This window comes from Candidatus Vicinibacter affinis, assembly GCA_016714365.1.
Taxonomy (GTDB): Bacteria; Bacteroidota; Bacteroidia; order Chitinophagales; family Saprospiraceae; genus Vicinibacter; species Vicinibacter affinis.
In genome coordinates this window covers 685515-777500 of record JADJNH010000005.1, presented here as the reverse complement: position 1 = coordinate 777500, position 91986 = coordinate 685515, and the positions used below count along the sequence as shown (strand labels likewise).

At 36.9% G+C, this 91986-nt stretch carries 61 protein-coding genes and 1 pseudogene (2 of these 62 running past the window's edge); 34 read left to right on the top strand and 28 right to left on the bottom strand.

Annotated elements, in window-relative coordinates; genetic code table 11:
- The 3 genes from crtI to IPJ53_03350 all read right to left on the bottom strand — a co-directional run.
- Positions 1–1407 carry the 5' portion of a phytoene desaturase gene (gene crtI / locus IPJ53_03360; protein MBK7798129.1) on the bottom strand. It extends 72 nt beyond the left edge of the window, so 1407 of the gene's 1479 nt are visible here — the first part of the coding sequence; the start codon lies at positions 1405–1407; the stop codon falls past the left edge of the window.
- 132 nt (positions 1408–1539) lie between these two features.
- Positions 1540–3858, bottom strand: coding sequence for a 30S ribosomal protein S1 (gene rpsA / locus IPJ53_03355; protein ID MBK7798128.1), 2319 nt, complete (start codon positions 3856–3858; stop codon positions 1540–1542).
- Positions 3859–4037: 179 nt separating this feature from the next.
- A complete protein-coding gene (locus IPJ53_03350; protein MBK7798127.1) occupies positions 4038–4607 on the bottom strand; it encodes a YdeI/OmpD-associated family protein in 570 nt (189 codons plus the stop codon).
- A gap of 152 nt (positions 4608–4759) precedes the next feature.
- Between IPJ53_03350 and IPJ53_03345 the strand changes: the two genes are divergently transcribed.
- The 3 genes from IPJ53_03345 (at position 4760) to IPJ53_03335 (ending at position 10440) form a co-directional block, all read left to right on the top strand.
- Positions 4760–6418, top strand: coding sequence for an AMP-binding protein (locus IPJ53_03345; protein ID MBK7798126.1), 1659 nt, complete (start codon positions 4760–4762; stop codon positions 6416–6418).
- A 296-nt stretch (positions 6419–6714) separates the two neighbouring features.
- Positions 6715–7986, top strand: coding sequence for a phosphoribosylamine--glycine ligase (purD, locus tag IPJ53_03340; GenBank protein MBK7798125.1), 1272 nt, complete (start codon positions 6715–6717; stop codon positions 7984–7986).
- A 3-nt stretch (positions 7987–7989) separates the two neighbouring features.
- Entirely contained in the window at positions 7990–10440 is a 2451-nt protein-coding gene (locus tag IPJ53_03335; GenBank protein MBK7798124.1) for a bifunctional UDP-N-acetylmuramoyl-tripeptide:D-alanyl-D-alanine ligase/alanine racemase, read from the top strand.
- A 47-nt stretch (positions 10441–10487) separates the two neighbouring features.
- On the opposite strand, the gene IPJ53_03330 is transcribed toward IPJ53_03335, so the two are convergent.
- The 10 genes from IPJ53_03330 to IPJ53_03285 form a co-directional block, all read right to left on the bottom strand.
- Positions 10488–11042, bottom strand: a complete 555-nt coding sequence (locus IPJ53_03330) for a class I SAM-dependent methyltransferase (GenBank protein MBK7798123.1) — start codon at positions 11040–11042, stop codon at positions 10488–10490.
- On the bottom strand, positions 11042–12160 hold the full coding sequence (locus tag IPJ53_03325; GenBank protein MBK7798122.1) for a glycosyltransferase family 4 protein: 1119 nt from the start codon (positions 12158–12160) through the stop codon (positions 11042–11044). The genes IPJ53_03330 and IPJ53_03325 overlap by 1 nt, the downstream gene beginning before the upstream one ends.
- Positions 12157–13344 (bottom strand): glycosyltransferase family 4 protein, encoded by a 1188-nt coding sequence (locus tag IPJ53_03320; protein MBK7798121.1) that lies wholly within the window; start codon positions 13342–13344, stop codon positions 12157–12159. The genes IPJ53_03325 and IPJ53_03320 overlap by 4 nt, the downstream gene beginning before the upstream one ends.
- On the bottom strand, positions 13337–14728 hold the full coding sequence (locus tag IPJ53_03315) for an alginate lyase family protein (protein ID MBK7798120.1): 1392 nt from the start codon (positions 14726–14728) through the stop codon (positions 13337–13339). The genes IPJ53_03320 and IPJ53_03315 overlap by 8 nt, the downstream gene beginning before the upstream one ends.
- A 179-nt stretch (positions 14729–14907) precedes the next feature.
- Positions 14908–16014: a UDP-N-acetylglucosamine 2-epimerase (non-hydrolyzing) gene (gene wecB, locus IPJ53_03310; protein ID MBK7798119.1), complete on the bottom strand. Its 1107-nt coding sequence runs from the start codon at positions 16012–16014 to the stop codon at positions 14908–14910.
- Positions 16015–16054: 40 nt separating this feature from the next.
- Positions 16055–17020, bottom strand: coding sequence for a Gfo/Idh/MocA family oxidoreductase (locus IPJ53_03305; protein ID MBK7798118.1), 966 nt, complete (start codon positions 17018–17020; stop codon positions 16055–16057).
- The gene (locus IPJ53_03300; GenBank protein ID MBK7798117.1) at positions 17017–17601 is read right to left on the bottom strand and encodes an N-acetyltransferase; all 585 of its coding nucleotides are present in this window, start codon (positions 17599–17601) and stop codon (positions 17017–17019) included. The genes IPJ53_03305 and IPJ53_03300 overlap by 4 nt, the downstream gene beginning before the upstream one ends.
- Positions 17602–17605: 4 nt before the next feature.
- Positions 17606–18733 carry a DegT/DnrJ/EryC1/StrS family aminotransferase gene (locus IPJ53_03295; GenBank protein ID MBK7798116.1) on the bottom strand — a complete coding sequence of 376 codons (1128 nt, stop codon included), beginning with the start codon at positions 18731–18733 and terminating at the stop codon, positions 17606–17608.
- A gap of 205 nt (positions 18734–18938) precedes the next feature.
- The gene (locus IPJ53_03290) at positions 18939–20243 is read right to left on the bottom strand and encodes a UDP-glucose/GDP-mannose dehydrogenase family protein (protein ID MBK7798115.1); all 1305 of its coding nucleotides are present in this window, start codon (positions 20241–20243) and stop codon (positions 18939–18941) included.
- A 9-nt stretch (positions 20244–20252) separates the two neighbouring features.
- Positions 20253–21542, bottom strand: coding sequence for a nucleotide sugar dehydrogenase (locus IPJ53_03285; GenBank protein ID MBK7798114.1), 1290 nt, complete (start codon positions 21540–21542; stop codon positions 20253–20255).
- 872 nt (positions 21543–22414) lie between these two features.
- Here IPJ53_03285 and IPJ53_03280 point away from each other — a divergent pair.
- From IPJ53_03280 to IPJ53_03235, 10 genes are all read left to right on the top strand, one after another.
- Positions 22415–24838 (top strand): heavy metal translocating P-type ATPase, encoded by a 2424-nt coding sequence (locus IPJ53_03280; protein MBK7798113.1) that lies wholly within the window; start codon positions 22415–22417, stop codon positions 24836–24838.
- 80 nt (positions 24839–24918) lie between these two features.
- On the top strand, positions 24919–25131 hold the full coding sequence (locus IPJ53_03275; GenBank protein ID MBK7798112.1) for a heavy-metal-associated domain-containing protein: 213 nt from the start codon (positions 24919–24921) through the stop codon (positions 25129–25131).
- A 439-nt stretch (positions 25132–25570) separates the two neighbouring features.
- Positions 25571–26059 carry a nuclear transport factor 2 family protein gene (locus IPJ53_03270; GenBank protein MBK7798111.1) on the top strand — a complete coding sequence of 163 codons (489 nt, stop codon included), beginning with the start codon at positions 25571–25573 and terminating at the stop codon, positions 26057–26059.
- 249 nt (positions 26060–26308) lie between these two features.
- Positions 26309–28699 (top strand): hypothetical protein, encoded by a 2391-nt coding sequence (locus IPJ53_03265; protein ID MBK7798110.1) that lies wholly within the window; start codon positions 26309–26311, stop codon positions 28697–28699.
- 251 nt (positions 28700–28950) lie between these two features.
- The gene (locus IPJ53_03260) at positions 28951–29253 is read left to right on the top strand and encodes a hypothetical protein (GenBank protein ID MBK7798109.1); all 303 of its coding nucleotides are present in this window, start codon (positions 28951–28953) and stop codon (positions 29251–29253) included.
- 340 nt (positions 29254–29593) lie between these two features.
- Positions 29594–33946, top strand: a complete 4353-nt coding sequence (locus IPJ53_03255; protein MBK7798108.1) for a CusA/CzcA family heavy metal efflux RND transporter — start codon at positions 29594–29596, stop codon at positions 33944–33946.
- A 4-nt stretch (positions 33947–33950) separates the two neighbouring features.
- Entirely contained in the window at positions 33951–35081 is a 1131-nt protein-coding gene (locus tag IPJ53_03250; protein MBK7798107.1) for an efflux RND transporter periplasmic adaptor subunit, read from the top strand.
- Between the two features lie 154 nt (positions 35082–35235).
- On the top strand, positions 35236–37179 hold the full coding sequence (locus IPJ53_03245) for a T9SS type A sorting domain-containing protein (protein ID MBK7798106.1): 1944 nt from the start codon (positions 35236–35238) through the stop codon (positions 37177–37179).
- 59 nt (positions 37180–37238) lie between these two features.
- Positions 37239–38849, top strand: coding sequence for a T9SS type A sorting domain-containing protein (locus tag IPJ53_03240; protein ID MBK7798105.1), 1611 nt, complete (start codon positions 37239–37241; stop codon positions 38847–38849).
- A gap of 126 nt (positions 38850–38975) precedes the next feature.
- Positions 38976–40790, top strand: a complete 1815-nt coding sequence (locus tag IPJ53_03235; protein MBK7798104.1) for a tetratricopeptide repeat protein — start codon at positions 38976–38978, stop codon at positions 40788–40790.
- A gap of 18 nt (positions 40791–40808) precedes the next feature.
- On the opposite strand, the gene IPJ53_03230 is transcribed toward IPJ53_03235, so the two are convergent.
- Entirely contained in the window at positions 40809–41882 is a 1074-nt protein-coding gene (locus tag IPJ53_03230; protein ID MBK7798103.1) for a class I fructose-bisphosphate aldolase, read from the bottom strand.
- A 27-nt stretch (positions 41883–41909) separates the two neighbouring features.
- The gene (locus IPJ53_03225; GenBank protein ID MBK7798102.1) at positions 41910–42416 is read right to left on the bottom strand and encodes a DUF4920 domain-containing protein; all 507 of its coding nucleotides are present in this window, start codon (positions 42414–42416) and stop codon (positions 41910–41912) included.
- 200 nt (positions 42417–42616) lie between these two features.
- On the opposite strand from IPJ53_03225, the gene IPJ53_03220 reads away from it, so the two are divergent.
- Both IPJ53_03220 and ccsA read left to right on the top strand, forming a co-directional pair.
- Positions 42617–44296, top strand: coding sequence for a caspase family protein (locus IPJ53_03220; protein ID MBK7798101.1), 1680 nt, complete (start codon positions 42617–42619; stop codon positions 44294–44296).
- A 171-nt stretch (positions 44297–44467) separates the two neighbouring features.
- Entirely contained in the window at positions 44468–47596 is a 3129-nt protein-coding gene (gene ccsA, locus IPJ53_03215; GenBank protein MBK7798100.1) for a cytochrome c biogenesis protein CcsA, read from the top strand.
- A 15-nt stretch (positions 47597–47611) separates the two neighbouring features.
- On the opposite strand, the gene IPJ53_03210 is transcribed toward ccsA, so the two are convergent.
- Genes IPJ53_03210 through IPJ53_03185 form a run of 6 tightly spaced genes read right to left on the bottom strand, consistent with a single transcriptional unit; the run spans position 47612 to position 59087 of the window.
- Complete coding sequence (locus tag IPJ53_03210) at positions 47612–48367, bottom strand: SH3-like domain-containing protein (GenBank protein ID MBK7798099.1); 756 nt, start codon at positions 48365–48367, stop codon at positions 47612–47614.
- Positions 48364–50094, bottom strand: coding sequence for a hypothetical protein (locus IPJ53_03205; protein ID MBK7798098.1), 1731 nt, complete (start codon positions 50092–50094; stop codon positions 48364–48366). Before IPJ53_03205 ends, IPJ53_03210 begins: the two co-directional genes overlap by 4 nt.
- On the bottom strand, positions 50036–55054 hold the full coding sequence (locus IPJ53_03200) for a hypothetical protein (GenBank protein ID MBK7798097.1): 5019 nt from the start codon (positions 55052–55054) through the stop codon (positions 50036–50038). Before IPJ53_03200 ends, IPJ53_03205 begins: the two co-directional genes overlap by 59 nt.
- Positions 55030–56880 carry a cytochrome c family protein gene (locus IPJ53_03195; GenBank protein MBK7798096.1) on the bottom strand — a complete coding sequence of 617 codons (1851 nt, stop codon included), beginning with the start codon at positions 56878–56880 and terminating at the stop codon, positions 55030–55032. Before IPJ53_03195 ends, IPJ53_03200 begins: the two co-directional genes overlap by 25 nt.
- Complete coding sequence (locus tag IPJ53_03190) at positions 56877–58214, bottom strand: NAD(P)-binding domain-containing protein (protein ID MBK7798095.1); 1338 nt, start codon at positions 58212–58214, stop codon at positions 56877–56879. The genes IPJ53_03195 and IPJ53_03190 overlap by 4 nt, the downstream gene beginning before the upstream one ends.
- Positions 58215–58217: 3 nt before the next feature.
- A complete protein-coding gene (locus IPJ53_03185; protein MBK7798094.1) occupies positions 58218–59087 on the bottom strand; it encodes a hypothetical protein in 870 nt (289 codons plus the stop codon).
- A gap of 455 nt (positions 59088–59542) precedes the next feature.
- Here IPJ53_03185 and IPJ53_03180 point away from each other — a divergent pair, with 455 nt between their 5' ends.
- Positions 59543–59737 (top strand): hypothetical protein, encoded by a 195-nt coding sequence (locus IPJ53_03180; protein ID MBK7798093.1) that lies wholly within the window; start codon positions 59543–59545, stop codon positions 59735–59737.
- 444 nt (positions 59738–60181) lie between these two features.
- Positions 60182–61177, top strand: coding sequence for a glucose-1-phosphate thymidylyltransferase (locus IPJ53_03175; protein ID MBK7798092.1), 996 nt, complete (start codon positions 60182–60184; stop codon positions 61175–61177).
- Positions 61178–61273: 96 nt separating this feature from the next.
- On the opposite strand, the gene IPJ53_03170 is transcribed toward IPJ53_03175, so the two are convergent.
- Entirely contained in the window at positions 61274–63166 is a 1893-nt protein-coding gene (locus tag IPJ53_03170; GenBank protein MBK7798091.1) for an amidophosphoribosyltransferase, read from the bottom strand.
- 406 nt (positions 63167–63572) lie between these two features.
- Between IPJ53_03170 and mutL the strand changes: the two genes are divergently transcribed.
- The 13 genes and pseudogenes from mutL to IPJ53_03105 all read left to right on the top strand — a co-directional run bounded on the left by mutL (position 63573) and on the right by IPJ53_03105 (position 80846).
- On the top strand, positions 63573–65360 hold the full coding sequence (gene mutL, locus IPJ53_03165) for a DNA mismatch repair endonuclease MutL (protein ID MBK7798090.1): 1788 nt from the start codon (positions 63573–63575) through the stop codon (positions 65358–65360).
- A complete protein-coding gene (locus IPJ53_03160; protein ID MBK7798089.1) occupies positions 65357–65959 on the top strand; it encodes a rhomboid family intramembrane serine protease in 603 nt (200 codons plus the stop codon). The genes mutL and IPJ53_03160 overlap by 4 nt, the downstream gene beginning before the upstream one ends.
- Positions 65960–65962: 3 nt before the next feature.
- Positions 65963–66856, top strand: coding sequence for a rhomboid family intramembrane serine protease (locus tag IPJ53_03155; GenBank protein ID MBK7798088.1), 894 nt, complete (start codon positions 65963–65965; stop codon positions 66854–66856).
- Positions 66853–67899 carry an endonuclease/exonuclease/phosphatase family protein gene (locus tag IPJ53_03150; GenBank protein MBK7798087.1) on the top strand — a complete coding sequence of 349 codons (1047 nt, stop codon included), beginning with the start codon at positions 66853–66855 and terminating at the stop codon, positions 67897–67899. The genes IPJ53_03155 and IPJ53_03150 overlap by 4 nt, the downstream gene beginning before the upstream one ends.
- Before the next feature lie 93 nt (positions 67900–67992).
- Positions 67993–69747 (top strand): hypothetical protein, encoded by a 1755-nt coding sequence (locus IPJ53_03145; GenBank protein MBK7798086.1) that lies wholly within the window; start codon positions 67993–67995, stop codon positions 69745–69747.
- Positions 69748–69848: 101 nt separating this feature from the next.
- Positions 69849–71867 carry a glycosyltransferase family 39 protein gene (locus IPJ53_03140; GenBank protein MBK7798085.1) on the top strand — a complete coding sequence of 673 codons (2019 nt, stop codon included), beginning with the start codon at positions 69849–69851 and terminating at the stop codon, positions 71865–71867.
- 87 nt (positions 71868–71954) lie between these two features.
- Positions 71955–72666, top strand: a pseudogene (locus IPJ53_03135) (YebC/PmpR family DNA-binding transcriptional regulator).
- A 55-nt stretch (positions 72667–72721) separates the two neighbouring features.
- Positions 72722–74653, top strand: a complete 1932-nt coding sequence (locus IPJ53_03130; GenBank protein ID MBK7798084.1) for a glycosyltransferase family 39 protein — start codon at positions 72722–72724, stop codon at positions 74651–74653.
- On the top strand, positions 74653–77568 hold the full coding sequence (locus IPJ53_03125; GenBank protein ID MBK7798083.1) for a serine hydrolase: 2916 nt from the start codon (positions 74653–74655) through the stop codon (positions 77566–77568). The genes IPJ53_03130 and IPJ53_03125 overlap by 1 nt, the downstream gene beginning before the upstream one ends.
- Positions 77565–78785, top strand: a complete 1221-nt coding sequence (locus IPJ53_03120) for an ABC transporter permease (GenBank protein MBK7798082.1) — start codon at positions 77565–77567, stop codon at positions 78783–78785. The genes IPJ53_03125 and IPJ53_03120 overlap by 4 nt, the downstream gene beginning before the upstream one ends.
- Positions 78786–78928: 143 nt before the next feature.
- Positions 78929–79303 carry a hypothetical protein gene (locus tag IPJ53_03115; protein MBK7798081.1) on the top strand — a complete coding sequence of 125 codons (375 nt, stop codon included), beginning with the start codon at positions 78929–78931 and terminating at the stop codon, positions 79301–79303.
- Positions 79300–79947, top strand: a complete 648-nt coding sequence (locus IPJ53_03110) for a peptidylprolyl isomerase (protein ID MBK7798080.1) — start codon at positions 79300–79302, stop codon at positions 79945–79947. The genes IPJ53_03115 and IPJ53_03110 overlap by 4 nt, the downstream gene beginning before the upstream one ends.
- A gap of 5 nt (positions 79948–79952) precedes the next feature.
- On the top strand, positions 79953–80846 hold the full coding sequence (locus IPJ53_03105) for a peptidylprolyl isomerase (protein ID MBK7798079.1): 894 nt from the start codon (positions 79953–79955) through the stop codon (positions 80844–80846).
- A gap of 216 nt (positions 80847–81062) precedes the next feature.
- Here IPJ53_03105 and IPJ53_03100 read toward each other — a convergent pair whose 3' ends face one another.
- The 3 genes from IPJ53_03100 to IPJ53_03090 all read right to left on the bottom strand — a co-directional run bounded on the left by IPJ53_03100 (position 81063) and on the right by IPJ53_03090 (position 84747).
- A complete protein-coding gene (locus IPJ53_03100; protein MBK7798078.1) occupies positions 81063–82463 on the bottom strand; it encodes a tetratricopeptide repeat protein in 1401 nt (466 codons plus the stop codon).
- 232 nt (positions 82464–82695) lie between these two features.
- Positions 82696–83571, bottom strand: a complete 876-nt coding sequence (locus IPJ53_03095) for a DMT family transporter (protein ID MBK7798077.1) — start codon at positions 83569–83571, stop codon at positions 82696–82698.
- 12 nt (positions 83572–83583) lie between these two features.
- Entirely contained in the window at positions 83584–84747 is a 1164-nt protein-coding gene (locus IPJ53_03090; protein ID MBK7798076.1) for an O-antigen ligase family protein, read from the bottom strand.
- Positions 84748–85125: 378 nt separating this feature from the next.
- On the opposite strand from IPJ53_03090, the gene pheS reads away from it, so the two are divergent.
- The 3 genes from pheS (at position 85126) to IPJ53_03075 (ending at position 89167) form a co-directional block, all read left to right on the top strand.
- Positions 85126–86157, top strand: coding sequence for a phenylalanine--tRNA ligase subunit alpha (pheS, locus tag IPJ53_03085; GenBank protein MBK7798075.1), 1032 nt, complete (start codon positions 85126–85128; stop codon positions 86155–86157).
- A 3-nt stretch (positions 86158–86160) separates the two neighbouring features.
- Entirely contained in the window at positions 86161–87504 is a 1344-nt protein-coding gene (locus IPJ53_03080; GenBank protein ID MBK7798074.1) for a histidine--tRNA ligase, read from the top strand.
- A 385-nt stretch (positions 87505–87889) separates the two neighbouring features.
- On the top strand, positions 87890–89167 hold the full coding sequence (locus tag IPJ53_03075; GenBank protein MBK7798073.1) for a transglycosylase SLT domain-containing protein: 1278 nt from the start codon (positions 87890–87892) through the stop codon (positions 89165–89167).
- A 35-nt stretch (positions 89168–89202) separates the two neighbouring features.
- Here IPJ53_03075 and IPJ53_03070 read toward each other — a convergent pair whose 3' ends face one another.
- The 3 genes from IPJ53_03070 to rho all read right to left on the bottom strand — a co-directional run bounded on the left by IPJ53_03070 (position 89203) and on the right by rho (position 91607).
- Positions 89203–89637 (bottom strand): ribonuclease P protein component, encoded by a 435-nt coding sequence (locus IPJ53_03070; protein MBK7798072.1) that lies wholly within the window; start codon positions 89635–89637, stop codon positions 89203–89205.
- Between the two features lie 18 nt (positions 89638–89655).
- The gene (gene rpmH, locus IPJ53_03065; GenBank protein ID MBK7798071.1) at positions 89656–89811 is read right to left on the bottom strand and encodes a 50S ribosomal protein L34; all 156 of its coding nucleotides are present in this window, start codon (positions 89809–89811) and stop codon (positions 89656–89658) included.
- A 77-nt stretch (positions 89812–89888) separates the two neighbouring features.
- Positions 89889–91607, bottom strand: a complete 1719-nt coding sequence (gene rho / locus IPJ53_03060) for a transcription termination factor Rho (GenBank protein ID MBK7798070.1) — start codon at positions 91605–91607, stop codon at positions 89889–89891.
- A gap of 254 nt (positions 91608–91861) precedes the next feature.
- Here rho and serS point away from each other — a divergent pair, with 254 nt between their 5' ends.
- A protein-coding gene (gene serS, locus IPJ53_03055; GenBank protein MBK7798069.1) for a serine--tRNA ligase crosses the window boundary here: on the top strand, positions 91862–91986 show its beginning. It continues 1156 nt past the right edge of the window; 125 of the gene's 1281 nt are visible here — the first part of the coding sequence; it begins with the start codon at positions 91862–91864; the stop codon falls past the right edge of the window.

Here is a 91986-nt window from a genome sequence, read left to right as displayed (position 1 = left end):
GGGTCCCGGATGAGATAATTGACCAGCAAAATATAGATTCTTTACCTTTTTATGTCTGATTCTCGGCTTTAAAAGTGATGTCTGTCGTAAAATATTTGACAATCCATAGGCATTTCCTTTAAAACTATTGTAGTCGCTTATGAAATTATCTGTGCAATAAGATTTCTTGTAAATTATATGGGGTCTTAAATCTAAGCCGCATTTTTCCGCCATTCGGGACATTATGATCTCAAAATATTGCTCACGAAGTTCCTGTGAATCTTCAATTCCGGCTGCTATAGGCATCAGGATAAAAATATTTTCACAACCGGGTGGTGCTACGTCTGGATCTGTTTTAGAACTGGTGCAAACATAAAACAACGGATCTTCTGGCCACTTTTTATGAACGTATATGTCATCCGCATGTGTCTCAAAATCAGCATCGAAAAACAAGCTGTGGTGCAGTAGGTTTGGTGCTTTAATATTCAACCCAACATAAAAGATTAGACTTCCGGGCGCCATTGCTCTTTTCTCCCAATACCTTTCTGAATATTGTCTGTAGGGTTTATCCAAAAGTGATTGCTCCACGTGATGATAATCAGCAGCAGCTACCACGAAGTCAAATTCTTTCGAATCGTCGTCCAGTATAATGGAATTTACTCTATTGTTCTCAATATTAATTTTTCTAACCGGTGCATTAAAGTGAAAGACCACCCCTTTCTTAAGTGCCAATTGATAAAAAGCATCAAATAATTTTATCATTCCCCCCTTTGGAAACCAGGTTCCAAGTACTAAATCCGCATAATTCATTAAGCTGTAGAGCGCAGGTGTTTCAGAAGGTTTGGCGCCCAAAAACAATACCGGAAAAGACAACCAGGACCTTAAATTCGGATTCTTGACTCCTTTATTGATAACTCGCTCAATAGATTTCAGCATTTGTAACTTCAAAACACTTCTTAGAATTCTTTTATCAAGATACTCAAATATGCTAAGCGCTGGTTTCCTGACAAATTCCTTCATCCCGACTTCATACTTATATTTTGCTTCATCCAGGAATTTTTGAAGGAATACTGATGAGCCTTTTTCTACTTCTTCAAATATTTTTAAAGTTTCTTCCATTTTAGCAGGAGCATCAATAATCCTGTCCTGAAAGAAAATTCTATAAGAGGGATCCAGCCTGTACAACTGAAAATAGTCCTTTAGGTCTTCATGGTGTTTCTTAAAAAAATCTTCAAAGACCTCAGGCATCCAGTACCAACTTGGCCCCATGTCAAAAACGAATCCTTGCTCTGCAAATGCCCTTCCCCTTCCTCCATGACTGCTGTTCTTTTCAAAAACCTCTACATGATAACCCTTTGAAACTAGGTCTATAGCGGCTGCCATACCTGCAATCCCACTACCTATCACTGCGATTTTATTATTTGACATCAAATCAGCTTCTCATTTTTCGAAACATAGACAAAGTTAATTGTATTTTGTTTAATCTTTATTCAATATTATTAAACAAAAAAGCCTTTGGCCAGAGGCCAAAGGCTTTTGATAAATCACTCAAAAATTTTCTTATTCAACTTTTCCACCTTTAAGACTATCCTGAAGAGTTTTTAGCTCATCCATTCTGCCTTCAGCTGCCAGATTGGCTTGCTCTGGCCAGGTGGTAGGATCGTGCATACGGTACCTGGATCCTGCTGCCTCCAATACTTCTTTCAATTTTTCTAATGGAGTTGCCGCCAGATCCTTGAATGTAACCACTCCTTCAGCATGCAATAACTCAGCAATCTTAGGTCCAATTCCTTCAATAATTTTAAGGTCATCGCCTTTGGCTGCTTTGGCTGCTTTAGCTTTTGGTTTTTCTTCAGCTTGAACAGGTTCATTAAATAAATTGGTAGCTGGAGCTTCTACTTTAGCTTCTTCCTTTACCTCCACTTTGGTCTGTGCTTCTAGCTTAGCCTTAGCACTTTCTTGAAGTTGTTCTTTTAAGGCACTAAATCCTTCAATTTCCCCAAGCGTGGTCATTTCTACTTTAGACTGCTGTTTTTCAACTGCCTTTTTGGTCACTTGACGCTCCTGATCTTTTTCCTTGCGGACATTATCATCAGCCTCTCTTCTGATATCTTCAAGATATCGGCTGTGCGAAACAATGATCTTCTTTTCATCCCGGTTGAACTCAATAACCTTTACGGTCAATATTTCTTCAACATTGGCATTCTGACCATTTTCTTTTTTCATAAACTTGATCGGAGCATAAGCTTCGAGTCCGTATGGAAGTTGGACAGTGTAGCCTCGGTCATCTTTACGGAGTACAGTAGCCTCATGGTAAGATCCCTCAGGAAATACATTTTCAAAAGTATCCCACGGGTTCTCCTCCAATTGTTTATGGCCAAGCGAAAGTTTTCTGTTTTCCATGTCGATGTCCAATACCTGAACATCCAGTTTATTACCTACTTTGGTAAACTCTGACGGGTGGTTGAATCTTTTAGTCCAACTTAAGTCAGAAATATGAACCATTCCTCCAATTCCTTCTCCCATCTCTACAAATACGCCATATGGAGTTAAATTTTTAACCACACCGGTGTGTCTGGTTCCTACTGAGAAGTTTTGTTGAACGTGCGTCCATGGGTCTTCAGTCAGTTGTTTTAAGGAGAGTGACATCTTGCGCTCTTCACGGTCAATGGTGACTACTTTTGCCTCAAACTCCTGCCCCTGGAAGAAGAAATCTTTTGCATGTACCGGCTGACTGTTCCAATTAACCTCTGATACGTGTATTAAACCTTCCACACCCGGATAAATCTCAAGGAATGCTCCGTAGTCCTCAATGTTCACTATTTTTCCTTTGACAACAGAACCCTCCACTACATCCGCAGGTAAAACATCCCATGGATGAGGTTGAAGTTGTTTCAAACCAAGTGAAATTCTCTTTTTATTTTCATCAAAATCAAGTACCACGACATTGATCTTCTGGTTTTTCTCCAGAACTTCAGATGGATGGTTAATTCTGCCCCAGCTGATGTCTGTAATATATAGGAGACCGTCTACACCTCCCAGATCTAAAAATGCTCCGAAATCAGTAATGTTTTTAACTGTTCCCTCTAACACTTGTCCTTTTTCAAGACCTGAAATAATTTGCTCTCTTTGTTCTTGAAGGTCTCCTTCGATCAATGCTTTGTGAGAGACCACTGCGTTTTTGATGGTTTCGTTAATCTTTACCACTTTAAACTCCATGGTTTTTCCAACATATGCATCATAATCTACAATAGGCTTGATATCTATTTGGGAACCCGGTAAGAAAGTCTCCAGTCCGTTACAGTCTACAATCAATCCACCCTTGGTTTTGCTGATGACGCTACCTTTAATGATGGTACCGTTTTTATAAGAATCCACCAAACCTTCCCAAGCACGAAGCAACTTTGCTTTCTTCCTGGAAAGAACAAGGTGACCGTGTTCATCTTCGGTGCGCTCTACATAAATTTCAACTTTATCTCCCGGTTTTAGATCCAACTCTCTGAATTCTGAAAGTGGAATCAAACCATCAGATTTAAATCTGATGTCAAATATTACATCATTACCGGTTACACTGGCCACCACTCCCTGGAGCACTTGACCATCCTGGATGGTACTGAAAGTAGCATCGTAGTCGGCTAAATATTTTTGTTCAACTTCAGGTGAATAATTGACTGCATTCTTATTGGTTACACTCCAGTCAAACTCATCGTGAGGGCCGGAATAATCATCGGCTTCGACGAGGGTCTCAAGGGCAACTTCTTCTTCCAGAAGTTCAATAACAGGCACGTCTTTTTCAAGCAGTGCGGGATTGTCCAGTGATTCCTGGATATCTTCCGGATTCAGGTCGTCGTCTTGTAATAAATCTTTTTCGTCCAACATTTTGGCATTTTTAAAGGTTAAGAAATAATTTTAGCGGCGCAAATTTAGTACAAATACTCTTATCAGAAAGAAAATTTTCTTTTATCCCGTGTTAAATGACCCTAATTCCGCTAAAATACCAGGACTTTGAAATACTAAGGGGTGCCAGGTTTTTCAAACTAAATTTTACGATAATGAATTCAATGGTTTACCTTATTCCTCTCTAACAACATTAAAATACATTTATCGACCCTCTTTAACCTTGTTTCCTTCTTTTTAGCCTCTTCAATGTACGCGACATACTGCCTTTGATGCGATTTTGGAAGTGAATTAAAATAATTATAAGCCACCGGAGTTTCTTTGAGCCTTTCTTCAAACTCGGACTGGAGAACAATTGGGTCTAGCTTATGGACTGGCTTAATTTCTAATTCACTTTTTGCATTAAGGATGGCCTCGTTTACATATTGTATGATAGAGGTCTTAAGTGGTTTCATTTGGTCTAAGTTCTGAAATCTCCATTGTCGCAAAGCTTTTGTTCGACCCTCTTGGGCATTTACTAAGTATTTGTAAGGATCCTTCAGGAAAATACCCTGGAAGAACCAAAGGCCAACATAACTTTTGAAAGCAGCCATGCCCATCACATTTTTACCTTTGATACAATAAACCGGAGCTCCCCATTTTATAGTTTCCTCCAAACCTTTGACTTCCTCCAAAATAACTTGTCTGAGCCAACTCAATTCTTCTTGTCTTGACAAGGGAATTGACTGCATATAATCATCTATTGAGCCTATTTTTTTCATTTCCTTACAAAGATCAAAAAATGCTGATTGGGATGAGTCGAAAAAATAAAATTCCATCATTCTGAGGATATCTGCCACAATTCTTCTCTGTATTTATATTTTTACCAACTAATTCAACCCAAATGGAATCAAGACCCTGGTTAAAACATTATCCTCCCGGAGTTCCGTCCAACATAGTAGCGGAAGCTTACCCATCTTTGCTGGCCTTTGTAGAGGAAAGTTTTCAAAAATACAAACCATTAAATGCTTTTACCTTCATGGGTAAATCCATCACCTATGGAGAACTTGATAAAAGATCTAGAAATTTCGCAGCGTATTTACATTCCCGGGGCCTAAAACAAGGTGATCGTATTGCCTTAATGATGCCTAACTTATTACAATATCCCATTGCCATTTTTGGTGCTATGCGGGCTGGATTGATAATTGTGAATACCAATCCACTTTATACCCCATATGAAATGGAATATCAATTCAATGATTCCGGGGTAAAAGCCATCGTCATCGCTGAAAACTTCGCGGCCAACCTCGAAAAAATTATGGCAAAGACTGAAATCCAAGTAGTCATTACCACATCGATTGGGGAGATGCTTGGAACAATCAAGGGGGGAATCGTCAATTTTATGGTAAGGCACATAAAAAAAATGGTTCCTGAATATAATATCCCAAACACTATTTGTTTTAATCATGCGGTGAACGAAGGTGCCAAATTCTCCATTAACCCTGTGACTCATTCTCTCGATGATGTTGTTATGCTCCAATATACCGGGGGCACCACAGGAGTTAGTAAGGGAACCATGCTAACCAATCGTTCTTTAGTGGCAAACGTTATGCAGATTAAAGCAGTCATCTGTTATTTACTTAAAGAAAGACAGGAAACTGCATTGTCTCCACTTCCCATGTATCACATTTTTGCCTTCGCAGTGAATGTTTTGGCCATGATGTCCATAGGAGCAAATACCGTACTGATTGTCAATGCCAAAGATATTGGCTCTGTAGCCAAAGCATTTAAAGACCATAAAATTAGCCTGATGGCTGGGGTAAATACCTTGTTTAATGCTTTGTTAAATTATCCCGGATTTGAAAAGTGTGACTTTAGTGGGCTTAGGGTTTCTGTTGGAGGAGCCATGGCGGTCCAATCCAGTGTCGCGGAACGGTGGAAAAAAGTTACCGGATGCAACCTGGTCGAAGGATATGGAATGACCGAAGCCTCACCAGTAGTAAGTCTTAATCCCCTGGATGGTTCCGGACGTTTGGGAACTATAGGATTACCGGTCCCATCTACAGATGTAAGAATTGTTGATGACAACGGTAGGATATGCAATTTTGGAGAATCGGGTGAAATTCAGGTAAAAGGCCCTCAAGTGATGAAAGGTTATTTCAATAAACCAGAAGAAACAGCCAATACTATAAAAAACGGATGGCTCTGTACCGGCGATATTGGAATCATGGAAGAAGACGGATATTTTAAAATAGTAGATCGAAAAAAGGACATGATCCTGGTATCAGGTTTCAACGTTTATCCCAACGAAATTGAAGACATCATTGCTAAAAATGAAAAGGTACTGGAGGTGGCTGTTGTCGGTATTCCTGATGAAAGATCAGGAGAAATTGTCAAAGCATTCGTTGTTAAAAAGGATAAAAGTCTAACAGAGGATGAAGTCATTGATTTTACACGAAAATATCTTACAAATTATAAGATTCCAAGATCAGTGGAATTCCGTGAATCCCTGCCTAAAACAAATGTAGGCAAAATATTGAGGAGAGAATTAAGGAATAAATAATTTAGGTCGAATGAGGTTTTTAAAAAACTAAAGGTGAAGTCCGGAATTGATGTAGAGAATTCATTTGCCTTGAATTGAGTTTAAATAAAAGGGTTTAATTTGAAATTTATTAAAAAAAATAAAGACAAACCATTCTATTAATTAAGTAATTTGATCAGATTCTTCTAATGAAACCTTCAAATTGCCATTTTGTATTTTAGTTATTTTGGCCAACCTTTTTAACTCTTACGGTTTGGATTGAATCTGATGTTAAACTTATCCGTTTCTTTGTGCTCGAAAATACATCATCACACATCATGAAAGTCCTTCTTATCGGTTCAGGTGGCCGCGAACATGCATTCGCCTGGAAAATTTCCCAGAGTCCTTTACTAACAAAACTTTATATCCTACCGGGAAATCCCGGCACATCTGAACTTGGAGAAAACATTTCTATAAACTCGGATGATCACAATGGCATAGTGGATGTTATAAAAGATAAAAAAATCGATTTGGTTGTCTGTGGACCGGAAGTGCCTCTTGCAGACGGCCTTATGGATTTAATTGAACAAGCAGAATTGCCTAAACGACCCATCTTGATTGGCCCGGGCTCCTCCGGGGCCAGGTTGGAATCAAGTAAACAATTTGCCAAAGAGTTTATGATGCGCCACCATATTCCAACCGCAGGCTATCGTGCATTTGATCAATATGAAGAGGAATTGGCCTTAAACTATATCCAAACAATGCAAACGCCCATCGTTATTAAAGCGGATGGGTTAGCGGCAGGGAAAGGAGTGGTAATCGCAGAAACAAAAGAGCAAGCCTCTGTAGAAATTAAAGAGATGTTAGGGGGCAAATTCGGCAATGCCTCGAGCCATTTAGTAATAGAAGAATTTTTAACCGGTATAGAATTCTCGGTTTTTGTATTGACCAATGGGACACAATATATACTGTTGCCTGAAGCAAAAGATTACAAACGAATCGGTGAAGGTGATACGGGTCTTAATACGGGTGGCATGGGTGCCATCTCACCAGTAAGTTTTGCTAATGATGAATTGATGAAAAAGGTCATCGACAAAATCATCCTTCCAACCCTTTCAGGATTGCAAAATGAAAACATTCCTTATCAGGGATTCATTTTCTTTGGCTTAATTGTTGTCAAGGGAGAACCTTATGTAATTGAATACAATTGCCGCATGGGTGATCCGGAAACTGAAGCGGTCATGCTGAGGCTGAACAATGACCTACTTGAATTATTTCTACTTTGTGACCAAAATAAACTGGATGAAGTTAAAATGAAAATTTCGGACAAATTTGCTTCCACCATCTGTCTGGTAAGTGGTGGATACCCGGGACCATTTGATAAAAATAAACCCATTACACTTCCTGAAACCACTGAAATGGATTCTATAATTTTCTATTCAGGAGTTACCAAAGTGAATGATCAGTTGGTCACTTCCGGAGGCAGAGTCTTTGCCATAAGTAGTTTGGGGAATTCAAAAAGTGAAGCTTTGCGCCTTGCATCTAAGTTGGCAGAAGAGATAAGTTTTGAAGGGAAATATTATCGAAAAGATATAGGGTTCGACCTCTAAACAATGGAATGCACTATTGAAGAAATTGCCAAAATCATCGATGCCAAGATCATTGGTCATGTTGAGTCCGATATAAATATTTGTTATGTTGATACCGATTCTCGTTACATAAGTCATCCTTCCCAAAGTATATTTTTTGCACTGGAAGGTCAACACACCAAAGGAGATGTATTCATTCCGGAACTAGCAGAAAGAGGTGTTAGATTCTTTGTAAGTCAGCACACCAAAAAAGCTCCAGAAAATTCATGCATACTTTTGGTAAAAAATAGTTTGAATGCCTTACAGAAATTTGCGAGCGTACATCGAAATCATTTTAAAATACCTGTGATTGGTATAACCGGTAGCAATGGCAAAACCATTGTTAAAGAATGGCTTTCACAAATTCTTCAAACAAAATTTCTAGTATGTAAAAATCCTAAAAGTTACAACTCGCAATTAGGGGTAGCTTTATCCATTCTTGAACTTGGAAAAGCACATGAGATTGGAGTTTTTGAAGCCGGAATTTCGCAAAAGTCAGAAATGCAACGTTTGGAATTGATGATCCAACCGACTTTTGGAATTTTTACAAACATAGGCGATGCGCACGACAGCGGATTTAAAAATCAAGTAGAAAAAATAAATGAAAAATTAAAGCTCTTTAAAAATACAAAAACCATCCTGTATTGCGGTGATCACAAATCCATATACAATATTCTAAAAAAGAAAAATAATTCAATTTCATGGGGTTTTCTTCCTCACAATGACCTTTTAATTAGGAAGGAATATACGAATGGTCATACAACATCAATACGGTTTGCATGGAAAAAACGTTTGTTTTCATTTGAATTACCATTTACCGATATCTCAGCAATAGAAAATGCTTGCCATGCCATCATCTCTGCCGTATATTTTAAATTAGACCCTTCTGCCATTCAGGACACCATCAATCGACTACACGGATTAAAGTTGAGATTGGAACAAAAAGATGGACTTTATGGATGTGTCCTGATGAACGACAGTTACAGTTTGGATTTAAAGTCGCTTAAACTTGCATTTCAGTTTGTTGATCAACAAAATCAAAATCTCAAACGCAGTTTGGTGATTTCGGATTTTGCTTCACGTCACCATGATCTTTTATTATTCAAAGAAATTGCTCATTTGTTAAAACAATTTCGTTTCACAAGAGTAATAACCGTCGGAAATAAGATGAGAAAACTCAAGCCTCATCTTTCAGAATCAATAAGCTTTTTCTCTTTTCCAAACACTGACGAATTTCTTAAATCTTTAGACAAGATTTCATTTAAAAATGAATGCATTCTGATCAAAGGTGCAAGAAATTTTGCACTGGAAAAATTTTTTACTGAATTTGCTTTATCCAGACATGACAGTATTTTGGAGATAAATTTAAAGGCCATTGCGCACAATATAAGTGCTTACAAATCTCGCCTTCATAAGAAAACTAAAATCATGGCTGTGGTTAAAGCCTCTGCTTATGGATCTGGCCAATATGAAATCGCCCGTTATCTTGAACACCGTGGAATTGATTATCTAGCTGTAGCCTATACCGATGAAGGCGTTCTTTTGCGGCAAAAAGGAATTCAAAAGCCCATACTGGTGATGAATACCGGCAATGCGGATTTCGATGAACTTCTGAGTAACAGACTTGAACCTGAAATTTTTTCAATTGAGCAATTGAAAAGGTTTGTTAAAGAAACTGAACAATACAAGCAATGCATTATTCATCTTAAATTAGAGACGGGTATGAACCGTCTGGGATTTCAAGTAAAAGATGTTGATGAACTCATTTCAATAATTAGTTCACATTCCTATATTAAAGTTGGATCTATATTTAGCCACCTTTCAGGAAGCAGCAGTATCGAATGGGACGACTTTACTAAAATTCAATACAAGTCCTTCAAATCTTTTGCCAAAAAAATAACCAATGCAATAGGTTACTTTCCATTACTTCATATCCTCAATAGTTCTGGTGTCAGCCGGCATGCGGATATGCAATTGGATATGGTTCGTCTTGGTATTGGCTTGTATGGTATAGAGAGCGATCCAACAGTAGGCACTCAATTAGAAAAAGTCCATATTCTCAAAACCAAAATTACCCAAATCAAAAAAATTTCTAAAGATGAATCCATTAGTTACAACCGCTCTGGTCGTTTAAAAAAAGACAGTATTATAGCTGTCCTCAGCATGGGTTATGCAGATGGACTTCCTAGAATAGCAGGCACAAAAAAATATAAAATGTGGTTACATGGAAAACAAGTGCCCATCATTGGGGTAGTTTGTATGGATATGTGCATGATAGACATCAGTCTGTGTCCTGAAGCAAATGTCGGCGATGAAGTAGAAGTTTTTGGTAAAAATGTTCCTATTGAAAATCTGTCTGAAACCAGCGATACCATACCCTATGAAATATTATGCGGCATTTCCCCTAGAGTGAAAAGGATATTTTTGGAAGATTAAATTCTTGTCATTTTATTCAGATATAGGTCAAATACTTCTTTCAAGAATTAGTTCCTCTTGCTTGCTAAAAAATAAATTACTTCAGTAGCAAATATTGATCCTATAAAAGTTAAATGGATGACTAATGATGTCTTGGGTATTTTTAAAAGATATATTTTTTTAAGGATCAAAAATTGATGTTCAAACTCCACTCCTCTTCCTACGTTCAGAAACCTAAAAAATATATTTTTTTCGTTTGACTTACTTAGAATAATTTTTGAATGCTGTCTAAGAGAAATTAAATCCAAAAATTCATTTTGGACTTCAAGCTCAAGATGATCCAATAATCCAAGGCAAAAAATAAAATCATAATGATTATGATTTACTTTAAGAAATTGTAAAACATCCATGCAAATAAAATCAGAAATATTTTGATATGCAATGTTATCTACTCCTAAGTAATTACCATTTCTCTCTGTAGGTAAGAAATCTTTTAGCAACATCTCACCACACCCCAGGTCAAGAATTTGTTCATTCTCAATGTAAAGTCTATCCAAAATAATGCGAAGCCTCCTTTGGTAATATTTTTTGTTCTTCCGATATAATTTTTCTAATGAACTCATCACCTAAGAATTATATGTTCCTCCAGCACTTGAAGATATTGTGTCTGCACTTTCTTAAGTTCATATTGGTCCACAACTATACGCCTGCTTTCTTCTCCCATCTTATCGAGCATCTCATAACTAAATCCACACATTTTTACCATAGCAAGATACAGACTATCTGAATCTCGCTCCTTAACAAGAAAGCCATTAATGCCATCCACCACAAGGTCTCTGCATCCTGCTACATCGCAAGTTATCACCGGCATTTTCATTGCCATGGCTTCCAGAATTGCCTTTGATCTTCCTTCCCGGTAAGTAGGCAATACGAAAATATCTGCAGCCTGTAGATATGGTTTAACATTCTCAGTTTTGTTAAAATATTGGACAGTCCCTTGCCGCACGGCTACTTCAAAAATATTCCTAAGTTCCACATCCAATTCAAGTGTTTCTATGGGGCCAATTACATGAAAAATTGCTGCAAATCCACTTTCCTTCATTTTTTTGGCAGCTTGTACAAATTCGGCCAATCCTTTCTCTCGCAATAACCGACCTGCAAATAGAAACACCAATCTATCCTTCGTTTCTCTAGGTTCTGCACAAAATTTTTGAACATCCACACCAGACCCATTGACGACAGCTGCCTGTTCAGATACCAGTAAATTTTGGCTTACAAAATAATCTAAATCTTCGTGATTGTGAAACAATGCAAGGCTACTTTTTTTCAAAGAAAATGAAAATAGAATATGAAACAATTTTCCAAAACCAGCAGCCGAAGTAAATTGAGACCCCAATCCTGTTATGTTAACAACATATGGAATCTGTAGAAACCGGGATACAATACCTCCATAAATATTGGGTTTAATGGTAAACAATAAAACTAAATCCGGCTTGCAAGTCTGAAATATTTTCTTCAGCTCCCAAATTAATAAAATATCGCTTATTGGATTTTTTCCACGCGCTGAAAGATGTTCAATTGGATAAATTTTATTGTAATAAATGGACTCAATTTTGTCCAAATATTCATCTATTGGACTCGCCAGAAAAATCTCATGACCACGTTGACGAAAAATTGAAATCAACCCCAATCTGAAATTATAAATATTCCATGCAGAATTGCTGACCAATAAAATTTTCATGCCATTGGAGGTAAATACTGAATAATGGAATCAGCCATATTTTCTGATATATGGGTACGCTTAAATCGATCTACAAAATTAGGTCGAGCCAATAAATAATAATCTGAATTTAGGAAATATTCAGCCGCTGAATTAACATCACATGGATCAAACACAAAGACATTATCTTTTATGTGCTGTTCAATAAAATCCTTTGCATAGCCGGAGACTCCTGCCACGATGGGAATATTAAAACAAGCGTACTCGAACAATTTAGAAGGAAGCACTTTTCTGAAAGACTTAAAGTCATTCAAATGCACAAATAAATAATGAGCATGACAATAATATTGTAGTAATTCGTACCTGGGTACCGGAGGAAGTATTTCTACGTTTAAGAGCCCCAATCTAGTTACTTCCTCTTGCAATTTATGCTTGGTAGAGCCTTCTCCAATGACTTTGAATAAAAAATTAGAACCCAACTTATTAGCCAACATTGGTATTATTTTTTCAAGACCCTGTCCTTCGCCAATATTTCCCGCATAGCAAATTATTCTGGGTTTATTCGCCAAATTAGGATCCTGAAGATGGCCTAGAAAAAAATCATCAATTCCGTTAGGAAAGAAACTGACATGCGCAGAACTTGAGGTGGTAACGGAATTTAAAAATCCCTCCGAATTAACATTGATGTGTGTTGCAAAATTCATAACTGGCCTTTCAAAAAAATGACGCACAAAAAATGAAACCACTCGACCAAGAATCGGAAATTTAATGAGTTCTACCAAATTTTCTGAAAACAAATCTCTAAGGTCAACATACAATTTAAGTCCTCTTTTTTTTGCGATGCAGTAAGCCAAATAAGCAGTAAACAATTTTGAACTCGAGGCAAATACAAGATCATACTTCTGCTCCCCAATTTTATTCAATACTTGTTTTCGATAGGCGAGAAAAGAAATAATCTGTCTTATGAAACCATTTCCATGTTTTGGCACCTTCCATCTGTGTATGCGAATTTGATCAATTTGTTCAAATTCTTCTGCCGATAAATTTTCCATATTGTAACGATTCGGCAAAGTGGTCATAATATCAACTAAATCATCACTATTCAACTTCTTTGAAAGCGCTTGCGACAAAGCTGTATTCCGAAAAGATCCCGCACCCAGATCTGGTGAATAAAAATAACTGAGGTATAAAATTCTTCTAGCCATGAACTTTAATTTTAGTCACCAAAGACTTTTTAAAATCTACTTTAAGACACATTGCATTTTCTAAATGATTAAATCCAACCGCCTGCAAGTATTCCTCAAGTACAATATTTTCAGCACCTTCAAAATATATTTTAATCAGTCCTGCTTCAACAGTTCCTGATTTTTGATCAATGAATATAGATGATATGCCTTTATCAAAATGATATAGGGAAATGCAATTTACATTTCCTCCTCCCATTACTTTGTCTCGGATGACAAGATCTGAATCCTGAATAGAAAAACTTCTTTGATGTTTCCATTCAGGCCTGAATAATTGATCAATTTCTCCAACCAAGGAATCTGAATTATCATGAATTATGCTCACTCTTGCCCTTCTTCCAATCCGGAAAGAACGCCACATCTCAGATTGATCTTTTCCATCAATCACAACCACATTATGAGCAAAGGACCCTCGCTCATAGTTTCTGCGATCATTAGCTTCATAGGTGGAGACTCCTGTGTCCACAATATGTGGAATATGATTCACATGCAAAATAAAATTCAAGAGGTCAGCATGGCTGTGCCCAGGTTGATATTCAGGAGATATGTTTCCACCATTCACCCAAAGAGATGCATTCCTGAAACTGAATTTACGATACCCACATTCTTTTAATGGGCTGGTTTGATACGGTATTTGCAATTGATCACACTTCACTAATAAGGTACCTGGACTTAAACATTCATTCCCGGAGCTGTCTTGAAATAATGGCAGCGCATTCTCGTTCCCTACAAAAGTGTATAACCAAGATGACATCAAGGATAAATAATTTTTCAAAGAAAAAATCAGCCCATGATCTAAATTCGGCAGACTATACAATGTCATTAGTCTACCCATAATAATCATATGATACATTATAGATCTTTCATAATGTGCACCATCAGGGAGAATTTGTTTATCCAACTCCTTGGTAAGTTTTTCTGTAAACTTTAAAATAAGTAACCTGTCTTTTATAAAATGAGAGGCCAAACACATGGCAAGCAAATTCTCCAACAAATGATTTGCAAGAATATGATATTCAAGGTTTGATTTCAGAAAATAAATTTGCTTTAATAGCGCCTTATCAATATTAGTTTTTCTATCAGGCAGTCGATGAAGGAACACCAAACTATTAATTAAGCGAATGGAAACTGGAAAAGGTTCCAGTCTCAAACTCCCCTCTAAAATACTTTTTGAAATATCTTCCAACAAATTAATGCGTTCCTGAAGTGATAATGCATCATCATTTAAAAAATCTAAGTATTGAAGATGATAATTCCACAACCTTCCATTTATGGAAACATTCCAATCAATATCCTTTTCAAAATGATGGGTTATGCTGAGAAAAGTAAATGTATTTTTTCCCACAATTTTTTGTGCTTTGAAAAAAGGAAAACACTTTGACTTTAATGGAAAAATATCTCTTTGAAAATGTCTATTATTGACTCTAAATGAAAATAGACTTTTGATTTTATAATAAATTTGAAAATAAATTTGGGAGGCCTTAAGCTTTGATAATGTTCTAAAATAGCGGCCCAAACTCATTTTTAACTTTTGATTGAATGTTTGAGTATCTCCAATATTCTCATGGCTGCCTTCCCGTCCCAAAATTCAGGAATACCTGACTTTTTTATATTCCCATTCAAAATTTCGCAAATTTTTGAGACTGCAGTCGACGGGTCTAATTCATCTAACAATATATTACTTCCAACTTCAACCGTGATTGGTCTTTCAGTTGATTTTCTAAAGGTTAAACAAGGAATATTGAGGTAAGTGCTTTCTTCCTGTACACCACCAGAGTCTGTTAAGACCAATCTGGCATAACGCATTAAAGTAATGAATTCAATATATCCCAGTGGGTCTGTTATAATGAGTTGTTCTTGATCGCAAAACAAATTAAGCAAATCAAATTCAACTAGCTTTGCTTTTGTGCGCGGATGCATAGGAAAGATCACTTTTGTTTGATGATCTTCAATTCCTTTAAGCATTTTATAAATTTTCATTAAACCATCTTTTGAATCAACATTGGATGGCCGATGCATAGTCATTAGAATATACTTTTGTGGAAGCACCCCAAATTCATAGCAAACTTCAATATTTTTTGTGCGACTTGAATAAAAGTCTAAAGAGTCAATCATACAATTTCCTACAAAATGTACTTTATCTTCCGGAATATTTTCTTGCATCAAATTATTGAGTGCTGATCTTTCTGTGGTAAATAGATAATCAGAAATTTGATCAGTAAGGATTCTGTTTACTTCCTCTGGCATGCTCCTGTCTTTAGATCTCAATCCCGCTTCTACATGAGCCAATTTAATGCCATTTCTTTGTGTAACCAGTGCGCAGGCTAAGGTTGAAGTAACATCACCCACCACAATTACCAAATCAGGTTGTTCCTTATGCAGAACCGGTTCAAACCCTAACAAAATTCTTGCGGTGACTTCCGAATGTGAGCCATGTCCTACTCCAAGAAAATAATCAGGCTTTGGAAGTGAAAGCTGATTGAAAAAAATCTCACTCATTTTTTCATCAAAATGTTGCCCGGTATGTACAATTTTAGATTGAATGCCTGAACCGGCTTGGGTAAATACTCTGTGTAGAGGAGCCACTTTCATGAAATTTGGACGAGCTCCAACAATGCTGAGAATTTTCATAAATTAAAGTTCTTGATTGAACAAATTAATTATTATTGAATCAATCAAATGGATGTTTGACAACTGGTTTTTTTGCAAATGGGTGATAGTCACCAATTAAACCTACCGGCACCGCAGAACGTATTCCAAAAACGGTCTCTATCGATCTTTTGGAATCCATCAAACCAAAGCCATTTCCCTCTAAAATATGGTGATAAGAAACCGTATGTAAATCACCAAATCCTTCACTAAATTCAAACTCATGACCATCAATCTGTAAAGATCTGTAGGTCTTTTTTCCTTCAGATAAGATTTCTTCCGGCAAGGTATTTTCGTTGATACTGAGGAAATATCTTACACGGGCTCGTTCATATTCCAGATAACCAGCAACACGATCATGCGTCTGAACATGAACAATATTTTCCTGAAGATTTCCAAATAGCCAACCCAAAAGGTCATAAAAATGGACCCCGATGTTAGTGGCAATTCCCCCGGATTTATGGATGTCACCCTTCCAGGAAGTATAATACCACTTTCCTCTTGAAGTAATGTACACCAGATCCACTTCATGTTTTTCTTTGCGCACTTCTTCTGCAATTTTTTCCTTCAGTTCTTTGACTTTGGGATGATGGCGTAATTGAAGTATGGTATTTACTTTGCAACCTGTTTCACTTTCTATTTCCATCAACCCATCAATGTTCCAGGGATTAAGTACGAGCGGCTTTTCACAAATCACATGTGCCCCCAACCTAAGTCCAAAACGGATGTGTGCATCATGGAGGTAATTCGGCGAACAAATGCTCATATAATTGATTGCATTTCCTTGTCGCTTTATTTTTTCCAAATGCCGATCAAATCGCTCAAATTCAGTAAAAAAATCAGCATTTGGAAAATAGCTGTCAATGATGCCGACAGAATCATTTTTATCGTAAGCGGCCACCAGCGTATTATGAGTTTCTTTGATGGCCTTCATATGTCGTGGTGCGATGTATCCTGCTGCACCTACAATTGCAAATTTTTCAGTCATGACTTTCTGGTAACTTTTGATCGTTCTAATTTATATTCTTGACCTGATTCTGGACAAATTGCGTCCCCGTCTAAATTGAAATCCAATTTGTGGCCATATTCACTCATCCATCCTATCTGACGAGCTGGATTTCCAACCACTAATGCATAATCAGGCACCTCTTTGGTGACTACTGCACCCGCACCTATAAAAGCAAACTGGCCTATATCATGCCCACAAACAATTGTTGCATTGGCTCCAATGCTTGCTCCCCTTTTAACGTGGGTTTTTGCATACTGATTCTTTCTGTTAACAGCTGATCTGGGATTTATTACATTGGTAAAAACCATTGAAGGTCCCAGAAATACATCATCTTCACAAATCACACCGGTATAGATCGAAACATTATTCTGCACTTTAACATTATTTCCCAAAACAACCTCAGGACTTATCACTACATTTTGTCCAAGATTACAATTTCTGCCTATGATACATCCTGACATGATATGCGAAAAGTGCCAGATTTTGGTTCCTTCGCCAATCAGGCAATCAGGATCGACTACTGCAGTTTCATGTACAAAGTATTTTGCTTGTTCACTCATGGTGTTAAGATAAAAATTCCAATACTTTATCTATTATCAGATCTTGCATTTCCTCTGTCAACTCTGTATGAATCGGGAGCGACAATACCTGCTTACATAAAATGTCTGTTACAGGAAGATAACTTAAAGATCCACTGAATGATCGGAATGCTTTTTGATCATATAATGGCAATGGATAGTAGATGGCGCAAGGAATTTGACTTAGACTAAGAAATTCTTTAAGTGCATCTCTTTTACCATTGGTAATTCTTAGAGTGTATTGGTGAAAAACATGATTTCCATGTGAATTTCTAACGGGAGTAATAATGTCAGGATGACCTGAAAATCTATTGTCATAATAGTCTGCGGCTTTGACCCTGGCGGCAGCATATTCATCTAAATGTTTTAATTTAATATCGAGTATAGCTGCTTGTATGGAATCTAACCTTGAATTCACTCCTACAACATCGTGGTAATACTGAACTGACTGGCCATGATTTGCAATCATGGTGATTTTTTTGCCAAGTGTTTCATCTTGCGTAAACATAGCGCCACCATCTCCATAACACCCCAAATTTTTAGAGGGAAAAAACGAAGTGCATCCAATATGTCCAATTGTTCCTGCTTTTACAGTCTTTCCATCTGAATAATAAAAATCTGCTCCGATCGCCTGGGCATTGTCTTCTACTACAAATAGCTTATGTTCTGCTGCAATTTTCATAATAGCTTCCATATTGGCACACTGACCAAATAAATGGACCGGAACAATTGCTTTCGTTTTAGGGGTAATCGCTTCTTTTATGGCTTCTGTGTTAATATTAAAATCATCAGGATATACATCCACCATTACAGGCTTTAATTTCAACAACGCGATGACCTCTGCAGTAGCTACGTAAGTGAATGCTGGCACAATAACCTCATCTCCGGGTTGCAAATCAAGTGCCATAAAAGCAATTTGTAAAGCATCCGTTCCATTGGCGCATGGAATTACATGCTTAATACCCAAATAAGATTCTAAATTCTCCTTAAATGACTTCACTTTTTCTCCACCAATAAACATTGCCTTTTCCATAACATCCATCACTGCGGCATCAACTTCCGGTTTGATTTTATGATACTGCGAAACAAGATCAACCATTTGTAGTTTTATCATGGTATTTATTTTATTTTTTTAAAATTGATATCGAAAATTTAATTGCTGACATTAAGTCCATTTTCATTTATAAAAATGGGTATGGAATCACATCAAATATTTTATAAATCATAGAATAATTACATTATGATTCAAATAATTTCTTAGAGATTGTTTCTACATGCTTACTCTTCATCATTCACTCAATAAACATATTAATAATGATTCATTCTCTTCCAATACTAAAATAATCAAATCCCTTTTCCCTTACTTTTTCAGGCTCAAAAACATTGCGCCCATCAAAGATCAGCGGATTCTTCATCTGCTGCATCATTTGTTCAAAATCAGGTGAACGAAAAACACTCCACTCGGTAATGATTGCAAGTGCATCAGCATTGTCTAGCACTGAATACATTTCATCAGAAATTTCTATGCGATCACCAAACACAGCTCTTACATGGTGATTTGCTTCTGGATCATAAGCTGAAATTATGGCGCCTTCTGACAGAAGATCAGTTATTATTTGCAATGCCGGAGCCTCACGAATGTCATCTGTATTGGGTTTAAAGGCCAATCCCCAAATAGCAATCTTCTTATCACGCAAGTCACCTTTGAAATACTTATATATTTTATCACTGAGAACTTTCTTCTGAATTTCATTTACCTCCATGACTGCCTTTAATATCCTAAAATGATATTCATGATTTTCAGCAGTGTGGTATAAAGCTTTGACATCTTTAGGAAAACAAGATCCTCCATATCCTACCCCAGGGAATAAAAAACGTTTCCCAATACGGTTGTCAGAACCCATTCCAACCCTTACCATGTCCACGTTGGCTCCGGTCGCTTCACATAAATTTGCAATTTCATTCATAAAACTTATCCGGGCAGCCAAATAGGCATTTGCAGCATATTTAGTAAGTTCCGCACTTCGCAAATCCATGATGTAAATTGGATTTCCTTGCCTAACAAAAGGCTCATACAATTCCTTCATCTTTCTGGTAGCACGTTCTGTTTCAGTGCCGATCACCACTCTGTCGGGTCTCAAAAAATCATCCACCGCAACACCCTCACGGAGAAATTCCGGATTAGAAACTACATCAAATTCTTCCGGTCTTAATTTCTTCAAAAGAATCTCTTTTACTTTTTCACCGGTCCCAACAGGCACCGTACTCTTATTGACGATAACCGTATAATGTGATATAAGTGCCGAGAGCTCTTCAGCAACCTGCATCACATAACTCAAGTCAGCAGAACCATCTTCGCCGGGTGGTGTAGGTAATGCGAGAAAAATTATTTCAGCAAAATTCACTGCAGCCCTCAAATCGGTGCTAAAAGAAAGCCTTTTATCACGAGTGTTTCGATCAAATAACAAATCCAGACCCGGCTCAAAAATCGGAATGTCCGCCTGCTGAAGTCTATTTACTTTCTCACTGTTGTTGTCAACGCACATTACATGATGGCCGGTTTCAGCAAAACAAGTTCCTGTGACGAGACCTACATACCCTGTTCCAATTACTGCAATTTTCATGTCTACACTTTATAAGCGCCAATAATGGATTGAATCATCGGGACGCATATACAATCCTTTTAAATCAATTAAAACAGGCTTTTCCTTCATCAATTCTTTAAAATCTTTCATTTGCATCTTCCGGAATTCATCATGTCCCACCGCAACGATAACTGCATCATAATCGCTGGCCGGCTGAGATTTGATATGAATGCCATATTCTTCTTCCGTTTCTTCAGGATCTGCATAAGGATCCACCACATCGACTTGTACAGAATAAGCATGTAATTCATGATACAAGTCAGCAACTTTGGAATTGCGAATGTCTGACACATTTTCCTTAAAGGTGATTCCAAGAATCAAGACTTTGCAATTACCCGGGTTCTTTTCTTTGGAAATTAATAACTGCACCAACTTCTTTGCAACAAATGCCGGCATGCCATCATTTATCCTTCTTCCACTGAGAATGACCTGCGGGTCATATCCCAACTCCTTTGCCTTATGAACCAGGTAGTACGGATCTACCCCTATACAGTGACCGCCGACTAGCCCAGGGTAAAATTTCAAAAAATTCCATTTTGTGCCTGCTGCTTCAATTACCTCCCGGGTATCAATTCCCATCCGATCAAAGATGATCGAAAGTTCATTCATAAAAGAAATGTTGAGATCTCTTTGTGTATTCTCAATGACCTTTGCGGCCTCAGCAACTTTGATACTGCTTGCCTTATAAATTCCGGCATGAATGATTGCACCATACACTTTTGAGATAGTATTCAAAGCTTCCTCATCACTCCCTGAAACTATTTTCAAGATATTTTCAAGCGTGCGACTTTTATCTCCGGGGTTTATCCTTTCAGGTGAATATCCCAGCTTAAAATCTGTTCCAAATTTAAGACCTGAAATAGATTCCAAAATAGGCTTACAGTCTTCTTCCGTACAACCTGGGTAAACGGTTGATTCATAAATAATATAATCCCCTTTCTTTAATACCTTGGCCACAGAACTTGTCGCACCTAAAATAGGCTTTAAGTCTGGAACTTTATGCTCATCTACAGGTGTGGGGACAGCAACAATGTAAAAGCTTGCTCTGGCCAGATCCTTCAAATCAGCACTAAATTCAATATCAGCCCCTTCAAAATCTGCTTGGCCAAGTTCACGGGATGGATCAATATGGTCTTTCATCTTTTGGATCCTGGACTCGCTAATGTCAAAACCTATTACTTTAAATTTTTTTGCCAGCACCAGAGCCAGCGGCAGTCCCACATATCCAAGGCCTACCACTCCAATTGATTTTCTCTTATTTAATAAATCTTCGAACATAAGTTTCGTTTTTACAGCCCTAACAAGATAGGCCTCTCCTCATATTTTCATCTAACCCTTGAGCCCTTAATGGCATGGGCGTATTCTGATTCAAAAGGAGCAACAAAATTACTCGATTTGAGGCATTCATGGAAGATACAGTATTAAAACTTATATATATAAACAAATGTAATTTATATTTTATTGTATTATTGATATTTAAATTGAATTTTTGTGATTTTGGGTTTTGAAAGAGACCCACGAAAAACGTTTTGAAATGGACCCAATGGCGACTTTTGTATTTAGATTTTAATGACCTTAATTCTATATTATGATTTTGGGTTTAAATTATTAAGAGAAGGGAACTGAATACCCCTATTTTAATGCTCGGTTTTGACCGGCCCAATTATACACCAACCTAAATTTCTTGCAACGCATACCACCTGAATTGTATTGGATTTAATGTAACCTAACCAATAGAATTAGATCAGCAATTTCAAAATTTTATTCATTTAATTATGACTCATTACTAGGGTTTTTAACAATTGATCAAAAGTTAAAAGAGTAAAATAAAAACAGATAAATCTAAGTAATTAGAATTGAAGTAATTCAACTTCCATAAGATCTTTAGTAGAACTCTTTCTGTTGAATAAAGTAAAATCTACTGAGTTTAAAAAGGCACAAATGAAGAATGCATTTAGGGTAAGAAACTTGCAGCTGAATCTTCAGAGTAAAAAATCCATTCATAATAATCGTATACAATTAGTTGACATTAGGTAGATCAATTGAACTTAAGAACTCCTATATTGCTGAATTAATATAAATCAAAACGATAATTCTGTAACTTCTACAGAACATATAACACTATTTTTGTTGTTTCTATATCTTAATATATGAATATCGTGAAAGAAAGTCAAATTATAATCCCTTTGGAAGGAATGGACAGTGAACACTGCGCGATGATAATTGACAAAGCCTTGGCTAAAATTGAGGGAATCACAAGTCATAAAGTTGAATTAAATAATAACAGGGCATTAATTGAAGCAACCGACCTGCAAGATGCTTTGGTTCACTCTGTTGAAATTATTCGCCAATTAGGCTACGAAGTGCCCACCGTTAAGGGTATTTTTCCTGTGCTTAATATGAGTTGTGCTTCTTGTGCAAGCAGTGCTCAAAATATTCTGGAAATTCAACCGGGAATTATCAAAGCCAGCGTCAACTACGCAAATACAAATGCAATGGTCGAATACATACCCACTGTAACAAATCCACAAAAATTAAAATCTGCCTTACAAAGCATAGGATATGATTTAATGGTTGATGAAAGTGATGAGGCTAAAGACCAGTTGCAAGATATTCAACAACAAAGATTTAAACTTCTACAAAAAAAAACCATTGCTGCCATAGTTCTTTCAATTCCAGTAGTGATCATTGGAATGTTCTTTATGAATACAAACTATGCAAACTACATTATGTGGCTGTTGTCAACACCGGTACTTTTCATTTTTGGTCGACAATTTTTTATCAATGCCTGGAAACAAATAAAACATGGATCGACCAATATGGATTCACTTGTGGCCATGAGCACAGGTACGGCTTATTTATTCAGTGTTTTCAACACTTTGAATCCGGATTATTGGCATTCCAGAGGACACCACGCACATGTGTATTTCGAAGCAGCAACCGTTGTAATTGCATTTATTCTATTAGGTAAATGGCTGGAGGAAAGAGCAAAAGGTAATTCATCTTTTGCAATAAAAAAGTTGATGGGGCTTCAACCAAAAACCGTTACTGTAATAATGGAATCAGGACTTCATGTGGAAACAAAAATATCCAATGTTTCCATAGGAAATACCCTCTTAGTAAAACCGGGTGAAAAAATAGCGGTTGATGGTATTATTACAAAAGGATCTTCCTTCGTGGACGAAAGTATGATCAGCGGAGAACCAATTCCTGTTGAAAAAAAACTGGACGATGTGGTTTTTGCTGGAACAATTAATCAAAAAGGCAGCTTTGAATTTATAGCAAACAAGGTGGGAGGAGATACGGTCCTTTCACAGATAATAAACATGGTACAACAGGCTCAGGGAAGTAAAGCTCCTGTCCAAAAATTAGTAGACAAAATTGCAAGTATATTTGTTCCGATCGTAATCGGAATCGCAATAATTACGCTTTTGGCATGGCTCACTTTTGGTGGGGAGAATGGTCTGACACAAGGAATGCTATCGATGATTACGGTATTGGTTATAGCATGCCCTTGTGCATTGGGTTTAGCTACCCCTACGGCCATTATGGTAGGTGTGGGAAAGGGAGCAGAAAATGGAATTCTTATCAAGGATGCAGAGAGTTTGGAATTAGCAAAACGAATAAATGCAGTAATATTGGATAAAACTGGCACTATTACAGAAGGGAAACCTGATGTAGCGGAAATCTATTGGTTGAATGAAAATAAAAATGATGCCACTATTTTGCAATCCATTGAAAAACAATCTGAACATCCTCTGGCAGAGGCCATCGTTAGGTATTTAAATTTAGAAGGAAGTTCTGAAATTAGAAATTTTGAAAGCATTACAGGTCTTGGTGTAAAAGCACAGATAAATGATAATTGGTTTTATGTTGGAAATTCTGCATTCTTAGATAAATATAAAATATTAATAGATCCTTCATTACTTACCAAGAATGAATTATGGTTGGAACAAGCAAAAACCGTAATTTGGTTTGCAGACGCTAGTCAGGCATTGGCTATAATTGCGATTTCAGATAAAATTAAAGCATCTTCCGTTGTTGCAATCAAACAACTTAGATCAGCCGGTATTGAAGTATACATGCTCACAGGAGATAGCCAAAATAGCGCTGCATCAATTGCCAAACAGACCGGAATTACAAACTTCAAATCTGAAATGTTGCCTGCTGATAAAGCTAATTTTGTTAAAAAATTACAACAGAAAGAAAAAATAGTGGCAATGGTAGGTGATGGGATTAACGACAGTCAGGCACTTGCACAGGCGGATGTCAGCATTGCGATGGGTAAAGGCAGTGACATTGCCATGGATGTTGCCAAAATGACTTTAATCTCCTCGGACCTTACCAAAGTAATGGAAGCTATTCAACTTTCCAAAATTACTGTAGCAGTAATCAGACAAAATTTATTTTGGGCTTTCGTATACAACATCATTGGCATCCCTCTTGCTGCTGGTATTCTCTATCCTATAAATGGATTCTTACTTAATCCGATGATTGCAGGGGCGGCAATGGCCTTGAGTTCCGTGTCTGTAGTTACAAACAGTCTGAGGCTTAAAAATGCTAAACTAAAATAATTAAGTAAATTAGTTGAATCAAATTTTTAGTTGGTTCAACGGAAAAATTAACTACTCATAATAATAAATAAAACCAAAAAATGGAAATTAAAAAATTTAAGACAAATGTTAACTGTTCTGGATGTGTAGCCAAGGTAACCAATTCTTTAAATGATTCCGTGGGTGCAGGCAATTGGTCAGTTGATATTACAGATCCAAATAAAATATTAACTGTTTCAAACGACCAAATAAGTGAGGAAGAAATAATTAAAGCTGTTCAAAAGACCGGCTTTAAAATAGATTCTCTGATTTGAATTCAAAAAATGATTATAGGATTACTCGCATCATTTTTGAATTTCAAATGTTCAAAAGCCCACATCTTAATTTCTGAATTTTAAAAGTTTCATATTTAATCCGACAGACTTAAAATACTAATATATACCGGACCAACTTTGGGATGACTAAACCAGTCTGTTGACTGTTGAAAATATAATTACATATTATCAATTACAACCACCCTATTGATGTTTATCAAAAAGGAAAGCTGGGCTCAGGAAAGGAGCAAATTAACCTGTTTCGATTTAGAATACAATTTTTCAATATAAAATTAAACAGGCATGGACGAATACAGCAGGTTAATTCCGGATTTTTATAAATTCGATTCAGGGAAGTAATATTCCAGTGATACTTATTACACAATTCTAAAAATATAACTAAATTGCAAAATTATTTAATCAAACAAAACAAATTAAAATGAAAGTTAACCAACAATTGTCCATTCTAGCTGGAGGAATTGCCCTATTTCTCAATTCATGTGCAAAACCTGCAGAGGCACCAAAGCCGATTGACATGGATGCACTAAAAATGGACATCCAAAAAATGGAAGATGCTTTTGCGGCTGGTGAAAAAGCCAAAGATGCCGCTGCAGTGGCTGCCTATTACAGCGATGATGCCATTAGTTATGGAAGGAATTCAGAACCTGTTTCAGGCAAGGCTGCCATTCAGGCAAAAATTGCTGAGGATATTGCCAAAGACAGCACCAATAATTCCAACGTTTACAAAGTGGTAGATATCTTCGCGGAAGGAAACATGGCAGTAGAAATCGGCTCTTGGACTCGGTTGGACTCTGCAGGCACTGAAACTAAAAAAGGACATTACATGTCTGTGTTTCAAAAACGTGATGGGAAATATGTTTGCATTAGAGATATGAACGTAAGCTCTACTCCAGACAAGAAAAATTAAAATAAAAATTATAAAATGGAATCTGCAATTGCAGATTCCATTTTTCAATAACACAGAGAGAATGATAATGCCTAAATAATCCTGAATTGAATCAATTACTAAAATTTTAGAAGCTGTAAATATTCAAAATGTAAGTCTAGAAAGAATTAATTTTAACAAAATCTCTCACAAAATTGATTCCTATAATTGTTGATGTCCTCCTGCTTAATAAATAACAACAAGAATAGAATGAAATCTTATTCTTAGACAATGAAAATAATTGATATCATTTGGTTCACTAACCGCATTTTGAATTTACCAATACTTGTATTCATATTCTTTTTTAATATAATTTTAATTGGTCAACAAAGCCACACCCCAATATTATTCCTGAATGCCGGCTCAGGTATCACACTTGGGCCAGATAGCAGCGTTGTTTCTTGGAAGGATAATGTATCAGGGAATCAGGCTGTACAAAATAATCCAAACGCCAGACCTAAATTTATTAAAAACGGAATAAATGGATTGCCTTCCATTCAATTAAACGGAAAAAGTTCATACATGGATTTTCCCTCCGTTTTCCCTGTTTTAAAAGACTACACCTTATTTCTCATAATTAAAACAGAGGCCCCTTCATATAATTTAATCGGTGGTGCAAACCGAACACTTTGGCTTGGTGGAAATACAAAACCTCAAATGTTGCATCAGGGAAATTTTAACAGCCAGGTGATATCAACTATTGATCCTGGATTAGAACCTGCATTGGTAATAGCTGAATACAATCAAAGCACTCAACGAGGTACTTTTTATATAAACGCTCAATTCGCAGACTCAGCATTCTGCCCTTCGAATATAGATTCCACCATATTCATTGGCGCATACAACAGATCCTATTTTTATAATGGTTCGATTGGTACTATTATTTTATTTCCCGGATTACTGCCTACCAATACGAGAGATTCTATTCAGAAAAAGCTAATGGCAGAATACAAGATCCCGGGCCCTCCCATCCTCGACTCTAGTATCCTGTCGGTGCCAGGGAATCATCATTTTTTTGCCCGAGATCAAAACGATTTATGCAATTTTGAAGTGAAAGGTTATATTTTCGATTCAAAGTTTGATTCTGTTTTCCTAAAATTATATCAAAATGATCAATTAATTTCTAATCTTTCAACCGCAATTTATTTCAGTAATCAAAAAGCTTTATACCAATTTTCTCCGGTTCTTAAATCAGGACTTTTAGATTACAGGATGGAATTAACTGCGCATTCTGCTTCTGGTGACAGTTCCTTATTTATTCGGAATCATCTCTTATGTGGTGATGTCTTTTTAATCAATGGCCAATCTAATTCTATTTTTGGAGGTTCCAATGATTCTGATCCGTTTGTTAAAACATTTGGGCTCAATTATTCACAAAATAAAAAAGACACTTTCTTTACTCCTGCGAGTGCTTCCGGGTATGGAGGCGGGCCAGATATCGGGGCATGGGGAATGCAACTTGCGAAAAACATTGTAAAAAAGCATAAAGTGCCTGTCTGTGTAATCAATGGTGGTGTGGGAGGAACCAGTATTCAGCAGCATCAACGAAATGATTCTAATCCTGCAGAACCCAATTCAATTTATGGCAGTTTTCTTTATCGCATCAACCAATCAAAACTTGGTCCTAAAGTAAAATTCCTATGTTGGTATCAGGGTGAAAGCAATGCGACCCCTCAATATTTTGAAAATTTTAAATCTCTTTATCAGGATTGGAAAAATGACCTCCCCCTGTTAAAAAAAATCTATGTGATGCAAATTCACCACGGTTGTGGCACGGGTGACAACAGTGGTGTAAGAGAAATACAACGCAACCTTCCAAAATCTTTCCCTGACATCACAGTAATGAGCACCAATGGCTTACCTGGACATGATGGATGTCATTATTCAGTTGATGGTTATAGAGCTCTGGCGGAATGGCTCAGTCCATTAGTGGAAAAGGATTTTTACAATGGACCGGAGCTTCCTGACATGACAGCCCCAAATCTCAAATATGCTTATTACACAACACCCTCCAAAAACAGAATCAATTTGGTATTCGAACCGGGAATTCAAGAATTTATTATTCCTAGTGACACAGTAATTAGCAATGTCAACATTAGGTTAATAGACTATTTCTACCTGGACGGTTTACCTTTCGTAATTAACAACATAAGCGCTCAAAAAGACACCGTACTTCTGGATCTTAAAACTGGAGCTGGTGGAAATTTTTTAACCTACCTACCTGAAATATATTACCACAATTCTTCGACTATATTTCAGGGGCCATACATTACCAATTCCCGGAATATTGGTGCTTTAAGCTTTTATCAAGTGCCTGTATTAAGCACTGCTCCAGTTGGAATAGGAAATATTAGCAGCGATCTGACAGATTTCCTTTACTTCAACAATCCTTCTTCCCGGGAAAACTTGCTACTTAAAATTAAACCAAATAATTATTCAGGCGCTCTAAAATTAATTATACTTAGTCTGCAAGGCCAAATTCTATACAGCCAGAACCTGGACAATTTTCATACCGAACAAACAATTTCTTTTCCCGCTCTTCTTTCCGGATCAGGCATGCTTCTTTGGAAAATATATGGCAAAGATTTTTGCAAGACAGGCAAAATAGTAATCAAAGGATAACTCTTGGATGCATTCAGGTAAGCCAAAATGAAATTTCAAGTGCCCGACTAAAATCATAATATTATGAACTTTTGTAAATTGCCTACCTGCTTTAGAACTATTTCCAATATATTTCGTTTTTTTAATAAAACATAGGAGTATCTTTGTAGCCGGTGAAAAGAATAGTTGCTATATCATTTTTGTGTATATTTCTCTTGGGCAAGACTGAATTCGTTCAAATTTTAAGAGTTTCAGCCTTGATTGAGCATTTTTTGGAACATAACCACCTTGACCCTAGAATTAATTTATGGGAATTTTTTTCCATCCATTATGCCAATTCCAAAACCATTGATTCTGACTTTGAAAAGGATATGAATCTTCCTTTTAAATCGAATATAAACTTAATCTCCTTTGATTTATTGGCGTTGCCGATTTCGTATGTTACCAAAGAGATTACTTGTATAGATCTAAATGAAAATAACGGTATCATTGCCTACAAAAATAATTTTATTCATGCCAGCCTACTTTCTAATATTTGGCAACCCCCACGCATGGCATGCAGAGAATACTGTTAAATCATTTCCTGCTGAAGTATTAATTTATAAGTATTTAACCCAACTGTTTGTAGTTAGGTAGGGTTTTCTTCTAAGTAAAAGATTTAATTTCCCTTCTTTGAAAATTACCTTACAAACAAGTGGTATTGTTAAATATAAATGCCATACCACAATCGGTACTAAACAGATCAATTTATACTTTAGATTTTAATATTGAAATTCTAACCATTTCATAAGTTAGTAAACGATAGGTCTTTTGTAGCTTAAAGGATATAGATTGAAAATAAATAATTAGATTTAAACTAATTATCCTTTGCGAAAAGATGCCTGTCTTCAATTAATTGAACTTAAAACAAAATGCATGCTCAACCATATCATTGAATTTTCCATAAAAAATAAACTCCTGATTGGGCTGTTTACTATCATATTGATTGTTTATGGTTTGTATCAGGTGACCAAATTGCCAATTGATGCTGTACCTGATATTACTAATAATCAAGTACAGGTAATTACAATTGCCCCTTCTTTTGGTGCTACTGACATTGAAAGACTCGTCACATATCCAATTGAACAAGCCAACAGCAATATAAATGGCCTTAAAGAAATACGAAGTTTTTCCCGATTCGGATTGTCTTTGGTAACTGTTGTGTTTGATGATGCTACTGATATATATTGGGCCCGCCAACAGGTGGCAGAACGTCTTCAACAAGTCCAGTCACAAATTCCTCAAGGTATCGGAACTCCTGAATTGGGGCCTATCAGCACAGGATTAGGAGAAATCTATCAATACGTGGTGCGGCCTGAAAAAGGATTTGAAAAAAAATATGATGCCACTGAGTTGAGGACTATCCAAGACTGGATCGTGCGAAGACAATTATTAGGTGTGAAAGGTGTCGCTGAAGTGAGTAGTTTTGGCGGCAATCTCAAACAATATGAGATTTCTGTTCACCCCGATAAATTACAGGCTTATCATATAACCCTTCAAGAAGTATTTAGTGCCCTTGAAGACAACAACCAAAATACTGGAGGTGCCTATATTGAGAAGGGACCTGCTGTATTGTACATTCGAAGTGAAGGAATCCTTAGCAGGAAAGAAGATATTCAAAGTATCTTAATAAAAACTTCAGAATTAGGTACACCGATTTTTTTAAGAGACGTCGCTGACATTAACATTGGTTTCGCCACTCGATATGGTGCAATGTGTCTGAATGATCAAGGTGAAGTCTCCGGAGCCATCGTCATGATGCTTAAAGGGGCCAACAGCAGTGAGGTCATAAAAAATGTAAAAGAACGTATCATTCAAATCCAAAAAACACTACCTACAGGAGTTGTTATCGAACCGTTTTTAGACCGCACAAAAATGGTCAACAACGCAATCAGTACCGTTGAAAAAAATCTTCTGGAAGGTGCTTTGATCGTTGTATTCATTCTTGTACTGTTTCTTGGAAACTTTCGTGCTGGCATTCTGGTCGCATCCGTGATCCCACTGGCCATGCTTTTTGCTGTTATTCTGATGAATACTTTCGGGGTCAGCGGCAATTTAATGAGTCTCGGCGCTTTGGATTTTGGTCTGATTGTAGATGGTGCCGTTATCATAGTAGAAGCTGTTATGCACCAACTTACTCATAGTAAAAGTTTTGTCCACCTTAACAGACTTACACAAGGTGAAATGGATAGTAATGTAAAATCTTCAGCCTCAAAAATGATGAACAGCGCAGTCTTTGGCCAGATTATAATTTTGATAGTGTACCTTCCAATATTTACGCTCGAAGGCATTGAAGGCAAAATGTTCAAACCCATGGCTCAAACAGTTGCTTTTGCCTTGGCAGGGGCTTTTCTGCTTTCACTAACTTATATTCCCATGATGAGTGCCTTGGTGTTGAGTAAAAATTTAAAACATACACCGAATATTTCGGATAAAATTATGTTTCGAATTGAAAAGTTTTATCAAAATTTACTTTCTAAAATTTTAATGTTTCCCAAAACTGTTCTGTTGATTGCTTTCACTTTATTTGCATTGGCCATTGTCCGATTGAGTATGTTGGGAGGAGAATTTATTCCGGCATTGGAAGAAGGTGATTTTGCTGTTGACACCAGAGTACTTACAGGCAGCAACCTGAAAACTACCATCGAACATACGCAAAAAGCAGCTCATGTATTGATCACTAATTTTCCTGAAGTAGAAAAAGTGGTGACCAAGATTGGGAGTGGAGAAGTACCAACCGACCCAATGCCAATGGAAGCGAGTGACATGATGGTCATACTTAAAGACAAAAAAAAATGGACATCTGCTAAAACTTTTGATGAATTGGCAGAAAAAATGGCTCAATCCTTGGAAAATGTTCCGGGAATCACCGCAAGTTTTCAATATCCTGTTCAAATGAGATTTAACGAACTAATGACCGGAGCAAGACAAGACGTTGTATGTAAAATTTTTGGAGAAGATTTGGACACACTTTCCAGCTATGCTGAAAAAATGGGAGGTTTGGTAAATGCGGTAAATGGTAGTGAAAATCTATATATAGAACCGATATCCGGAATACCCCAAATCATTATCAATTACGACAGAGCCGCTGTGGCACAGTACAAACTAAATATCAAAGACATAAATAATGTAATCAATACCGCTTTTGCTGGTCAATCGGCCGGACAGATTTATGAGGGTGAAAAAAGATTTGAACTTGTGGTAAGGCTGAATCTTGATCAAAGGAAAAATTTGGATGATGTCAGAAATCTAATCATTCCAACACCCGATGGTCAAAACATTCCACTTAATCTACTTGCTAAAGTGGAAATCAAAAATGGCCCTAATCAGATTCAACGTGAAGATGCAAAACGCAGAATAGTGGTCGGATTCAATGTATCCGGACGAGACATTCAAAGTATAGTTGATGAGTTGAAACAAAAAGTGGAAGAAAATTTAAAACTCCCACCAGGCTATTATGTAACTTACGGAGGTGCGTTTGAAAATTTAATTGCGGCTAAAAAGAGACTGAGCGTAGCCGTACCGGTATCGCTGATTATGATTTTTATTTTACTTTTCTTTGCATTTAATTCAATCAGACATAGCTTACTTATTTATACCGCCATTCCGCTCTCTGCTATAGGAGGAATTTTGTTTTTGTCACTCCGAGGGATGCCCTTTAGCATCAGTGCAGGTGTAGGATTTATTGCATTATTTGGCGTAGCTGTTCTCAATGGAATTGTCCTTATTGCAGAATTTAACAGACAAAAAGAATCTGGATTAAAAGACCTTCATCGCATTGTAATTATGGGCTCCAAGGTGAGACTAAGACCCGTGCTAATGACAGCCATGGTGGCCTCACTAGGCTTTTTACCGATGGCCTTGAGCGACGGAGCCGGGGCGGAGGTACAACGCCCCCTTGCCACAGTAGTTATTGGAGGATTAATTGTAGCTACCTTTTTAACACTTTTTGTCCTCCCGGTTCTTTATGTAATCTTCGAAAAAAATTCAAAAATGAAACCTGGCAAACATTCAATTACAACGATTATAATTCTGATTCTGAGTACATCAATAAATGTCTTTTCCCAAAAGTTACTCACCCTGGATGAAATTGTTGACCAGGCACTCAAACACAATCTGAGCCTTAAATCAATTGAAGCCACCAAAGCGTTCAAAAAGGAAATGATAAAGTCTGCTTATGACATTCCCATGACAAACCTGTCATCTGAACTAGGTCAGATAAACAGCGTTTACACAGATTTTGCCTTCGGTATTAATCAATCATTTAATCTGCCGACTGTTTATAAAAGACAAAAAAAATTGCTGGAAAAGGAATATCAGACCGAAATTGCAAATTTGAGTCTGAAGGAAGCAGACATTAAAAAAATGATTATGCTTCACTTTTCCAATTTAATCATACTAAAAGAAAAAGAAAAAAATCTGAATAAATCGGATAGCATCTTCACAATCTTAATGGAAAAAGCCAGACTTCGCTATCAAAAAGGGGAAAGCAATATCATGGAAAAAACTACCTACGAGATCATTCTTGGCAATATTCAACTTCAGAAAAAAAATATTCAGCAAAATCTTTTAACTATAAAAAACAACCTTAAAGTAATGATGAATTCACCTATTGATTTTGAACCTGAATATAAAGATATAAAACTTGAGCCCCCCCCCATTCTTACTGAAATAAAAAACAGTCAACACCCCATAATGAATTTAGCAGACCAAAAAATTTTACTAGCAACTCAAATGACCCAATTGGAAAAATCAAAAATGCTGCCTGTACTGAATCTTGGTTATTCAAACATGAGCATGAGAGGAACAGGAGCCGACAATGTTTTATACACATCTTCTAAAAGATTTAATTCGGTTCAGGTAGGAATTGGAATTCCCATTTCATCAAAAGCACAGAAAGCTAGGATAAATGCCTTTCAGTTGAATGAACAAATAGCGAATATCTCCAAGGAAGAACAAATGCAATTACTTCAAAACAGTAGGACGAACTCAATGATTGATTATACAAACAAAAGGTCATCAGTAGAATATTTTGAGCAATTTGCAATACAAAATTCAAACATATTAACACAAACAATCAATGATCAGCTAACTAAAGGGGATATAAATTATTTAGAGTGGGTCATGTCCATTAATCAAATTATTGCTGTGCAAAATGATTATCTCAATGCTGTCAAGGAATTAAATGAAAGTATTATAGAAATCAATTACTTAAATTCAATCAATTAATAAAATGAAAAATATATTTTCACTTACATTCGTATTTATCCTCGGTGCTTGTGGGACAAAAGAAAAGAGCACTCTTGAGCAAAAAGCAATTGAACCTGATTTTAATAGTATTGAATTGACTGAAGAACAAAATAATACTACAAAAATTGAAGTGGGGACACTGGAATTAAAAAATATATCATCTGTACTTAATTTAACCGGTCATATTCAGGTTCCTCCTCAAAATATATTTTCTGTAAGTATGCCGCTGGGGGGATTTCTGAGTCATACTAAATTAATGCCTGGAATGAAAGTTAGTAAAGGGGAGAGAATTGCAACCATGGAAGATCAACAGTATATACAACTACAGCAAGAATACCTAAGCACTAAACTAAAATTAAAATATTTGGAATCTGAATATAAACGTCAAAAAGATTTGAATGAAACCAAAGCAACCAGTGATAAAATATTTGAACAAACTCAATTGGAATTCGGGCAACTTAAAGTTGCTTTAAATGCAATGGCTGAAAAATTAAAACTTATAAATATCAACCCAAGCAGTCTTACAGAAAATACCATTTCCAAAAACATTGGAATTTTTTCACCCATAAACGGTTATGTTTCTAAAGTAAATATGAACATTGGAAAGTATGTGAACCCAGAAGACATTATTTTTGAACTAATTAATCCATCAGACTATCATCTGGTTTTAAAGGTATTTGAAAAAGATATGAACAAAATTTCCATAGGCCAAAATATTTATGCTTTTAACAATTATAATCTTGAGAAAAAATACCCTGGTAAAATTATGCTCATCAATAAAGACATTACATCTGATGGAGCAAGTTCAGTACTTTGCAATTTTCTTACAAAAGATAAATCTCTGTTGCCTGGAATGTATATGAATGCAGAAATTGAAACCAACGCCAATTCAGCTTATATTATTCCAGAAGGAGCTGTTGTATCTTACGGCACTAAAAATTACCTCTTTGTTGAGACTGGAAAAAATCAATACCAGAGGTTAGAAGCTGAGATCGGAATTCAAGAGAAAGGTATGGTCGAAATAAAGAATTATGAGTTGTTTGCCAAAAAAAATATTGTTCTCAAAGGTGCTTATACTTTACTTATGAAAATGGAAAATAAATTGGAGGAATAGTTTTATAATTCAGAATTTCTGTTTTCTATACTTATTAACCTTGAATATCTAAAATTAAAATACCAAAAACATTATACCACTTTGTAATTTTTTTAGAAATTTATAATAAAATGGAGCCTTTTATCGCTTTTATACGTTCTACAAATAAAAAACAATGCAGTTAATTAAATTTGCAATACTCCTGACCTTTGTTCTACCATTAACCGGGCAGGAGATACACCAGTGCAAGGATTATTTTCGAACAATAGGTGCGGAGGACCATATGCATACAGGTCTGGCAACCTTACCGCCTAACCCTTTGACCAAAAATTTCGACCTTAAATACCATCGGCTTGAACTTACAGTTGATCCATCAGTCAGCTTTATAAAAGGAACCGTCACTTCTTATTTTGTGGTTTTGGAGAATGACCTGGATGCTATTCACTTTGATTTGGCTGACAACATGGTGATCAAATCAATAATTTATCACGGAAGTAATATTTTAAGTTCAAGACCCGGAAACGATGTTCTAAAAATAGTTTTGCCCAACAAAATCTCCACTGGCATACTGGACAGCATATCTGTTGAATATGAAGGCGCCCCTATTTCTACAGGGTTTGGCTCCTTCATTCAAAGCACCCACGCTGGCATTCCGATTCTTTGGACCCTTTCAGAACCATATGGAGCCAAAAGTTGGTGGCCCTGCAAACAGGATTTGAATGACAAAATAGATTCCATGGACATATGGGTTAAATCTCCCATCCAATACAGGACTGCCTCCAACGGGTTGCTCATCGGTGAAGAAACTTTGGGTTCTGATATTATCTGCAAGTGGAAACACCGGTATCCTATACCTGCCTATTTAGTGGCTATTGCAGTAAGTAATTATGCTCAATATACCGAGCAAGTAAAGTTGGAAAGTGGGAAGACGCTAAACATTCTCAACTATGTTTTCCCTGAAAACCTAGATGAAGCAAAATCACAAACTAAGGAACTACTTGAAGTAATCCAATTATACAATAGACTGCTTGGGGATTATCCATTCCCCGATGAAAAATATGGGCATGCACAATTTGGTTGGGGAGGAGGAATGGAACATCAAACCATGAGCTTTGTTAGTGGCTTTTCATATGAATTGCTTGCTCATGAGTTGGCACATCAATGGTTTGGTGATAAAGTAACTTGTGGAAATTGGGAAGACATTTGGCTTCATGAAGGATTTGCCACCTATCTCAGCGGCTTGTGTTATCAATTCCTTAGACCAGAATGGTGGCCAAGATTTTTAAGTCAACGTTTGAATTCAGTGGTAAGCCAACCCGGTGGGTCAGTGTGGGTAAATGACATATCCAATGTTGGAAGAATTTTTAATGGCAGACTCTCCTATGCCAAAGGTGCCATGGTGCTCCATATGATAAGATGGAAAATTGGAGATGAAGCATTTTTTACAGCCCTAAAAAATTACCTGAAAGATCCGGATCATGCATACAATTATGCCCTGACCACGGATTTAAAATATTTTTTTGAAATGAGCTCAGGAATTAATCTAGATGAATTTTTTGGAGACTGGTTTTATCGTGAAGGCTTTCCATCATATCAGATTTTATGGAATAATACAAGCTCTGGAATTCTTCATTTCAAGATCGATCAGTCCAGTTCACATCCAAGCAATGATTTTTTTGAATTGCCGCTTCCTATCAAAGTCTTTGGAGAAGGAAAAGACACCATGCTTAGATTGGAGCATAGATTTAATGGGGAAGAGTTTGATATTTCACTGCCATATAAAGTTGACAGCATTCAATTTGATCCACACATTTCAATCATTTCTGCCAACAATATTATCAAACAAATAACCACTGGAACCAAGGATGATATTTTTGAAAAAAATTGTCAAATTAGTCCCAATCCATTTAGCGAAGTATTATTCATTAAATTAAAAGAAAATTTAATTCACAATCCCGTCCATTTTGAAATTTCAAATTCTCTTGGAGAAACATTTTCTACAGGAAAAATTATGGACTCGTTTACTGAAATAAATACCAAAAGCTGGTCACCTGGAATTTTCTATTTCAAAATAATAACAGGCAATGTTCAAATAATAGAGAAAATTGTAAAAAAATAAAATCAATGCATCCGTTCTCTTTTTAAGTATCTAAAAAATAAGTCAATTTTACAAATCTCATGAATCAGAATAATATCAAATCTTTAAAAAAGTTTGACGCTAAGGTTCTTGCAATAATAATCGTTGAATTATTTTTCTTTAACTGGCTTGGGGCCCAACACACCAATGTTTTTATAGGAAACAAGAACGCTCCTAACGAACCTTCCATTTGTATCAACCCTCAAAACACAAATCAAATGGTTGCTGCTGCCAATATTGACAATGTATACTACTCAAAAGATGCAGGTGCGAATTGGACCCAAGTATCATTAAGCTGTCCCTGGGGTATTTGGGGCGACCCAGTATTGGCGGTAGACACCGCTGGAGCATTTTACTTTATACATTTGTCTAATCCACCCGCACCCGGTAATTGGATTGACAGAATTATATCCCAAAAGAGCCTAGATGGTGGCAAGACTTGGTCTCAGGGAAGTTTCACCGGCCTGAATGGAAACAAAGCCCAAGACAAGCATTGGATTTCTGTCGATAAAAATACCAATGCTCTTTATTTAAGCTGGACTCAGTTTGATAAATACGGATCCAACAAATCAACTGACAGTTCAAATATCCTGTTTTCCAAAAGCATTGATGGTGGCGAATCCTGGACCCTTGCCAAAAGAATCAACAAACTTGGTGGTGATTGTGTAGACAGTGACAATACTGCAGAAGGTGCAGTGCCGTGTATAGGTCCGGAAGGTCAAATTTACATTGCCTGGTCTAATCAAAATAAAATTTGGTTTGATCGATCTTCAGATAAAGGGGAAACCTGGCTTAATGAAGATATTTTCATCACCGAACAACCAGGGGGATGGGATTATAACATCCCCGGCATCTACAGGGCAAATGGTTTGCCATTCACTACCTGTGATTTAAGTAATGGGCCTCATCATGGAACTATTTATGTGAACTGGTCTGATCAACGTAATGGAGAAAACGACACAGACATATGGTTGGCAAAGAGTAAAGATGGCGGAAATACTTGGACTCCGCCGGTAAAAGTTAACAACGACGGTGGGAATGCACATCAGTTTTTCACAAATATGGCTATTGACCAGGCCACCGGCTGGCTTTGGTTTGTATTCTATGATAGAAGGAACTATTCCAATGAAAATACAGACGTCTATATGGCTTTATCCAAAGACGGTGGAGAAACCTTTTTAAACTTCAAGATTTCCGAATCAGCTTTTTTCCCTTCTTCAAATTTTTTCTTCGGTGATTATACAGGCATAAGTGTTCATAACAACATTGTAAGACCCATTTGGACAAGACTTTCAGGAAACGAACTCTCTGTTTGGACAGCCCTGGTTAACCCCGACGCCATTGCTACTGCCATTCAGGAATCTTCTTCCCCGCTAGCGCCAACTATTGAAAATCCATATCCCAATCCTTCATCCAACTCCTCGGGATTTTCCTTCAAACTCAGGAAGAAGAGCATGGTCAGCTTATGGATTGCAGATTTACAAGGCAATAAATTGAATGTCATTTTAAATAATGAAGTCCGTGCCGGAGGAAAATATCTTGAAAAGATTGATACAAATTCACTGAATCTAAAATCAGGGACATACTTTATTGTATTGAGCATAGATGGCAAACAAATGTCAAAACAATTAATGGTGGTAGATAAAGCATAGATTTTAATTATTCGAATATTTATTCACCAATTTCTTCTGCAAGATTATCTTAGATATCTGAATTTTGATTTAGTTTGAGACTTCAAAGACTAATACCTCATGAAACCTGAGATGAAAAAAGATAAAATGAAGAAATCTGAGGATAATTCGCTTCCAAAATCCACTCCCTATTTTAGATTCGGCTTGACCCTAATGTCAGTAGCTATCATTACTGCCTTAGTATTGAGCTCTGTCACCAGCAATAAATTTGTTTGGGATGATGCCGAGTATATTGTTAGAAATGAATCCTTAAAGAAACCTTTTTCTGAGGCCATTTATTATTATTTCGATCAGAACTTTTTTGTAGGAAACTATCACCCGCTGACCATGCTTGGTTTCTCTCTCCAATATAAAATTACTGAACTTAATCCTGCCCTCTACCATAAAATAAATCTTTTTATCCACTTACTTAATGTGACCCTGGCATTTTTCTTTACCTTTCTTCTAAGTCGCCGAAAGATTTGGATTGCTGCCTCTGTTGCACTTCTATTTGGAATTCATCCGATGCATGTGGAATCTGTTGCATGGATCTCTCAATTCAAAGATGTCTTATTTGGATTTTTCTATCTCCTCGGTCTCATCATCTATTTAATCTACTTGGATAAACAAAATTGGGTTAAATGGACATTTTATCTCCTATGTTTAATATTTTTTGTGCTTTCCTTGTTTTCAAAACCTGCGGCGGTAAGTTTTCCACTCAGCTTATTGGCCATTGACTTCTACAGGGAAAGAAGATTTACCCTCTATTCTTTATTGGAAAAAATTCCATTCTTTATTGGGTCTGTTGTCATCGGTCTCATTACAATTAAAGCACAAGGATCCGCAGTGGGCGCTTTTGAAGATTACAATTTAATTGAGCGAATCATGCTCTCCAGTTATGCCTTGTTTAGTTATTTGTTCAACTTATTTTTTCCAACACATCTTTCGGCCTTACATCCATTTCCCTTTCGGACAAATGGAAATTTTCCATGGTATTACATGATATCCCCTTTTGGATTAGTTCCATTAATTTATTTATTGATTAAGAGTTTAAGACTGGGACGAATAACTTTATTTGGCTTTCTCTTTTTCTTTTTTAACACAGTTTTAGTCTTACAATTTGTTACAGTTGGAAATGCTCTTTTCTCAGAACGATATACTTATATACCCTATCTCGGTTTATTCTTTACAATTGCAATGATTTTGGACCAGCTAATTCAAAAGTATTTTGGATCATTTTGGCTAAAACCGGCAGTTACAGTTTCAGCTGTTATTTTTTTTATTGCTTTTGCCGGAATTTCCTATTCAAGAACAAAGGTTTGGAAAACAGATAAATCATTGTGGACTGATGTAAGTAAAAAATATCCTCTTTGCGCCATCGCACATTATAATTTGGGAACCTACTATTTTAAAGAGGAAAAAAATGATGCGCAAGCGTTGATCAGTTATAACAAAACTCTTTCAATTGATACAACACAAATAAAGGCGTTTGTCAATCGTGGAATTATTTTCACACGAATGAGGGAAATGGAAAAAGCAGAATCAGACTTTATGCACGCCATTAAGTTGGATTCAAATTTTGCGGAAACTTATAAAAATTTTGGAATACTTCATGCCACCGTCGGAAACTATGAAAAATCCATAGCAGATTATACAAATTATCTAAGAATCTTACCCGCCAGTCCTGACATTTACTATGGTAGGGGCATGACTTATTATCAATTGAAAAGATTTGGAGAAGCAACTGATGATTTCAGTAAAGCTATTTCTTATGATTCACTGAATGCAAACTATTGGGTTTTAAAGGCTATGTCGCTGCAAGCGGATGGTAAAAAAGAAGAAGCCATTCCGATTGCTTTAAAAGCCCAGGATCTGGGTGAAACATTAGATCCTGCATTCAAACAGAATTTAGGTATTAAGTAATAAACAAATTGGATGTGCTTAAGCTACTGTAATACCGTTGTCAAGATAAACATCTTGGATAGCTTGCAACAACGAAACTCCATCCTCCATGGATTTTTGAAATGCCTTCCTACCCGAAATTAATCCCATTCCACCAGCACGCTTGTTGATTACCGCAGTGGTCACAGCTTCTGCCATATCCGTGGCGCCTTTTGATTCGCCGCCTGAATTGATCAAACCTGCCCGCCCCATATAACAATTTGCAACCTGATAACGACAAAGGTCAATAGGATGATCACTGCTTAATTCAGTATACATTTTAGTGTTTAACTTTCCGTAGGATGAACCACCCATATTCAATGCTTCATACCCTTTGTTAAGCGTTGGAAGCTTTTGCTTGATGATATCCGCCTGAATGGTTACACCCAGATGATTGGCCTGACCAGTAAGATCAGCTGAAGTATGAAAATCCACTCCATCCTTCTTAAACCCGTTGTTTCTGATATAACACCAAAGGACCGTTGCCATTCCTAAAGAATGCGCTTGCTCAAAAGCTTCTGCAATTTCAACAATTTGACGGCCACTTTCATTGGACCCAAAATAAATGGTTGCCCCAACAGCTGCTGCACCCATATTGTATGCATCCTTAATGGTACCAAAAAGTATCTGGTCAAATTTATTAGGATAAGTTAGAAGTTCATTGTGATTCACTTTTACTATAAAGGGAATTCTATGGGCATACCTACGCGATACTGCTGCAAGGACTCCATAGGTTGAGGCAACTGCATTACACCCTCCTTCAATAGCCAATTTGACAATATTTTCAGGATCAAAGTAAATAGGATTAGGCGCAAAAGAAGCCCCGGCGCTGTGCTCAATTCCCTGATCCACCGGTAAAATGGAGACATACCCGGTATTCGACAATCTACCAGTCTGAAAAATAGTCTGCAAATTTCGAAGGGTCGGAATATTCCGGTTGCTGTCCATCCAAACTTTTTCAATGGTATCGTGGGATGGAAGATGTAAGAAACTCTTATCAATAGTTTTGCATTGATGATCCAAATAAAAGGATGCCTTTTCCCCTAACAGATCAATAATTTTCTGATTCGCCATTTGAATTTATTGTAATTAAATTATTGATTATTTTTTACCTTCCACTACGACCACTCCGTTGGCTAAAAACTTGATTTCCTCCTGGGGCTTTGTAATTGCTGCTATTTCTTCTTTGGACTTGCCTTCATCTTCTGCATAATGCTGAAGTTCTTCTACTGAAGTAACTTCTTTAAATGCCTTTCCTCTTATAACCACTCGACTACCAGATAAATCCAGCGGCACAAAAAAACCATAATCCTTAAATTTGACGAAAAATCCGGTGCTGTCTTCAGGGTTAGAGCTTAGTACCATCCAACATCCTTTTGCTTGACAAACACCTGTAACATAACCACTTACAGCACACATCACAGAATCATTGGTTTTCAAGGCTTCCATTGCATCAGAAACACTCAAGGCTCCTTCTGTACTAATGGTATCTCCATAAACTCCAAGGGACTGAACTGAAGGAGTTTCAGCTGCAGCAGAGGGCATTTTAGGCTCATTTTTACAAGATACAAGCAAACTTAGTAAACATACAATACTTAAATATTTCATAAATTAAATTAAGTCACAAATATAATCCAGAAGCTCATATAATAAATGACCCCTCATAATTGTTAGGAATACAGTAACATTTAAACACTTGTCTGCCAAATTAAATATATTAGGAATAATTATAATGTAATTATCAAAACCTTTAAATCTTCTTGCCTATCCGTCTATCTTTACGTTTCCTAAACTGAAAACAAACAGAAATGAAAGTATTTTTTAGCATCTTCCTTTTTATGATAAATATATATTTGGCAGATGCACAGACTTGTGTGAAGGGTAATTGTATGAATGGTTTTGGGACCATGATCATGCCTGATAAATCAAGGTATACAGGAGAATTTGTAAATGGTAAAATTCAGGGACGGGGTATTTATTATTTTAGCAACGGCAGTAAATACCTTGGCAACTGGAAATCAGGGGCACGACATGGAGAGGGCAAATTAATTTATAATAATGGGAATCAATATGTGGGAGCTTTTGCTTTTGATAAAATTCAGGGTTACGGAACCATGGAATATAAAAATGGAGACCGATATGTAGGGCAATGGCAAAATGAACTTCCCGGCGGTAAAGGTTCCTATTACCTTCATTCAGGTGAACGGTATGAAGGTGAGTTTCTAAAAGGTAAATTTGAGGGTCAGGGAAGCTATTTTTACGCTGATGGTTCAACCTACAGGGGCGAATGGAAAAATAACAAACGCCATGGTTATGGTGAATTCTTTGATGGGAAAAATAAAACCGTATCAGGCCAATGGGAGTCTGATAAAGAAATTTCAGTATTAGCTGAAGACTTTACTCAAAAAACTGATCCACCAAATCAAATCTTAAAAGAAAAAACCAAAGAAAAGGACCAGATTCCCAATTGCAATAAATCCTTTTGCAAATCCGGTAAAGGCAGTCTTGATTATGCAGATGGATCTAAATATACCGGGGAGTTTGTGAATGGAGAGCCAAAAGGTAAAGGCGTGTGCAATTATGCCAATGGAGATAGATATGAAGGGGAATGGGATGCTCATGCGCCTCATGGAGAAGGCGTAATGTACTTCAAATCCGGATTGATTTATGGTGCCATTTGGAATCACGGTGAAGCTACCAAACAATTGCACAGTAAAAAAGAATTCGTTTTCGACAATAAAGTGAAAGTCGATAAAGATGACGCTGTAAAAATATGGGCCGTCGTGGTTGGAATTGCCCGGTATGAACACATGCCAGCATTAAAGTTTGCGGATGATGATGCCTATAGAATTTATGCTTTTCTCAAAAGCCCGGAAGGTGGCGCACTGCCTGACGAGCAAGTCAGAATTTTAATTGATGAGGACGCCACCCGTAACAATATTCTCAAAGCCATGAATGAAGTTTATATGAAGGCAGATGAAAATGATGTAATCATGTTATATTACTCAGGGCATGGATTGGAGGGGACTTTTATTCCTATTGATTACGATGGGTTTGAAAATGCACTAGGTCATGATGAAGTCAAGGACATGTTCAATAAATCAAAAGCAAAACACAAGGTATGTTATGCGGATGCTTGTCATTCAGGAAGTCTACTTGCTGCAAAAAGTGCTTTTGCATCCTCACTTATATATTTTTATGATGAATTAGATAAATCCAGTGGAGGCACAGCCTTCATGATGTCATCCAAAAGCAAAGAATTTTCCTTGGAAGATGGTGGACTCAGACAAGGGATATTTTCACACTTTTTGATTCGTGGGTTAAAAGGCGAAGCAGATGTGAATAAAAACAAAACAATCACGGTTAAGGAACTTTTTGATTGGGTCTACACTAAAGTAAGAGAATATACAGGGCTTGCACAAACGCCCATGATTGCAGGAGATTATGATGAAAAAATGCCAGTAGGTTTTATAAGAGATTCAAACTGAAAAGTTTAATTTGACTATTAGTTAAGTGATTTTAATTTTCACGAATTCTCCTTATTGAATTAAATTAGGTAGTTGTGATTTGCTTTTGTATAAGGCCAAACATATTGGCCATGCTGGGTGCAGGTTTCATTAGAATAAACTAACTTTGTCCTTTACCGATTTGTAAATACCATGTCTACAATTATTAAATTTTTCATTAGGTTACGTGACATTCTTTTTTCAACAAAAGCTGCCGCAATCTACATGCTACTATTTGCATTCGCTATAGGCGCAGCAACTTTTATTGAAAATGATTTTGGTACCAGCTCCGCACAAAAAATTATTTTCAAGTCTTTTTGGTTTGAGTGGCTGCTCATACTCTTTGGACTTTGCATAATGGTCAATATTGATAGATTTAGATTGATCCCTCAAAAAAAATGGGCATCCCTAATTTTTCACTCTGCAATAATTTTAATTATTATAGGTGCCGGTGTGACCAGATACTTTGGTTATGAAGGAATGATGCACATACGTGAAAATAAATCCTCTAATGAATTTATTTCTGCTGAGACCTACCTGAATTTTAAACTCATTATGAACGGTAAATCCTATTCTTTTGAAGAACCGGTTCTCTTCGCAAGTTTGGGAAATAATAAGTTTAAGGAAAGTTATCAGATTGGGGATAAACTTATAGAAACTGAACTTACAAATTTTATACCCAATCCTGTAGAACAAATGGTTGATGATCCTGAAGGTACCACCATCCTTAAAGTGGTCGTTGGTGGAGCAAGAGGGCGGGAAGAGTATCATATAAAAAAAGGTGAAAAATTAAATATAGGGAGTGCAAGAATTAATTTCAGTAATGAAGAAATTCCCGGTTATGTAAACATCCTGTTTAAGAATGATTCTCTTCTTTTTAAAACAGACCAACCCATAACCCAAATGGTTATGGCTACTCAAAAGCTCGACACTCTTTATCCGGGAAACAATTATCATTCTTTGAAAACAAGATCTTTATATTCATTAGGTAGTTCCAATTTTGTAATTGCAGAATTTGCTCCATCTGCAAAACTGATAACCGAATCAAAAGATCCAAAAGTCAAAAATGAAAGCATGGTTGCGCTGCAACTGAATGTTACCGTTGATAATAAAACTACTCCCATAAATTTATTGGGTAGAAAAGGCGAGGAAGGTGAATCCAAATTTATTGAAACTGAAGATTTTAAATTGGGTATCTCCTATGGATCTAAAAAAATAAAAGTTCCATTCTCAATTAAATTGAATGATTTCATTCTCGATAGGTATCCGGGAACTGACAACCCTTCCTCCTATGCAAGTGAGGTAACACTGGTAGATGATGCTGATAATTACCGAAGAGATCAACGAATTTATATGAATCATGTATTAGATTATAAGGGTTATCGATTTTTTCAATCATCCTTTGATCAGGATGAGTTGGGGACTTATCTGAGTGTCAATCATGACCTATGGGGTACGTGGATTTCATATATAGGGTACATCCTATTCACCTTAGGACTCATACTCGTTTTCTTTCTTCCTAAAACACGATTCGCATATTTGATGAACAAACTCCAAGAATTAGAAATGCAAAAAAAATCTCTCCTAATTATTATCCTTTTCTCTTTTCATTTTAACACAGCCTTAAAAGCCAATGTTGAAAATGCTCAACCAATTTTTGCAATTAGTAAAGATCATGCTGAAAAATTAGGGAAGATAGTCGTCCAGGATTTTGAAGGTAGGTTTAAGCCATTCAATACATTGGCAAGTGAAGTACTGCGAAAAATTTCAAAGAATGATCAACTCTTCGGTCACACCGCAGAAGAAATTTTTATGTCCATGATCCTTTCTCCTGAAACCTGGGAAAGGGTACCCTTAATACATACAGGTAATCATCCTGAAATTCTAAAGACGTTGGGAGTGAAGGAAGGCTTAACAACTTATAGAAATTTTTTCAATGAGGAGGGATCTTACAAATTAAAAGAATTTGTTCGTTCAGCTCAGGCTATGAACCCAAAAGACCATGGAACCTTGGAAAAGGCAGTCATCAAACTAGATGAAAAAGTAAATATTGCAAACATGGTTTTTTCTGCAAGACTAATGAAAATTTTACCGTTGGTCAATGACCCAAAGAACACCTGGATTTCTCCTGCGGAAACAGAGGATAATATCAATATTCCATCAGGATTTGTGAAAGACTTTTTTAAAGAATATGCCATCGCATTAACTGAATCATTTGACACAAGAGATTGGTCAAAACCGGATCAATTACTGGTAAAGCTTTCGGATTTTCAAAAATCTGTTTCAGGTTCCATCATGCCCTCAGACACTCAAATTAAAACGGAATTATGGTTAAATAAACTAAAGGTTTTTTCTGTCCTGCTAAAAGTTTATGGGTTTCTCGGATTAATTCTCCTCGCCCTGTTCATCTACAGTGTATTTAGTCAGAAAATTAAAAGCAGCAGTATTGCAAAATTCGCCTTCTACATATTGTTTATTGCTTTCCTTTTTCACACAACCGGATTAGGTATGCGATGGTATGTTTCAGGTCATGCCCCCTGGAGCAATGGCTATGAATCCATGATTTATATAGCATGGACCACAATGCTGGCAGGTTTGATTTTTTCGAGAAAGTCAATTGGAGGCCTCACTGCAACTTGTATATTGGCGGCCACTATTTTATTGGTTGCAAGCATGAGTTGGCTTGATCCGGAAATAACTCCCTTGGTTCCAGTCTTAAAATCGTATTGGTTAACCATCCATGTTTCCATGGAAGCCGGAAGTTATGGCTTCCTTATGCTGGGTGCAGTGATCGGTATGTTGAATTTGCTATTGATGACGTTGGCTAATTCATCCAATACAAATGTGATTAAAAGATCTATTCAGGAATTAACCATTGTAAGCGAAATTACCATCACCAGTGGACTAATAATGGTCAGCATAGGAACCTATTTAGGAGGCGTATGGGCTAATGAATCCTGGGGTAGGTATTGGGGATGGGATGCCAAAGAAACCTGGGCACTGGTTACGATTTTAGTTTATGCCTTTATTTTACACATGCGGTTTATTCCAGCCTTACAAGGTATGTTTGCTTATAATTTTGCAAGCTTGTTTGGATTTGCGACAGTGATCATGACCTATTACGGTGTTAATTATTATTTATCAGGACTGCATTCTTATGCAGCAGGGGACCCGGTGCCAATTCCCCCGGTAGTATATTATACTGCCTCAATTCTTGCTCTCTTAAGTTTATTCGCCTACATAAATTACAAAAGAAAATTTAAAAGCGGGTTTATGATATAGTCAAACAAAAAGGAGCTATTTTTTTAGAACAGCATCTTCCATGATGATCTCATATTTGTATCCTGCTCCAAAATCTTTATTCAAAACAATTTTACCCTCGAACACTGCTTGTTCTCCCATTTGGATTGCATCTGCTGAGGTTACAGTCAGATCAGACTTTTTTCCGGAAACTTCACTTCCATCCTGAAGATGAAACCAATTCTTACCCATAATTTGATAATTAGCCTTCACACATTGACCACTAATTAGTACAGTTTTTCCTGCATATTTGGCTTTATTCTGAATCAACTCAGACAACTTAATACTGCCAGCTACTGATTTAGTTCTATTGCCATTGGAGGGAGTATTTTCAAGTTGTTTGCTGTCCCCTATATTACCTCCGGGGTGCTCTTTTGAATCTATAATATTGGATACCAAATACACAACTTCAAAAACCCGATTGAATTCTTGACTTTGAAAATTCGTCTTTTTTAAACCACCTCTGTAATAATAAGTATGACCCTTCACGAGATCTTGTTTGGGCACAGCTATCCAAAATTTCTCCTGATTCTCCGTAACTTCAGCATAGGTATATCTTTCTGTATTTAAAATCTCACCAACGATCACCTGGTGTACATCCGGGGCAGCTTCACCAGTTAATTCTGATTTATTATCTGAGGTTGATTCCATAGAGGTGTCTGTTCGATCATCTGCCACGATCACTTTTGGTTTTGAATCACATGCCATGAATATGATTACAAAAAGTGCTAAAATGAATTGATTTAGTTTCATTTATTATTGGATTTTTTCTTGTTTTTAAATCTTTGTAAATAAGTAACAAAATAGCGGTTATACTCCGAGCCATCTCCAAATCCTGATTCAAAATTTAACAAAATGGAGGATAATCTGCTGATCTGATAACTCAGACTTAATCCTGCAATATCTTGCTGAATTGTCTGTTCTGAGCCGACATACGTATAATTGCTTTGACGATAATTTAATTCAACAGTAAGTTTAGATTTGAAAAAGTCTCTGTAAGCTCTTCCACTCAGAGTTGTACCCTTGATGTATTCAGTCTCAAGATAATTTGCTGACAGAGATGCTGAAATCTTTGTGCCAGGAATATTTGCAAAGTTTAAGTTCAGCATGTGATTGGTAGTCGGAGTGGCATTAATACCTTGAAATCTTAAAAAAGTACTCGCATTTATAGAAACAAATCTTATGGGTGCATAATTAATCTGGAATCTTAAACCTTGTCTGGTTTCCTGAGCTAAAAGTTGATCTACAATATTTCTGAAGGACTCATAATAAATAACGTTCCGGCGATTATCGTAAGAGGCCTGGATTGAAATACGACGATTTATTCTATATCGTAGATTGGAATAAAAACTAGTGAGTCTTAAAGTTTGCTTACTATTCTCCTGAATACGCTGATACAAATCCAATTCAACAGAAAGAAATAAATTCAGATTTCTTATAAGGTTATTGCTGTGCTGAAAATAGGTAAATCTTCTGTCTACCTTTCCTGCAAAATGTTGCTCCACAAATGCAAGAGATGTTTGCGTCAACCCATTCTTAGTATCAGTATTTTGCACAAGGTAGAGACCTGCTTGTGCTAATTTGCCGTTGAATCCATAGTTAAATACATCTGGTCTGGTACCTGCTAACACTCCAGCTACCAATTTACCAATTGTATGTTCATATTGAACTCCATCAAGGGCTCCCATATTTGCAATATTTGAATTTATCTTTCGACCAAACCAAATATTACTTTTCGAATTTATCTCATATCCTGCAGCAAGGGTATAGACCTTAAAGTCATCAAAAAAACCAACTTCATTCTGATCAATGCCAAAGCGATGTCGGTAAGTCAAATAGCTTTGAAAAGAAAATTTAGATGAATTGATATGGCTGATGTTAAACGAGTTGGAGATTCTTATTCGGGTAAATCTGGATTGTTCAGGATTGTCCAGATCACCGTTGGTAGAAAAAGAAAATCTACCGTTGATCAACTCTTTTCGTGCTGACCTTTTTTCATTTTGCTTTACCAAATTGATTGAATCCTGAACATTGGCAAGAATTTCAAGATCCTGAACTTCATTATTTTTATTTAAAGAATCTAAGTGCTGAACTGGATTGCTTTGTATTTCCTTTTGCAATATTTTAGCATACACCTTTAAGCCAGTCGTAATATCAAAATTTCCAATTTGATTGCACACACAAGAAATGGATGATTTATGCTGAATTTTAAACGCAGGTGCGTTTGTATTGTCATTTTTTAAATATAAAGTGTCCCCAATATTCAATTCCTGTGTAGAATAAAATTTTACATAAATGTTGTTGGCATTCTTATATGAAATTACTCCTTCAATAATTTTATATTTTGACTGGGCCATCAAATTTGTGGCAGCCAAAACTATAAAAAAACAAAACAACAAAAATGTCTTGTGCAAAATGTCTTTATTTTTTACCCTTCGGATGACATGAATAACAAGCTGCACTGTTGTAAGAATATCCATTTACACCATTGTGCTCATTATCCATTTCTCCCTTAGGATGACAGGAAAAGCAACTAAAAATTTTATAATTGGTGGAGTTAGTATGACAATCTGAACATTGATTCCATTCATCCTTGTGCTTGCCAGAATAAATTGGAAAATACAATCCATCATGGTTGAAATTAGCAGGAGTCCAGGCAGATTGGCTATGACATGTCGCACAAGTAGTCGGAAAATTAGCAGCCTGATGATCCGGATTATTGGTGTTATTGTAATCAATCTGGTGACAACCATAACATGTATTTGGGGTGTTATTGTAATCACCATGATGACAAGTTGCACAATCATTGGCAATAATCGCATGAGCCCCTGCTAAAACATAATAATTGTTGTGTATTCCAAAAGTAGCAGGCTCCCAATCTGGAGCAGTGGTGTGACAACTGGCGCAATCTTTAGGAATATTTAAACTGACGTGGTTTGGATTAACAGAAGAATTAAAATCAGCCAAATGACACCCTACACATGTGTTTGGTGTATTGTTATAATTGCCCTTATGACAAATAAAACAATCTTTTGCAACAGGTTCATGTGCTCCATCAAGTACGAAATAGTTATTATGGATGTCAAAAGTAGCTGGCGCCCAGCCAGGAGCAGTAGTATGGCAATTGGCACAGTCTTTTGGAATGTTTAAGGAGGCATGCCTTGGGTTTAAAGAATTATTATAATCTGTATTGTGACAGCCTACACATGTGCTTGGTGTGTTGTTATAATTTCCATGATGACATGCCTTGCAATCATTCGAAATACTTGCATGCGCCCCATCTAACACATAGAAATTATCATGAATATCAAAGCGGGCCGGCTCCCAACCTGGCGCAGTAGTGTGACACGAAGCGCAATCAGTTGAAAGATTAAGATTTACGTGACTTGGGTTTGATGAATTATTGTAATCATTTAAATGGCATTGATTACATTCTGTAGGGGTTCCCTTGTAGCCATTCATATGACATTCCTTGCAGTCAACTACTTTATGTGCACCCGTCAAAGGAAACTGACTTAGATTGTGGTCAAAAGCCATTTTCTTTTCTCCGGTAGGATGACAAGCTAAGCATGCAAAGCTTGCGTAAATATACCCACCTACACCCAAATGATCTTCATCAGTTTCCGGGTTGATGTGACACCCGATGCAAGTAAATTGTTTATAATCGGTAGGATTAGTGTGACAATCTACACATTTATCCCAAAGCATTTTGTGGGTTCCTGAATAAATTGGAAAATACAATCCATCGTGATTAAATGTGGAAGGGACCCATGCATTTTCACTGTGGCATGTAGCACAGTCGGTAGGAAATTGAGCCACTTTATGATCTGGATCCTTTGTATTATTATAATCTTCCTGATGGCACCCTACACAAGTGTTCGGGGTATTGTTGTAATTACCATTATGGCACAAAACACAGTCATTTGCAATTTTTGCATGAGCACCATTTAAAGGATAATAAGTATTGTGAATATCAAACCTGGCAGGTGCCCACCCCGGAGTGGTGGTGTGACATGAAGCACAATCCGTAGGAATCATTAAATCCTTGTGATTAGGATTTAAAGAGCTGTTAAACTGCTCTAAGTGACAACCAACACACGTGTTTGGGGTATTATTATAATCACCTTTGTGACAGGTATTACAATCATTGGCAATGGCTGCATGTGCTCCGTCAAGGACATAGTAATTACTGTGCAAATCAAAACGCGCCGGCATCCATCCTGCTTGAGTTGTGTGACAGGAAGCACAGTCTGTAGGAAAACCTAAATCTTTATGTTTGGGATTAATGGATTGATCAAAATCCAATTGATGGCAATCGACACAAACGGTCGAAGTGCCTTTAAATCCTTTACTATGGCATTCTTGACAATTAACCACCTGATGGGCTCCGGTTAATGGAAATCCGGTCGTATTGTGATCGAATTTAAAATCTGCATCCCCGGTAGGATGACATGCAAAACATGCATCATTTTGATAATAGTATCCCCCGACCATTTTATGATCTTCATCCGTTTCCGGGTTTAAGTGGCAGACGGTACAACTGAACTGTTGATAATTGGAAGGATTTGTATGACATTCTATACATTGATTCCAAACCCCTTTATGTTTGCCACTGTAAACCGGGAAATACCTGGTATCATGATCAAAAGTTGAAGGCTCCCAACTCTTTTGGTTATGGCAACTGGCACAATCATTAGGAAATTGTGCTGCCATATGGTTGGGATCCTTTGTGTTGTTGTAATCAGTCAAATGGCATCCAACACAAGTATTAGGAGTATTTTGATAATTTCCATTATGGCAGGCCTTACAATCGCTTGCAATTAATGCGTGCGCATCCTGTAAAACGTAATAATTATTGTGGATATCAAACCTTGCAGGATTCCAGCCAGACTGGGTAGTATGACAGGTAGCACAGTCCGTTGAGATTCCAAGGTCTTTGTGTTTTGGATTCAGCGATTGGTCAAAGTCGGTCTGATGACAGGCAACACATTCACCTGGCGTGTTTTTAAAGCCATTGGCGTGGCATTCTAGACAATTCGCTTGTAAGTGAGCGCCTGTCAAAGAAAATCCAGTCGTGTTGTGATCAAATTTTACATCGGCATCACCGGTCGGATGACAGGCCAAACAAGCATTATTCTCGTAGACATATCCACCTATACCTTTATGATCTTCATCAGTTTCAGGATTGGTGTGACATACGGTACAGCTGAATTGTCTGTAATCACTCGGGTTGAGGTGACATTCTGCACATTTATTCCAAACTCCTTTGTGTTTCCCGCTGTAAATTGGAAAATGCATTCCATCATGGTTAAATGTAGATGGTTCCCAAGCCTTTTGATTATGACAGCTGGCACAATCTGTTGGAAACTTACCCGCCAGGTGATCCGGATCCTTGGCATTGTTAAAATCACCTTGGTGACAACCTACACAAGTATTGGGTGTATTTTGGTAATTGCCGTTGTGACAAACCTTGCAATCATTTGCAATAATTGCATGAGCATCTTGTAAAACGTAATAGTTGTTGTGAACATCAAACTTTGCCGGAGTCCATCCCGGTTGAGTGGTGTGACAACTAATGCAATCAGTACTCAGGCCAATGTCTTTATGCTTAGGATTTATAGATTGGTCAAAATCATTTTGATGGCAGGCAACGCATTCGCTAGGAGTATTCTTAAACCCTTTACTGTGACATTCCAGACAATTTGTTTGTTGATGAGCCCCTGTCAGTGGAAAGCCTGTTGTGTTGTGGTCAAATTTAAAATCAGCATCCCCGGTAGGGTGGCAAGCTAAACAAGCATTATTTTGATAAACGTATCCTCCTATACCATCGTGTTCCTTGTCAGTCTCCGGATTCAAGTGGCAAATCGTGCAACTGTACTGGCGGTAATCAGAAGGATTGTTATGGCATTCTAAACATTGATTCCAAACACCTTTATGTTTTCCACTAAATACCGGAAAATGTTGCCCATCATGATCAAAAGTGGAAGGTTGCCAAGCCTTTTGGCTATGACAGCTGGCACAATCTGTAGGAAACTGACCTGCCTTGTGATCAGGATCCTTGGTATTATTAAAATCAGCCTGATGGCAACCCAAACAGGTATTTGGTGTGTTTTTATAATCTCCATTGTGACAAGCTTTACAATCATTGGCTATCAATGCATGAGCATCTTGTAAAACATAATAATTGTTGTGATTATCAAATCTGGCAGGCATCCATCCGGGAGTGGTAGTGTGACAGCTAGCACAATCATTGCTTAATCCTAATTGCTTGTGGTCAGGATTCACAGTTTTATTAAAATCTTCCTGATGGCAAGATATACAAGTGCTTGGAGTGCCTTTAAAACCCTTGTCATGGCATTTAAGACAATCTACTCCTTGATGCCCTCCATTCAAAACAAACCCTGTACTGTTGTGGTCAAAAGTCTGCTCTGAACTTCCACTAGGGTGACAAGCCAAACATGCCTGATCGTTGTAGACGTAGCCATTTACCTTTTCATGTTCCTTGTCAGTCTCAGGGTTTTTATGGCAACTCACGCAAGTAAATGAATTAAAATCGGTTGGGTTTTTGTGGCAATCCTGGCATTGTATCCACTTATTCTTATGCTTCCCACTGTAAATAGGGAAGAATACATCATGAGCACTGTACTGGGCAGGTTTCCAATCAGGTGCTAAAGTATGGCAGTTGGCACAATCCTTTGGAAATCCGGCAGCCTGATGGTCCGGATTTTTGGTGTTTTGGTAATCTGCCTGGTGGCAAGCAATACATTCCCTTGAAATATCTGAATAAGTCGCAGACTTGTGACATTTAGCACAATCTTTTAAATCATGGCCTTGCTCTAAAGGGAAAAATCCATGATCAACTTTATCTGTTACCCAATCTTGCTCTGTCAGACTATGACAGTCGGTGCAATTGGTCGAAAAATGATTTTTCTGATGATCTGGATTTTTAGTTTTGTCAAAATCCTTACGATGGCAGTCTATGCAATTTATACCAATGGGGTTGAAGCGGATGTTTGTCTCAGAAAGATGACATAGATTACAATTTATTGACTTATGTACCCCGATAAGTGGAAAATTCGTGCGATCGTGAATTTCTGTTATATTGTCAACGATCCAGGATGCCTCCGTATGACATCGTTCACAACTGAGACCAACTGTCTGATTGTGCACATCAAGGTGACAGGAATTACAATTGGTTTTAGCTTCTTCAAACTTTAGGCTCTCATGACAAGATCTGCAATCCAATGCCTTGTGTTGACCCTTTAAACTAAAATCTGTACTGTCGTGAGAAAAAATCGCTTGCTTTTGATCAAAACTCCATGAAGTGGAGCTATGACATTTGGCACAATCTATTGATAACTTGGGACCATGAGGAGACTGGGCACTTAGAATTACTGTGCCGAAAAGGAGTAAGGCTATTTTAAATGACAGTCCTTGCATTCAAGTTTATCATTGCGATAGTTGATCACCTTTCGGCCATCAACTATCATCGGTTCATGACAACGATTGCAAGATACTACTTTATGTTGACCATCAAGCTTAAATCTTGCATTATCGTGATTAAAATTTTTACCATCCCATCCTATAAATCCATGGCACCTGGAGCAATCGGTAATACCCCCTTGTTCAAATTGCTGACCATGCGGATTATTATGGCAGTGGAAACATTCCTTATCCTTGATCTTGAATTTTTGTGTAACCGCCCCATCCTTTTCCTGAATGAAATGGCACTTTCGGCAGCTGGTTAATTCGTGTTTTCCTTCCAGGACGAAAGTGGTTTTTCCGTGATCAAAATTGACTTTTGACCAATTTTCATCATTATGGCAACTTGCACATTGATTTGGCAGATAATACTTTGCATCTAGAATTCCTGCATGTGGATCTTTATGACAGTCTTTACATTGGTTGCCGATTTGACGAAAAGTCCAGCGCTCACTCTTTTGATGACATGATTTGCATTCCACCGCAAGATGAGCTCCAGAGAGCGGGAAGGCACTTTCCTGATGTTGTTCAAATCCAAAAGATGACTCCCCAAATCCGTTTACCGAATGACAAGATCCACAATCATGATATTTGGCATCGGAGCTGAACTCACCTTTATGATAATCATCATGACAACGTTTGCACGCATCAAATGCTACGGGATCAGTCATGCTTCCGGCCTTATGACACTTTTTACAATCCACTGACTGATGTTTCCCTGCCAACGGAAATTTTGTAAGGTCATGGTCAAACTGGTCAAGCTTTCTGTTTATATGAAAGCTCTCCTGGTGGTGGCATTTCTTGCAATCACTACCAAACTTTCCTTCATGTACATCTTTGTGGCAATCCAAACATTCAGGTTTCCGAAGAGAAGCAAACTCCCTGAAATGTCCAATTGTGCCAGCCCTGTTGTCATGACATTTACGGCAATCTATAACCTTGTGCTTTCCCTCCAGTGCAAATCCGGTCAATGTATGATTAAAGGATGCAGATGTCTTGATTTTATGAAACGATTCCTCCGTATGACATGCTTTACAATTGGCTCCAAAGCGACCTTTGTGTTCGTCTTTATGACAAGCAACACATGATTTAAACTCCAACTCCGAAAATTTCTGAAAATCCTTACCATTACGAATTTCCTTCTTATGACAAGAAGCACAGTCTAACTTCTGATGTGCACCTAAAAGGGGATAATCGGTTTTCTGATGATTAAATTTAACAGCAGGTTTGAACTTATCAAAATTATGGCATTTTGCGCAATCTAATGATAAGGTCTTCTGATGGTAGTCTGCATGACAAGTCAGACACTTTGAATCCAAACCAAGAAAAGTTTTTGCATTTTTTTTGAGCTCTGCATTTTGAATGAATTCGGGCTTATGGCATTCTCTGCAATCTTTTGATTTGTGGGCCCCTTCAAGTTCATAGCCGGTCAGCCGGTGATTAAAACTCTTCTGATCAAAACGAATCATTTCAAATTTGAGCCCATGGTGCTCACTGTGGCATGAAATACAATTTTTAGGCTTTACTTCGTAAGAAACATGATAGCCTTTGTTTGATTGAACACTCTTCTTCAAAGCAGTATGACAATCCAGACATTTTTGATCCGAAACTTTATCCCCCAGCGTATGGCACTGGGTGCATTGACTCATCCCTTCCAAATGGCTGTGTGCTTTGGACAATTTTCCCGGGGAAATTTGTCCATATGCGTTGAAAACATGGAACACCATGCCCGCTAGCCAGATAAGCTTAAGAATTCCAGGCTTTATATGATCCTTCAAGCTCATTTTAGGTGTGATTTAACAGTATATCCGAATCGCTTGGTTATTTCAATTCCGGTTTTTTGAAGAAACTGGGTCGGAAGTTCACCTCCGGCAAATATATAGACCAAATCATTCTTTAATTCAAAACTTGGTTGGTCCGAACCTTTTTTCATCAATACCCGATCTGACAATATTTCAATTACATTGGATTCTAAAATAACATCGAGGGTTTTATCATGTATAGCTTTCTGTATGTTCTCTGCATTCAAGGGTTTTAATCGGCTGAATTTATCACCCCGGTATGATAAGGTGACTTTGTTTGATGGGGCCAACAATAAAGCGCTTTCTATAGCAGAGTCTCCGCCACCTACCACCAACACATCCTTACCACTAATAAGCTCTGGCTCCAACAATCGATAAGCCACTTTTTCCATCAATTCGCCTGCGACATTTAGTTTCCGTGGGGTCCCTCTTCTCCCTATAGCCAACAACACCTTATTAGTTATATAATTTATTTCACCTGAACATTGCACTTCAAATCCAGATTCTGTCATATGGATTGCATCCACTTTTGTATTCTCTCTAATATCTATACTATTCTTATCAATTACTTCTTTCCAAATAGTAAGTAATTCAGTCTTGCTTGTTTGAAAAAACTTAACCTTACCATATAAGGGTATTTCCATAGGTGCGGTCATTACAATTTTCGCCCTTGGAAAATTAAAAACTGTTCCTCCCAGGGAATCTTGCTCGAGCAGCACCGCTTTAAGTCCCAGCTTTTTTGCCTGCAGACTTGCTGAGATTCCAGCCGGACCTGCCCCAATAATTAATACATCAAATTCATTTTTATGAGATTTATTAATCGATTGAGCAATATGGTCCATGGCTTGTTTCCCTTGTTCAACACTATTTTTTATCAATCCCATCCCTCCAAGTTCACCTGCAATGTATATTCCCCTTACGTTGGTTTCAAAATTCTGATTGACATGCGGTAATTCAACTCCTCTCTTTTCAGTGCCAATTCTTAGACTTATTGCCTCCACCGGACAAGCGTGAAAACAAGCGCCATGTCCTACACAATGAGAGGCATTGACTAAGGTCGCCCTGCCATTTCGGATGCCTAAAACATCCTCTTCGGGACAAGCTTCCAAACATGCTCCACTTTTAATGCATGTATTCAAATCAATTACCGGATGTAGAGAAACCGGTTCGTGAACGCCCTCTTCAATTGCTTTTTGAATTTTCTGCCCAACAAGAATGCTCTCTTGTTTTTGTTTTCTTAAGTATATCCATAAGACCAAGACTACCAGTAGCCCGGCAAAGCCATAAATCAGAAATTCTTCTATCAGTGTTTCCATCAATTAAAATATCCATTTATATCCAAAAGCAAGGGTAACAGCCACGTGTATAACCATTATGATCAGCATAATTAAAGCAAACGGAAGGTGAGCCACATGCCAATACCTGAATAGCTTTTGCATTAGCACCAGATTTTCAATCCTCCTCACAAGCCCGAATTCATTCTTAATCAACTTTAGCATGCTTTTTCTGTGTGCAGCAGGAATCCCTGATTCCTTTAAATTTCTATTAATTGCAGCGACTTTGCCAAATTCAGAAAAATACCTTGAAAAAAAACCAGACAACGAACCTACCACCGACTTTTCTACCAAAAGCAAGGTTGAAATTTGCAAATTAAGTCCGGTACCATTTGAATTTGCTAAATTCAGTTGAAGTTCTTCCTGAATTTTATCTTTCATTTCTTTGATTTCATTCAAACTGAGCTCCCGCCCCTGGATAGTTCTGGGTATCTGCTTGTAGATAAATCTTCCCACCACCCCACTGGCTACAACAGCCACCATACTCCAAAAACTAATAGATACAATTCCCCCAAACTTAAATGCTGTGTGAAATAAAACGAAAATTGGACCAAGCGTACATAAGAAAATGTGAAATTCAAGCCAGTACTTCAAAGCACCCAGCCTTGCCAAGGACTTCTTCCTCTTTCTTATCATATAACCAAATACACCAATCAAAATAAGCAAGGTTCCCACTATGCCAAGCCCATGGCCATAAATCCCACTTGGCTTCAATTGGGCATGATTTGTATGATAAAATCGCTCTTCCAGACTCGTGGAATAATAGGATGCTCCATACAAAATTAGAAAGGTTGTGCAAACTATTACAATGGCCACTAAAGTGGAAATATAAATCTTATGTGCAACTGGAGACATACATGCAAATTGTAAATTGATAACGCAGACTTTACCTTTATAGTCCTTCAATAGCAAATATAGTTTAAATTAATATTGCCCGTTGAATTAACAATGAAATGAAATAGGGAATTCAGCTTATTTGAAATTTTTCTTACTTTTTAGATTCTGTATTCAATTTACTTTTTCATAAAATAAACACTCTTCATTAATAAAATTAATAGAAATAATTCCCATAAAATTGATCATAAAAATCTTTAATCTTTAAAAAGATTGTTTACCTTTGCGTCATGATTATTATCAACAAATATTGCCAGATAAAACATGAGTGTATGCAAAAACTCATGAGGCTAGTTTGTGGATATTTTTAGATTCAATTAAAAATTAAAATTATATAAGCCTCATCACATCGATGGGGCTTTTTTGTTTTGTATTTGGTTAACTTAATAAACGAGTTGGAATAATTTATTGGTCATATGGGAGAAGTTGAAACAAGATTGTTATGGATGTTGATTTCCAACATTTCTGGATTTTTTATCTGTACAGGGCTTGGACGTTTTATATCTGATAGAAAAAAAGGTGTAAAGGATAGTAATGAAATCACTTTAGCAGACCGCTTAAAAAAAATTAAGCAGGAATTGGAAAATATGGAAAGAGATATTAAATCCTGATATGCATTATTAGCATTCAAATAGTTCAGTATTATTCTCTCGGTCGGTTTGGTTTCATTCTCAAACCTTAAAAAAAACAATTTTGAATCTTTTGTCGTAAAATTTTTATATACAAGAATTGAAAAGCTTCATTTTGTAAATTAAACATGCTCAAAAAATTAGCATGAATGGAAGTTTAAGAATAATTTTCTTGTAGTTAGGATCTAATCTCAATAAATTCAATAAGTCTGTTCACACATAGTGGTCGTTTTAGGAGCTGAAGTGTCGAAAGGAATTCAAATTGGTTCCATTCAGAATTGTCATTCGTTTCAAAATTCCACTTGTCTTATAAATCAAGTACAATGCAAGGCTTAGAGAATTTACTTAATCCCTCAATTTATCAAATTCAATTGTGCTTCACCTTCTAAACAAATTTAGGTACGGTTTTTGCACTTACCTTTCTGCATGAAGGCCATCATTCCAGTCGCAGGCGCAGGAACCAAATTACGCCCGTTTACCTATACACAGCCCAAACCACTGATCCCGGTGGCAGGGAAACCAATTATTGCCTTTATTCTGGACCATATGATTGAAGCCGGAATTAAAGATTTTATATTTGTGATCGGGTATTTGGGAGATAAAATTAAAGAATACCTAGATGAAAACTATAACCACATCAACCGGGAATATATTTTTCAAGGTGAGAGAATGGGCTTAGGTCATGCCATCTACACATGTAAACACCTAATTCCGCCCGGAAGTGAAATTCTCATCCAATTAGGGGACACGATACTTGATGTCGACCTTAACGTTCTGATGCACTCCAAACACCATACCCTTGCCGTACGTAAAGTTAACGACCCTCGAGCATTTGGTGTGGTTGAACTTCATGAAAATGGAACCATTAAAAGACTGATCGAAAAACCACAAATCCCTAAATCCAATCTTGCCATCGTAGGACTATATTTTATCAAGGATTTTGATATTCTGTCTCACTCATTAAAATACAATATTGACAATGACTTAAGAACACGGGGTGAATTTCACCTTACTGATGGATTGATGCACATGATTGAATGTGGGCAACGCTTTGATGTCATGGAAGTTAAGAACTGGTTTGACTGTGGGAAAAAAGAACAACTCTTACTCACCAATGCAATACTTCTTGATCGTGATTCAGAAGCTCACCCTGAATCCTCACTTCCAAATCATGTCATCTTTATACCTCCTGTTAAAATAGGCAAAAATTCCATCATTGCCAATTCAATTATTGGGCCTCATGTAACCATAGGAGACCATGCTCAAATAGAAGGTGTCATAATTAAAGATGCAATAATTGGGAATTATACCATTCTGGATAATGTTACTCTTCAGAATTCTATAATCGGTAACGATGCCGTAATTAAAGGCCGTTCTCAAAGTTATAACATAGGAGACAACACGGAAATAGATATGGCCTAATAAGAGAATTACAAATCATTCTGAACTTTATTCATCTCTATTACACAGCAATTCTATCAGTATTTTAAAGATAAATAGGATGAAGCAGACGACAAATCAATAGGCTCTGACATCTTTCTTCTCCATAAAATTAATGAAAGCTCTGTTTACTACTCGGTTTCCCCCCGGAGTTGGATATTTTCCGGAAAAGTACCAATCCCCTTTATGGTCAGGAATAGCCTTGTGTAAACCTTCAAGTGTCTGAAAAATGATTTCTACCGGGATTCCAAGATCTTTCGGGGTCAACATTTCACCAATTCTGGCAGATATTTCCTCATAACTGTAATGATCATACAATTTCTGGATACCGTTCTGAATATATTCCATGGGCTGCAAGTTCTGCGCAAGACACTCATCATATGCTTCTTCTAGTATGTATTCCTTCTCATCCCTGTGAATTAGATCAATAAGTGCTTTGAAAGCCACAAATTTATTTATTTGAGACATGTCTATACCATAGCAATCAGGAAAACGGATTTGCGGTGAAGAAGATAATACAATGATCTTTTTTGGCTTTAAAGTGGCCAATATCCTGATAATGCTGTCCCGTAAAGTGGTCCCCCTGACAATGGAATCATCCAAAACTACCAGGGTATCCTGATGATTCTTCACGATTCCATAACTTACATCATATACATGAGATACCAACCCACCTCTAATATTGTCATTGGCAATAAAAGTTCGCATCTTATCATCCTTTACTACCAACTTCTCAATCCTTGGTTTTTTATCCAATATTTCCTTTATATCATTTGCAGAAGGTTCCGGGCCCAAGGCTTTGATCTGTTTTGCCTTTTGGTCATTCATATAATCATGAAGCCCTTCAACCAATCCATAAAATGCAGTTTCAGAGGTATTTGGAATGAATGAAAAAACAGTATTTTCCAAATCCCCTTTGACCGCGTCAATGACTGCCGGAACCAATTGTCTACCTAAGTTTTTTCGCTCCTGGTAAATGTCATAATCATTGCCTCTTGAAAAATATATTCGCTCAAATGAACAACTTAATTTCTCCCCAGGCTCCAGGCACAAAACTTCCTTAACTTCTCCATGATGTTTAATGATTAAAGCATTACCGGGCTTTATTTCATTAACCTCTGTCCGCCTGATCCCCAAGGCTGTCTGCAAGGCAGGACGTTCAGATGCAACTGCTACTATTTCTTCATCCTGATAGTAAAATGCCGGTCTGATGCCATTTGGGTCTCTTAAGATGAAGGCATCTCCATGCCCAATCATTCCAGCCATCACATACCCTCCATCAAATTTCTTTGTAGCCTTTTTTAATACCCTGCTGATATCAAGATTATCAAAAATCAATGGGTTGATTTCAACTTGATTGTAACCTTCGGGTTTGTACCAGTTAAAAAGATGCTGAACCTCCTCGTCAAGGAAATGTCCGATCTTCTCCATCACAGTTACAGTATCTGATTTTACTTTAGGGTATTGTCCTAAACTTACCAATTTGTCAAACAGTTCTTCAATATTGGTCATATTGAAATTCCCCGCAATAACAAGATTTCTGCTGATCCAATTGTTCTCGCGAATAAATGGATGAACGGTCGCAATACTATTGTCCCCATGGGTGCCGTACCGCAGATGCCCTAATAAAACCTCACCCATAAAAGGTTTATTCTCTTTGAGCCAGACAGCATCATTGGATTGTTCTAATGTAATATCCTTGAAATGGCTGTAAACACCTTCAAATAAGGCCTGAAGGTAATTTGGCGCATTGCTCCTTCTTCTGCTAATATATTTTTCTCCAGGTTGAGTATTTAATTTAATAGTAGCCATTCCTGCCCCATCTTGTCCTCGATTTCTTTGCTTCTGCATCAGAAGCTGGAGTTTCTGAAGACCGTAGAATGCAGTACCATACTTTTCCTGATAGTACTCGAGAGGTTTAAGAAGGCGGACAAAAGCCAGGCCGCACTCGTGTTTAATTTGGTCGCTCATGTTGATTTGGCAGCACAAAATTAAGCTATTTATGTTACCGACGCAAAAAGAAAAACAGTATAAGAGCCATTTATAATCCAATTTCTTGATTATTGACAAATTTTAACTGAATGCAATAGAAATATACTGTTCCAGATTTTATAGGTCAATAATTGCCATTGAAAATCAACTTTATATTCTCATTTTTAAGTTTGAAGATCATCCTAAACGATTTTATTGAATTTATTATTTAAAGGGCATTTCAGTCTTGAAGTCAAATTTTAAAGGCCTATTATTATTTTGGGCTAAATTTGCACTCTTTATGACCTTTGAAAAATGCTTTGAATGGTGTTTTGGGAACGTTAATCTGATTCCAATTACCCCCGATTGAAAGAAATTTGCAAGTTAAAGCCCTCGTTATCCAAGTATGTCAGACCTTATCAGACTTTTGCCCGATGGTGTAGTAAACCAAATTGCAGCCGGTGAGGTCATTCAAAGACCTGCCTCTGTGGTGAAAGAACTGCTTGACAATGCCGTAGACTCTGGTGCCGGTGAAATTAAACTGCTTGTAAAAGAGGCAGGAAAACTTTTAATTCAGGTAAATGACAATGGTTGTGGAATGGGACCTACCGATGCAAGAATGTCATTTGAACGCCATGCAACTTCCAAAATCAAATCTGCAGAGGATCTTTTTGCCATTCAAACGAAAGGTTTTAGAGGAGAAGCTCTTGCCTCAATTGCTTCTGTTGCTCAAGTTGAAATGAAGACGAGACGACATGAGGACAGCATAGGAACCAGAATCCAAATTTCTGATTCAAAAATTAGATTACAAGAAGGGTGTGCTTGTCTTCCCGGCACTCAAATAAGCGTAGAACAACTATTCTTCAGTATTCCTGCCAGGAGAAAGTTTCTTAAATCCGATACGGTTGAGTTAAGGCATATACATGACGAGTTTATTTCACAGGCTCTTGCCCATCCTGAAATTAAATGGGTCTACACGCAAGGTGAAAATGAAATGTATAATCTGCCGGCTGGCAGCCTTAAACAAAGAATTCTTAACATTTATGGAAAAAAATATGTCGAAGATCTAATCGCGCTCGAACAGGATACAGAAGTTGTACAAATTACAGGATTCATAGGCAAACCGGAACTAATTAAGAAGACTCGAGGCGAGCAAATACTTTTTGTTAACAGAAGACTCATAAAGAGTCCATATCTGAACCATGCAATCATCTCAGCATATGAAGAACTCATCGCTCCGGGAGCATACCCGTTTTATGTGCTGTTCCTGCAAATAGATCCTGCTAAAATAGACATCAACGTTCATCCAACAAAACATGAAATCAAATTTGATGACGAAAGATTAATTTATAATTTCTTGAAAGTTACAGTAAAACATGCATTAGGCAAACATAGCCTAGCTCCTAGATTGGATTTTGAAAACGCGAACCCCGGATTGGATCAAATGATGGGAAATACAGGCCAATTCACGCCTAGACCGCAAACTGGTGGAAGTGCAACCCATTGGAAAAACCTTGCCTTCCCATCTGTTCCCAGGGATGTTATCCAACAAAGAGAAGATCAGGTATTTGCACCTCTAAATACCGATACTTCGGATGAAGGATTTTTTCCCCAGCAAGAATTACTTGACATCGTCCCCTTCCAGATTTACAATTCTTACATTTTTTACGCAAGCCGCAATGGTTTAACTTTTATTGATCAACAAGCAGCACATGAAAGAATAATGTATGAATATTATAAAAAATCAATGAGTGAACAAACCCAATTGTCACAACGATTGTTGTTTCCTCAGACCTTTCACCTCAGTAAAACAGATGCAAAAATACTTTCCTCCCTTCAGGAATATTTTAATGCAATTGGTTTTGAATTAGAAGAATTTGGCTCTGATTCATTTGTTATTCATGGAATGCCGGCTTTATTACAAGGAAAGTTTTCAGAAACTGAACTCATCCATAAAGTTCTGGAGCAATATAAATTCAATCTTGAATTCGAATTGTCACCGATTGAAAATATTGCACGATCAATGGCTTTAAGTTCTTCTATAAAAAAAGGAAAAAGTTTGAGTCAAGAAGAAATGTCTGCACTCATTGAACAATTATTTCTATGCGAAAAACCTAATTTAAGTCCCACTGGTAAAAAATGTTATTTCAATATCAAACATCAGGATTTTCTTAAAAATTTCAATGCCTTATGATTCCCATCACCGAAGCTGTTAAACATCTGCTTATTCTTAATATACTTGTTTTTCTTGGCACCACAACTTTAATGAATGAGGACCGATATGTATTAGCCCTTTTCTACCCTGAAAGCCCATTCTTCCATCCCTGGCAATTGGTTACACACATGTTTATGCATGCCAACCTATCCCATCTTATGTTCAACATGCTATCCCTCTTCTTCATTGGACCTATGATGGAAAATTCTTTGGGGACCAAAAGATTTGTAACTTTTTTTGCGGTGTGCGGTTTTGGGGGTGCCATGCTCCATCTGGCATTTAAGTGGTATCAAATTCAAATCAACGGTGACTATTCCCAGATGAATGTGCCTGCTTTGGGTGCCAGCGGAGCCATCAATGGCTTATTCGTTGGTCTTGCTTACCTTTTTCCCAACATCGAACTTTATCTCATGCTCATTCCCTTCCCAATAAAAGCCAAATATCTGGCTATTTTCACTTTGGCTGCAGACCTCTTATGGGGACTAAGTGGCCAGTCCACAGGGATTGCGCATTTTGCACATTTGGGAGGAGCACTTTTTGGATTTTTATTGTTACTTTATTGGACCAGGAAAAGATAGTATATGTTTTCAGATATCTCTCGCGACATAAAATATCAACTCAGAACAGGAGGGTTTCTGATTAGAGTTATTGTCATTTGCGTGGCGGTATTCTTTGTTATTAACATACTAAAATCCTATTTCATCCTGAGAAACCATGGAATGACCCCGGGTGAATATAATGAGGTTTTAAAGTACCTTAGTCTCTCCTCAGATTTGTGGTTCAACCTAAAATTTCCCTGGGTTTGGATTACACATATTTTTACTCATGAAGGGTTGTTTCACCTGTTGTGGAACATGATGGCTTTATATTGGTTTGGAATGATTGTAGAAGATTTTATCGGAAGAAAACACATCATTAGAATTTTCTTCCAAGGTGCTCTGATGGGAGCTGTTTTTTTTCTTTTATCTGCATCCATTATTCCATGGTACGCAGGGCATCTTACCATTGCTTATGGAGCTTCTGCATCTGTAATGGCACTTTTACTTGCAGCGGCGACACTTTCCCCGGATTACTCTATAAGACTTTTAATATTCGGTACCATACCCATCAAATATCTTGCAGCAGCCTTGCTATTTATTGATCTGTTAATGGCCACTCAAAATCAAAATACCGGTGGTCACTTTGCTCATTTGGGTGGAGCATTATGGGGGTATCTGTACATTATACTTTTAAGAAATGGCTATCAAATGGATGTGCTAAGCCTTTTTGTTGAAAATAAAAGAAAGTTGGGTACTACTGCCAAAATGAGTGTCACTAGAAAGCCTAAATCTGCTCACAAGACAGAAATTATTTCTGAAGACAATTTGGAAGAAAAATTAAATGTTTTACTTGATAAAATTAAAAATCAAGGAATTGAATCGCTTACTGAAAAAGAAAAGCAGGATCTGGAGTTTATAAGCAGGCATAAGTTATGATGCAATTTCTTTTTTCTGTCAACATCGTGTGGGGAATTGCCTGTGTGCTACTTTATTTAGTATGCGGCGTGAATCCAGAGAATTTTTGGATCTTTTCTATCTCTAGCCTGCTGGTACCTATTAGTTTTGGAATAAACCTGATGTTCATCTTTTTATGGCTTGTCTTTAAATGGCAATATGCACTCTTGTCTTTTGTGATACTGCTTTTAGGATACAGCCACTTACAAAAGTTTTATGCCTGGAACGATCCAAACCCTTCCCCAAAATGTAAAAACAATAATTTTAATCTAATGACTTTTAATGTATATGGTCTTAAAAATTTAAAAGATACCATTGACCAAAGTCAACAAAAAAACAAGAATCAATTTCTTTCATTCCTGCGTAAAACGGATCCTGAAATTCTATGTGTTCAGGAAAATAATTTATATGCAGACAATATTATTAACAGCACAGGTCTCTTCTCATATGTCCACTATATGATCAATCATGGCACCGCCATTTATTCAAAATTCCCAATTTTGGATCAAGGATTAATTGATTTTGGTACCAACACCAATTCATGCCTTTGGGTAGATATGCTGATCAATGGAAGACGAACCCGAATATACAGTGTCCATTTACAATCTAACCGCATTTCAAAAGACGTAAATAAACTAACTGATGACGAAGAAGAAAAAAATACAGAAAAACTAAATGTGATCAAAAGAATGCTGGTGCAATACAGAAGAATGTCTCTACGAAGAGCAAAACAAGCTGAAATGGTAAAAAAACATGCAGATGCATCGGAATATCCGGTGATCATTGCAGGTGATTTCAATGACACTCCGTTTTCTTATGCCTACAGAGAATTATCAAAAAAATGCAAGGACAGCTTCCTGGAAAATGGAAATGGTATTGGAAGTACATTTGTTGGTGCACTGCCGGGATTAAGAATCGATTTTATTCTTGGAGATGAAAAGAAATTCGCATTTTGCAATCATAAAGTTTTGCAAACTTCATTTTCTGATCACAATCCGGTCATGTCCAGTATGTATTACAAATAGATTGATTCTATTAATGAACTCCTTGCATTACTTTCAAATTTAATTATTACCTCAACTTTATTAACAAACTATCACAATCTCTACTATTCCATTATGATTTACAAGAAAATATACTTTTGTAAAAAATTAATAACTTTATTAACATACTTTCCCTTATTCTTAGCAACAACCATTGCATATTCACAAGACACAGACTTAACGCCATTTGAGAAAAATCCTGCCCGAACAACTACCTATGCACAATGCATTGATTTTTATCAATTACTCGATCGCAAAAACAGGAAGATCAATATGCTGGAAGCAGGACCATCCGATGTTGCAGAACCTTTGCATCTTGTCATCATTGACAAGGATGGATATTCATCACCTGAGAAAATTCGCGCAAAAGGTCGGGCAATAATCCTTATCAATAATGGAATACATCCCGGTGAACCAGAAGGAATTGATGCATCTATGATGCTGGCCAGAGAGTTGCCCGCCACCAAAAAAGTGTTGGACAATGTGAGCATCGTAATTATACCAATATACAATGTGGGTGGCGCACTCATGCGAAACAACCACACTCGCGCCAATCAAAATGGTCCCGAATCCTATGGCTTTCGTGGAAATAGAAATTATTTGGATCTCAATAGAGATTACATAAAATGTGACAGCAGAAATGCAAAGACTTTTACCAAAATTTTTAATCAATGGGACCCTGATGTATTTATAGAAACACATACTTCTGATGGAGCTGATTATCCATACAACATTTCACTCCTTGCCTCACAAAAAAATAAACTTTCTGAACCAGTTAGGAAATTCATGTATCTCCAAATGTTACCCTATTTGTATGATCAGATGAAGGCACAAAACGATGAAATGATCCCGTACGTAAATGTTGAAGATACTCCTAAAAAAGGTATTTATGGATTTTTGGACAATTCAAGATTTTCTACTGGCTTTGCAAGCCTCCATCACAGCTTTCCATTGATGATCGAAACCCACATGCTAAAACCATTTAATATACGAGTCCAGTCAACTTTAAACTTAATGAATCATCTAATTAATTTTACGGCTAATCACCATTCTGAAATCAGGGAGGCGCGTAAAATAGCTATAGTTCAAACTAAAAATGAAAACACGGTTACATTGAAATGGAAAATGGATGCCTCTCAGGCTGATACCCTGCTTTTTAAAGGTTATGAAACCGAATTAATTTCTTATCCCAATTTACAATTAAACATATACAACTTTAACCCGGAGAGAAAATACGAACAAAATATACTTTATTACAATACTTTTATCAAAGAAATTGAGGTTAGCAAACCAAAATACTACATCCTACCCAAAGCCTATGATGAAGTGGCAGAGAGATTAAAAGCCAATAGGGTTGAACTAATCCCACTTACAGAAGATACTATTGTTGATGCCATTTTCTACAAAATTGAAGATTTTACCTCTCCAAATGTTCCCTACGAAAATCATTTCTATCACAATAAAATAAGTGTAAGCAGAATGAAAATTAGCTATCCTTATTTCAAAGGAGACTATTTGATTTCAACAAATCAAACGGCTGTACGCTTTTTAATAGAAACGCTTGAGCCTCAGGGTGTGGACTCTTATTTTTCATGGAATTTTTTCGATGCCATTCTCCAAAGGAAAGAATATTTCTCCGATTATTTGTTCGCACCAATTGCAGATAAAATATTACAAAATGATCCTATCCTTAAATTGAAATATCAAAACAAACTAAACACTGATTCTGAATTTGCAACAAACAAAAATTCTCGTCTTGAATACATTTATGAACAATCTCATGTCGGTGAACCTTATTATAGGATATATCCTGTAGCCAGAATTGAATAGAGGGGATAAATATTAAGTGCTCATAAGAAATGCTTGACAATTTTAAAGATTTTTGAAACTCCCCATTCAAGTAAAAGTGGTAAGCGCACATTTCCCTATATTTGCAATCCTTAAAAGATGAATTAAAGTATCAGGTCTTTTATGGAAAATTGATCACATATGTAATTGCTTATTTTAGAATGAACAATATGATTGGCAAACTAATAATTAACGGAAATTTTCAAAAGATCCTTGTATTTTTATTTCCCCTTGCTTTGTATTTTAATACCTTAAACAACTCATTTGTGCTGGATGACAACATAGTCATTAAAAAAAATGAATATGTGACAAGAGGGGTTTCCGGGATTCCTGACATTTTAAAGTATGACACTTTCAAAGGATTCCTAAAATCTGAAAACAGCGCTACAGCCGTTACCGGAGGTCGTTACCGTCCACTAACATTAATTTTCTTTGCATTTGTATACGAGTTTGTTGGAGAAAATGCCTTCATTTTCCATTTATTGAACATCCTGTTCTTTTCTCTCCTTTGTCTTTCAATTTATTTATTACTGGCAAGACTATTGAAGTCCAAATTTCCAGATTATGCCAATCCAATTTCTTTTCTGGCGACTTTGCTTTTCGCTACACACCCAATCCATACGGAGGTTGTTGCCAATGTGAAAGGATTAGACGAAATATTCTCATTATGGTTTTCTGTGCTCGCTTTTCTTTGTATTTTGAAATCCATTGACGACAACAAAAAGATCTGGCTTTGGACCAGCCTTCCATTATTTGCTTTAGCTCTGTTTTCAAAAGAAAACGCCATACATTATGTATTGCTGATTCCAATTGGCTTGATAATGTTTCGAAATCTAAAATTATTAGACACTATCAAAAACATTGTTCCAATTTTGATTGCATCTATCCTGTATATATCAGCCCGGGTAGCTGTTTTAGGTTTCAGCCTCTTTGACGCACCTACCCGAGACCTTATGACGAACCCTTTCTTAAAAATGAGAGGTAACAGTTTGGTCGAAGCTACCTCTGCGGAAAAACTTGGAATGATATTTTATACGTTGATTAAGTACATAGGGTTGTTAATATTTCCTCACCCGCTGACACACGATTATTTTCCAAAACAAATTCCACTGGTTAGTTTAGCGTCTGGAATTCCTTTGCTTTCCTTATTGTTTTATAGTCTGATCATATTCTTCACGATCAGATATTTTAAATCAAAAACATTGATCAGTTTTTCACTGCTCGCTTACCTAATTCCATTAATACTAATTTCTAACCTGGTCATCAATATAGGCACACCCATGGGCGAACGTTTCATCTTTGCTTCGTCTCTTGGATTTTGTATCCTTATTGGGTATGGTTTATTTTATCTCTTCCAAAAAAATAAATGGGCTGGATTCACTACCCTGTTTCTTATTATCGGATTATACAGCGTTAAAACAATTTCCCGTAATTTAGTTTGGAAAGATGATTATAAACTTTTTTCTACGGATGTTGAGGTTTCAAAAAATAGCGCCAAAGCACACAGTTCACTTGCCTACAACAGGATTGAGAAATTCAAAGTTACCAAAGACAGTTTGGAAGGACGAAAAATTCTGGATGAAGCAGTTATACATTTGGACAAAACCATTCAACTATATCCGCGCAACATCAATGCCATCCACCTATTGGGCAACTCCTATTACATGCGCAAGGAATATTTAAAAGCTGCTGAAACTTATGAAAAATATTTGGACCTCGTTCCTACAGGAAAAGATGTAATAAAAAATCTACAGGCATCCTATCGTGAACAAGGTCGTATGATGGCGCTCAAACAAATTGACTTAGATAAGTCCATAGATTACCTGATAAAAGCCATGAAGATAAACCCTAATGATGCCCGTTTATTGGAATCTCTTGGCATCGCCTACGGAGTAAAAGAGAATTTTCCTGAATCCATCAAGTATTTTAATAAAGCCCTTGAAATGAATCCACCAAATGCTGGAATGATGTTGGCTAATCTCGCCAACACCTATTTCAAAATGGGGGACAAAAACACTGCAACTGAATTCATGAAGAAAGCATACCGCGCAGATCCAGGATTGGGTTATAAACTCAGCACTGCTTCTAAAGGTTATTTCTAATGTCCAAAATTGGCTTAATCCCCTGTTTTTAAACAAAAAGTCGCTGCCAAAAGCTATTTTTGCCTAAATTTTTAAGTTCAGGAGAATATGGGTAGAATTTTTGAAGTCAGAAAACATAAAATGTTTGCCAGGTTTGCTAAAATGAGCAAACAATTTGCTCGGATTAGTAAAGATGTCTTCATGGCTGTAAAAGCATCAGGACCCAATCCGGATAACAACCCTAGATTAAGGGCAGCAATGCAGAATGCAAAGGCCCTCAACATGCCTAAGGACAGATTGGAAGCTGCTATTAAAAAAAGCTACCTCTAAGGAAGAAAAAGATTTGGAGATCATCATTTATGAAGGATATGCACCACATGGGATCGCTGTTCTGGTAGAGACCGCTACCGACAATCACACTCGAACTGTTGCGAACGTACGATCCTATTTTAATAAATATGGTGGTAGTCTGGGTGTAACCGGTTCTGTATCATTCATGTTCGAACATAAATGTAATTTCAGATTCAAAAAGCCTACCGACCTTGATCCGGAAATGTTGGAATTGGAACTCATCGACTGCGGCTGTGAGGAATTATCTGTTGAAGGCGATGAAGTAATTGTATACGGTGCATTTGATGCTTTCGGTAAACTCCAATCCTATTTTGAACAACACAATTTTGAAATCATTGAGTCTGGTTTTGACCGCATTCCAACCACCACCAAAAAACTTTCGCCAGAACAAGAAGAAGAAGTAAATAAACTTCTTGACAAAATTGAAGAAGATGAAGATGTACAAAACGTCTACAGCACCATGGAATAATATTTATTCTGTGATACACTCTTAAGGCCCATCACGCATTCATAAAATTTTAAAAATGCTTGGATCGATTTATGACCATCTTTTAAGTTCAGCAAAGCATCATCGCCTGCTGATTGGGATTCTGGTGTTTATATTTTATGGAAATTCTCTGGTAAATGAGTTTGCAGTAGACGATGGCATTGTAATTACGCGAAACGAATATGTGATTAAAGGGATTAGTGGAATTCCTGATTTATTGACCAAGGATACTTTTAGGGGATTTTTTAAAAAAGAAGGAAAAGATAAACTGGTCTCAGGAGGACGTTACCGGCCACTCACACCAGTTTTTTTTGCCATCGTATATGAGATATTTGGAGCAATGCCTTTTGTCTTTCATTTATTTAACTTATTGGCATATCTGCTTTTGTGCTTACTTTTATACAAGGTATTAAGTAGATTATTTTTTCACCGCTTCAAAGACAAAACACCCATCCTGGCATTTCTCAGTACTCTTATTTATCTTGCTCATCCAGTTCATACAGAATGCGTAACTAATGTCAAAGGATTGGATGAAATAGCCGCACTGCTTTTCTCCCTATTATGTTTTAATTTCATTCTAAATTATATTGAAACTAACAAAAATAAAAATTTGCTTTTTGCTCTTTTAAGCTTGTTTTTAGGACTTATGTCCAAAGAAAATGCGATAACTTTTATTTTGTTAATTCCGGCTGGTCTTTATTTATTGTATAATCAAAAATTTAATGTAGCCATCAAATACATGTGTTGGCTAATAATTCCCGGAATACTGTTTTTCCTCATTCGTGCACAAATTCTTGGCTGGAATCCAATTGCCGGAGAATCAGGGGAACTAATGAATAACCCCTTTTTGAAATTTGTCAACAATAAATATATATACGTTTCCACAGCGGAACGGTATGGCACTATATTTTATACTTTGTTGAAATATATAGGTTTACTTCTTTTCCCTCACCCATTAACTTATGATTATTACCCCAAACAAATTGCCATTCAATCGATTTGGAATATAATTCCATTATCATCCTTAGCCATTTATACGACCTTAATATATGCCATAATTAAGTTTAGAAATACGAGGCCACATATATCTTATTCCATATTATTTTACCTCCTGCCATTGGGACTTGTTTGTAACATAATTTTTCCGATTGGAACATTTATGGGTGAACGATTCCTATTCATGCCATCAGTGGGTTTTTCCATTTTGATGTCCTTTGGTTTCGTAACTATCCTTCAAAAAAATAAATCCCTTGGAACAGGTTTGCTGGTGCTCTTGATTTTACTTTATGGAGCCAAGACCATTTCACGCAATTTTGATTGGAAAAATGACTTTACTCTTATCACTACCGATGTGAAAAATTCACCCAACAGCGCCAAAATAAATAATGCAGTAGGCGGGGTACTTCTCGATGCCAATACCCAGGAAAAAGATCCTTCAAAGATAGAGGCTAATCTATCTCGTGCAAAAAAACATCTGCTGAAAGCAATTGAATTACATCCAATGTATTTTGACGCTTATATGCTTCTGGGAAATGCTTACTTTTTGTCCAAAGAATACGGACTGGCAATTCTGCGTTATGAGTTCATATTAAAGTATTTACCTCATGATGAAGAGGCTTTTAAAAACTTACACCTGTCCTATAGGGAGAAAGGCAGACAATCAGGTATGGTAGAAAATGATCCAGTCAAAGCTCTTGAATATCTCAACAAAGCATACAGTATGAATTCTGATGATCAGGAAACCATTTCATTATTGGGAGTAGCCTATGGAGTTCTGAAAGATTACAACAAAGCATTGGAATTTTTTAATAAAGTGCTGATTAAAAATCCAAAAAATGCAGAAGCGCATTTCAATGTATACTTGACTTACTTAAATGCAGGAGATCAGGTTAATGCAGACAAGGCGCTTAAAGCAGCCAAGGCAATAGACCCGGATATTTTAAATAAATTCAATGCGCACAGTAAGTAATGAAGTTTAGAAATGTTTTCATACTTTGTACTTTTTGGATACTCTCTAAAGATGTTTATGCCCAATTGCAAATTGTAAATAAAAATTGGGTTGATTCATTGTTGTCAACCATGACACTCAATGAAAAAATTGGACAACTGTTTATGGTCCGTGCTTATGGCAACAGCGATACTGGGCACATCAATAGAATTTACAGACTCATTTTAGAAAAAAATATCGGGGGGCTTTGTTTTTTCCAGGGTAGTGCCAATACCCAGGCAGAGCTCACTAGACAATACCAGAATGTATCAAAAATTCCTTTGCTCGTAAGTATTGACGCTGAATGGGGACTTGGGATGAGACTTAAACAGGATGGATTTTACTTTCCCAAACAATTGACACTTGGAGCTGTCCAGGACAACAAACTAATTTATCAGATGGGAAAACAAATGGCTGCCCAATTAAAATTTTTAGGTATTCATTTAAATTTTGCTCCTGTTCTGGACATAAATAACAATCCTAACAATCCGGTAATTAATGAAAGGTCCTTCGGGTCAGACAAAATTTTGGTTACGAATAAATCTTACGCTTATATGCAAGGACTGCAGGACGGCGGTATCCTCGCCTGCGCCAAGCATTTTCCTGGCCATGGTGATACTGACATGGATTCTCATGAAGCATTACCTACTTTAAATCAAGAAAAAAATCAATTAGACACTTTAGAATTATTTCCCTTCAGGGTTTTGTGTTCCAAAGACATTGCCTCTGTTATGGTAGGACACCTTGCTATCCCAAAACTGGAAGAACAACAAGTTATACCTGCTACATTATCACATAACATCATCCATAACATTCTCCGTGAAGAATTCCATTACAAGGGGCTGGTAATTACAGATGCCCTGGAGATGAAAGCGGTATCTAAATCCTTCCAACCTGGTGAATTAGAAATTGAGGCACTGAAAGCCGGAAATAACATTCTGTTATTGAGTGAAAATATCGAAGAAGCTTTTTTAAAAATTCTGGCAGCCATTGAAAATGGTAGCTATTCCATTGACAGGTTGAATCAGTCCGTAAGATTAATTTTAGAAGCTAAATCCAAAGCCGGTTTGTCAAATTATCAGGAACCTGATTCTTCTGACCTCTTAAACAAAATCAACCACCCAAATGCACAGGCCCTAAAAGAAAATATTTATAGACAAGCAATAACTTTGGTAAAAGATACCATGCTAAATGTTCCTATACGGGATCTAGAGAAAAAAATAGTAAGCCTCAGTATTGGAGTAAACAGTATTACAAAATTTCAATCACGAATTTCTGACTTTTGTAATGCCCGTCATTTTTACATAAATAAAAATGACACCATTGATTTACAAGTTTTAGATACACTTAATTCAGCTGACCTCATAATAATATCACTCCATAAATTAAGCTATAAAATTAAAGACAGTTTTGGTCTCACCCAAAATTTAAAAAATATAATTCTGAATCTTGCCAGTTACAAGAAAATAATTCTGGTAGTTTTTGGAAACCCCTATATCATTAAAGATTTTGACCAATTGCCGTCAATTCTATTGGCATACGAGGATAATTTTGTGGCACAGGATATTGCCGCACAACTTTTATTTGGTACCGACCCAATCAGAGGAAGCTTGCCTTTGGAAATTTCACCCAATTTTTATTTTGGTAAATCTATTAAGAGGCCATCTCTTTTACGAATGGGTTATGCGATACCCGAAGCTACTGGATTAAATTCAGACAGCCTTATGGTGATAGATAAATTAGCACAAAAGTTAGTAGAACAGAAAGTTGCTCCTGGATGCCAAATTCTGGTGGCAAAAGATAATAAAATATTATACCAAAAATCATTCGGTTCTCTTGATTACAATCCTGCGCATTCAGTTCAACTTGAAACTGTTTATGATTTGGCCAGCTTAACTAAAATTCTTGCTTCAGCACCTGCGCTAATGTTGATGGATGATGACAATCTTCTCGATGTAAAAAAAAAACTATCCCTTTATCTGCCAATTCTGAAAGGATCCAATAAAGAAAATATTCCGATCAGAGATATCCTGCTTCATCAGGCCAGACTTGCAACATGGATTCCTTTCTACAAATCAACATTGGTTGGTCAGGATACATTTAACCTTATCAATAAGGAATTTTACAGACACCAATACTCGGACTCCTTTCCTATTTGTGTTGCGGAGGACTTGTTCCTGCGCGCTGATTATCTTGATTCTGTAAAATTGAGAATAATCAATAGTAAACTACACGAACAAAAAAAATTCCTTTATTCAGATCTTGGATTTTACTTTATTCCAGCTTTGGTGGATAGTCTTACCGGTGTAAACTTTGAGGAATTTCTTAATAAAAGTTTTTACCAACCACTTGGTTTAAATTTTATGAGGTACAATCCAAGGAATAAAAATTACACAATCCCACAAATCGCTCCTTCCGAAGAAGATTCATATTTTAGGCATCAGACCCTCCATGGCTATGTACATGATATGGGGGCCGCTTTGCTAGGTGGAGTAAGTGGACATGCAGGTCTCTTTGCCAATTCAAAAGATGTGGCGATAATTATGCAATGTTTCTTGAACAATGGCAATTATGGCGGAAGGGAGTATTTTACTGCACCTCAAATTAGCCTATTCACAGGAAGAGATGAAGAATTAGGCAGAAGAGGTTTGTGCTTTGATTTAAGAGATACAAGCAATCTTGAATTCCCATATGTCTCTACACTTTCGTCGATCAGAACTTTTGGTCACCAGGGATTTACTGGAACCTGCGCCTGGGCTGATCCTGATCAAAATCTGGTCTATATTTTTTTATCAAACAGAACTTTTCCGAACAGTAAAATAAACTTACTCCATAGGAACAGGTATCGCTCAAAAATTCATGATGCCATTTATAACGCCATCAAAACACGCTCATGAATCCTACTACCTTTATTGCAATAAAATATCTCATTAAGAAAAAATCTTCTCAGGCAATACATCTTATTACTGGAATTTCGGTTGTGGGCCTTGCTGTTGGAACTGCAGCTCTGATCATAGTCCTTTCAGTATTTAATGGTTTTGAAAATCTGCTATCTGGTCTATTTAGCAAACATAATCCTGATATTAAGATCGTCAGTGCATCCGGTAAAGCCTTCGACGAAAAACTATTAAATATTAATGAAATCGCCTCCCTTCCGGAAATAAAATATCTGGCAAAAACACTGGACCAAACATGTATGCTCCAATATGACAAAGCTCAGGATTTTGGAATTATTAAAGGAGTTGATTCTAATTTTGTCCATGTTAGCTTATTGGATTCTGCTCTGGTTGAAGGAGAACTTAAATTCTCTTCAGAACCCAACTTCACTTGGATAGGACTTGGCTTGGCTAATAAATTAGGGGTTTCTCTATCAAATGTGATGACCGACCTATTTGTATTTACTCCCAATGGAGATCAAGTAAAAAATGAATTTTCTCAAGAACAATTTAGCCGACACGCTCTTAGACCCACCGCAGTGTTCTCGTTGCATCAAGATGCCGATTATGAATATTTGTTTGCAGATCTTGACATGTTGCAAAAATTAATAAACGCACCAGATTTACTTTCTGCAATAGAAATCAAGATTCATCCGCAAATTGATATAAAATCTCTAATCCCTAAAATCCAACAGATTTGCGGTTCTGATTTTATTGTAAAAGACAGATATAAACAGGATGAAGCCTTTCTAAAAATTATGAATCTTGAAAAGTGGCTCTTTTTCCTTCTGTTTAGCCTTACACTCATTCTTGTATCTTTTACAATTGTAGGCACTCTCTGGATGATTGTTTTGGAAAAAAGAAAGGACATTTCGATACTCAAATCTTTGGGGATGACCAACCACCAAATAAAGAAAATATTCTTGTTGGTTGGCCTGGGTATCGGATTAATTGGACTTATACTGGGATTCTTCGTGGCAATGCTTTTTTACATCCTGCAAATGAATTACGCCTTGATCAGAGTTCCTGATGAATTTATTATAGATGCATACCCTATTGCTTTGCGGCCTGAAGACTTCCTATTGGTAAGCTTCACAGTACTTTCTATTGTTTTCCTGGCCTCTCTTCTGCCAACTGCAAAAATTAAAGAAATCGAAGCCGTTTTTAGAGAGGAATAAGGTTTTTAGTCCTTGATTTCAACAACTTAGGAAGTTTGCATATTTTGATTAATATATTTAAAAGGTTTGTGCCTGGATCTACGAAATCAAAAAATCAGTCCCAGCTTTTGTCAATGACATTAATAGAATAACTTTGCAGCCTTATGGAAGATTGGGAACTTGACTTTGAATGGCTCAGAGTTAGACATTTTATTAAAGACCGTCTGAATCGAAAAGAATTGCCGGATCTTAACGCTATTCTTTTTCTTATTGGAATTCAGGAATTTGGCAGACCCATTACTGAAAAGTTTACCAAAGAAGAAAAACAAGACTTGATGCACATTGCCTCTTGTCGATTGTTGTCGCAAGACGGTTATTACTCCTTTGAAGGCTTAGATCAGGATGGATGGCCACATTATGAATTAATAAAACCTTTTACTCTAAAGGGTGTTAAGGAGCAGGAACAATACCTGAAAAGAAAGGTCGTTGATTATTTTCAAATCAATTATTCAGAATACATTAATCAAAAAATATCATGAAACAAATATTATTTGGTCTACTGCTAGTAACATTGGCATTTTCCTGCACCAGCAAAAAATCAGGAAATTTTGCATTGATTGAAACAAGCTATGGAAACATGAAAGTCAGGCTCTATGATTCTACTCCAAAACATAAAGCAAATTTCATTAAATTGGTACAGGAAAAGTTTTACGACGGAACTCTCTTTCACAGAGTAATCAATAATTTTATGATACAGGGAGGAGATCCGGATTCAAAAAATGCGTCTCCTGGTCAACCTCTTGGTTCAGGTGGCCCTGGTTATACCATCGATGCAGAAATTGGTAAATTTCATTTTAAGGGGGCGTTGTGTGCAGCCAGACAAGGCGATCAGGTAAATCCTCAAAAAAAGTCATCAGGATCACAATTTTACCTCGTACAAGGTCAAACAATGGATCCTGCACAAATACAAATGCTGGCGATGCAAAAAGGATTGAACTACTCTGAAGCTGACATAAAAAAATATGCAACTTTGGGTGGAACTCCGTTTTTAGATGGCGACTATACTGTTTTTGGAGAAGTAGTGGAAGGAATTGAAGTAATTGATAAAATTGCAGCCGTTCAAGGTGATCAGATGAACAGGCCACAGTCTGATATTAAAATGACTATTAAACTGGTAGATTAGTTATCATGAGATGGACTTTAATTATATCAACTGCTTTTGCGGTTCTTTTAGGCATTTCATCTTGTGCTAAAAAGTTCAGCAAGTTTACCAGCAACAAAACTGTTGTTAAAATACCGGAAAAAATAAATTTTACTAACCTCTCATCAAAAGCATTGTCGTATGAATGGGATTTTGGTGATGGGGAGACTTCTTTTGATAAAGACCCAATCCACCAGTTCACAAAATCAGGATTACACAAAGTTGTTCTTAAAGTTAATTTCGGAAAAAAAATCTTAGAAAGTAGCTCAATCATTGAAGTAAAACATCCGGACAAATGTCTCATAAGAATTGATACAAAATTTGGCTCGATGTTGGTCCAACTTTATGACGAAACTCCTTTGCACAGAGACAACTTTTCCAAATTAGTGGAAGAAGGTTATTTTGATGATCTTTTGTTTCACAGAGTAATTGGGGGATTTATGATTCAGGGTGGGGATCCTGATTCCCGGACAGCCTCACCCGGCAGTCCATTAGGTAGCGGAGGTCCTGGATATACTATACCCTCGGAGTTTAATAAAAATTTCATTCATAAAAAAGGTGCTTTGGCTGCAGCCCGCACGGGTGATTCTGTAAATCCTGAAAAGAAATCTTCCGGCTCACAATTTTATATTGTCCAGGGAAACATCCAATCTGAATCCACTTTGAGTAGAATAGAAGATCAAAAAGGGATTAAGTACAGTGATCAACAAAAGAAAATATATTTTGAAAATGGTGGCACCCCCTTTCTCGATCAAGAATATACAGTCTTTGGTGAAGTAATCGAAGGGCTCGAAGTAATTGACAAAATTGCCTCTGTGCAAACTGCTCAAGGAGATAGACCAATCGAAGATGTAAAAATGAAGATTCATTTTCTTCATTAAAAAACTTTCCCAAATAAAAAAAATTGATCAATAACCTTAAGAGCCTACAAGTACTTTAACAAAAAAAAAGCTGTCACAGCCAAGTCATTGTCTCTGCCACATTATGAATTCTCATCAAAAGAAAAAAAGATGCGACTTTATGGATGTCAAAAATTGTTTAGGCGATCCTTGTGGTTAAACCAAATGATCAAAAAATTAAATAAGTCGTCAGATTTTTTATACGGCAAAATAACGGATCATTCCTCTTATTTCTTGGTCCTCTTTGAGCGATGGTATCAATTCAAACAGTAAATCACTGCCCGCTGCATCATCTTGCAAAACTTCCTCCAACCCAACAATGGCGCCAGATCGATCTCCACTCAAAAGTTGGAGTGCAATTTTACAGTAACATAGATCAGCCCCAACAGAATACTTATCAGCTCTCAGCAGTACCTTTTCTGCCTTGGTCAAATTATTTTGTTGAAGTAGAAATTTTATATACATCGCCCAGTACTGGCTTTGCTCTTGACCACATCGTGCAGCTTTATTGTAGTGGATTTCTGCTTTTCTTAGGTTGGAAAGGTTCTCGTAAGCTTTCGCGGCACCTGCATGATACTCCTCCCGGTATTCATCTATCTCTAAAGCCTCCAGGAAATACTTCAGCGCAAATTCCCAATTCTCCTCCTTAAGGTAACATTCTCCTAAGTAATAAAAAACTTCATCATTAAAAGGATCCTGGCTAATCGTCTTCTGCAAAATATTTTTTGCTTCTTTATAACGATTAAGTTTAATTAAACACTCAGCCATAAAAGCAACAAGCTCAGTATCCGGACCAAACATTTCATTGGCCTCTGAATAACATTGGAATGCCTTTTCATAGGCACCCATCTGCAAAGCCAACTCCGCACAATCCATATATCCTTGTTCAAACTTATTGTTTATCAGAAAAGAATATTCAAGGGCTTCCATTGCCTTGTCATATTCTCCTAAACAAGAGTGAGCATGACCCAGATTATACCAGGCCAAATAAGAATAAGGATTTTTATCTATAATTTCAGTGTGTAACTCCACACTTTCTTCATATTTCTTAGAAAATTCTACACTTACCCAAATTTGTTGGAGTGCTTTAGAATTATTAGGATTTATGGTTAACGCTTCCTTAAGCGTATAGAACATTTTTTCAAAATCTTTCATTGACTCATTAATAAAAGCTTCCATTAATAAAATTTCCTGCAGATCGGTTTTTTGGAAGATTAATTTGAGCTCATCGATGATAAGAAGCGCTTCTTCTTCATATCCCTGAATGGTCAGCACTTTTGCTTTAAGTAAGGGAATTTCAACATCATATGGCGACAAATGATAAGCTTGATTTACAATTTCAAGAGCTTCCTCATATCGGCTTAAACTCATTAAAAGTCTAACCTTTGTAATATAAAACTCAATTCGATACTTGTATTGCTTCAATGCAATATCAACCACTTGTAAGGATCTTTCAGGCCATCCCTGCTCTTCGTAATGAGAGATCAGTTTGTGGTAGGATTTCTCAACCCATAAATCTGGTGAAAGACTCTGTACAGAGTCCTCAAACTCAGCTATGAGTTTTGAAAGTTTTGGATTTTGCTTCGTTTTCCTAGACACTATCTTCTCAGGGATTAATAATGACTCCGTAAAAGTATATAATTCTTCCGATTAGTCTAATAAAAAAAAATATTCTACATTTTCTCAGTTGAATGCCTCATCAGTTTTATATATTCAATTTTCTTGTCCTCAAGATTATATAAATGATGAAAATTTTGCATGTTATTTTGAAACATTCATAACTCCTTATTTTTCACTGCAAAGTAAATATTAAAGAATTTTTGAAAAAAAATCAAAGTTTTCTTCCTGAAAGAAAAACTCCGGCAATGATAAGCAAACCACTGCCGGTGATGGCTACATTTAATTCTCCTTTTTTCATTATAAGTGCAAAAATTACAGCAAGTAGGGGCTGTAAATAAATATAGTTACTAACCAGACTTGAATCACTCAAAACCAAAGCTTTGGCATTAAAGGTGTAGGCTAAAAATGTAGTACACACTAACACAAATCCCAAAGCCATCCATTCATTCGTTGAAAAGTTACCCCAATTCACAATTTCCAATTCCCGGATTCCAAATGGCAGACACAAAAGGCACGCAATCAGAAATATCCATTTCATAATTTCAAAAGCTGAATACTTATCTAACAACTTTGGAACTCTGGTAAGATAAAATGCATACGAAATTGCATTTGCTAACACAAGTAGGTCTCCAACCCAATTGCCACTGCGTGAATCATTAGGATTGCCTGACAATATTAAGCCCACAGCTCCTACAAATCCGATGATACAACCCACCCAATTGGTTTTACTAAGAATCTTTCCATTTATAAAGCCCAAAATCAAAACCAACAAAGGTGTACATACCATAATCAGCGCCGCATGAATTGGACTGGTAAGGGCTAAGCCATTAAAAAACAAGAGTTGGTTTGCCAAAACACCTGTAATTGAACAAATTAATAGTTCGACATGATCAGACTTCAAAATTTTCTTCGGCATCCCAAAGAAAAAGATAAATAGTACAGAAGCCACCGATATTCTCAAAAGTATAAATCCATTGGCTCCGATAAGCCCGGGATCCAATACAATTTTTGCAATGGAATAGTTAGCTCCATAAATAAATGCAACCAGGAATAGCAATATATGAGCTAGCTTTAAATTCTTATGCATCCGCTCCAATTTCTAAATAGTATTTGATTTCTGCCTAGACCAAGCCAAAAGACTAATGGTTAAAAACAAACTAATTCCTGCTTGTGATGCCAAAGTATGCTCATATAAAAATGAACTCCATATCACTGCCAAGGCAGCGACAGATATTTCAATTCTAAAAGAGCCTCTCCTAATAAAAGATGCCCAAAATATACCGACTAAACTCAATATACTGAAAATACCACAAAATGCCCAACTGTAAATAAATTGATTGTGTGGATATTTAATGAGCCTATGATTAAGATGTTCTAAATATGTTTTTTCGGTAACTGAATGCATATCTCCAATTCCGCTCCCAAGAATTGGATGTAACTTGATCATTTCCCATCCCATTTCTATTGATTTCAAGCGCTCCAAATCTGAATAATATAACCACTTACCCCTTGAAAATTCGCCTATTTGCCATATAGTATAATAATATTTATTTTGTAGACTGGGGCTTAAATAAAAAAGGATGCCAACTACAACAATAGTCAATCCTAATCCTATCACCAGAATAGAATATTTCTTTCGTTTGAATGCAAAAACCAAAAGATATACAATAATTCCAATGTATAGTCCCAAAATTCCTGATTTAACACTAAGCACGTGGATTAGAACGAAAAAAAATAGAATTAAAAAAATAATAAAAATATCGGTTGCGGAATATTTGATACTTGTCTTACTTAAAAGTCTATCCACCAATAATAGAATCGCGCAAGCAATAATTAAACTAAAACGCACATGTGAAATAGGCGTTTCTATAGGAATTCCCTTAAGCAGGGCCAAGTTCATTTCGCTGTAATGATTCAGATAATTCCAAAGTACTTGAATGGAAACAATCCACAGACTAATGATACCAATAAATGTAATTAATTCAATATCCTTCCTTGCCAGTTTGCCATGTGCAATAAAGGCTAATGGAAATACCAAAATTGGTAATTGGATTCTCAACTGGTCTAACCAAAGCAATTTATCAGTTGACCAAAATCCTGAAATTACCACACTCAAATAATAAACAATTATCCACCCAGGAATTGGCTCCTTAAAAATTTCTTTTGTTATGTTAAAAAAATCCAGTTTGCTAATAAGACCAACTCCCTCGTGATCTTCCTTAAAAAAAATTATTATACCCAAAATAATTGTGGATATGCTCATCAAAAAAATCGACCAGGACAATGCACATACACAGATACACATTGCAAAGAAAAATATACGTTGAAGCCCTTTAGACTGAATTTGGTTGGAGACTTTCATTAATAAATCAAAAATAAGGGCATTTTTAAATTTCAGGTGAATTCTCCTTAACAACCGTGATTAAACCTACAATTTAACATTCAATTCACGCATTTTAGGATGATTTGACTTTTGCCCTGGTCAGGTACTGGATAAGGTCCATCTGAAACAGAATTGCCTGATCAAGTTTACATCCACACGGTAGATTTTGGATAATTATCACTAAAATCAATTCAGGATGTCAGATCATACGAAAATCTACCGTATTTTGTGACCTTTCCAAACCCTACAACGAAATAAATGTCCCAGGATTGGTTTGCACCATTAGAGAATTTGAGAAATGAAATTTTAAATCATTCGGTTTCCAATGCGTCTGAATTGGAACAATTCAGAATTAAATATCTTGGATCAAAGAATGTTCTGAAAGCCTTTTTTTCTAACATCAGCTTGGTTCCTGGAGATCAAAAAAAAGAATATGGACTAAGGTTGAATGCCATAAAACAACAAGCGGATGAAAAATATTCAGCCAGTTCATTAGCTTTAGAAAGTTCTGATTCCAAAATTGTTTCTGCTCCAGATATGAGCCTACCCTCAATTAATCTTGGAGGAGGTTCACGTCATCCCATTTCTCAGGTAATGGATAAAATAATTGGAATATTTTCAAAAATTGGTTTTGAAGTAGCCGAAGACAGAGAAATTGAAGACGATTGGCATAATTTCACTGCTTTAAATACACCCGATGATCATCCTGCCAGAGACATGCAGGATACTTTTTATTTGAAGGATTTACCAAACATACTCCTACGTACACACACCTCCTCCGTGCAATCCAGATTTATGAAGGCCCACAAGCCCCCCATTAGAATCCTGGCGCCTGGAAGAGTTTACAGAAACGAAACGATCTCCGCTCGATCACATTGTCAGTTTCATCAGGTAGAAGGGCTTTACGTTGACAAAGGGGTTTCTATGGCAGACTTGAAACAAACATTGCTTTTTTTTGCAAAGGAAATGTTTGGTCAGGATGTTAAAATACGTCTGAGACCCTCATATTTCCCATTTACCGAGCCATCAGCAGAAATGGACATCTATTGGGGGTTGAAGGATGAAACAGATTATCGGATTACAAAGGGAACAGGTTGGCTTGAAATACTAGGCTGCGGAATGGTAGACCCCGCCGTCCTCTCAAATTGTGGTATTGATCCTGAAATTTATTCCGGCTTTGCTTTTGGTATGGGAATAGAACGGCAGGCTATGTTACTTTATAAAATTCCTGATATCAGATATTATTTTGAAAATGATTTGAGATTTTTGAGACAATTTAAAGGCGCCTAACCCATGTCCCAAAAACCAAGTTTAGCAAAAGGAACCCGCGATTTTCTTCCACTTCAGACTAGAAGGAGAAAGTTTATATTTAAAACAATTGAAGAGGTCTTCATTCACCATGGATACCAGCCACTGGAAACTCCGGCAATGGAAAACCTTTCTACATTAATGGGGAAGTATGGTGAGGAAGGCGACAAATTATTGTTCAAAATAATTAACAGTGGAGACTTTTTAAAAGATGCTAATTCTCAGTTTTTAATAGATGGAGATTCATCTAAACTCTTGTCCCAAATTTCTGAAAAAGGTCTCAGGTATGACCTAACGGTCCCCCTTGCAAGGGTGGTATCCATGAATCGGCATCTTCTCACCTTCCCTTTTAAAAGATATCAAATTCAACCAGTTTGGCGTGCAGATCGACCTCAACGGGGGCGATATAGAGAATTTTATCAATGTGATGCTGATGTTGTGGGTTCCAATAGTTTATTGTTTGAAGCCGAATTACTAAAAATTTATGACGACGTCTTCAAAAAATTAGGGATTCCGGTAAAAATTGTGATTAACCACAGGGATATCTTAGAGGGAATTGCACAACAAGCCGGAAAACCAGAGCTGTTCTTACCCATGACAATGACCCTGGACAAATTAGACAAAATTGGTGAGCAAGCTGTTAAAGAGGAACTTGTTTTAATTGGATATACGGAGGATGCCGCAAGTGGAATTATTGAATTAATCAAAAAAAACAACCTATCTGATTTTCGATTGAACCAAAAAGCAATAAATGGTGTGGAGGCTTTGGAAGAAGTGTATTCTTTTCTCCAAGAAGTAAAAACTCATAATGAAATTTCTTTTGATCCGTCTCTTGCCAGAGGACTTGGATATTATACGGGTTGTATCGTCGAAGTGATTCCGACAACTATTAAAATGGGAAGTTTGGGTGGTGGAGGTAGATATGATAACTTGACAGGAGTATTCGGACTTGAAGGAGTTTCAGGTGTTGGAATTTCTTTTGGGGCGGACAGGATTTACGATGTAATGAATGAATTATCCTTATTTCCCTATGACCTTAATACTTCAGTCCAAATCCTTATAACGGCCCTAGATCTGGAAAGTTTGAAACATGGCTTTTCATTGGCTGGTAAACTTCGGGAGAAGAATGTCAGTGTGGATGTTTACCCTGAGTTCACAAAACTTAAGAAGTCTTTCAAATACGCGGAGGACCTCAAAATTCCAAATGTCCTTATCATTGGTGAAGAAGAAAGGCTTAAAGAAATCTACCCGGTTAAGGATCAAATAAGCGGAATCCAGGAATATCTTAAAATTGAATCTATTATTGATAGATTTTCTCGACCTATTTAATAATTTCAGAGGGTTGTCGCAAATTTGAAAGACTAAAATCCTTATCTCACAAGTGGCTTTGTAAGTTTCCAATAGTCTTCTAAGTATTTTTAGCAGAGGTAATTGTTAAGACTAACTTTAACCAAATTAGATTTTACATAGTTTGAAATTTGGAGGGATTGGTGTTGCATGGCAGACTAAATAAGCTCAAAAAGGATTCATTAAAATAATATATTATAATTTTATATAATATGTATTAACACAATATTTAACCCATTAACAATTTATTCTAAAACATAATAAGTACCTTTGCCGTTCTCTAAACTCAGTGTGGCAGATTAGTTCATTTTGAAATATTTACCACATCTAAGTATTTTTTGTTTTATATTAGTCTCTGTTTTTAACCATGATGTATCGTTTGATTTTTTTAGGGCTGTTTTTAAGTGCATCGCCTTTGCTCAACGCGGAGGCTTGTATGCGGCCTGGAGAGGTCATCGCTTTTTCAGATAGACTCAATGCCAATTATCAGGAAGAGGAGATTATTGATAGACTGAAGGGCATGTACTGCTTGGTAAACATGGTCATCGACGCGGATGTGATAGACCAGGTAAAGCGCTTCATCCTGATTGACAGGACATCCAGTAGAAAAATTTTAAATAGAAAAGACCAGTATTTCCCTTTAATAGAAAAACTGCTTCTAGAAAATGACCTCCCTATTGAAATTAAATACATTGCTGCAATTGAATCTACCCTAAATCCATCTGCAAAATCCTACATGGGGGCAGCCGGACTTTGGCAACTAATGCCCGGAACGGCTAAAATCCGTGGACTTAAAATTGATGACAAAATTGATCAAAGACTTGATCCTGTAAATTCAACCCTGGCAGCTATTAAGTATTTTAAAACATTGTACAGCATGTTTGGGGATTGGTCTCTAGTAATGGCTGCCTACAACTGTGGGGAAAACAAAGTTTTGGAAGCCATTGAAAAATCAGGTTCCAGAGACTTTTGGACCATAAGAAAGAACCTACCACGCCAAACTCAATTGTTTGTTCCTGCCTTTATCGGCGTCAATTACATGATGCAATACTTCTCGGAACATAATCTATTTCCTGGAGAAGAAGAATACACCTCAAATTTGGTGACTTTTGTGAAAATTAACAAGGAAGTAAACATACCCAAATTATTTAAAAAGACCTCCATTTCAAAAGAGTTGTTCAGATTTCTTAACCCTTCATTCAGGAAAAATTCTATTCCAAAGTCCGAGTCAGGGCACTACGTCTGTTTGCCGGACAGTCAAATGGTAGAGTTCGTTGAATTCTACAAAAATGAATATTACCCAAAAATGGATTCCTCAGACCTTGCCGATGTTTCCATCCCTGGTAACCTTCTAGACTTAATAAGCTTTACCCGCCCATTTATTATAGAACCCAATGAAATAGAAAACATAGAACCACAAGGTATGGTCTATAATTCAATGGACTATGCTGATGTTAAAGAACAGCCCGAACTTAAAGTAGAAAGCACAAAAAATTACAGCTACCATCTCGTGAAAACCGGAGAAAGTTTGATTGAAATAGCTGATCGTTACCCAAATTTAACTGTGGAGGATATTATGCTTTGGAATTCAATCAGTGATGATGATGAACTCCCTAATGGAACTGTACTTCTTATTAAGAGTTGAATTTTAATAGACCTACTAGAGTCAAAGTATCTCTTCTAAGCCTCTTCCTTATCTGCACTATTCTCCTTTCCTGAAGATTTGATTATCTCATTTTTTAATCGATCTAATAATTTGAGCATCCCCTCCTGAATCAAATTGTATTTTTTCTCTTCTTTTGCAACATAGATTAATATCATTGTCAGCTCCCCTGAATTCTGTAAAAATTCTGAATCAAATTTTTCCTTCCAGTTTAACCGATAACATTCTTTCATCCTTCTTCTGATCCTGTTTCTGACTACGGCAGACTTAAACGTCCTTTTGGGTACAGAAAATGCAACCATAGGCATTTGCACCGAGGACAATCCATTTTCAATACGGAATTTAACTAGTAAAGGGTAACACAAGACCGAACGTGGGCTTTCAAACAATAGCCCTATTTGCTTGGTTGATTTTAGTCTTAATACTTTGGGAAATGATAAATCACGGATCACATCCGGATCACGACTTGATTATTTCAATCTGCTTTCATCCGAAACAGTCAACCTCTGTCGACCTCTGGATCGTCTTCTGGCCAATACCCTGCGACCGTTTTTAGACTTCATACGGCTTCTAAAACCATGTTTGTTGGCTCTTTTTCTTCTTGAAGGTTGAAATGTACGTTTCATCGTAGTTGCAAATTTAAAAGCCCTCTTTTAAAGGGATGGCAAAGGTAGTTCAATATTATGAATTGACAAATATTTTTTTAACTATTCATGGAAATTAAGAATTCTTCATTCCTGGTAGTTCCGACCATATGCTTTTTAATAAATTCAATGGCCTCCTCCGGTTTCATGTCCGCAAGGTGGTTACGAAGGACAAACATCTTCTGTACAATTGTGTCGTCCAACAATAAATCTTCTCTTCGGGTACTGGACTTGGTCAAGTCAATTGATGGGTACATACGCTTATTAGCCAGACTACGATCTAATTGCAACTCCATATTACCTGTTCCTTTGAATTCTTCAAAAATTACACTGTCCATTTTAGAACCAGTATCAATTAATGCAGTGGCCAAAATAGTCAGTGAACCCCCATTCTCAATCTTCCTCGCTGCTCCAAAAAACTTTTTTGGTTTTTGAAGGGCGTTTGCCTCAACTCCTCCGGATAATACTTTCCCCGATGAAGGGGCAACTGTATTATAAGCTCTCGCCAGCCTGGTAATTGAATCTAGCAAAATCACAACATCATGTCCACATTCAACCAATCTCTTCGCTTTCTCAAGGACAATATTAGCCACTCTGGTATGATTTTCAGCTGGCTCATCGAAAGTGGAAGAAATAACCTCTGCTTTCACGCTTCTCTTCATATCAGTAACCTCCTCAGGACGCTCATCAACAAGCAACACAATCAAATAACACTCCGGGTGATTAGCCGCTATTGCATTAGCGATGTCTTTAAGTAAAAAAGTCTTACCGGTTTTTGGCTGAGCTACAATTAAGCCTCGTTGACCTTTTCCTATAGGTGTAAATAAATCAATAATTCTGTTTCCATAATCCCTTCCTGTTGGCGAGGTGGTCAATTTAAATTTCTCATTGGGAAACAAAGGAGTAAGGTAATCAAACGGAACCCTGTCTCTAATTTGCTTAGGTTCAAGTCCATTCACCTTTGATACCTTCAGAAGGGCAAAATACTTTTCTCCCTCCTTGGGAGGCCTTACAGCTCCCACTATGGTATCTCCTGTTTTTACTCCAAATAATTTGATCTGGGAAGGAGAAACATACACATCATCAGGTGAACTAAGATAATTGTAATCTGAACTTCTTAGAAATCCATATCCTTCAGGCATCATTTCTAAAACTCCCTGACCTTCAACGACTCCCTCTAACTCAACAACAAAGACAGGTTCTTGGGGTACAAACTCCTTCTCTATTGGTTCCTCCACTGCATCAGTGCTCTGGGATTGAGGATTATTGTTCTGATTGTTTTGAGGTGGATTAATGGGCTGTTGATCTCTTGGATGTGGGCGTGGTTGATTTCGGTTATGACGATTTTGGAAAGCTTCCCGTCGGGGTTTAAATTCTCTCCTTTGTTCGACTGCCGGCTCTGATTCCTCAGATTTCACTTCATCATTTTCAACCTTGTCTATGGCTTTGGTTTCTACCTGTTCGACTATTGGCTCGGTTTTAGTTTCTCTCACTTTCTCGGCACCTTCCGGTTTAATGACTCGCCGCCTTCTATTTCTAAGGTTGTTTTCATCCTCCAGTATCTCGTAGGATTTCTCCTGAGTCGATGCACTGCTTTCGTCGGTAGATACTTCCTGATCCGAAACGGATTTTTTACTCCCAACCAGCGCCTGCTGGTCTAGAATTTTATAAACCAAATCCTGCTTGGTTAATTTTTTGGCATTCGTAACACCAAGACGCTCAGCAATCTCCTTTAGCTCAGGAACAAGCATGTCATTCAATTGTAAAATGTCGTACATAGACAAAATCAAGAATTAATTTAAAAAATAATTGAAATAGGATATTAAAGACCAAGCCCACTTCTTGCTGCATCAATCAAAATACAAACCGATAAAGAACTTCTTAAAGTTGAAAAAGAAAAGTAAAAATTCGGGAATTTGAATCAGATGGGCAGCCAGGCCCTGACGGTGCAAATATACACCATTTTATTAGACTGTACTTTTTTTTATCAAAAAATCAGCATTAACTCGTAAAATTGCCCTAAATTGTACAAATGATTGAATTAAAAATCCTCAGAAACGATACTGAACGGGTCATTGCTGGCTTGAAGAAAAGAAATCTAAGTCCAGAACAGCTTGATCTAATACAGGAAATAATTTCCCTGGACGACCAACGTAA

Bases quoted from the DNA above. Each gene is read 5' to 3' on its own strand.
- rpsA (MBK7798128.1), bottom strand. From the start codon at position 3,858: ATGTTGGACGAAAAAGATTTATTACAAGACGACGACCTGAATCCGGAA.
- IPJ53_03350 (MBK7798127.1), bottom strand. From the start codon at position 4,607: ATGCAGTCAATTCCCTTGTCAAGACAAGAAGAATTGAGTTGGCTCAGA.
- IPJ53_03345 (MBK7798126.1), top strand. From the start codon at position 4,760: ATGGAATCAAGACCCTGGTTAAAACATTATCCTCCCGGAGTTCCGTCC.
- purD (MBK7798125.1), top strand. From the start codon at position 6,715: ATGAAAGTCCTTCTTATCGGTTCAGGTGGCCGCGAACATGCATTCGCC.
- IPJ53_03335 (MBK7798124.1), top strand. From the start codon at position 7,990: ATGGAATGCACTATTGAAGAAATTGCCAAAATCATCGATGCCAAGATC.
- IPJ53_03330 (MBK7798123.1), bottom strand. From the start codon at position 11,042: ATGAGTTCATTAGAAAAATTATATCGGAAGAACAAAAAATATTACCAA.
- IPJ53_03325 (MBK7798122.1), bottom strand. From the start codon at position 12,160: ATGAAAATTTTATTGGTCAGCAATTCTGCATGGAATATTTATAATTTC.
- IPJ53_03320 (MBK7798121.1), bottom strand. From the start codon at position 13,344: ATGGCTAGAAGAATTTTATACCTCAGTTATTTTTATTCACCAGATCTG.
- wecB (MBK7798119.1), bottom strand. From the start codon at position 16,014: ATGAAAATTCTCAGCATTGTTGGAGCTCGTCCAAATTTCATGAAAGTG.
- IPJ53_03305 (MBK7798118.1), bottom strand. From the start codon at position 17,020: ATGACTGAAAAATTTGCAATTGTAGGTGCAGCAGGATACATCGCACCA.
- IPJ53_03300 (MBK7798117.1), bottom strand. From the start codon at position 17,601: ATGAGTGAACAAGCAAAATACTTTGTACATGAAACTGCAGTAGTCGAT.
- IPJ53_03295 (MBK7798116.1), bottom strand. From the start codon at position 18,733: ATGATAAAACTACAAATGGTTGATCTTGTTTCGCAGTATCATAAAATC.
- IPJ53_03290 (MBK7798115.1), bottom strand. From the start codon at position 20,243: ATGAAAATTGCAGTAATTGGAACAGGGTATGTAGGTCTCGTCACAGGA.
- IPJ53_03285 (MBK7798114.1), bottom strand. From the start codon at position 21,542: ATGTTCGAAGATTTATTAAATAAGAGAAAATCAATTGGAGTGGTAGGC.
- IPJ53_03280 (MBK7798113.1), top strand. From the start codon at position 22,415: ATGAATATCGTGAAAGAAAGTCAAATTATAATCCCTTTGGAAGGAATG.
- IPJ53_03275 (MBK7798112.1), top strand. From the start codon at position 24,919: ATGGAAATTAAAAAATTTAAGACAAATGTTAACTGTTCTGGATGTGTA.
- IPJ53_03270 (MBK7798111.1), top strand. From the start codon at position 25,571: ATGAAAGTTAACCAACAATTGTCCATTCTAGCTGGAGGAATTGCCCTA.
- IPJ53_03265 (MBK7798110.1), top strand. From the start codon at position 26,309: ATGAAAATAATTGATATCATTTGGTTCACTAACCGCATTTTGAATTTA.
- IPJ53_03255 (MBK7798108.1), top strand. From the start codon at position 29,594: ATGCTCAACCATATCATTGAATTTTCCATAAAAAATAAACTCCTGATT.
- IPJ53_03250 (MBK7798107.1), top strand. From the start codon at position 33,951: ATGAAAAATATATTTTCACTTACATTCGTATTTATCCTCGGTGCTTGT.
- IPJ53_03245 (MBK7798106.1), top strand. From the start codon at position 35,236: ATGCAGTTAATTAAATTTGCAATACTCCTGACCTTTGTTCTACCATTA.
- IPJ53_03240 (MBK7798105.1), top strand. From the start codon at position 37,239: ATGAATCAGAATAATATCAAATCTTTAAAAAAGTTTGACGCTAAGGTT.
- IPJ53_03235 (MBK7798104.1), top strand. From the start codon at position 38,976: ATGAAGAAATCTGAGGATAATTCGCTTCCAAAATCCACTCCCTATTTT.
- IPJ53_03230 (MBK7798103.1), bottom strand. From the start codon at position 41,882: ATGGCGAATCAGAAAATTATTGATCTGTTAGGGGAAAAGGCATCCTTT.
- IPJ53_03225 (MBK7798102.1), bottom strand. From the start codon at position 42,416: ATGAAATATTTAAGTATTGTATGTTTACTAAGTTTGCTTGTATCTTGT.
- IPJ53_03220 (MBK7798101.1), top strand. From the start codon at position 42,617: ATGAAAGTATTTTTTAGCATCTTCCTTTTTATGATAAATATATATTTG.
- ccsA (MBK7798100.1), top strand. From the start codon at position 44,468: ATGTCTACAATTATTAAATTTTTCATTAGGTTACGTGACATTCTTTTT.
- IPJ53_03210 (MBK7798099.1), bottom strand. From the start codon at position 48,367: ATGAAACTAAATCAATTCATTTTAGCACTTTTTGTAATCATATTCATG.
- IPJ53_03205 (MBK7798098.1), bottom strand. From the start codon at position 50,094: ATGGATATTCTTACAACAGTGCAGCTTGTTATTCATGTCATCCGAAGG.
- IPJ53_03200 (MBK7798097.1), bottom strand. From the start codon at position 55,054: ATGCAAGGACTGTCATTTAAAATAGCCTTACTCCTTTTCGGCACAGTA.
- IPJ53_03195 (MBK7798096.1), bottom strand. From the start codon at position 56,880: ATGAGCTTGAAGGATCATATAAAGCCTGGAATTCTTAAGCTTATCTGG.
- IPJ53_03190 (MBK7798095.1), bottom strand. From the start codon at position 58,214: ATGGAAACACTGATAGAAGAATTTCTGATTTATGGCTTTGCCGGGCTA.
- IPJ53_03185 (MBK7798094.1), bottom strand. From the start codon at position 59,087: ATGTCTCCAGTTGCACATAAGATTTATATTTCCACTTTAGTGGCCATT.
- IPJ53_03180 (MBK7798093.1), top strand. From the start codon at position 59,543: ATGGGAGAAGTTGAAACAAGATTGTTATGGATGTTGATTTCCAACATT.
- IPJ53_03175 (MBK7798092.1), top strand. From the start codon at position 60,182: ATGAAGGCCATCATTCCAGTCGCAGGCGCAGGAACCAAATTACGCCCG.
- IPJ53_03170 (MBK7798091.1), bottom strand. From the start codon at position 63,166: ATGAGCGACCAAATTAAACACGAGTGCGGCCTGGCTTTTGTCCGCCTT.
- mutL (MBK7798090.1), top strand. From the start codon at position 63,573: ATGTCAGACCTTATCAGACTTTTGCCCGATGGTGTAGTAAACCAAATT.
- IPJ53_03160 (MBK7798089.1), top strand. From the start codon at position 65,357: ATGATTCCCATCACCGAAGCTGTTAAACATCTGCTTATTCTTAATATA.
- IPJ53_03155 (MBK7798088.1), top strand. From the start codon at position 65,963: ATGTTTTCAGATATCTCTCGCGACATAAAATATCAACTCAGAACAGGA.
- IPJ53_03150 (MBK7798087.1), top strand. From the start codon at position 66,853: ATGATGCAATTTCTTTTTTCTGTCAACATCGTGTGGGGAATTGCCTGT.
- IPJ53_03145 (MBK7798086.1), top strand. From the start codon at position 67,993: ATGATTTACAAGAAAATATACTTTTGTAAAAAATTAATAACTTTATTA.
- IPJ53_03130 (MBK7798084.1), top strand. From the start codon at position 72,722: ATGCTTGGATCGATTTATGACCATCTTTTAAGTTCAGCAAAGCATCAT.
- IPJ53_03125 (MBK7798083.1), top strand. From the start codon at position 74,653: ATGAAGTTTAGAAATGTTTTCATACTTTGTACTTTTTGGATACTCTCT.
- IPJ53_03120 (MBK7798082.1), top strand. From the start codon at position 77,565: ATGAATCCTACTACCTTTATTGCAATAAAATATCTCATTAAGAAAAAA.
- IPJ53_03115 (MBK7798081.1), top strand. From the start codon at position 78,929: ATGGAAGATTGGGAACTTGACTTTGAATGGCTCAGAGTTAGACATTTT.
- IPJ53_03110 (MBK7798080.1), top strand. From the start codon at position 79,300: ATGAAACAAATATTATTTGGTCTACTGCTAGTAACATTGGCATTTTCC.
- IPJ53_03105 (MBK7798079.1), top strand. From the start codon at position 79,953: ATGAGATGGACTTTAATTATATCAACTGCTTTTGCGGTTCTTTTAGGC.
- IPJ53_03095 (MBK7798077.1), bottom strand. From the start codon at position 83,571: ATGCATAAGAATTTAAAGCTAGCTCATATATTGCTATTCCTGGTTGCA.
- IPJ53_03090 (MBK7798076.1), bottom strand. From the start codon at position 84,747: ATGAGCATATCCACAATTATTTTGGGTATAATAATTTTTTTTAAGGAA.
- pheS (MBK7798075.1), top strand. From the start codon at position 85,126: ATGTCCCAGGATTGGTTTGCACCATTAGAGAATTTGAGAAATGAAATT.
- IPJ53_03080 (MBK7798074.1), top strand. From the start codon at position 86,161: ATGTCCCAAAAACCAAGTTTAGCAAAAGGAACCCGCGATTTTCTTCCA.
- IPJ53_03075 (MBK7798073.1), top strand. From the start codon at position 87,890: ATGATGTATCGTTTGATTTTTTTAGGGCTGTTTTTAAGTGCATCGCCT.
- rpmH (MBK7798071.1), bottom strand. From the start codon at position 89,811: ATGAAACGTACATTTCAACCTTCAAGAAGAAAAAGAGCCAACAAACAT.
- rho (MBK7798070.1), bottom strand. From the start codon at position 91,607: ATGTACGACATTTTACAATTGAATGACATGCTTGTTCCTGAGCTAAAG.